At 57.1% G+C, this 115,343-nt stretch carries 108 protein-coding genes and 2 pseudogenes (1 of these 110 running past the window's edge); 55 read left to right on the forward strand and 55 right to left on the reverse strand.

The genetic code is table 11. The features are described from left to right. Together CKW38_RS30225 and CKW38_RS20670 are read left to right on the forward strand one after the other, a co-directional pair. Positions 1-2,512: pseudogene (locus tag CKW38_RS30225) on the forward strand (hypothetical protein); the annotation flags it as partial. Between the two features lie 548 nt (positions 2,513-3,060). Continuing rightward, complete coding sequence (locus CKW38_RS20670; RefSeq protein WP_095113734.1) at positions 3,061-3,420, forward strand: DUF6124 family protein; 360 nt, start codon at positions 3,061-3,063, stop codon at positions 3,418-3,420. Between the two features lie 193 nt (positions 3,421-3,613). Here the strand turns inward: CKW38_RS20670 and CKW38_RS20675 are convergent, their stop codons facing one another. Further along, positions 3,614-10,744: a retention module-containing protein gene (locus CKW38_RS20675; RefSeq protein ID WP_095113735.1), complete on the reverse strand. Its 7,131-nt coding sequence runs from the start codon at positions 10,742-10,744 to the stop codon at positions 3,614-3,616. A gap of 532 nt (positions 10,745-11,276) precedes the next feature. Between CKW38_RS20675 and CKW38_RS20680 the strand changes: the two genes are divergently transcribed. From CKW38_RS20680 to CKW38_RS20690, 3 genes are all read left to right on the forward strand, one after another. Further along, entirely contained in the window at positions 11,277-12,635 is a 1,359-nt protein-coding gene (locus CKW38_RS20680; RefSeq protein ID WP_095049304.1) for a TolC family outer membrane protein, read from the forward strand. A 193-nt stretch (positions 12,636-12,828) separates the two neighbouring features. Next, entirely contained in the window at positions 12,829-14,988 is a 2,160-nt protein-coding gene (locus tag CKW38_RS20685; protein WP_007914521.1) for a type I secretion system permease/ATPase, read from the forward strand. 10 nt (positions 14,989-14,998) lie between these two features. Next, positions 14,999-16,360: an HlyD family type I secretion periplasmic adaptor subunit gene (locus CKW38_RS20690; protein ID WP_007914514.1), complete on the forward strand. Its 1,362-nt coding sequence runs from the start codon at positions 14,999-15,001 to the stop codon at positions 16,358-16,360. Between the two features lie 144 nt (positions 16,361-16,504). On the opposite strand, the gene CKW38_RS20695 is transcribed toward CKW38_RS20690, so the two are convergent. Both CKW38_RS20695 and CKW38_RS20700 read right to left on the reverse strand, forming a co-directional pair. After that, complete coding sequence (locus tag CKW38_RS20695) at positions 16,505-17,101, reverse strand: tRNA-uridine aminocarboxypropyltransferase (protein ID WP_095113736.1); 597 nt, start codon at positions 17,099-17,101, stop codon at positions 16,505-16,507. A 5-nt stretch (positions 17,102-17,106) separates the two neighbouring features. Beyond that, positions 17,107-18,000, reverse strand: a complete 894-nt coding sequence (locus CKW38_RS20700; RefSeq protein ID WP_007914510.1) for a LysR family transcriptional regulator — start codon at positions 17,998-18,000, stop codon at positions 17,107-17,109. A gap of 394 nt (positions 18,001-18,394) precedes the next feature. On the opposite strand from CKW38_RS20700, the gene speB reads away from it, so the two are divergent. The 6 genes from speB to CKW38_RS20730 all read left to right on the forward strand — a co-directional run bounded on the left by speB (position 18,395) and on the right by CKW38_RS20730 (position 23,982). Continuing rightward, positions 18,395-19,345 carry an agmatinase gene (gene speB, locus CKW38_RS20705; protein ID WP_003222717.1) on the forward strand — a complete coding sequence of 317 codons (951 nt, stop codon included), beginning with the start codon at positions 18,395-18,397 and terminating at the stop codon, positions 19,343-19,345. Positions 19,346-19,355: 10 nt separating this feature from the next. Continuing rightward, complete coding sequence (locus tag CKW38_RS20710; RefSeq protein WP_095113737.1) at positions 19,356-19,778, forward strand: nuclear transport factor 2 family protein; 423 nt, start codon at positions 19,356-19,358, stop codon at positions 19,776-19,778. Positions 19,779-19,834: 56 nt separating this feature from the next. Further along, positions 19,835-21,337: a cytosine permease gene (locus CKW38_RS20715; RefSeq protein WP_095113738.1), complete on the forward strand. Its 1,503-nt coding sequence runs from the start codon at positions 19,835-19,837 to the stop codon at positions 21,335-21,337. A 163-nt stretch (positions 21,338-21,500) separates the two neighbouring features. Continuing rightward, positions 21,501-22,880, forward strand: coding sequence for a sodium:solute symporter (locus CKW38_RS20720; protein WP_007914497.1), 1,380 nt, complete (start codon positions 21,501-21,503; stop codon positions 22,878-22,880). An 85-nt stretch (positions 22,881-22,965) separates the two neighbouring features. Continuing rightward, complete coding sequence (locus CKW38_RS20725) at positions 22,966-23,691, forward strand: MBL fold metallo-hydrolase (RefSeq protein ID WP_095113739.1); 726 nt, start codon at positions 22,966-22,968, stop codon at positions 23,689-23,691. A 42-nt stretch (positions 23,692-23,733) separates the two neighbouring features. Next, positions 23,734-23,982, forward strand: coding sequence for a phosphopantetheine-containing protein (locus CKW38_RS20730; protein WP_095113740.1), 249 nt, complete (start codon positions 23,734-23,736; stop codon positions 23,980-23,982). 108 nt (positions 23,983-24,090) lie between these two features. Here CKW38_RS20730 and CKW38_RS30420 read toward each other — a convergent pair whose 3' ends face one another. Together CKW38_RS30420 and CKW38_RS20735 are read right to left on the reverse strand one after the other, a co-directional pair. Continuing rightward, positions 24,091-24,219: a PA1414 family protein gene (locus CKW38_RS30420; protein ID WP_007914492.1), complete on the reverse strand. Its 129-nt coding sequence runs from the start codon at positions 24,217-24,219 to the stop codon at positions 24,091-24,093. A 142-nt stretch (positions 24,220-24,361) separates the two neighbouring features. Then, positions 24,362-25,255 carry a LysR family transcriptional regulator gene (locus tag CKW38_RS20735; protein WP_007914490.1) on the reverse strand — a complete coding sequence of 298 codons (894 nt, stop codon included), beginning with the start codon at positions 25,253-25,255 and terminating at the stop codon, positions 24,362-24,364. Between the two features lie 104 nt (positions 25,256-25,359). Between CKW38_RS20735 and CKW38_RS20740 the strand changes: the two genes are divergently transcribed. Beyond that, positions 25,360-26,541, forward strand: a complete 1,182-nt coding sequence (locus tag CKW38_RS20740; protein WP_095113741.1) for an MFS transporter — start codon at positions 25,360-25,362, stop codon at positions 26,539-26,541. Here CKW38_RS20740 and CKW38_RS20745 read toward each other — a convergent pair. The 3 genes from CKW38_RS20745 to CKW38_RS20755 form a co-directional block, all read right to left on the reverse strand. Beyond that, positions 26,486-27,418: a DMT family transporter gene (locus tag CKW38_RS20745; protein WP_095113742.1), complete on the reverse strand. Its 933-nt coding sequence runs from the start codon at positions 27,416-27,418 to the stop codon at positions 26,486-26,488. The genes CKW38_RS20740 and CKW38_RS20745 overlap by 56 nt on opposite strands. 266 nt (positions 27,419-27,684) lie before the next feature. Beyond that, positions 27,685-28,086 carry a DUF2177 family protein gene (locus CKW38_RS20750; protein ID WP_007914485.1) on the reverse strand — a complete coding sequence of 134 codons (402 nt, stop codon included), beginning with the start codon at positions 28,084-28,086 and terminating at the stop codon, positions 27,685-27,687. Positions 28,087-28,132: 46 nt separating this feature from the next. Continuing rightward, positions 28,133-28,969 (reverse strand): S1 RNA-binding domain-containing protein, encoded by an 837-nt coding sequence (locus CKW38_RS20755; RefSeq protein ID WP_007914483.1) that lies wholly within the window; start codon positions 28,967-28,969, stop codon positions 28,133-28,135. A 342-nt stretch (positions 28,970-29,311) separates the two neighbouring features. On the opposite strand from CKW38_RS20755, the gene CKW38_RS20760 reads away from it, so the two are divergent. The 3 genes from CKW38_RS20760 (at position 29,312) to CKW38_RS20770 (ending at position 31,371) form a co-directional block, all read left to right on the forward strand. Next, positions 29,312-29,500 (forward strand): hypothetical protein, encoded by a 189-nt coding sequence (locus CKW38_RS20760; RefSeq protein WP_016985943.1) that lies wholly within the window; start codon positions 29,312-29,314, stop codon positions 29,498-29,500. Positions 29,501-29,706: 206 nt separating this feature from the next. Next, the gene (locus CKW38_RS20765) at positions 29,707-30,423 is read left to right on the forward strand and encodes a TorF family putative porin (protein WP_007914480.1); all 717 of its coding nucleotides are present in this window, start codon (positions 29,707-29,709) and stop codon (positions 30,421-30,423) included. A gap of 78 nt (positions 30,424-30,501) precedes the next feature. After that, the gene (locus CKW38_RS20770) at positions 30,502-31,371 is read left to right on the forward strand and encodes a DUF6279 family lipoprotein (protein WP_007914478.1); all 870 of its coding nucleotides are present in this window, start codon (positions 30,502-30,504) and stop codon (positions 31,369-31,371) included. Between the two features lie 87 nt (positions 31,372-31,458). On the opposite strand, the gene CKW38_RS20775 is transcribed toward CKW38_RS20770, so the two are convergent. Next, complete coding sequence (locus CKW38_RS20775) at positions 31,459-31,851, reverse strand: hypothetical protein (protein ID WP_007914475.1); 393 nt, start codon at positions 31,849-31,851, stop codon at positions 31,459-31,461. Between the two features lie 175 nt (positions 31,852-32,026). Here CKW38_RS20775 and CKW38_RS20780 point away from each other — a divergent pair, with 175 nt between their 5' ends. The 4 genes from CKW38_RS20780 to CKW38_RS20795 all read left to right on the forward strand — a co-directional run bounded on the left by CKW38_RS20780 (position 32,027) and on the right by CKW38_RS20795 (position 34,571). Beyond that, complete coding sequence (locus CKW38_RS20780) at positions 32,027-32,764, forward strand: thioredoxin family protein (protein WP_007914474.1); 738 nt, start codon at positions 32,027-32,029, stop codon at positions 32,762-32,764. 71 nt (positions 32,765-32,835) lie between these two features. After that, positions 32,836-33,111, forward strand: coding sequence for a hypothetical protein (locus tag CKW38_RS20785; protein WP_007914473.1), 276 nt, complete (start codon positions 32,836-32,838; stop codon positions 33,109-33,111). Positions 33,112-33,374: 263 nt separating this feature from the next. Beyond that, on the forward strand, positions 33,375-33,959 hold the full coding sequence (locus CKW38_RS20790) for a papain-like cysteine protease family protein (protein ID WP_007914472.1): 585 nt from the start codon (positions 33,375-33,377) through the stop codon (positions 33,957-33,959). A 12-nt stretch (positions 33,960-33,971) separates the two neighbouring features. Beyond that, a complete protein-coding gene (locus tag CKW38_RS20795; protein ID WP_007914471.1) occupies positions 33,972-34,571 on the forward strand; it encodes a hypothetical protein in 600 nt (199 codons plus the stop codon). Between the two features lie 54 nt (positions 34,572-34,625). On the opposite strand, the gene CKW38_RS20800 is transcribed toward CKW38_RS20795, so the two are convergent. From CKW38_RS20800 to CKW38_RS20825, 8 genes are all read right to left on the reverse strand, one after another. After that, positions 34,626-35,966 (reverse strand): DEAD/DEAH box helicase, encoded by a 1,341-nt coding sequence (locus tag CKW38_RS20800; protein ID WP_007914470.1) that lies wholly within the window; start codon positions 35,964-35,966, stop codon positions 34,626-34,628. Between the two features lie 171 nt (positions 35,967-36,137). Further along, positions 36,138-37,478 carry an MATE family efflux transporter gene (locus CKW38_RS20805; RefSeq protein ID WP_095113743.1) on the reverse strand — a complete coding sequence of 447 codons (1,341 nt, stop codon included), beginning with the start codon at positions 37,476-37,478 and terminating at the stop codon, positions 36,138-36,140. Next, the gene (locus tag CKW38_RS20810) at positions 37,478-38,305 is read right to left on the reverse strand and encodes a dimethylarginine dimethylaminohydrolase family protein (RefSeq protein WP_095113744.1); all 828 of its coding nucleotides are present in this window, start codon (positions 38,303-38,305) and stop codon (positions 37,478-37,480) included. Before CKW38_RS20810 ends, CKW38_RS20805 begins: the two co-directional genes overlap by 1 nt. Beyond that, on the reverse strand, positions 38,302-39,258 hold the full coding sequence (locus tag CKW38_RS20815) for a fatty acid desaturase (protein ID WP_095113745.1): 957 nt from the start codon (positions 39,256-39,258) through the stop codon (positions 38,302-38,304). Before CKW38_RS20815 ends, CKW38_RS20810 begins: the two co-directional genes overlap by 4 nt. A 102-nt stretch (positions 39,259-39,360) precedes the next feature. Then, a complete protein-coding gene (locus tag CKW38_RS30425; protein WP_256588420.1) occupies positions 39,361-40,023 on the reverse strand; it encodes an ATP-binding cassette domain-containing protein in 663 nt (220 codons plus the stop codon). Between the two features lie 48 nt (positions 40,024-40,071). Next, positions 40,072-40,371 carry an ATP-binding cassette domain-containing protein gene (locus CKW38_RS30430; RefSeq protein ID WP_256588421.1) on the reverse strand — a complete coding sequence of 100 codons (300 nt, stop codon included), beginning with the start codon at positions 40,369-40,371 and terminating at the stop codon, positions 40,072-40,074. Next, on the reverse strand, positions 40,372-40,737 hold the full coding sequence (locus CKW38_RS30435; RefSeq protein WP_256588422.1) for an ATP-binding cassette domain-containing protein: 366 nt from the start codon (positions 40,735-40,737) through the stop codon (positions 40,372-40,374). Next, positions 40,709-40,942, reverse strand: a complete 234-nt coding sequence (locus CKW38_RS20825) for an S-adenosylmethionine decarboxylase family protein (protein ID WP_256588423.1) — start codon at positions 40,940-40,942, stop codon at positions 40,709-40,711. Before CKW38_RS20825 ends, CKW38_RS30435 begins: the two co-directional genes overlap by 29 nt. Positions 40,943-41,465: 523 nt before the next feature. On the opposite strand from CKW38_RS20825, the gene CKW38_RS20830 reads away from it, so the two are divergent. Next, entirely contained in the window at positions 41,466-42,764 is a 1,299-nt protein-coding gene (locus tag CKW38_RS20830) for a mechanosensitive ion channel family protein (protein ID WP_007914447.1), read from the forward strand. Between the two features lie 20 nt (positions 42,765-42,784). Here the strand turns inward: CKW38_RS20830 and CKW38_RS20835 are convergent, their stop codons facing one another. The 3 genes from CKW38_RS20835 to CKW38_RS20845 all read right to left on the reverse strand — a co-directional run bounded on the left by CKW38_RS20835 (position 42,785) and on the right by CKW38_RS20845 (position 45,066). Then, positions 42,785-43,651, reverse strand: a complete 867-nt coding sequence (locus tag CKW38_RS20835; protein WP_007914446.1) for a carboxylate/amino acid/amine transporter — start codon at positions 43,649-43,651, stop codon at positions 42,785-42,787. Between the two features lie 271 nt (positions 43,652-43,922). Next, on the reverse strand, positions 43,923-44,522 hold the full coding sequence (locus CKW38_RS20840; protein WP_007914445.1) for an FMN-dependent NADH-azoreductase: 600 nt from the start codon (positions 44,520-44,522) through the stop codon (positions 43,923-43,925). A 229-nt stretch (positions 44,523-44,751) separates the two neighbouring features. Beyond that, complete coding sequence (locus tag CKW38_RS20845; protein WP_095113746.1) at positions 44,752-45,066, reverse strand: 3-phosphoglycerate kinase; 315 nt, start codon at positions 45,064-45,066, stop codon at positions 44,752-44,754. Positions 45,067-45,115: 49 nt separating this feature from the next. On the opposite strand from CKW38_RS20845, the gene CKW38_RS20850 reads away from it, so the two are divergent. From CKW38_RS20850 to aqpZ, 5 genes are all read left to right on the forward strand, one after another. Continuing rightward, positions 45,116-46,039, forward strand: coding sequence for a LysR family transcriptional regulator (locus CKW38_RS20850; RefSeq protein ID WP_007914443.1), 924 nt, complete (start codon positions 45,116-45,118; stop codon positions 46,037-46,039). A gap of 14 nt (positions 46,040-46,053) precedes the next feature. Further along, positions 46,054-46,857 (forward strand): alpha/beta fold hydrolase, encoded by an 804-nt coding sequence (locus CKW38_RS20855; RefSeq protein WP_095113747.1) that lies wholly within the window; start codon positions 46,054-46,056, stop codon positions 46,855-46,857. Positions 46,858-46,860: 3 nt separating this feature from the next. Next, on the forward strand, positions 46,861-47,418 hold the full coding sequence (locus CKW38_RS20860; protein WP_007914440.1) for a peptidylprolyl isomerase A: 558 nt from the start codon (positions 46,861-46,863) through the stop codon (positions 47,416-47,418). A gap of 88 nt (positions 47,419-47,506) precedes the next feature. Then, positions 47,507-49,339, forward strand: coding sequence for an ABC transporter ATP-binding protein (locus tag CKW38_RS20865; RefSeq protein ID WP_007914438.1), 1,833 nt, complete (start codon positions 47,507-47,509; stop codon positions 49,337-49,339). A gap of 194 nt (positions 49,340-49,533) precedes the next feature. Next, positions 49,534-50,229: an aquaporin Z gene (gene aqpZ / locus CKW38_RS20870; protein WP_064586473.1), complete on the forward strand. Its 696-nt coding sequence runs from the start codon at positions 49,534-49,536 to the stop codon at positions 50,227-50,229. Positions 50,230-50,280: 51 nt separating this feature from the next. Here aqpZ and CKW38_RS20875 read toward each other — a convergent pair whose 3' ends face one another. Then, positions 50,281-51,405, reverse strand: coding sequence for a GNAT family N-acetyltransferase (locus CKW38_RS20875; RefSeq protein WP_095113748.1), 1,125 nt, complete (start codon positions 51,403-51,405; stop codon positions 50,281-50,283). Positions 51,406-51,688: 283 nt separating this feature from the next. Here CKW38_RS20875 and CKW38_RS20880 point away from each other — a divergent pair, with 283 nt between their 5' ends. After that, complete coding sequence (locus tag CKW38_RS20880) at positions 51,689-53,011, forward strand: putative porin (RefSeq protein ID WP_007914428.1); 1,323 nt, start codon at positions 51,689-51,691, stop codon at positions 53,009-53,011. A gap of 195 nt (positions 53,012-53,206) precedes the next feature. Here CKW38_RS20880 and CKW38_RS20885 read toward each other — a convergent pair whose 3' ends face one another. The 5 genes from CKW38_RS20885 to aceK form a co-directional block, all read right to left on the reverse strand. Next, a complete protein-coding gene (locus CKW38_RS20885; RefSeq protein WP_095113749.1) occupies positions 53,207-53,446 on the reverse strand; it encodes an anti-sigma factor in 240 nt (79 codons plus the stop codon). Further along, positions 53,440-54,051, reverse strand: a complete 612-nt coding sequence (locus CKW38_RS20890) for an RNA polymerase sigma factor (RefSeq protein WP_007914424.1) — start codon at positions 54,049-54,051, stop codon at positions 53,440-53,442. The genes CKW38_RS20885 and CKW38_RS20890 overlap by 7 nt, the downstream gene beginning before the upstream one ends. 137 nt (positions 54,052-54,188) lie before the next feature. Continuing rightward, positions 54,189-55,310 carry a beta-ketoacyl-ACP synthase III gene (locus CKW38_RS20895; RefSeq protein ID WP_007914423.1) on the reverse strand — a complete coding sequence of 374 codons (1,122 nt, stop codon included), beginning with the start codon at positions 55,308-55,310 and terminating at the stop codon, positions 54,189-54,191. Positions 55,311-55,638: 328 nt separating this feature from the next. Continuing rightward, complete coding sequence (gene hrpA, locus CKW38_RS20900) at positions 55,639-59,550, reverse strand: ATP-dependent RNA helicase HrpA (RefSeq protein WP_095113750.1); 3,912 nt, start codon at positions 59,548-59,550, stop codon at positions 55,639-55,641. 270 nt (positions 59,551-59,820) lie between these two features. After that, a complete protein-coding gene (aceK, locus tag CKW38_RS20905) occupies positions 59,821-61,542 on the reverse strand; it encodes a bifunctional isocitrate dehydrogenase kinase/phosphatase (protein ID WP_095113751.1) in 1,722 nt (573 codons plus the stop codon). Between the two features lie 400 nt (positions 61,543-61,942). On the opposite strand from aceK, the gene CKW38_RS20910 reads away from it, so the two are divergent. Beyond that, positions 61,943-63,568, forward strand: a complete 1,626-nt coding sequence (locus CKW38_RS20910; RefSeq protein ID WP_095113752.1) for a methyl-accepting chemotaxis protein — start codon at positions 61,943-61,945, stop codon at positions 63,566-63,568. An 85-nt stretch (positions 63,569-63,653) separates the two neighbouring features. Then, positions 63,654-64,562: a DMT family transporter gene (locus CKW38_RS20915; RefSeq protein WP_095113753.1), complete on the forward strand. Its 909-nt coding sequence runs from the start codon at positions 63,654-63,656 to the stop codon at positions 64,560-64,562. Positions 64,563-64,683: 121 nt separating this feature from the next. Here CKW38_RS20915 and CKW38_RS20920 read toward each other — a convergent pair whose 3' ends face one another. Beyond that, positions 64,684-65,547 carry a DMT family transporter gene (locus tag CKW38_RS20920; RefSeq protein ID WP_095113754.1) on the reverse strand — a complete coding sequence of 288 codons (864 nt, stop codon included), beginning with the start codon at positions 65,545-65,547 and terminating at the stop codon, positions 64,684-64,686. Positions 65,548-66,017: 470 nt separating this feature from the next. On the opposite strand from CKW38_RS20920, the gene CKW38_RS30440 reads away from it, so the two are divergent. After that, positions 66,018-66,437, forward strand: coding sequence for a hypothetical protein (locus tag CKW38_RS30440; RefSeq protein WP_238539517.1), 420 nt, complete (start codon positions 66,018-66,020; stop codon positions 66,435-66,437). Between the two features lie 45 nt (positions 66,438-66,482). On the opposite strand, the gene CKW38_RS20930 is transcribed toward CKW38_RS30440, so the two are convergent. Then, on the reverse strand, positions 66,483-67,421 hold the full coding sequence (locus CKW38_RS20930; RefSeq protein WP_007911288.1) for an aspartyl/asparaginyl beta-hydroxylase domain-containing protein: 939 nt from the start codon (positions 67,419-67,421) through the stop codon (positions 66,483-66,485). 184 nt (positions 67,422-67,605) lie between these two features. Next, positions 67,606-68,580 carry a cysteine synthase A gene (cysK, locus tag CKW38_RS20935; protein WP_007911289.1) on the reverse strand — a complete coding sequence of 325 codons (975 nt, stop codon included), beginning with the start codon at positions 68,578-68,580 and terminating at the stop codon, positions 67,606-67,608. 127 nt (positions 68,581-68,707) lie between these two features. Between cysK and CKW38_RS20940 the strand changes: the two genes are divergently transcribed. Further along, positions 68,708-69,784, forward strand: a complete 1,077-nt coding sequence (locus CKW38_RS20940; RefSeq protein ID WP_095113755.1) for a DUF748 domain-containing protein — start codon at positions 68,708-68,710, stop codon at positions 69,782-69,784. 7 nt (positions 69,785-69,791) lie between these two features. Here CKW38_RS20940 and CKW38_RS20945 read toward each other — a convergent pair. Next, positions 69,792-70,049, reverse strand: a pseudogene (locus CKW38_RS20945) (DUF2442 domain-containing protein); the annotation flags it as partial. 279 nt (positions 70,050-70,328) lie between these two features. Between CKW38_RS20945 and CKW38_RS20950 the strand changes: the two are divergent. Both CKW38_RS20950 and CKW38_RS20955 read left to right on the forward strand, forming a co-directional pair. Then, positions 70,329-71,174: a MoxR family ATPase gene (locus CKW38_RS20950; protein ID WP_095113756.1), complete on the forward strand. Its 846-nt coding sequence runs from the start codon at positions 70,329-70,331 to the stop codon at positions 71,172-71,174. 12 nt (positions 71,175-71,186) lie between these two features. Then, positions 71,187-72,365 (forward strand): VWA domain-containing protein, encoded by a 1,179-nt coding sequence (locus CKW38_RS20955; protein ID WP_007911295.1) that lies wholly within the window; start codon positions 71,187-71,189, stop codon positions 72,363-72,365. Between the two features lie 64 nt (positions 72,366-72,429). Here CKW38_RS20955 and CKW38_RS20960 read toward each other — a convergent pair whose 3' ends face one another. From CKW38_RS20960 to CKW38_RS20980, 5 genes are all read right to left on the reverse strand, one after another. Further along, positions 72,430-72,978: a hypothetical protein gene (locus tag CKW38_RS20960; protein ID WP_095113757.1), complete on the reverse strand. Its 549-nt coding sequence runs from the start codon at positions 72,976-72,978 to the stop codon at positions 72,430-72,432. 118 nt (positions 72,979-73,096) lie between these two features. Beyond that, on the reverse strand, positions 73,097-74,014 hold the full coding sequence (locus CKW38_RS20965; RefSeq protein ID WP_095113758.1) for a biotin-dependent carboxyltransferase family protein: 918 nt from the start codon (positions 74,012-74,014) through the stop codon (positions 73,097-73,099). Then, entirely contained in the window at positions 74,011-74,715 is a 705-nt protein-coding gene (locus tag CKW38_RS20970; protein WP_095113759.1) for an allophanate hydrolase subunit 1, read from the reverse strand. The genes CKW38_RS20965 and CKW38_RS20970 overlap by 4 nt, the downstream gene beginning before the upstream one ends. Next, entirely contained in the window at positions 74,712-75,464 is a 753-nt protein-coding gene (locus CKW38_RS20975) for a 5-oxoprolinase subunit PxpA (protein ID WP_007911313.1), read from the reverse strand. The genes CKW38_RS20970 and CKW38_RS20975 overlap by 4 nt, the downstream gene beginning before the upstream one ends. Positions 75,465-75,526: 62 nt before the next feature. Next, entirely contained in the window at positions 75,527-76,813 is a 1,287-nt protein-coding gene (locus CKW38_RS20980; protein WP_007911315.1) for an MFS transporter, read from the reverse strand. A gap of 159 nt (positions 76,814-76,972) precedes the next feature. Here CKW38_RS20980 and CKW38_RS20985 point away from each other — a divergent pair, with 159 nt between their 5' ends. Then, the gene (locus CKW38_RS20985; protein WP_095113760.1) at positions 76,973-77,887 is read left to right on the forward strand and encodes a LysR family transcriptional regulator; all 915 of its coding nucleotides are present in this window, start codon (positions 76,973-76,975) and stop codon (positions 77,885-77,887) included. Positions 77,888-77,996: 109 nt separating this feature from the next. On the opposite strand, the gene CKW38_RS20990 is transcribed toward CKW38_RS20985, so the two are convergent. From CKW38_RS20990 to CKW38_RS21000, 3 genes are read right to left on the reverse strand one after another with little or no spacing between them, the layout of a single operon-like run. After that, on the reverse strand, positions 77,997-78,539 hold the full coding sequence (locus CKW38_RS20990; protein WP_007911321.1) for a DUF2937 family protein: 543 nt from the start codon (positions 78,537-78,539) through the stop codon (positions 77,997-77,999). Positions 78,540-78,551: 12 nt separating this feature from the next. After that, a complete protein-coding gene (locus CKW38_RS20995) occupies positions 78,552-79,328 on the reverse strand; it encodes a class II glutamine amidotransferase (RefSeq protein ID WP_007911322.1) in 777 nt (258 codons plus the stop codon). Positions 79,329-79,343: 15 nt separating this feature from the next. Next, on the reverse strand, positions 79,344-79,841 hold the full coding sequence (locus tag CKW38_RS21000; protein WP_007911323.1) for a hypothetical protein: 498 nt from the start codon (positions 79,839-79,841) through the stop codon (positions 79,344-79,346). 225 nt (positions 79,842-80,066) lie between these two features. Between CKW38_RS21000 and CKW38_RS21005 the strand changes: the two genes are divergently transcribed. Both CKW38_RS21005 and CKW38_RS21010 read left to right on the forward strand, forming a co-directional pair. Beyond that, positions 80,067-82,121, forward strand: a complete 2,055-nt coding sequence (locus tag CKW38_RS21005; protein ID WP_095113761.1) for a S9 family peptidase — start codon at positions 80,067-80,069, stop codon at positions 82,119-82,121. Between the two features lie 198 nt (positions 82,122-82,319). Beyond that, on the forward strand, positions 82,320-82,793 hold the full coding sequence (locus tag CKW38_RS21010) for a Crp/Fnr family transcriptional regulator (protein WP_008085900.1): 474 nt from the start codon (positions 82,320-82,322) through the stop codon (positions 82,791-82,793). Here the strand turns inward: CKW38_RS21010 and CKW38_RS21015 are convergent. Next, the gene (locus CKW38_RS21015; RefSeq protein WP_095113762.1) at positions 82,790-83,074 is read right to left on the reverse strand and encodes a hypothetical protein; all 285 of its coding nucleotides are present in this window, start codon (positions 83,072-83,074) and stop codon (positions 82,790-82,792) included. The two genes, CKW38_RS21010 and CKW38_RS21015, sit on opposite strands and share 4 nt — an antisense overlap. A gap of 80 nt (positions 83,075-83,154) precedes the next feature. Here CKW38_RS21015 and CKW38_RS21020 point away from each other — a divergent pair, with 80 nt between their 5' ends. The 4 genes from CKW38_RS21020 to CKW38_RS21035 all read left to right on the forward strand — a co-directional run bounded on the left by CKW38_RS21020 (position 83,155) and on the right by CKW38_RS21035 (position 85,396). Beyond that, positions 83,155-83,841, forward strand: coding sequence for a spermidine synthase (locus tag CKW38_RS21020; protein WP_095113763.1), 687 nt, complete (start codon positions 83,155-83,157; stop codon positions 83,839-83,841). Positions 83,842-83,889: 48 nt separating this feature from the next. Beyond that, entirely contained in the window at positions 83,890-84,261 is a 372-nt protein-coding gene (locus CKW38_RS21025) for a YajD family HNH nuclease (RefSeq protein WP_007911336.1), read from the forward strand. A 205-nt stretch (positions 84,262-84,466) separates the two neighbouring features. Further along, entirely contained in the window at positions 84,467-84,937 is a 471-nt protein-coding gene (locus tag CKW38_RS21030; RefSeq protein ID WP_007911337.1) for an RNA methyltransferase, read from the forward strand. Between the two features lie 81 nt (positions 84,938-85,018). Continuing rightward, positions 85,019-85,396 carry a DUF2892 domain-containing protein gene (locus CKW38_RS21035; protein WP_007911338.1) on the forward strand — a complete coding sequence of 126 codons (378 nt, stop codon included), beginning with the start codon at positions 85,019-85,021 and terminating at the stop codon, positions 85,394-85,396. Positions 85,397-85,565: 169 nt separating this feature from the next. On the opposite strand, the gene CKW38_RS21040 is transcribed toward CKW38_RS21035, so the two are convergent. Together CKW38_RS21040 and CKW38_RS21045 are read right to left on the reverse strand one after the other, a co-directional pair. After that, positions 85,566-86,795 (reverse strand): hypothetical protein, encoded by a 1,230-nt coding sequence (locus CKW38_RS21040; RefSeq protein WP_095113764.1) that lies wholly within the window; start codon positions 86,793-86,795, stop codon positions 85,566-85,568. A 34-nt stretch (positions 86,796-86,829) separates the two neighbouring features. After that, a complete protein-coding gene (locus CKW38_RS21045; RefSeq protein WP_007911343.1) occupies positions 86,830-87,279 on the reverse strand; it encodes a YcgN family cysteine cluster protein in 450 nt (149 codons plus the stop codon). 279 nt (positions 87,280-87,558) lie between these two features. Between CKW38_RS21045 and CKW38_RS21050 the strand changes: the two genes are divergently transcribed. Then, on the forward strand, positions 87,559-88,152 hold the full coding sequence (locus CKW38_RS21050) for a nitroreductase family protein (protein WP_007911345.1): 594 nt from the start codon (positions 87,559-87,561) through the stop codon (positions 88,150-88,152). A 132-nt stretch (positions 88,153-88,284) separates the two neighbouring features. Here the strand turns inward: CKW38_RS21050 and CKW38_RS21055 are convergent, their stop codons facing one another. From CKW38_RS21055 to CKW38_RS21070, 4 genes are all read right to left on the reverse strand, one after another. Beyond that, on the reverse strand, positions 88,285-89,217 hold the full coding sequence (locus CKW38_RS21055) for a D-2-hydroxyacid dehydrogenase (RefSeq protein WP_007911347.1): 933 nt from the start codon (positions 89,215-89,217) through the stop codon (positions 88,285-88,287). Positions 89,218-89,321: 104 nt separating this feature from the next. Next, on the reverse strand, positions 89,322-89,615 hold the full coding sequence (locus CKW38_RS21060; RefSeq protein ID WP_007911350.1) for a YcgL domain-containing protein: 294 nt from the start codon (positions 89,613-89,615) through the stop codon (positions 89,322-89,324). After that, entirely contained in the window at positions 89,612-90,745 is a 1,134-nt protein-coding gene (gene rnd, locus CKW38_RS21065) for a ribonuclease D (protein ID WP_095113765.1), read from the reverse strand. The genes CKW38_RS21060 and rnd overlap by 4 nt, the downstream gene beginning before the upstream one ends. Before the next feature lie 163 nt (positions 90,746-90,908). Continuing rightward, the gene (locus CKW38_RS21070; RefSeq protein ID WP_095113766.1) at positions 90,909-92,558 is read right to left on the reverse strand and encodes a phosphoethanolamine transferase; all 1,650 of its coding nucleotides are present in this window, start codon (positions 92,556-92,558) and stop codon (positions 90,909-90,911) included. Between the two features lie 405 nt (positions 92,559-92,963). On the opposite strand from CKW38_RS21070, the gene CKW38_RS21075 reads away from it, so the two are divergent. Beyond that, on the forward strand, positions 92,964-94,157 hold the full coding sequence (locus CKW38_RS21075; RefSeq protein WP_095113767.1) for a cyanate transporter: 1,194 nt from the start codon (positions 92,964-92,966) through the stop codon (positions 94,155-94,157). Positions 94,158-94,333: 176 nt separating this feature from the next. Then, entirely contained in the window at positions 94,334-95,269 is a 936-nt protein-coding gene (locus CKW38_RS21080; protein ID WP_095113768.1) for a LysR family transcriptional regulator, read from the forward strand. 3 nt (positions 95,270-95,272) lie between these two features. On the opposite strand, the gene CKW38_RS21085 is transcribed toward CKW38_RS21080, so the two are convergent. The 6 genes from CKW38_RS21085 to CKW38_RS21110 form a co-directional block, all read right to left on the reverse strand. After that, complete coding sequence (locus CKW38_RS21085) at positions 95,273-95,638, reverse strand: 5-carboxymethyl-2-hydroxymuconate Delta-isomerase (RefSeq protein ID WP_007911370.1); 366 nt, start codon at positions 95,636-95,638, stop codon at positions 95,273-95,275. 165 nt (positions 95,639-95,803) lie between these two features. Next, positions 95,804-96,724, reverse strand: a complete 921-nt coding sequence (locus CKW38_RS21090) for a LysR substrate-binding domain-containing protein (protein ID WP_007911372.1) — start codon at positions 96,722-96,724, stop codon at positions 95,804-95,806. A 73-nt stretch (positions 96,725-96,797) separates the two neighbouring features. After that, positions 96,798-98,894: a DUF6311 domain-containing protein gene (locus CKW38_RS21095; RefSeq protein WP_095113769.1), complete on the reverse strand. Its 2,097-nt coding sequence runs from the start codon at positions 98,892-98,894 to the stop codon at positions 96,798-96,800. Next, the gene (locus tag CKW38_RS21100; protein ID WP_095113770.1) at positions 98,891-99,277 is read right to left on the reverse strand and encodes a GtrA family protein; all 387 of its coding nucleotides are present in this window, start codon (positions 99,275-99,277) and stop codon (positions 98,891-98,893) included. Before CKW38_RS21100 ends, CKW38_RS21095 begins: the two co-directional genes overlap by 4 nt. Continuing rightward, entirely contained in the window at positions 99,274-99,984 is a 711-nt protein-coding gene (locus tag CKW38_RS21105) for a bifunctional 2-polyprenyl-6-hydroxyphenol methylase/3-demethylubiquinol 3-O-methyltransferase UbiG (RefSeq protein ID WP_095113771.1), read from the reverse strand. Before CKW38_RS21105 ends, CKW38_RS21100 begins: the two co-directional genes overlap by 4 nt. 3 nt (positions 99,985-99,987) lie before the next feature. Continuing rightward, entirely contained in the window at positions 99,988-100,953 is a 966-nt protein-coding gene (locus tag CKW38_RS21110) for a glycosyltransferase family 2 protein (RefSeq protein WP_007911386.1), read from the reverse strand. 276 nt (positions 100,954-101,229) lie between these two features. Here CKW38_RS21110 and CKW38_RS21115 point away from each other — a divergent pair, with 276 nt between their 5' ends. The 8 genes from CKW38_RS21115 (at position 101,230) to CKW38_RS21145 (ending at position 109,194) form a co-directional block, all read left to right on the forward strand. Further along, positions 101,230-101,421 carry a DUF1508 domain-containing protein gene (locus CKW38_RS21115; RefSeq protein ID WP_007911387.1) on the forward strand — a complete coding sequence of 64 codons (192 nt, stop codon included), beginning with the start codon at positions 101,230-101,232 and terminating at the stop codon, positions 101,419-101,421. Between the two features lie 439 nt (positions 101,422-101,860). Then, positions 101,861-103,858: an acyltransferase family protein gene (locus CKW38_RS21120; protein WP_095113772.1), complete on the forward strand. Its 1,998-nt coding sequence runs from the start codon at positions 101,861-101,863 to the stop codon at positions 103,856-103,858. 663 nt (positions 103,859-104,521) lie between these two features. Continuing rightward, on the forward strand, positions 104,522-106,060 hold the full coding sequence (locus tag CKW38_RS21125) for a tyrosine-type recombinase/integrase (RefSeq protein WP_095113773.1): 1,539 nt from the start codon (positions 104,522-104,524) through the stop codon (positions 106,058-106,060). A 796-nt stretch (positions 106,061-106,856) separates the two neighbouring features. Then, positions 106,857-107,267, forward strand: a complete 411-nt coding sequence (locus CKW38_RS29855; protein WP_141232677.1) for a hypothetical protein — start codon at positions 106,857-106,859, stop codon at positions 107,265-107,267. Between the two features lie 163 nt (positions 107,268-107,430). Beyond that, positions 107,431-107,625, forward strand: coding sequence for a hypothetical protein (locus tag CKW38_RS21130; protein ID WP_095113774.1), 195 nt, complete (start codon positions 107,431-107,433; stop codon positions 107,623-107,625). Beyond that, a complete protein-coding gene (locus CKW38_RS21135; protein ID WP_095113775.1) occupies positions 107,622-107,864 on the forward strand; it encodes a hypothetical protein in 243 nt (80 codons plus the stop codon). The genes CKW38_RS21130 and CKW38_RS21135 overlap by 4 nt, the downstream gene beginning before the upstream one ends. Continuing rightward, entirely contained in the window at positions 107,864-108,352 is a 489-nt protein-coding gene (locus tag CKW38_RS21140; RefSeq protein WP_095113776.1) for a hypothetical protein, read from the forward strand. Before CKW38_RS21135 ends, CKW38_RS21140 begins: the two co-directional genes overlap by 1 nt. A gap of 380 nt (positions 108,353-108,732) precedes the next feature. Then, positions 108,733-109,194: a hypothetical protein gene (locus CKW38_RS21145; protein ID WP_095113777.1), complete on the forward strand. Its 462-nt coding sequence runs from the start codon at positions 108,733-108,735 to the stop codon at positions 109,192-109,194. Between the two features lie 256 nt (positions 109,195-109,450). Here the strand turns inward: CKW38_RS21145 and CKW38_RS21150 are convergent, their stop codons facing one another. Beyond that, entirely contained in the window at positions 109,451-110,314 is an 864-nt protein-coding gene (locus tag CKW38_RS21150) for a hypothetical protein (RefSeq protein WP_095113778.1), read from the reverse strand. A gap of 44 nt (positions 110,315-110,358) precedes the next feature. Then, positions 110,359-110,754 (reverse strand): hypothetical protein, encoded by a 396-nt coding sequence (locus CKW38_RS21155; protein WP_095113779.1) that lies wholly within the window; start codon positions 110,752-110,754, stop codon positions 110,359-110,361. A 243-nt stretch (positions 110,755-110,997) separates the two neighbouring features. On the opposite strand from CKW38_RS21155, the gene CKW38_RS21160 reads away from it, so the two are divergent. The 3 genes from CKW38_RS21160 to CKW38_RS21170 all read left to right on the forward strand — a co-directional run bounded on the left by CKW38_RS21160 (position 110,998) and on the right by CKW38_RS21170 (position 112,915). Continuing rightward, on the forward strand, positions 110,998-111,210 hold the full coding sequence (locus CKW38_RS21160) for a hypothetical protein (protein WP_095113780.1): 213 nt from the start codon (positions 110,998-111,000) through the stop codon (positions 111,208-111,210). A gap of 147 nt (positions 111,211-111,357) precedes the next feature. Then, complete coding sequence (locus CKW38_RS21165; RefSeq protein WP_095113781.1) at positions 111,358-111,927, forward strand: recombinase family protein; 570 nt, start codon at positions 111,358-111,360, stop codon at positions 111,925-111,927. 142 nt (positions 111,928-112,069) lie between these two features. Next, the gene (locus CKW38_RS21170) at positions 112,070-112,915 is read left to right on the forward strand and encodes a hypothetical protein (protein WP_095113782.1); all 846 of its coding nucleotides are present in this window, start codon (positions 112,070-112,072) and stop codon (positions 112,913-112,915) included. Between the two features lie 93 nt (positions 112,916-113,008). Here the strand turns inward: CKW38_RS21170 and CKW38_RS21175 are convergent, their stop codons facing one another. Beyond that, the gene (locus CKW38_RS21175) at positions 113,009-113,272 is read right to left on the reverse strand and encodes a hypothetical protein (protein ID WP_095113783.1); all 264 of its coding nucleotides are present in this window, start codon (positions 113,270-113,272) and stop codon (positions 113,009-113,011) included. Positions 113,273-113,873: 601 nt separating this feature from the next. Here CKW38_RS21175 and CKW38_RS30445 point away from each other — a divergent pair. Next, on the forward strand, positions 113,874-114,140 hold the full coding sequence (locus CKW38_RS30445) for a helix-turn-helix domain-containing protein (RefSeq protein WP_095113784.1): 267 nt from the start codon (positions 113,874-113,876) through the stop codon (positions 114,138-114,140). A 154-nt stretch (positions 114,141-114,294) separates the two neighbouring features. Here CKW38_RS30445 and CKW38_RS21185 read toward each other — a convergent pair whose 3' ends face one another. Continuing rightward, complete coding sequence (locus CKW38_RS21185) at positions 114,295-115,086, reverse strand: DUF2971 domain-containing protein (protein WP_095113785.1); 792 nt, start codon at positions 115,084-115,086, stop codon at positions 114,295-114,297. 179 nt (positions 115,087-115,265) lie between these two features. Between CKW38_RS21185 and CKW38_RS21190 the strand changes: the two genes are divergently transcribed. Further along, positions 115,266-115,343, forward strand: partial view of a hypothetical protein gene (locus tag CKW38_RS21190; RefSeq protein ID WP_095113786.1) — the beginning only. It continues 639 nt past the right edge of the window; only the first 78 of its 717 coding nucleotides appear in the window; its start codon is at positions 115,266-115,268; its stop codon lies beyond the right edge, outside the window.

Here is a 115,343-nt window from a genome sequence, read left to right on the forward strand (position 1 = left end):
GGGGTTCATCGTCACCGTCGCCGGCGAACACGGCAAAACCCTCAAGGGCGGCACGCTGGACCTGTCGTACAACCTGCTGACCGATGAAAACGGCACCATCGTCAAACGCGCATCCCTGCACGCCTCGTTGCTCAACATCGGCGAAGCGCAACGCGAACTGGTCAAACCCATCGTGCTGGGTGAAAAGGATGGCGTGCTGGAACCCAAGGACCTGCCCGGCGGAGCCAGCAAAATCACCCTGCCCCGACCGGCGGCTGTTCCGAGTCAAGCCGGAGACATCAAGACTTATTCCTTGATCATTGAAGGCAATGAGCCCGTCACCGACTCGAAAACACTCAACGCATTGTCCAAGGACAAGGACGTGGTTTTCCCGCTGAACGCGGCGTTTGTGGCCCAGCACATCGAGCCTAATCGCGGGAAAAAAGTGCAGGTGCACTACGAAATTTTCCGGGCGGCCAGCAACACGACCAGTTATTCGAATGTGCTGGAGTTTGTAATCGGCGAGCCGGTGGCACTCGATCCGCCAACCATCGATTCGGTCAAGGGCTCGCCAAGCGGCAAGGACATTGTCGAAAGTGGCACCACTGTTGAAACCAGTGTGGTGCTGAGCGGCATGGCGGCCAAGGGCAAGAACGTCGAGATACGCGATGGTGCCACCGTCAAGGATCAGGTCACGGCGGATCCGGTTTCTGGAATCTGGACCTACACTGTGCCGGGTCTGAGTGTGGCGAAACACAGTTTTAGCGCGATAGGAAAATATGGTGCCGAACCTACCTCTGCGGCCTACACCCTCACTGTCACGGCGGTCATTAAGCCGACGCTGAGCAATGTGCTGGACGACCGCAACAACGAAGTGCCGGAGGGTAAAACCACTTTCAGTACATCGCTGACACTCAAAGGCACCGCCAGCAAAGATCAGGACGTCGGGATCTATGATGGCAGCGGTGCGAGCGCAGTACTCAAGGGAACCGCGACAGCGGATAAAACCACAGGCCTGTGGGAATGCACGATCACGGTTGTAGTCGGCGCGCGCCGGTTGTATGCCAAATCCTTTTATCACCCCACATCGACCTATTCGAATGTGCGACTCCTGACGGTGGAAGCCCTCAGGGCACCGACATTGACTTCAGTCAAAGGCTCGCCGAGTGGTAACGAAATCCCCGAGAATGGCTTCACCGTGGAAACGGCCGTCATCTTGAGTGGCGTTGCCGCAGCCGGGCGAGACGTGGAAGTGCTCGACGGTGCGGTTATCAAAGGTAAAGAGACTGCCGATGGAGTAACCGGCATCTGGAGTCTGCCCGTTGCAAACCTCAGCAAAACCAAACACAGCTTTACGGCCAGAGATCTGGAGCAACCGAGCCTCGTGTCGGCAGCGAGGACGTTGACGGTGACGGAAGATCTGCGCGCGCCATTTCTGGTGGAAGCAGCCAGTCCGATTCATCCGCTGGCATATCCACAAGGCGTGACAATGCGGATTGAATTCACAGCGCAGGTTGACGATAGGGCGCAGTTGGTTCATGTGAATGCAGTGGACGGGGCACCGCCGTTCGAATTAAAAAAATTCAATGACGACAACCAGGTAAATGAGCCGCTTGCACAAGCATTCTGGATAAATCATCAAAACTCGGTCGTCAGGTTTCTGTGGGATCTGAATCGCGATGGCAGCCCAGCTGGCAAGTCACAAACGATGGAGGTACAAGTCGAAAAAATCGACGCAGGTGACACGCGATTGCCCACTCCCGTAATAGCCGGAAATACAAGCAATTTACTCGACGTCACTCAACTCCAAAGCACTGATCAATCGACAGTTGCGAATTCGCCTCATACTCCACGAGAAGTACGGTGGTTGCTTTATGAAGGGACAAGCAGAAGTGGCGCGACCGTAAAACTTTATGACCCAGAGAAAGAAACAAGTGATCCGGCATCAGATTTCAGCAAAAAAATCCCCTTGGCCTGGCTGAAAGCTCTGGGTAATGGCACAACATTAACGATGACATTCAGCGTCAACTTCAAGGGTGAGCCCAACCAGGAAGACGCTACCAAGTTTCCGATTCGAACTTACTCCATTCGGGCGACACCGCGCCTTGATGACCTGACGAATTTTGCCAATCACCAGAGAAACGGCTGGGAAAATGGTCCGGTAATTGTTGACCAGAGAGACTGGAGCTATGCCAACTTTCTCGGTCTCACATCGCTGACCAACAGCACCTATACGAACAACTCTGCGGGCGTTGTACTAAAAAAGACCTATACCAATTTGATCCGTGGCAGCACGTATGAATTCAGCTGTCTTGCATCCAACGGAAATCAGCCACCACTTGCACAGCTTTCGTTCAGATCAAACTATGGAGTGATAATAAGCTTCATGTCGCCACCTGCCTCCCAATGGATACCTTATTCATCCACTTTTATTGCGCAGTCCGAACAGATGACTTTCGAGTTCCAGAGCCTTTTGGCTACCGGGTCTGGTAATGACTATTTCTTGACTAACTTGCGCATGAGAGAGGTTTAAACAACTAAACAAGAAAGGAAAAAAGGGGGACGGATTTATTTAACCAGTGATTTAAACAGCGGGGTTGATCGAGGTTTTTCTGTTGACCGGGATGACCCTTTCGCGAGCAAGCTCGCTCCCACAGGGAAACGCATTGAAAATGTGTGCGAGCCTGCTCGCGAAGGGGCCACTGAAGTCAGCGCAAATCGCCTTTTAAACTCCGGCGTTTAAAAGACACCTTCAGACACGCCTTACAGGCTACAAATTCTTGCGCCATTGCCTACAGCTACGCCAGAATCCGCCGGCTTGTGCGCCTTGGGGTCGGGTTCTATTGTGGTGCGGTCGCTGAAGAGTCAGCGATCGGGTTTAGCGACCCAAATCTGTAATAGGTGCATCAGCGCTCCATGCTTTGTGGCAGATTCAATGTCTGCAACTTCGCTATGGTGGCTGTATGCGGGAGACCCTCGGGTCTGCCGGGTGCCTATAACCGGTTCGCTAACCTGCGTACAGCCGCCACCTTCCTGTTTAGCGACAGTTCTGGGCGGCTCCACTCTTATAGGAGCTTCACCATGATCAAACCAACACCCAACCCACCCGAAACCGACCCCACCTCCCCCTACGAATCCCTCGATTCAAAAAAACTCCACGAAGCCGCCGACCGCGCCCTCGATCACTACCTCTGCCCACCCGGCTCCAGCCCTCCGCCACGCAAAACCCGCCGGATGTACGCCGTTACCGCAGACTTCAAAAATGAAGAACTGCTGGCCGATGCCAGCGAAACACTCGCCTCAGCCAGAACCATCGCCCATGACTTCGCCCACCTCATACCCGCGTCGCAGCGCAGGACGCTGTTGGGGATTGCGCAACTGATCATGCTCGGCGAGCTGGCGGTAAATCGGGTGATGGATAATCTGGAGTTGCCGCAGTAGCGACACACGCGATGATCGTTCCCACGCTCCTGCGTGGGAATGCCTCAACGGACGCTCCGCGTTCGGCTTTGGAAGGGACGCCGAGCGTCCCGGGCTGCATTCCCACGCAGAGCGTGGGAACGATCACGTCAGGCAGAACAAACCCGCCGTCCCGGTTGTACGGGACAGCGGGTTTTGTCGTTTCAGGCGTCGCTTACACCGTATCCACCTTCAACGAATGATCATTCAACATCCCGCTGATGATCGTCGCCGTGTCATGCCCGCCAGCCACCACCCCGCCCGCCCCCGGCGTCACCCCGTAATGGCTGGCGAGATTCACACCGGCCAGGTCGATGGTCTGGTTCGGCGTGGCGCCAGCCATGGCGCTGACGTCGATGCTGGTAAGCACCGAGGCACCGCTGCCGCTGACAGTGAAGTGCAGATAGTCATCCAGTGACGCTGTGGTGCCGTTTTCGCCCTGCAGCAGTTGCGACAGGTCGAGTTTGTCGGTGCCGGGGGTGAAGTCGGTAATCAGGTCGTGGCCGCTGTTGCCCTTGAGCCACTGGAAGGTGTCGGCCCCGGCGCCACCGGTCAGGGTGTTGTTGCCCATGCCGCCAATCAGCAGGTCGTCGCCACCGCCACCGTTGAGGATGTCGTTGCCGAGGCCACCGTTGATCACGTTGTTATTGTTATCGCCGGTGAGGGTGTCATTGAAGTTCGAGCCGACGAGGTTTTCGATGCCGGTCAACGTATCGGTGCCGGCGCCCAGGGTGTTTTGCGCACCGAGCAGGCCGAGGTTGACCGTGACCCCGGCCGTGGCGTGGGCGTAGCTGGCGGTGTCGCTGCCAGTACCGCCGTCGAGCAAATCGTTGCCCGGGCCGCTATAGAGCAAGTCGTTACCGGCGCCGCCGTGCAACTCGTTGTTGCCTGAGCCTGCGGTGAGCACATCGTTGCCGTCGCCGGCGTTGATGATGTTGTCGCCGCTGCCGGCCACCAGCACGTCATCCCCCGCGGTGCCGGTGAGGGTGTGGCCGTCCTGATAGCTGATGCTGACGTTGGCGGTGTCGCTGCCGCCATGGTTGTCGTTGGCAGTGTAGCTGCCGTGGAAGTCCGGGGTGATGTCATGCGCCCCGGCGTAGTTGAGGGTCATGGTCAGCTGATAGTTTTCCGCCGCGTTGGGGTTACCGCCGCCGGTGGGGTTGGTGATGTTGGTGATGTGGATCTGGTAGACCCCGTCCGACGTCGCGGTGAGGGTTTGCCCATCCGCCAGCGCGATGTAGGCGCCACCGTTGATTGAGTACTCCATGCTGACTTGACCGGCCGCCAGGTTGTGATCGAGGTTGAGGGTTTCGCCCTGGCGCAGGTTGACGGTGATGCGGTCTTCATCGTTGGCGTTGCTGTTGGTCACCGCACCGAGATAGCCACTGACCACCAGCACAGCAGTCATGGTCGCAGCGTTGGCACTGAACGAATTACGCACGTTGGCCAGGTTCTGGTTGGCGGCGGTGTTGACGTTGGTGCCGGTGAAGTTGATCGCCCCGGTGCCGGTGAAGTCCGCCGCTTTCGAGATCCAGCCGGTGTTGAAACTGGTGGGCGTAGCGTTGAGCGTATCGCCGTTCGGATCGGTGTCATTGGCCAGCAGCAGTTCGCCCGGTACGACAATATTGCCCGAGAGCACGTTGGTGATGACGTGGTCGTCCACCGCCACTGGCGGCGCGTTGGGGATCACTTTCACGGTCAGCGTCGAGCTGGCGAGATCGCCGTCGTTGTCACTGACGGTGAAGCCGATGTTTTCGGTGATGACCACCGCCGTGGTTTTCTGCGAGGTGTAGGTGTAGTCGCCGCTGTCGAGGTTGATCAGCAGTGTTCCGCCATTATTGGTGGCGATGCTCAGCGTGTTGTTGGCGGTGTTGAAGGTGCCGTGATTGATGCCGCCACTTGGCGTCAGCGAGCCTTGGCCGCTGAGGGCTTTTGGATCGTAGGTGTAAGTGGTGCCGTCGACCACGATGGATTTGATGAAGCCGCCATCGGCGCCGAAGGTGCCGCCCTCGCCCAGCAACGAACCAGTGACCGGCGCGCCCTGCACAGTGCCCGACAGCACCGAGTTGAGTTGATTGAGGTCGGTGACCACCACCGCATTGGTGTTGGTGTGGCTGATGCCGTCATACGCCAGCGGGTCGAGGTTGGCGTTGCTCACGCCGCTGCCGAGGCCGATCGCGTAGTTCTTGATGTTGTTGGCATCGAGGAAGTTTTTCAGCGCGGCTTCGTCAGCGGCGTTGATGTCGCCTTCGTTGGGTTTACCGTCCGAGAAGAAGTAACCGACGTTCTGTGCCCCGGTGAGTTTGCCCGAGGTGTTGAACGCGGTTTGCATGACCGCCACCGCAGCGTCGTAGTTGGTGCCGCCACCCGCCGACAGGCTGGCGAGAATCGTCTTCGCGGTCGCCACATCGACCCATACCGACGTTCTGTCAGTGGCGTTGCTGCTGAAGGTGACGAGCTGGACTTTGACATCGCCAAGGTCGTCGTACTTGTCGAGCAAGGCACTGATCGCCTGCTTGGCCAGGTCCAGCCGCGACAGTCCCGGCACACCCGAGGCGTCGGCCATACTGCCGGAGATATCAAGAACAATGAGCAGGTTGGAATCGATCTCCACTGCCGCCACCGAACGATCCGAGGCCACGGCTTTTGGCACGTCATCAACGATGTTCACCACAAGGGTGCTGGTGGTGCTGTTGCCCAGTGCATCGGTGGCTTTGTAGGTGAAACTTTCGCTCAGCGTGTTCGCCCCGTCGTTGGCGTTCGGAGTGGTTTTCGGTGCAGAAGTCAGCGTGTAGGTATAGGTGCCGTCGGCATTGAGCTGAATCTGCCCATAGCTGCCGGTGGCGCTGCCGACCAACGTGTAAGTGATCGCGCCCGTACCACCGGTAACTGCGCCGACCAGCGTGCCGGTCGCGGTTTCACCGGTGTTGGTCGGCTCGCTGCCGGTGACCGTACCGGGGGCCAGATCCGCGCCGTCCTTGCTCAGGTCGAGGGCTTTTTCATAGACCGTCACGTCCTGATCGACCGAGGCCACCAGTTTGCTGTCGGCGACGTTGATGGTGATGGTCGTGGTGCTTTCATCGCCGTCGCTGTCACGGATGGTGTAGGTGAAGGTGTCAGTGGCGCCCGGTGGGCTCACCGAGTTCGGGTTGCTGTGATAGACGGCGTTGCCGGCCGCATCGAGGGTCAGATAACCGAAGTTGCCATTGATGTTGCTGTTGAGGCCGCCAATGGCCGAAGTGCCGGTATTACTGCCGGCGCGCACACCGACCACTGTCGCCGCGCCATCGGCACCACTGACGTCATTGCCGAGCACGCTGACATTGAGCGTGCCGCCCTCAGCCACCGAGCCGGTGTCGGGTTTGGCGGTCGGCAGGTCATCGATGATGTTGACGTTGATCTGGCCGTTGGCGGTGCTGCCATCGGTATCGGTGGCCACCACGTTGAAGTTCTCGGTGAGGCTGTTGGCACCGTTGGCGGTCGGGTGGGCTTCGTTGTCGACCAGGGTGTAGCTGTAACTGACCACACCGGTGGCCGGGTTGTAACCGGTAACGGTGAAGGTGCTGCCCAGCGGCGAAACCACCGATTGCGGGAAGCCTGCAGCGACACCGTTGGTCACCACGGCGATGCCGCCGACGGTGAGGGTTTGCAGACCATCGAGCGCAGTCACGGTGAAGGTGCCGCTCTGGGTCAGCGCCGGGGTGTCGGGGCTGGTGCCGTCGCTGAGGTTTTTCTCGTAGACGGTGAGTTCGCCGCCATTGACGTCGAGGCCGTTGAGCACCACCGGATCGTCGTTGTTGTGGATGTTCAGCACCAGGTTGGCAGTGCTGGTGTCGCCATCGGCATCGGTCAGGGTGTAGGTGAACGTCTCGGTGCCGTTGCCGCCGCCGTGCAGGTTTTTGAAGTCGGCATCGTTGGGGTTCAGCGTGTAGGTGTACGTGCCGTTGGCGTTGAGCACGAGCGTGCCGTAAGTCCCGGTGAACGTGCCGGCGGTGATCGGCCCGGCATTCGGTCCGGTCGCGACCACATCGGCGCCTTGCACATCGTTGGTCAGCACATTGCCGGTCAGGGTCAGTTGCGTTTCCGAAGCGCTGTTGGCGTTGCTGTCGTTCACAGCTTTTGGCACGTCATCGACGATGCTGACGACAATGGTGCTGGTGACGATGTTGCCGAGCGAATCGGTGGCCTGATAGGTAAAGGTTTCGGTCAGGCTGTTGGCGCCGTCGTCGGCATGTGGCGTGGTGGTCGCCGGCGATGTCAGCGTGTAGGTATACGTGCCGTTGGGGTTGAGGACGATTTGCCCGTAGTTGCCGGTGGCACTGCCAACCAGCGCGTAACTGATCGCACCGACTGCCCCGGTGACCGAACCGACCAACGTGCCAGACGCGGTTTCGCCGGAGCTGGTCGGGTTGCTGCCGGTGACTGTACCGGGCGCCAGATCCGCGCCGTCCTTGGTCAGGTCGAGGGCTTTCTCGAAGACGGTGACGTCGGTGTCGCTGGTCGCGCACAGCTTGCTGTTGGCGACATCGATGGTGATGGTGGTAGTGCTTTCATCACCGTCGGAATCGCGCACGGTGTAGGTGAACACATCCACTGCGCCCGGGCCGTTCACGACGTTGGGATTGCTGTGGTAGACGGCGTTGCCGTTGGCGTCCAGGGTCAGATAGCCATAGGTGCCGTTGATGTTGCTGTTGAGTCCGCCGATGGCCGAAGTCGAGGTGTCGGCGCCGGCGCGCACGCCGACCACTGCACCGGTTACGGCCGGACCGTCGGCGCCACCAATGTCGTTGTTCAGCACGTTGCCGCTGACCGTGCCGCCCTCCGCCACCGATGCGGCGTCAGGATGGGCGCTCGGCAGATCATCGACGATGTTGACGTTGATCTGGCCGTTGGCGGTGCTGCCATCGGTGTCGGTGGCGACGACGTTGAAGTTCTCGGTGATGCTGTTGGCGCCGTTGGCGTTTGGATGAGTTTCGTTGTCGACCAAGGTGTAGCTGTAACTGACCACGCCGGTGGCGGGGTTGTAACCGGTAATGGTCAACGTGCTGCCCAACGGCGTGACGATCGATTGCGGGAAGCCTGCGGCCACGCCGCCGGTGACCACGTTGATGCCGCCCACGGTCAGGGTTTGCAAACCGTCGAGGGCGGTGACGGTGAAGGTGCCGCTCTGGGTCAGCGCCGGAATGTTGGGGCTGGTGCCGTCGCTGAGGTTTTTCTCGTAAACCGTCAGTTCGCCGCCGTTGACGTCAAGGCCATTGAGGTAGACCTGATCGTCATTGTTATGGATGTTCAGCACCAGGTTCGCGGTACTGGTATCACCGTCGGAATCGGTGATGGTGTAGGCGAAGGTTTCCGTGCCGTTGCCGCCGCCGTGCAGGTTTTTGAAGTCGGCATCGCTGGTGTTCAGCGTGTAGGTGTAAGTGCCGTTGGCATTGAGCACCAACGTGCCGTAAGTCCCGGTGAAAGTGCCAGGGGTTACCGGCCCAGTCGGTACGCGATCGGCGCCTTGCACATCGTTGGTCAGAACGTTGCCAGTCAGGGTCAGCAAGGTTTCCGAGGCGGTGCCGGTGTTGCTGTCATCCACGGCTTTTGGCAGGTCATCGACGATATTGACGTCGAGGGTGGCATTGGCGGTGGTGCCGTTGTCATCGACCACGGTAACGGCGAACTGCTCAGGCAGATTGTTCGCACCGTTGGCGTTTGGATGCGCTTCGTTGTCGACCAGGGTGTAGCTGTAGCTGACCACGCCGGTGGTGGCGTTGAAACCGGTGATGGTCAGCGTGCTGCCCAACGGCGTGGTGACCGATTGCGGGAACCCTGCGGCCACGCCATTGGTGACGACAGCGATGCCGCCGATAGTCAGCGTGGTCACGCCGTCCAGCGCAGTGATGGTGAACGTGCCGCTTTGAGTCAGCGCGGTGGCATCCGGCGTGCTGCCGTCAGTGAGGTTTTTCTCGTAGACGGTGAGTTCGCCGCCATTCACGTCAAGGCCGCTGATGACCACTGGATCGTCGTTGTTGTGGATCTGCAGGACGAGGTTCGCGGTACTGGTATCACCGTCGGAATCGGTGATGGTGTAGGCGAAGGTTTCCGTGCCGTTGCCGCCGCCGTGCAGGTTTTTGAAGTCGGCATCGTTGGTGTTCAGCGTGTAGGTGTAAGTGCCGTTGGCATTGAGCACCAAGGTGCCGTAAGTGCCGGTGAACGTGCCCGGGGTGACCGGTCCGGTGGGAACGCGGTCGGCGCCTTGCACATCGTTGGTCAGAACGTTGCCAGTCAGGGTCAGCTGAGTCTCTGACGCCGTGCCATTGCTGTCATCGAACGCTTTCGGCACGTCGTCGGTAATGTTGACGTCGAGCGTGCCGGTCGCGGTGTCGCCATTGCTGTCGCCGGCAATCACTGTGAACTGTTCGCTGAGATTGTTCGCGCCGTCGCCGGCCGCGTGGTTTTCGTTGCCGTTGAGGGTGTAGCTGTAGCTGACAACGCCAGTCGCCGGGTTGTACCCGGTGATGGTCAGGGTGTTGCCCAGTTGCGAGGTGATCGATTGCGGAAAGCCGATCGCCACACCGCCAACGATAACGTTGATGCCACCAATGCTCAGGCTGGTCAGACCGTCCGGCGCCGACACGGTAAAGCTGCCGCTTTGCGTGAGTGCGCCAGGGTTGGCCGCCGAGCCGGCAGGCAGATTGGCTTCATTGAGACTGAGTTCGCCGCCCGCCACGTTCAGGCCAGTGAGGGTTACAGGATTGTTGACCGGTGGCGGCACCACGACTGGCGGGGTGTCGTCACCGTTGTCGATGACCGCGTTATGGCGTTCTTCGGGGAATTCAGGAATACCGCCAAACCCGGCAGTCGGGAAACCGATGATCGGGTCGACCCGACCGCCAACTTCCGTCAGCAAGACAAAACTGTGACCACCGCCCAGTTCACCCGGTGTACCACCCGGTGCATTCGGACCGGCGGCGGTGGCTTCGGCGCTTTTAGTCGGGTCATCACCGGCGGCGATGGCTTTCTGGATCTGCTCGACGTCGGTCAGTTGCGCGTCGCTCGGGGTCACGGCCTCCGCGGCATTGACATGCGCCGCCTGACCCGCCAGCAGTTCACCGGTCATGGTCATGCTGCTGCCGCGTCCGAGGGTCAGTTCCTGGCCGTTTTGCAGATGAACGGCGACGGCGCCTTCTGCGCCGGTGATCAGTTGATCGCCGGCAAACAGGCGATCCCCTTCAACCAGTGCGCGTTTAGTACCGTCGGCTGACTGGGCGAAAACCTGGCCGATGACTTTAGTGACTGTGCCGATGAGCGTTGCCATGTGAAATCCTCCGCTGCCGACCACCGTCGGCACTGGTAAGCGAAGCAGCCCATGGCTCAATCGGGTTGTTGCAGGTGACGCTCGCACCTTCAACAGTTCGTTTCGCAGGTGGCTTCTTCTGGAAACATCAGTGCTATCAAGCACTTCCGCATCCTGATCAAAGCACTACGCCCGCTAACGCTACGTAACGCTGGTGAATCACTCGAGTGACAAAAATCTGTCGCTCATCAGCGGTTACGCGTCCCTCCCCTTCAGCAGTACTTCGCCGTATGTCGCAAAGTGAATGGAACTTTCCTCAAGCCTTTTTGCGCTCCCTAAAGCGCATAAAACAAAGGCTTTCATGCTGAACAATGTGCTGGTTTTTACGAAGCGCATAAGTTTTTTTCGGCATAAGCCTTATGAAAATTTTTTCTTAGCTACGCTTCAGGATGTTCTTAGCTCTGTTGTTACAAGAGTGAAACGCCTACACCTAAAAATATCGTCAAATATTTGGCGACAGTAACACACCATCAGGACTCAGGGAGATGCACCCATGCGCGTTCTAACCCCCCTCTGCAGCGCGGTTTTGCTGGCCATGGCTTGCACTTCACAAGCCCAGGCCATGAACCTCACCGAGGCGATTCAAAGCACCATCGCCACTCACCCGGAACTGGCCTCGCGCGTGGACGCCCGCCTGTCGGCTGATGAACAGGTCAAAGTGGCCAAGGGCGGCTTCTATCCGTCCGTCGATTTGAACGCTGCGTATGGCCGTGGCTACAGCGACAACACCAACACCCGGGCCTTCGGTAATCACCACACCGAAATCCTCAATTACACCCAGTCCGAGCTGCGCCTGCGGCAAATGCTGTTCGACGGATTCAACACTGCCAACGAGGTCGAGCGCACCAAAGGCGTGTCCAATTCGCGCGCTTACTACGCGCAAGGCACCGCTCAGGATCTGGCCCTGCGCACCATCGAGGTTTACCTCGAAGTGCTCAAGCGCCGCGAACTGGTGACCCTGGCCCGCAACAACTTGCAAGCGCACTTGCGGGTCAACGATCAGATCGGCCTGCGCACCGAGCGTGGCGTCGGCAGCACCGCCGACTCGGATCAATCGGTCGCGCGTAAGGCGCTGGCACAAAACAACCTCGATACCGCCGAGGTCGATCTGTCTGACGCCGAAGCCAATTTCTACAGCGTGGTCGGGCGCATGCCCGATGAGCTGGAAACGCCGGCCTCGACCCGTGGCGAACTGCCGACCGAATTGCGTGAAGCCCAGCAGAGCATGGTCGACAACAACCCGTATCTGAAATCCGCCCAGGCTGACGTGCAGTCGGCCGAGAGCCAGTATGAAGTCGCCAAATCACCCTTCTACCCGCGCTTCGATGCCGAAGCCGCCGTCGGCGCGAACAACAACGTGCAAGGCGATGAAGGCCACGACAACGAATGGCGTGTGGGTGTGGTGATGAACTACAACCTGTTCCGTGGTGGCAGCGACAAGGCGCGCCTGGCCTCCGATGCGCACCAGATCAATCAGGCCATGGACATCCGCAACAACGCCCTGCGCCAGCTGAACGAGAACATCCGCCTGGCGTGGAACGCCATGGAAAACGCAAAGAAACAGACCCCGACCGCCCGCGAATACGCCGAAACCACCAAACGCGTACGTGCCGCCTATCAAGATCAGTTCGGCCTCGGCCAACGCACCCTGCTCGACCTGCTCGACAGTGAAAACGAGCTCTACAACGCCAACCGTCGTTACACCGAAATCCGCTACACCGAGGAATATTCGATGTATCGCGTGCTGGCGAACATGGGCCAGTTGCTGAGCAAGCAACGGGTGGTGCTGCCGGCCGATGCGATCGCCGCGACCGAAGTGAAAAACGAAGCGCGCCTGCCCGAGCTGAAATAAACGGTGCAGGAGCTGACTTTGCCCTGACCTGATCGTTCCCACGCTCTGCGTGGGAATGCCTCTAGGGACGCTCTGCGTCCAGTGACGCGGAGCGTCACGGGCTGCATTCCCACGCAGAGCGTGGGAACGATCACGCATCGACCGTAGAGCGTGGGAACGATCAACCTGAGTCCGTTCAACAGAGGCGATCAATATGACCAGCATGGAACCCGGCCATTCCGGGGTCGATCCGCGGCTGAGCTTCGATGACCCGTTGCTCGACGGTCTGTTGATCCTCTGCAAACTGCATGGCGCGACGGTCAGCCGGGCCAGCCTGAGTGCCGGGCTGCCCCTCAACAAACAACGCCTGAGCCTCGATCTGCTGCCCCGCGCCGCCGCCCGGGCCGGGTTGCAGGCGCGGATTCTGCGGCGCGATCTGAAAGACATCTCGCCGCTCAATCTACCGATTCTGCTGCTGCTCAACGACGGCCGCACCGCTGTTCTGCGGCGTTTCGGCGACGACGGCAAAGCGCTGATTCTGCCCAGCGAAGCCGATGGCGGCGAACAATGGATCAACCGTGAAGAACTCGCCGAGCACTACAGCGGCCAAGCCTTGTTCGCCCGTCCGCGCCACGAACTCGAAGACCTGCGCTCGCCGCTGGTGCCACGGGTACATGCGTGGTTTCGCGACACCCTGAAGCTGTCGAAATGGCTCTACAGCGATGCGATCCTCGCCAGTTTCCTGATCAACCTGTTAGGCCTGATGGTGCCGTTGTTCGTCATGCAGACCTACGACCGCGTGGTGCCCAATCAGGCCACGTCGACCTTATGGGTGCTGTCGATCGGACTGCTGATCGGCACCGGTTTCGAACTGGTGTTGCGGGTGGTGCGTGCGCACCTGCTCGACACTGCCGGCAAGAAAACCGATGTGATCCTTTCCGCGACTTTATTCGAGCGCATTACCGGCATGTCGATGAAAGCGCGGCCGGCAACCATCGGCGGTTTTGCCCAGAGCATTCATGACTTCCAGGGCCTGCGTGAATTCCTCACGGCGGTGACCCTGACCAGCCTGATCGACCTGCCGTTCGTGGTGCTGATGCTGGTGGTGATCGGTCTGCTCGGCGGCTGGCTGGTGGTGATTCCGCTACTGGCGTTTCCGATCACCATCGTCTTCGCGATGATCATTCAGGTACGTCTGCGTGACACCGTGCAGAAGAGCCTGAGCCTCGGCGCTGAACGCCAAGCGGTGCTGATCGAAACCCTCGGTGGCCTGGAGACCCTCAAAGCCTGCAGCGCCGAAAGCGAGCGCCAGCACAAATGGGAAAGCACCCACGGCGCCCTCACCCGCCTCGACAGCCACGCGCGCAATCTGTCGGCGCTGGCCACCAACGGCACGCTGTTCATTCAACAGTTTTCGGGGATGGCGACCATTGTCGCCGGGGTCTACAGCATCATCGCCGGTAATCTCAGCGTCGGTGCGCTGGTCGCCAGTTACATGCTCGGCAGCCGCGTGCTCGCGCCGCTGGGGCAGATTGCCGGGCTGATCACCCGTTATCAGCAAGCGCAACTGACCATGAAAAGCACCGACGCATTGATGGCCCTGCCGCAGGAACGCGACGGCAAACAGCGGCCGCTGGAACGCACGCAACTGCAAGGCGCGCTGGACGTCAGCGGCGTGACCTTTCACTACAACGGCCAGAACGCGCCGGCGCTGAGCAATGTCAGCTTCAGCCTGAAAGCCGGCGAGCGGGTCGGCATCATCGGCCGCAGCGGTTCGGGCAAAAGCACCCTGGCGCGATTGCTCATGGGCTTTTACGAACCTGAGGAAGGTCAGCTCCTGCTCGACGGCCTCGACCTGCGCCAACTCGATGTCGCTGACCTGCGCCAGCAGATCGGTTACGTCGCCCACGACCTGCCGCTGCTGGCCGGCAGTCTGCGTGACAACCTCACGCTTGGCGCACGTTACATCAGCGATTCACGCATGCTCGAAGTGGCCGAACTGACCGGCGTTACCGAACTCGCTCGTCAGCATCCGCAAGGTTTCGACCGGCCGGTAGGCGAACGCGGGCAATTGCTCTCCGGCGGCCAGCGTCAGGCGGTGTTGCTCGCGCGATCCTTGTTGCTTGATCCGCCGATCATGCTGCTCGACGAACCGACCAGTGCCATGGACAACAGCAGTGAAGACTTGCTGCGGCAGAAGCTGCACGGCTGGGTGCAAGGCAAGACGCTGCTGCTAGTCACCCACCGCACCTCGATGCTGAGCCTGGTGGACCGCTTGCTGGTGCTGGACAACGGCCGGGTCGTCGCTGACGGCCCGAAAGAAGCGGTCATCGATGCACTGCGCAAGGGCCGTGTCGGCTCGGCGGCGGTCTAGGAGTTGCCCCATGTCTGCTTCCTCCGATAGCAAAGATCGTGGCTACTTCGACAGTTTCGGCAAAAGCGCCGAAGCCGAATTCATGCCGGAAACCGCCGGCGCGTCCTTGCAGGATTCGCCGCGCTGGTCGCGGATCACCGTGTGGCTGGCCGCAGCGTTGCTGATCAGCGCGGTGGTCTGGGCCAAATTCGCCGTGCTCGAAGAAGTGACCATGGGTGAAGGCAAGGCGATTCCGTCGAGCAAGGTTCAGGTGATCCAGAACCTTGAAGGCGGGATCGTCACCGAGATCTTTGTGCGCGAAGGGCAAATGGTGAACAAGGGCGATACCTTGCTGCGCCTGGATGACACACGCTTTCGCTCGAACAAGGGTGAGAGCGAGGCTGATCGTTATGCGCTGACGGCGCAGGTCGAGCGGCTGTCGGCAGAGGCCGAAGGTCGGCCGTTCAAGCTCTCTGATGAAGTGATTGCCAAGGCGCCGCAAGTCGCCGAAGACGAACGTTCGCTGTACGAACAGCGCCAGCGTCGGTTGGCCAGCGAGCAGCGTACGCTGAGCGAGCAACTGCGACAGAAGACTCAAGAGCTGGCGGAGTTTCGCTCCAAGCAGGGCCAGTTCAGTTCCAGCCTGGCGTTGCTGCAACAAGAGATGAACATGTCCGAACCGCTGGTAAAAACCGGCGCGGTGTCACCGGTGGAAATTCTCCGGCTCAAGCGCAGCGCGGTAGAAATCCGAGGCTCGTTGAACGCCACGACCCTGGCGATTCCCCGCGCCGAATCGGCGATTGCCGAGATCCGCAGCAAGATCGACGAGTCGGAACAGACCTTCCGTTCCGAGGCGGCGAAAGAGCTGAATGAGAAACGCACCGACCTGTCGAAAATCACCGCCACCAGCATCGCCATCGATGACCGTGTGACCCGCACCACAGTCACTTCACCGGTGCGCGGTGTGATCAAGCAAATGAAGGTCAACACCATCGGCGGCGTGGTCCAGCCGGGCAGTGACATGGTCGAAATCGTACCGCTGGAAGACAACCTGCTGATCGAAGCCAAAGTGCGCCCACAGGATGTAGCGTTCCTGCATCCGGGCCAGAAAGCCATGGTCAAGTTCAGCGCTTACGACTACACGATTTACGGCGGGCTGAGCGCCAAGCTTGAGCTGATCGGTGCTGACACGATCACCGATGACAAGGGCAACAGCTTCTATCTGATTCAGGTGCGCACCGATAAAAACCATTTGGGCGGGGATGTGAAACCGCTGCTGATCATTCCGGGGATGGTGGCGACGGTGGACATTATTACCGGGGAGAAAAGCGTCCTCGATTACCTGCTGAAACCGGTTCTGAAAGCCCGGACCGAGGCGATGCGTGAACGCTAGAGATATCCGGATTTTGTGGTGAATTGACTGGCCCCATCGCTGGCAAGCCAGCTCCCACAGTGTCCGTGTCGGCCACAAAACCTGTGAACACCTCAGAACCTGTGGGAGCTGGCTTGCCAGCGATGAGGCCAGCAAGAATACCGACTATTTTTCAGCATGATTACGCTGGAAAGTCTCCTCCCCCATCGCCGCAATCTGCCCCTCGATCAACGCCTCGAACGGCTTGAGCAACGGCTCGAATGACGTCGGTGCTTCCAGCGTCTGCAACGCCTGCACAATCGCCTCAATGGTCGACAACGCCCCCGGCCCCGGTGCCTTGCGCAAGCGATAACGCGACACCCCGCCCTCGGCCAGCGTCACCCGTGGCAACGCCGCCAGCAGCGGATTGAGGTGCAGCATCTTGCGCGCCTTGCGCCAGGTGCCATCCGGAACGACTAGCAACAGGGGTTCATCGGACTCGCCGTAAGCCTGCATCGGCTGCGCATCATCAGCGGGAAACAACAACCGCGCCCGATAGCCCGGACGGTTCAGCAGCGCCGGCAAATCCTCGAACACTTCGCCAACAATCAACTCGGCATTGCTCAACCCGAGTGCCGCCAACCGCGCGGTGTTCAACGCATGATTAACTTCACTTGGATGCTGCAACAGCAACACCCGCGTGCGGCTGTCGAGGCTCGGGATCAACGGGCACAGGCAATGGGTTTGTGGGCGCAGGCAGCGCGGGCATTGAATTCTGGACATCGGTCTTAAGCCTGATTGAGCTGTGCTTTGAGCAAATCACGGAAGGTCTGGATCAGCGGTTCGCGGCTACGGCCGCGGCGCATGATCATCGAAAACGGTGCCTGATAACCAAACGTCGCCGGTAGCAGCACGCGCAAATCGCCCTTGTCGGCCCACGCCTGAGCGTAGTGTTCTGGCAAGTAACCGATGTAGGCGCCGGACAGCACCAGAATCAGTTGCGCTTCCATACTTTCCACGGTGGCGGCGCTGTGTTTGAAGCCGTGGCGGGCCAATTCGGCCTGACTCCAGTACCCACGTCCGACCATGCGTTGCTGGGTGATGACTTGCTCGGGAATCCGCCGCTCGTTGAACAACGGATGGCGGCTACTGCAATACAACCAATGTTGTTCGCGGTACAGCGGCATGTAGATCAGACCGCTCATGCGCGTGGAAAACGCACCGATGGCCAGATCGAGACGGTTGTCCTGCACGCCGAGTTGCAACTCGTAGGGGCTCATCACCGACAGGTGCAAATGCACCGCCGGGTGTTCCTGGCTGTAGGCGCCGATGGCTTCGGCGAACGGCAAGGCCTTGTCGCTGACGGTGGAGTCGATCACACCGAGGTTGAGCGTGCCGCGCAGTTCGCCCTTGAGCGCGGCGGCGTATTGCTCGAAACCTTCGAGTTCGGCGAGCAGGCGTAAGGTTTCCTGATGGAACAGCTCACCTTTGCTGGTCAGGCTGAACCCGCCGCGCCCGCGATGGCATAGCACTAGGCCGAGCGCGGCTTCGAGCTGGCTCATGTAAGTGCTGATGGCCGAGGTCGACAGGTTGAGTTCCTGTTGCGCGTTGGCAAAACCCTGATGACGGACGACGCTGACGAAGATGCGCAATAGTTTCAGGTCGGGTAAAGCGTTGGCCATGTCTGCTCCGGGCTTTGCAACTGTGTGTCTGTGGGAAAAGCCCCTCACCCCAGCCCTCTCCCCGAGGGAGAGGGAGCCTACCGAGCTGTTATGAGGATTTACACCGACCTGCGATATCGAGTCGAACTCAGGATTCGAAAGCCATCGAGATCAGCTCCCTCTCCCTCTGGGAGAGGGCTGGGGTGAGGGCAGCAATCCCCGGCCGATCACAATCTTGAACCCGCCAAAGTTTAATCCCAGCCTCGCCATTAGTTTAGAAAAATCTGAACTAAGTTTTTGCCCGTAGCGATTCTTCCGCCGCACTACATTTCGCATCATCGGCCCCACAGCGGCGTCCGCCCCCTGCACTACGGCGCGCCGACATAAATAAAACAAAGACGATGAGGCCCTACCCGTGGACAAGATTCTTCACCAACCACTGGGCGGCAACGAAATGCCGCGCTTCGGCGGCATCGCCACCATGCTCCGACTCCCCCATGTACCGACCGCTGCCGGCCTGGACGCTGCCTTTGTTGGCGTGCCCCTGGACATCGGTACTTCGCTGCGCCCCGGCACCCGCTTCGGGCCTCGCGACATCCGCACCGAATCGGTGATGATCCGCCCGTACAACATGGCCACCGGCGCGGCGCCATTCGACTCGCTGTCGGTCGCCGACATCGGTGACGTGGCAATCAACACCTTCAATCTGCTCGACGCCGTGCGCATCATCGAAGAAGCCTACGACAACATCCTCGAGCACAACGTGATCCCGATGACCCTGGGTGGCGACCACACCATCACCCTGCCGATCCTGCGCGCGATTCATAAAAAGCACGGCAAGGTCGGTCTGGTGCACATCGATGCCCACGCTGACGTCAACGATCACATGTTTGGCGAGAAGATTGCTCACGGCACGACCTTCCGTCGCGCCGTCGAAGAAGGTCTGCTGGATTGCGACCGCGTGGTGCAAATTGGTCTGCGCGCGCAGGGTTACACCGCTGACGACTTCAACTGGAGCCGCGATCAGGGCTTCCGCGTAGTTCAAGCCGAAGAGTGCTGGCACAAGTCGCTGGCGCCGCTGATGGCTGAAGTACGCGAGAAAGTCGGCGGTGGTCCGGTGTATCTGAGCTTCGACATCGACGGCATCGACCCGGCCTGGGCGCCTGGCACCGGCACCCCGGAAATCGGTGGTCTGACGACCATTCAGGCGATTGAAATCGTCCGTGGCTGCCAAGGCCTCGACCTGATCGGTTGCGATCTGGTAGAAGTCTCACCCGCTTATGACACCACCGGCAACACCTCGCTGCTGGCCGCCAACCTGCTGTACGAAATGCTCTGCGTACTGCCTGGCGTAGTCCATCGCTGAGGATCGGTTCATGAACGATCATGATCAGGTTTTGCATGCGGCGGCCGAACTGGTTTCAGCCTTCGCACGCAATGATCGCGAAGCCTACTTCGGCGCGTTCAGCGCCGATGCCAGCTTCGTCTTCTACACCCTCGACCAGCCGCTGCTGTCGCGCGATGCCTATCAGGCCTTGTGGGACAACTGGCGCGCCGAGGATGGCTTCGAGGTGCTTTCGTGCACCTCAAGCAACGCCTTCGTCAGCCTGCAAGGTGACGTGGCGGTGTTTATCCATGACGTGGCCACCGAGCTGCGCATGCAAGGGGAGCAACACTTCAGCCAGGAGCGCGAGACGATTGTTTTCAAGAAACAAGCGTCGAGCCTAGAACAACAAGGCCATTGGCTGGCCTGCCACGAACATTTGTCCGCAATGCCGGAAGGGCTGCCATCCCCTTAGCCAAACAGGTGACGCCTCACACACGATGAGGCGCGCCTTTATGATCGGAGCAGATCATGAATAACAACAACAACGACCAAAGCCTTACGCAGATTGAAACCCACGGGGTCGAACAGATCCCGGACCACGAACGCAGCGCAGGTCCGACGGATTTGTTCCGGATGATCTTCGGTGGTTCCAATACCTTTGCCACCGCCGTGCTCGGCAGTTTCCCGGTGCTGTTCGGTCTGTCTTTTCAGGCCGGCGTCTGGGCGATTGTGCTGGGCGTGCTGCTTGGCTCGCTGATCCTCGCACCGATGGGCCTGTTCGGCCCGCTCAACGGCACCAACAATGCCGTGTCGTCCGGCGCACACTTCGGCGTGCACGGGCGGATCGTCGGTTCGTTCCTGTCGCTGTTGACCGCTATCGCGTTTTTCTCGCTCTCGGTGTGGAGTTCGGGCGATGCGCTGATCGGCGGCGCAAAACGCCTGATCGGTCTGCCGGAAACCGACCTGACTCTGGGCCTGGCCTACGGTCTGTTCGCGATTCTGGTGCTGACCGTGTGCATCTACGGCTTCCGCTTTTTGCTGTGGGTGAACAAGATCGCGGTGTGGAGCGCCAGCCTGCTATTCCTGCTGGGCATCTTCGCCTTCGCTGGTCCTTTCGACGCGCATTACGCTGGCACCGTCAGCCTCGGTCAGCCGGGCTTCTGGGCCGCGTTCATCGGTGCTGCGCTGGTGGCGATGAGCAACCCGATTTCCTTCGGTGCGTTTCTCGGCGACTGGTCGCGCTACATCCCGCGTGAAACTTCCAAACAACGGATCATGGCAGCGGTCGTGCTGTCGCAGATCGCCACGTTCATCCCGTTCCTGTTCGGCCTGAGTACCGCGACCATCGTCGCGATCAACGCGCCGGACTACATCGCGGCGAACAACTATGTCGGCGGTTTGCTGGCGGTGTCGCCGAGCTGGTTCTTCCTGCCGGTGTGCCTGATTGCGGTGATCGGCGGCATGTCCACCGGCACCACCTCGCTGTATGGCACCGGGCTGGACATGTCCAGCGTGTTCCCACGGGTGCTGTCACGGGTTAAGGCGACGCTGCTGATCGGCGTGCTGTCGATTGCCTTCATCTTCATCGGCCGTTTTGCGGCGAACCTGGTGCAGAGCGTGTCGACCTTCGCCGTGCTGATCATCACCTGCACCACCCCGTGGATGGTGATCATGATCATCGGCCTGTTGGTGCGTCGCGGCTTCTACTGCCCGGATGACCTGCAAGTGTTCACTCGCGGCGAACAGGGCGGACGCTACTGGTTCAGCCACGGTTGGAACTGGCGCGGTCTGGGTGCATGGATCCCGAGCGCGGCGGTTGGCCTGTGCTTCGTGAATTTGCCGGGGCAGTTCGTTGGCCCGCTAGGTGAAATGGCCGGCGGCATCGACATCAGTTTGCCGGTGACCCTGGGCCTGGCCTCCGTGGTGTACCTGACGCTGCTGAGCCTGTTCCCGGAACCGCACGAAGTGTTCGGCCCGAAGGATGCTCGCAGCCAAATCATAGAAAAACCTGAACTGCGCCAGGCCGCCTGACGCAGATCCCCTGTGGGAGCGAGCCTGCTCGCGAAGACTTCAGCACATTCAACATTGATGTGCCTGACAGACCGCCTTCGCGAGCAGGCTCGCTCCCACAGTGGGCAGCCTTGCTGAACCAAATTTGTTTCACCATAAAAAAGACAATCGGAGACACGCCATCATGGCTTTGGATTTATTCGTCGTCCTCATCTACGCCGCCGGCATGCTCTTGCTCGGCTACTTCGGCATGCGCAAGGCCAAGACCAACGAGGACTTTCTCGTTGCCGGTCGTAACCTCGGCCCGAGCCTGTACATGGGCACCATGGCCGCGACCGTTCTCGGTGGCGCGTCCACCGTCGGCACTGTACGTCTGGGTTACGTGCATGGCATTTCCGGTTTCTGGCTGTGCGCGGCACTGGGTTGCGGCATCGTTGCGCTGAACCTGTTTCTCGCCAAACCGCTGCTGAAACTGAAGATCTACACCGTCACCCAGGTTCTGGAAAAACGCTACAACCCGATGGCCCGCTCGGCGAGCGCGGCAATCATGCTGGCTTACGCGCTGATGATCGGCGTGACCTCGATCCTGGCGATCGGCACCGTCCTGCAAGTGCTGTTTGACCTGCCATTCTGGGTTTCGGTACTCGTCGGTGGTGGCGTCGTGGTGATCTACTCGGCGATCGGCGGCATGTGGTCGCTGACCCTGACCGACATCGTCCAGTTCATCATCAAGACCGTGGGCCTGATGTTCATCCTGTTGCCGATCTGCCTGTACCGCGTCGGCGGTTGGGACGAACTGGTGCTGAAACTGCCGGCGACTGCCTTCAGCTTCACCACCATCGGCTGGGACACGATCATCACCTACTTCATGATCTACTTCTTCGGCATCCTGATCGGTCAGGACATCTGGCAACGGGTGTTCACCGTCAAGACCGCCAAAGTCGCGCAATACGCCGGCAGCATCGCGGGTATCTACTGCATCCTCTACGGCCTGGCTTGCGCGCTGATCGGCATGGCTGCACACGTGCTGATCCCGGATCTGGACAACGTCAACAACGCTTTCGCCGCCATCGTCAAACTGTCGCTGCCGGACGGCATCCGTGGTTTGGTGATCGCTGCGGCACTCGCTGCAATGATGTCCACCGCCAGCGCCGGCCTGCTCGCCGCGGCCACCACGCTGACGGAAGACCTGCTGCCGAAACTGCGTGGCGGTAAACCGTCGAGCCTGGGCATCAACCGCCTGTTCACCCTGCTGACCGGTGTGGTCGTGCTGGGTATCGCGCTGGTGGTGAATGACGTGATCAGCGCCCTGACGCTGGCGTACAACCTGTTGGTGGGCGGCATGCTGGTCCCGCTGATCGGTGCGATTTTCTGGAAACGTGCGACCACCGCCGGCGCCATCGCCAGCATGGGCCTGGGTTTTGCCACCGCGCTGCTGTTCATGTTCAAGGACGGTCTGGATGCGAACACGCCGATCTACTACAGCCTGGCTGTAGGTCTGGTGAGCTTTGTGGTGGTGAGCCTGGTCTCTCCTCGCCCGGCAACCGTGGCGAGTGCGATCTAAGCTCTGATGTAACGACTTGATGCTTTCTTCGTCGGGTGTGGCGTCGGTTGCCACACCCGTTTTTTTCGTCTGAAGGAAAGTGCTGATGAAGATTGTTTCTCGCGATAAATGGTTCGAAGTACAACACCTGAGTGACGGCATTCGGCTGATTCACGAGCCGTATATTCGGCCGTTTTACCGATGCAACCTCTGGCACGTTCAGGGCCGTGACAAAGACTTGTTGCTGGATAGCGGTTCAGGGCTGGTCAGCCTTCGTGAGCAGTTGCCGTGGCTGACTGAACGCCCGTTAGTGGCAGTGGCTAGTCATTGCCACTTCGACCATATCGCCGGCCACCATGAATTTGCCGAACGACTGGTGCATCCCGCCGAGGCAGACATTCTGGCGGCGCCGGATGGCGAAAACGATTTGAGCCGCGCCTTCGTCGGCGACGACATGTTTGAAGCGCATCCGGATTGCCCGTTGTGCTACGCCGAATACCGGGTCAAAGCCGCGCCGGCCACCGGGTATGTCGAGGACGGCGACGTGCTCGATCTGGGCAATCGCACACTGCAAGTGCTGCACACGCCGGGGCATTCGCCGGGCGGCATCAGCCTGTATGAGGCGGCGACGCAAACCCTGTTCAGCGGCGACATCATTTACGACGGGCCGCTGATCGAAGACGCCTACCACTCCAATCTTGAGAATTACGCCGCCAGTCTGCGACGTTTGCGGGCGTTGCCGATCCGCACGGTGCATGGCGGGCACTTCGACAGCTTTTCCGGGGAGCATTTGCGCTCGATGATTGACGAGTGGTTACGCGGCCACGCCTGAGGCCTGCTTCACTCAAGCACAACAACAATCAGAAAATCTGCCATGAGAAGAGCTGCCGTGCGTGCCGCCGTGCATCGATACATCCGGCGTCTGCTGGAAACCCATGAATTCAACGACAACACCAGCCTCGTGCAATTGGGCCTGGAGAAAGCTGATATAGAAGATTTGATCTTTCATCTGGAAGATGAATTCGGACTGACGGCGTTCACCGCCGAGGAAGACCGCATGCTCAAGACCGCGAAGACCGCGAATGACTTGAGCCGGTTTTTGCTGGAGATCGGCCGTCATTAAAAGCAAAAGATCGCAGCCTGCGGCAGCTCCTGCATTAATCCATGTAGGAGCTGCCGCAGGCTGCGATCTCTTGATCTGAATGAATCCTTTGATCTCGGATCGGGGGCGTTACCGGCGCCGTTGTTGACGGCGGCGCTGCTCGTCATCGGTGCGGATCGGTACAGGTTGCAGAGGCGGTTCGATCAAGCCGAGGGCAACACCCAAGTCGTGCAGCCAGTTTTGAATTTTCTCTTTCATCGTCATGCCCCCTTCAGGGTGGTGCTGAGCGGCCGGAATTCTGAGGCCGCTTCGCACTGATAATAGTCCGAAGTCCTACGCAATGCTCGGCCAAATCCGCAATGATCTGTTACTGAATTGAACAGGAATCGCCGGCATTGGTTCAGGCGGTTTCGCGGGTTTCGATCTGAGCCGCAGGATAGACAGCCTGCTGCACCTCGATCCAGGCATTGAGGTTGGCGCCGACCATGCCTTTGCGCCACATGAGCCATGTTGTCGCACCCACGAATGGCTCGGCCAACGGGTGCGCGGCGACGCTCTCGCGCCCCGGCAGACTGGCCAGCATCGACTCCGACATCAGCGCCACACCACTGCCGGCGATCACACAGGCGAGCATGCCCTGATAGGACTCGATCTCCATCGCCCGGCCCATCGTCGCCTGGTAGTGCGAAAACCACGCCTCCAGACGCATGCGATAAGAACACCCGCGACGAAAGGTGAACACCGACCGCCCTTCGACATCTCGGGCGCCACGCACCGGCGGATGATCAATTTCGGTGATCAACACCAGTCGTTCCTCGCACAACGGCACACCGTCGAGGCCAGCCAACTCCAGCGGTCCATCGACCAACGCGGCATCCAGGCGTCCGGTCAGCAACCCCTCCAACAACTCACCACTCGGTGCCGACTGCACCTGCAGATTCACCGCTGGATATTGCTTGTGATAACGCGCCAGCAACGCCGGCAGATGAATCGCCGCCGTGCTGTACATGGTGCCCAGAGCAAAATCACCGGCCGGCTTGCCACCCATCACCGCCGCGCTGGCCTGATCGCGCAGGGCAAAGAGTTTGGCGGTGTAGTCCAGCAGGACTTTTCCTGCAGGCGACAGTTGCAAACGCTGACGCTCACGGACGAATAGCTCGACACCGAGCTGCTCCTCCAGTTGCTTGAGCCGGGTCGATAGATTCGACGGCACGCGGTGCAGGCGTTCGGCGGCGCGGGTGATTGACCCCTCTTCGGCCACGGCCTGAAAGATCCGCAGTTGGCTGAACTCCACAACCTTTCTCCAGAGCAGAACAAGTTACTCACTATTATTCAATTTTCAAGAAAGTCAATCAGTCCTAGCCTGACGGTCATTGATCCTTCAACGGAATCCCGACCATGTCGCCATTGATTCGCTTATCCGCCTGCTTCGTGGCCCTGATGATGGCCATGGGCATCGGGCGTTTCGCCCTCACCCCGCAAATGCCACACCTGCTCAGCGAAGGGCAGATCGACCTGACGGCCGCTGGTCTGATTGCCGCGGCCAATTACCTCGGTTATCTGCTCGGCGCGGTGGACGCGATGTTTGCGCATCGCCCGCAGCAGGTGCAACGGCGCCTGCACGGCGGCTTGTGGTTGTGCGTGCTGCTGACCCTGGCGTCGTTCTGGGCCAATGGCTTCTGGTCGCACTTGCTGTTGCGCTTCGGCACCGGGGTGGCGAGCGCCTGGGTGCTGGTGATGATCACGTCTTTAAGCCAACCCTTGGCGGCGGCAGCGGGTCGCCCAAGTTTGGGCGCTCTGGTATTTGCCGGACCAGGTCTGGGGATTTTTCTGACGGGGGTGCTGGCGCTGGTCTCACATCTGCTGAATCAGACGTCCGCAACGTTGTGGCTGATTTATGCCGCAGCGGCGTTGGTGATGATGTTGGGGGTCTGGCGTCTGCTGCCAACGCCTGTCGCAACGACAACGGCGGTTGCTGCGCCGGTCAGTCCGTCGAATCGGGGCATTGGCCGGCTGGCGGTGATCTATGCGCTGTACGGCGTCGGCTACATCATTCCGGCGACCTTCCTCTCGCAAATGGCCAATGCGCAGTTTCACGGGCAATGGCAGGCGGATCTGTTCTGGCCCTGCTTCGGTCTTGGCGCTGCGATTGGCGTGTTGCTGGTGAGCCTGCGGCGTCACGATCGCGCAACGACCCGTCACTGGTTGATGGCGACGCTGTGGCTGCAAGCGGCCGGGGTGTTTGCCTGTCTGCTGGGCAGCGGACTTGGCCTGGCAATGGGTGTGATCCTGTGTGGCATGCCGTTTCTGGCTTGCATGCAACTGGTCATGCAGCGCTCGCGGGAACTGGCGCCGCACGCCACCCAGCGCAACGCCGGGATGCTCACTGCCTGCTTTGCGGTCGGCCAGCTCAGCGGCCCGCTGCTGGCCGCGTTGAGCAGCCATTTCAGCGGCGGCTTGCAGCCCGCATTAGTGATCGCCGGCAGCGGTTTGCTGCTGGCCGGCGGCCTGGCGATGCAATCGACTAACGTTGGCCGAGCGCTTTGCGCAAACGCCGGCGCAACCACTGCTCGGCGCTGACAAAGGTGATACCGAGCAACACCAGCACCGCGCCGATGATGAAGTTCACGCTCAGTTGTTCGCCGAGCAGCAACACGCCAAAGGTCACGCCGAACAGCGGCGTCATGAACGAGAACACCGCAAGGTTCGCCGCCAGATAACGGCGCAGCAACCAGAACCAGATCAGGTAACTGAAGAACGACACAACGAGCCCCTGAAACAGCACACTGGCGACGGCCACAGTGGTGAGACTGACATGAGTGATCTGGCCGCTGAAAAGCGCGATCAACAGCAGGCCGAGGAAACCGACGATCAACTGATAAAACAGGGTCAACGTCACCGGCGCTTCCGACAATCGCGAGGCGCGCACCACCACCGTGGTTGCGCCCCAGCAGGCACCGGCCAAGACACCAAAGGCATCGCCCAGGAGCATGCGCCGATCAAGGTCATTCCAGGACACGCCGCCAGCGAAAGCAATCGCAATGCCGATAAACGCGAGCAGAATCCCCAACCATTGCAACGGTCGCAGTCGCTCACTGGCCAACAGGAAATGCACGCCCAGCGCGGTAAAAATCGGCGCGGTATAGAGGAACACCGACATGTGCGCGGCAGTAGTCAGTTGCAACCCTTCGGCGATGAAGAAGAACTCCAGACCGAACAACGCACCGGCCAGCAGCCCGCCACGCCAGGTCACGCCAACCTGATCCCAGCCGCCCTTCCAGCAGATCAGCAATCCCACCAGCAACGCAGAGATCCCCGAGCGCGCGGCCGCTTGCATGACTGGCGCGATGTCGGGCGCCGCCCATTTGATCATCACCTGCTGCACACCCCAGATCAGGCACAGACCGATCATCACTTGCAGGGCAAAACTGTCGGCATTGCGCCGCTCGACACTCACCGCAACACCTCGAACACACACAACATGGCAGGCCATCCAATGGTCAAAAACAATGCCGGGGATTATCAATCAGTCAGAGGGAAAAAGCCGTCTGGAAAAGACATATAGTTCTTCAGTGGCGGCAGGGGTGAATGGCTGTCGGCTGCGCCGCCATTCGCTGGCAAGCCAGCTCCCACAGTGACAGGTTGTCCGCTATTCCACTGTTCGACACAAAACCCTGTGGGAGCCTGGCTTGCCAGCGATGGCGTCAGTTCAATCAACCCTGCTCATGGATCTGAATGCAGTCGTTTAGCCAACAAAAACCCAACGCTACAAGCCACTGCCGTGGCAAACGTCCCCCACGCCCAATCCATCAATGACACCTGCACCGACCACCCGCGCAACGTCGCCCAATTGGTCAGGTCGTAAGTGCCATACGCCACCAGCCCCAATAACGCCCCCCGCTTCGCCGCCCATTGCCACGTCACGGCCGGCAGCACCACAAACACCACACAACCAAAAACATACAGGCAATAAAAAACCGCTGCCGGAACCAGCAGCGGTTTTTCGAGCATCAGCGGACCGAGCAGTTCGCGATAGGTCGGCGCCATCAACAGGCCGAGCCAGATACCGTCGAGCAACAGAAACGTCACCAGCGTGGCAACGTAGGCAATCAGCGCTTTTTTCATCGACCCGACCTCGTGTGTGCCCCATGCAACATGGGCCACCCAAGGCTCAGGTTAGTTCAATGCGATCGGCATGAATGACGATCTTGCCTTCCTTGTACAGCGCACCGATGGCCTTCTTGAAGTTGCCTTTGCTGACGCCGAACAGGCTGCTGATCAATGCCGGATCGCTCTTGTCGCTGACCGGCAATGTGCCGCTGTTGTCGCGCAACTTGGCGAGGATCTTCGAGTTCAGGCTGCTGGCCGCTTCCTGGCCAACCGGTTGCAGGCTCAGAGCGATCTTGCCGTCGGCACGGATTTCCTTGATATAGCCCTTCTCGATCATGCCGGCGCGCATGAACTTGAAGATTTCGTTCTTGTGAATCAAACCCCAGTGCTTGTTGTTGATGATCGCCTTGAAGCCCATGTCGGTGGCTTCGGCAACCAGCAGATCAACTTCCTGGCCCTGGCTGTAGTTGGCCGGGGTCTTGTCGAGGTAGCGATCCAGACGCGCGGTCGCGGTGATGCGGCGGGTGTGCTTATCGAGGTAGACATGCACCACGCAGTATTCGCCGGCGGTCATCTGGCGCTTTTCTTCGGAATACGGCAGCAACAGATCCTTCGGCAGCCCCCAATCGAGGAACACACCGATGCTGTTGACTTCAACGACTTTCAGACTGGCAAATTCGCCGACCTGAACTTTTGGTTTTTCCGTGGTGGCGAGAAGTTTGTCTTCGCTGTCCAGATAAACAAATACGTTGAGCCAATCTTCATCTTCGGTAGGAATATCTTTCGGAATATAACGATTAGGCAAAAGAATCTCGCCGTCAGCACCGCCGTCCAGATATAAACCGAAGTTAGTGTGTTTCACCACTTGCAAACTGTTGTAACGCCCGACTAAAGCCATTTTCCGAAACCCTCATTGCGTGGGCGGCATTCTACCCGTTTTTGGCGTGCCCGTCGGGCGGCAGATCCGCACGCTGTTGAAACCCGCTCAACACCTTGATTTTCCTTGCTCGCGCCAGTGGCTTGAGTGCCGCTCGTCAGGCAGGCACAAGCGCTCGCGGGTGAAAACCTGAATGCCGCAACACCTGAATGTTCTTATTTAAAACAGCAGGTTAGCCGAATATTTCGAACATTTAATCGAGAATAATGCAGCAATGAGGTTGGTTATTCCCGGGGATATTTACCAAGCAATTGTCAAGTTATTCCTGTACGATGCCTGGCCGAGTTACTTTTCTACAGGTTAATGGCCGCCATGCGTGTAAAAGCATCCACCAGCAAAGCAAAGCCAGCTCCAGCCGTTGAAACCAGCGAATCGATCAACGATCAGATCGCAGCGTTCCTCAAGTCCGGCGGCGAGATTCAGCAAATTGCCAAAGGCGTCAGTGGCCAGACATTCGGCCCGTCCAAGCAGATCAGCCTGGGCAAGAAGTAATACCCGGTTTACACCCGTCCAGAGGCGCTTTGAGCTTCGAAGCGTCTGGACTGGCACCGCGCAACATACCCTCCGCATTAAACAAAAATCCTTTTAAATCGACGAACGGCCTTCAACGCCGAGCATTCGCCGGTATCCTTGCACGCGTCTAGATCAAGCGTTTCAGCAGGCCCGCCGCCCTGCCCTCGCTGTTCATGGAGTGACGCATGCGCAAACCATCCTGTTTATTACTCGTAGGCCTATTGGCCAGTGCGACCGCGCACGCGCAGATTTTCCAGCGTGAGCTCGGCGACTTCGATCTCAAACTTGGCACCACCCCCACGCGCAGCATGGCCCAGGGTCTGGTCAAACCCGCGGCAATCGGTTCCTTCCACGGCGGCCTCGACCTGAGCCACGACAGTGGCCTCTACGTTGGCCAGTACGCGCCGAGCATGGGCATCACGCCGGGCAAGAACCTCGAGATCGACTCCTACGTCGGCTTTAAACAGCCTTTCGATCAAACCCTTGGTTACGAAGTCGGGATGATCCACTACAGCTATCCCAAGGTAGAAACGCTCGACAGCCAGGAGCTGTTCGGTGGTTTGACCTTGCTCGGCAGCCGCTTCGGCGTGGCCTTCAGCAACGACCCGGATAAACAGAACAACACCTTGTTTGCCGATCTTGGCGGCAATCAACCGTTCGGCATCGGCGTCAGCATGAAATACACCACCCACCAACTGAACACGCCGGTAGCTGTGGACGGTGGTTATGTCGGCAGCTTTACCGATTGGTCAGTGAAATTGTCCCGGCCATTCATGGGCGTCGATCTCGACCTGATCTACAGCAACTCCAGCCTCAGCGGCAGCGATTGCTCGGCCTACTCCGGGCACAACAGTCAGTGCGACGGCCTCGTCACCCTCAAGGCTGAACGCGCGTTCTATTGATCGGCTGAACTGCCGGGTTCATTCTGCGTTCACATAGGAATCAGTCCCTCGAAGCCAGGCTCACGCAAGGATTCGCCCATGTCTCGCTGGTTCAAACACATCGCCGCGCTACTGATCTTCACCCTCGCCCTCGGCGCCTGCAGTCGCGTCGGCCTGGCCTATCGCAATCTCGATGTGATCATTCCATGGACGCTCGGCGATTACCTGGACATGAACGGCGAGCAGAAAGACTGGTTCAACGAACGCCTCAAGGACCACCTGAGCTGGCATTGCACCACGCAATTGCCGGGCTACCTGGACTGGCTTGATCGCCTGCAGACAATGGTCGAAACCAATCAGGTCACCGATGCCGCGCTGCAGGCCCGCACGGTGGAGGCCAAGCAGGCCATCGCCGAAACAGCGCGGGAAATCACCCCGTCCGCCGTCGAGCTGTTGCAAGGTCTGGACGACAAACAGGTGGCGGAAATGAATGACGCGTTTGCCAAGGATTTGCGCAAGCGTCAGCAGGAATACCTGAAACCACCGCTTAAGCAGCAAATTGCCGAACGTGGCGCGCGCATGGTTAAACGTCTGAACGATTGGCTGGGGCCACTGAGCGCCACGCAGGAGCAGCGGGTCATGGCGTGGTCGACCGCGCTGGGCGATCAGTACACGCAATGGATCGCCAATCGCGCCCATTGGCAGAAGCAGTTCAGTGCCGCAGTCGCACAACGCAAAAGTCCCGAATTCCCACAGAGAATCGAGACGCTTCTGGTCAATCGCGAGACCTTATGGACAGCGGATTACCGCAAGGCCTTTGCCGATACTGAGGCGCAGGGACGCTCGCTAGCAGTGGATCTGATGGCCGAAAGCACGCCGCAACAGCGGCAGCGGTTGTTGAAGAAGATCGAAGGGGTGCGCAAAGACTTCAACGACCTCAAATGCCTCAAGGCCGCGAAGCAGAATTAGAAGATCAAAACATCGCAGCCTTCGGCAGCTCCTACACCGATTTCTGTAGGAGCTGCCGAAGGCTGCGATCTTTTGCCCTGTGGAAAATCAGGCGATCTGGGCTTTTGACGCCACTTCATCAAACGTCGCCTCAGCCAGCGCATCCTCCTGCTCATCCAGCACCTGACGCGGGTGATCGTTGCCGGGAATGCTGCTGTCGATCAGGCTCAGCAAGCTGGAACCGCGAGGTGTCAGGACAAAATTGTTACCCGTGCTGCCCTCCTCATCCGGACGCGGTGCGATGTAGCCGCGCAACAGCAGCAACCTTTCATAGTCGCAAGCCAGCGTTTTCAGATGATCCAGATTCTCGATCGGCTCGCCAGCGCTGGCTTTCGCCGCGGCATAGTCTTCGGCGTAGGCCCGTGGGGCAAAACTGTGGCCGGCGCTGTTCTGCACTTCGTGCAGCAAGCGTTCAATCAAATCCCAGTTATAAGTCGTCATCCTGATACAACCTCCGGTGCGCGTGATTTATGGCGCGTTCATAGGTTGTGACCGGAGTAGCTGTCAGCCGTTCAGCCGCATTTCCCGAGCCGACCGACCGGCGGTCTGTCGATTTTCAGCAGGGTTAAACGACTAGTCTGAAACAGACGGTTTCAACCCCGCAGGAGAAATCATCATGAACATTGAGAATCATCCGGTGGTATCGCGCGAAGAATGGCTCGCCGCCCGTAAGCAACATCTGATTCACGAGAAAGCCTTCACCAAGGAACGCGACCGGCTGAGCGCGGAACGTCGCGCTTTGCCATGGGTGAAGGTCGACAAGGACTACCACTTCCAGGGTTCGAACGGTGAATTGAAACTCACTGACTTGTTTGGCAAACACAGCCAACTGGTGGTTTACCACTTCATGTTTGCCAAGGATTGGGAGGAAGGGTGCCAGGGGTGCTCGTTCCTCAGCGACCATATCGATGGCGCCAATCAGCATCTGGCCCATCACGACATCGCTGTTGTGGCTGTTTCTCACGCCCCATTCAATGAGTTCCAGGACTTTAAACGGCGCATGGGCTGGAAGTTTGATTGGGTGTCGTCAGAGGGTTGTGACTTCAACTACGACTTCGGTGTTTGCGCCCGGGCAGAAGATGTCGCGGCGGGAAAGGCTACGTACAACTACGAAAAAACTGACAGCGCCGAGGAAGAAATGCCCGGGCTGAGCGTGTTTTATCGCAATGCGAATGGCGACATTTTCCACACCTACTCAACCTATGCTCGCGGTCTCGACATGCTGGTCGGTGCCTACAACTACCTCGATCTCACGCCCAAAGGCAGGAATGAAGACGAGATCATGGAATGGGTTCGGCATCATGATCGTTATGAGCAAGGTGCTAAATCGAGTTGCTGCCACGAAGAGCAATAAGCACTGAACTTTTCCCGCGCTCAAGGCCTCAACCGGTTAACCCGCCTTAACCGGAACTGAGGCCTGCCCCGATGAAAACCCTGATCAAGCTCACCCTCGCCGCCACCCTCGCTTGCGCCCTGCCCGTCTGGGCCTGTACGCCGGAGGAGGCCACCGCCAAACGTGAACAACTGGCCAAGGAAGTCGCCAAGCTCACCGAACAGAATCCGGCCAAGGCCAAAGAGATCAATGCCGAGTTGCAGAAAATGGATCTTGGTACGGCCAGCAAGGACCTGCCGGACAAGTGCCAATTGATTGATCAGCGGTTGAAAGAATTGAGTACGGCTGAGAAAAAAGCCGAAAGCTAAAAGCCAGGTCAAAACATCGCAGCCTGCGGCAACTCCTGCATCGATCGCTGTAGGAGCTGCCGCAGGCTGCGATCTTTTGCGCCTGAAAATGCATTAATGCATTTATTTATTTGCATTACTGCATACCCCTGACTAGGGTTACCTCGAGCAAGGAGATCTGAACCGGCCACAGAAGATGGCAACCGTTAAGCACCGATCGCTCAGCAATACCGCAACACCCTCACAAGCAAGATGCTTGTTTTCATTCATGGAGGATTGAAAAAATGTTAACCACAGAAGCAACACGATTCACCGGCGAATCACTGCCAAGGTGCCTGGCCAGCCATCTGCTCGACCCGCAACTGGTCGAAGTCGAGGCCGCTGAACAGATCAGCGCCCTCGCCGCTGGCAGCCTCAACTTCAACATGCAGAAACAGACCCAGACCAACTGGTGCTGGGCCGCCGTGTCCGCCTCGGTTGGCAACTATTACGGCACCGGAAACTGGACGCAGTGCGGCGTGGCCAGCACCCAGCTCGACCGCAACTGCTGCAATCAGCCGGGACCGTGCAACGTCTACGGCTATCTGGATTCCGCTCTGCAAACCACCCGCAGTTACAACGGCATGAATCAGGGCTCGCTACAGATGTCGGCCATTCAGAACCAGATCAGCATGGGCCGCCCGGTCGGCTTGCGCTGCGCCTGGTACGGCGGCGGTGCGCACTTTCTGACGATCTACGGCACCAATGGCGATTACGTATTGGTTGCAGACTCGATCTACGGCTATTCGACCCGCGCGCTGAACGCGTTCCCCCGTGCCTATAACGGCGGCGGCAACTGGACCCACACTTACTTCACCGTGAAAAACTAGGAGGGCGACATCATGCAACTGACTTATCCAAAGGCGCCTTCCAACGGCGTACAGACCTTGCGTCCGGCGCTGCAAGCCGCTTTGCAAACCCATGGCTTTGGCGCCAATCGCCAGTTCGCCAATGCAGCACCTGCGAAGATCAGCCTGAGCGAGGCCTATCGTGGCTACTCGCTGAGTCTGGATGACCTGAGCCAAGGCAAAGGCCTGAAAGATGCCCGCCTCGGCGACTGGCATTACCTGGTGTTTGCCGACGGCGTAACGATTGCCGATGCGCAATTGGCCGAGGTGCGCGGGCATGTTGAATTCGCCTCGCTGAATCACGGCGATCACGCCGCAGCTACGGTGGGTGCGCTGAAACTGGCGGAACAAGCGCCGCAATTACAGGGCAAAACCGTTGAGCTGCGCGTGCTGTTTGTCTCGGCACTGCACGTTGTGGCGATCTGGCTGCATGCCGATGGGGAAGATGTGCTGATCCCGATCGAGCCGACGCCCAAGGAATTGGCGGGTACCGGGTTGTACAGCGAAGCAGCACTGCTTGCCGCATTGAAACCAGCGGCCGATCAGGCTAAACGGCGCTTTGACGCCGACACCAGTGGCCAGCTCGGCAACTGATGGACGAAAAAAAACCCGGACAGTGTCCGGGTTTTTTTGTGCGCCTGAAACGCCTTACTCAGCCGCAGGTTCTGCCGGCTTGCGGCGCTTCAGCGGCGCCATGCCATCGCTGCTCACCAACGAGTCCGGCTTCGGACGGTTGGCGCTCTTGCGCTTGGTCGGCGTCTTGGCAGCGGTTTTTTTCTTGTCGCCCTTGGCGTCAGTCTTTTTCTTCTTCACGCCAACGGCTTTGCCCGAAGCCTTGACCTTTTTCGGTCCGCCGTAGGTGCCTTTGACTTCCTTGATGGTACGGCGCTCGAAGCTCTGCTTCAGGTAGCGCTCGATGCTCGACATCAGGTTCCAGTCGCCGTGGCAAATCAGCGAGATCGCCAGACCGTCGTTACCGGCACGGCCGGTACGACCGATGCGGTGCACGTATTCGTCGCCGCTGCGGGGCATGTCAAAGTTGATCACCAGATCCAGACCATCCACGTCCAGACCACGGGCCGCGACGTCGGTCGCTACCAGAATCTTCACGCCACCCTGCTTCAGACGGTCGATCGCCAGTTTGCGATCCTTCTGGTCTTTCTCACCGTGCAGCACGAACGCTTTGTATTCCTGAGCCACAAGGCGGCCGTAGATACGGTCGGCCATGGCGCGGGTGTTGGTGAAGACGATGGCCTTCTGATAGGTCTCGTTGGCCAGCAACCAGTTCACAATTTGTTCTTTGTGCTGATTGTGGTCGGCGGTGATGATTTGCTGGCGGGTGGTCGAGTTCAGTTGGCTGACCGCGTTGAGCTGCAAGTGCTCAGGGTTGTTCAGCACCTTGCCGATCATATCGCGCAGGCCAGAACCACCGGTGGTGGCCGAGAACAGCATGGTCTGCTGACGGTTCGGGCATTCGTCCACCAGACGCTGGACGTCTTCGGCGAAGCCCATGTCGAGCATGCGGTCGGCTTCGTCGAGCACCAGCACTTCGACTTCTTTGAGGTCAAGGTTGCCGGCGTTGAGTTGCTCGATCATCCGGCCCGGGGTGCCGATGAGGATGTCCGGCACTTTGCGCAGCATCGCGGCCTGGACCTTGAAGTCTTCACCGCCGGTGATCAGGCCGGACTTGATGAAAGTGAACTGCGAAAAGCGCTCAACTTCCTTCAACGTCTGCTGGGCCAGCTCGCGGGTCGGCAGCAGGATCAGCGTCTTGATGCTGACGCGAACCTTGGCCGGGCCGATCAGGCGATTGAGGATTGGCAGAACGAAAGCGGCGGTTTTGCCGCTACCGGTTTGCGCCGTCACCCGCAGATCACGCCCTTGGAGCGCCAGCGGAATGGCCGCGGCTTGCACAGGCGTTGGCTCGACAAATTTCAGCTCGGCCACAGCTTTAAGCAGGCGTTCGTGCAGGGCGAATTGGGAAAACACGGGTGCTACCTCGAAGATATGCAAAAAAACAGCTGCATAGGTTACCGGTTTCGAGCGCTCAGGCCGAGTTTCTTTATACAAACGGCAAAAAATAACGCCATCGGGTGGACTCAACTGCGTCCTGAAAACGCCTTCCGAGCCATCGATACATCTTCTATCTGTCAGCACACCTCAGGAAGTCAGAGAGCGAGCTTTTGAGTCAAGTCGCTGTTCCTTATCACGAAAAATCACCAGCAAAACCATGCCTGCAAACGTGAATAAATGGCCGGCTGCCATGCCATACCATATCCCTTTGGCGTCAAAACCTCCCGCATAAGCCAGCGCAAGTCCCAAACCGAGACCTATCGGCCAGTTACCCAAGAGGCTGATAAAAAGCTGTTTTCCGGTTTCACCATAGCCCTGCATAACTCCGCGCAAAATAATGGCTACCGAATCAAAGACAAACAAGAACAATGCAATCTCGATGAAGTCTTCGGTGAGCTGCAAGGTATCAGCTGACCCAGAGGAATCGGGTAAAAACAAAATGGGAATATCCCCTTTGAAAGCAAACATAACCAACAGCAATACGATCGAAAACAACAAACCAGCAAACAGGACAGAAATAATGTTGCGCCGTGATTCCGACAACGAAATAGACTTTGAAACCAATATCGCAGAAGCGTCACTGAAGCCGAACATCAAAACGATGACGATTTCTATAGAGAGCACAGCCAAGGCATTGGCCGCAATCGCCGACTCGCCGAAGGGTGACATGAAAAACGCAGCAACCATGGTCGAGGCAATAGTCGAGAGTTCGAGCAGCCCGATCGGTGTGCCAATAGCAAGAACCTGCGATACCAAGTGCCGACTGAATTTGAATCTATTCGCAGAGAACACGATTCGCCGCTTTCGATACAGATGATCACCCGCCACCAAAATCGCCATGAAGCTGCAGAGCAATGTCGAAATCCCGACACTCGGAAGCCCCACGTCGAACACCGTGAACAGACAGTAGCCAACGAGCAACTTCGCCAACAAATACAGCAGCGATTGCTTGAAAACCTCCCATGGTGCATGCAGCACAGAAAGATAAGTAACCAGAATGGTAAATACAAAAGACGGCAGCAAACTGATCGTGAGTGAGAGAAAAAGCGGAAACATAAGACTGGTCAGTTCACGCGGCTGCTCGAGAACATTGAGCAACCATTCGCCACCTATCAAAAAGGGACTCGCCAGCAATGACACAACCGCCAACGCGATTACACTGTTCAGGACAACCTGCGTGGCCTCTTTATACGCGCCGGCCTCAACCAACTTCCCCAGCATCGGGATGATCGCAAGGATAATTCCATCCCCGAGAATTTTTATAAAAAAATACAGGTTAAACGCCAGGGAAGCGGCCGCAAGTTCTTGCTCCCCCAGTCGCCCAATAAAAAAATAATCAATCGCTCCCGAGGCAAATACGATCAAATTCGAAACAGCCAGAGGCAGCGCCAGTCGGTAAACACCTAATATATTACTCAAGCGAATCATCAATAGTCCTTTAGCATCTTTCTGGCAATGCACTGTATTAAACAATGAGGGCCACCATCGTCCATTATAAATTCAGACAGATCTACTTCGACCAACGTACAGCCGAGCTTCTGGAACACTGCCCTGGTTGCGGGGCAAAGTACAGTTGTCAATAGCACACCGTCGCCGAGATTGACAAAATTACAGGCAAACGGCGTTTCGGTTACGTCCACTGGAATGCAGTCAATCCCTTCCGTCCTTAATCGGTCTATTTCCTCTTCATCAATCTTTCCAGCAGCATAGACAATCGTATGCTTATCAATAACGCCCAAGGCGACGTCAAGATGCCTCAGTGTGACGTCGTAATTGACTATTAATGCCTTCCAGCCGTTGTCTATGAATAAATCCTGAATTTCAGTCGCACCTGAATGGGATGTCCTCAATTGGTTCGTCCCGATGACAACCAGACCGTTTCGTACAACGATGACGTCTCCGCCCTCCAACGTCCCTTGTTGAGCCTCATGTGCTAGAGGCCATCCATGATCAGATGCAAACTCTTTGATCAACTGCGTCTCTTTCTCTCGCTCACAAAAACCCATGTTATTTACATAGACGCCGAACGGCGTAAAAATGCTGCTATCTCGGGTATAACATTGATAAGGCAAATCAAGCTCAGACTTTACATATAGGCAGTGAATATCCCGCTTTTCCAACTCACTGACTAACCTGGCGTACTGGCCCAAGGACTTCTCGGTCGGAAACTCAGGACAGGCGTGACTGAGCAAAGGCTGAGACAACAAAACCGCTTCGAGTTTTTCGTATTCGTTATCTATACATGGTGTAATCAAGATTCCGCTCCCTTGGATATCTTCCTGCACCAAGACTCAATTACGCTATGCGTCCCGGTAAAATAAGTATAGCAGTGTTCTGCCTTGTTATAATCCGGCACTGCCAATAGTACCTCATGAACTTTCTTGAGGTTGTGATACGGCACCGTCGGCAATAAATGGTGAGTCAAATGCAAACCATTGAAATGCGGATGAACCATTTTCCTCAGGAACCCCGTGGAAGGATGGTTTCTGGCGAAGCTCATGATTCCACCGGGAACAAGACCAACATGATCCGATATGATCACAAAGCTGATGATCGCGTGATAAACGGTTGCTCTGGAAATAATCCAGAGCCCGACGAAAACAGCAACGGCCTCCAGACCAGAAAAATAAAATATCAATCCAAGGACTGCACTCCACCATAGCAAACAATTCAATGCCAACTTCAGTTGCACCGGCAAACCAAAAGCATTACCCAACCACGACTCCAGGCTTAATAGCTCAGAGCAGTAAAGCTTTATCCAGCCCTTTTCAACCAACTGGGGATCATGCAGATAGTCACTGTCTTTTTCCGGATCACCGAGATATCGATGGTGCTGCCCGTGAATACTTCTATATGAATCAAGCGATATGATCATCGGCAATGCACAAAACAACTTGGTCATGACGTCATTCAGTAAAGCACTAGCGGAAAGATTACGGTGTGAACCTTCGTGCACCAATACGACGAGTGCACGCTGCCGCGCGCCCATAAGAATGACGCTTAACGGAATGAACCAATAACTGAAATTCAACACCAGGCAAACCGAAAACGCAATGATGAAATATTCCAAAGCGATATAGCAGATGCTTTTCAGAGTCGACTGACGCATGAGAGCAGAGATATCCTCGCGCAACTTCAACGCGTCCATATCTGATCTTAATTTCTTTAAATCCAGTCTGATCTTATCCTCAAAAAGATTCCTCTCCATGAAAGGCCCCCTCCACCAGAACACCACCTTTGATTGAAAAAAATCTGTTCCCGACATTCTCAACAAAACGTCGATCGTGAGAAACTATTAATGCCGCAGAGTTCATGCGCCTGATTTCATCCTCCAACATTTCCTGGGACTTGATATCAAGGTGGTTCGTGGGTTCGTCCAACAGCAAAAAATTTGGTTTGGTCTGCCGTAGCGCCAACAGAGACAGTCGCGCCCTCTCGCCGAAGCTGGTTCGCAGCATGCTTTTTTTGTATCAAGATAGGTGAAACCCGCCGAAGCCAGCAGTGCAACAGCCCGAGTTGAATCGGGCTCAGCGTTTTCTAAAACAAAATCGAGTATGGATTTATCAACTGATAGCCTGGATGAACTCTGCTCGAAGTACCCGACTCGAGCGCTAGGAGTCAGTTCCAGCGCGTCGCTCGACAATCCCGCGATAACACGAAAAAAAGATGACTTGCCAGACCCATTGGCGCCGGTGATAACAATCCTGTCACCTCGTTTTATTTCCAACTCTGGAACCGTGAATAACAACTCTCCCGAAGGATTATTCACCTTGAAATCATAGAGTTTGATCAGATACTTCGCCTCGATCGACTCGGTTTCCAATTTGATTTGCACAGTATCAACGGTCTGTCGATCGGGTAACGTCGTCTTTAGCACTCTTATCTTTTTTTCGATCTGCTTGGCTTTCTGAGAGGCCTTGTCAGAAAAATTATTGACACCCAACTGACGTTGTAATTTCGCACTTTGAGTCAATCTTTCAATTTCTGACTTTCGGTCCTGCAGGGAGTTCTCGAGTTCGCGTTACTTCTCATACATAAAGCCTTTTGCACGAGAATACGAGTAGGGAAATCTGTATACCCCTATCCGATCAAGGAAAAGTGTTTGCTGAGTCACAGCGTCGAGAAAAAAACGATCATGGCTGGCAACCAACAACGTATTGACCCAGCCAACGGTTTGCAAAACATCAACGAGAATATCTGTCCTGTACATATCCAAGTGATTGGTCGGTTCATCAAGGATCAACAGATCAGGCTCGGATATCAGAGCAGCTGCAAACATCAACATTTTGTTCCAGCCACCGCTTAACTCACGGATTTGCAACTACCGATACTTCTTCGGAAATTTCAATGACTCAAAAGTGTAGTCAATTTTCCAGTCATCCACGGCATCCGTGAGATAACCACGCAGAAAAACGTCGCATGTCACATTACCTTGAGCGAGCTCAATCAAACCTCGATGGACATAGAAGGATTTCAGACCTTTTTGTCTGGTCAGTGATCCGCTGTAATCATCTGAACTATCGGAGATACATTTGAGCAGGGACGACTTGCCGGAACCGTTGCTACCCACCAGGCCTAATCGGTCGCCCTCGGCAAGAGACAGCGCCACGCCTTCAAATACCGGTTCTGCGCCGTAACCCAAAGATAAATCTTCCAGTTTAACCAGGGTAGGTATGAAAGGAAGCATGAGACTCTTCCAGTAAAACCAGAACTGTAACGCCTTGCGGATCAAACTGTTTGGACACAGTTCCACAGACTGTTGCGCCCGCTTTAGTCGCCGCAGCGCACAAGAACTCAGTCAGAAAACTTAGGTCGTTTAGTTTTTTCGGAGCGACATTATAAAGCTCGCCAAGAGTGTGCTTTCCGAAGAAAGCTCCAGAGTTGTTTTCCATGCAAGTTCCGTCTGCAAGGTAGAAATTTTTTGCAGACTACATTTGCGTTGAACGATAAGTAAATCCGCAGAAGTGTAACTAAATATTACATTATTTAAAGCACTTCAAAATCATCAACTTAAACTATCAATAGGCGCTAAAAACCCATAACTAACGATTAGCCAGGATGGTGCGACGTCCATTTTGCTGACCTCTATCAGTGCAAAACTTATTTATTGTGACCTGCCAAAATTAACGTTCTGGATAGATACGCTTCGAGTTCCCAGGCGCTTTACAGGTTTCGCCCCAACCGACAACTTTCTGACGTCATTAATCAATCTAAAAAAAGACGTAGATTCACAAATTCATCTATGCGAACAGCGATCATTCACACCTTGTACGGCGCGCCCGGACAGTGCTACGCCGAGCCCCCCACACACCAATGCAGGCGCATTTTTTGTTGCCTGATTTATCATCAACGGCAATACCGCGCGTTTTAAATGCTCTAATTACTCATCGCGTCTCACAGAAGAATCGTTCTCCCATGGATTTCAAACAGCTCTGGCTTACAGCCCAAGACCTCTGGGGCACCCTGGAACAGCATCCGTTTCTGCAATCCGGCCTGGCGCTGATGTTGCTGTTGGTCATCGCGCTAGTGCTCGGACGAGTTGCGCGCTACCTGATCCTGCACGCCAGCCGCATGCTCGGCCGCCAGCCGGCGCTGCACTGGATCAATGACTTTCGCCATAACAAGGTGTTTCAGCGCCTGGCGCAGATGACGCCGTCGTTGGTCATCCAGTTCGGCCTGCATCTGGTGCCGGAATTAAGCAAAACCGCCATGATCTTTCTTGGCAATGTGGCGTTGTCGTTCACCATTCTTTTCCTGCTGCTCTCGGTCAGCGCCCTTCTCAATGCGTCGCTCGACATCTATGCACGTACCGAACACGCCCGGACGCGCTCGATCAAAGGCTACGTGCAACTGGCGAAGATGGTCTTGTATGTGTTCGGCGCGATCATCATCGTCGCCACACTGATCGACCGCTCACCGCTGTTGCTACTGTCTGGTCTGGGTGCAATGTCGGCGGTGATTCTGTTGGTCTACAAGGACACGCTGCTGTCGTTCGTTGCCAGCGTGCAGTTGACCAGCAACGACATGCTGCGTGTCGGCGACTGGATCGAGATGCCACAGGTCGGCGCTGACGGCGATGTGGTCGACATCACCCTGCACACGGTCAAGGTGCAGAATTTCGACAAGACCATCGTCTCGATCCCGACCTGGCGGCTGATGTCCGAGTCATTCAAGAACTGGCGCGGCATGCAGCAATCGGGTGGGCGACGGATCAAGCGCAGCCTGTTCATCGACGCCAGCGGCGTACGTTTCATCCGTGATGACGAGGAGGAAAAGCTCTCCCAAGTGCATCTGCTCACCGATTACATGAGCCGCAAGAAAGCCGAATTAAAAGCGTGGAACGAGGCCCAGGGCAATGTCGCGGCGATGTCGGCTAACCGTCGACGCATGACCAATATCGGCACTTTCCGCGCCTATGCGCTGGCGTATCTGAAGAGTCATCCGGAGATTCAGCCAAACATGACCTGCATGGTGCGGCAGATGCAGACCACTGCGCAGGGCATTCCGCTGGAGATCTACTGCTTCACCCGCACCACGGCGTGGGCCGATTACGAGCGGATTCAGGGGGATATTTTTGATTATCTGCTGGCGGTATTGCCGGAGTTCGGGCTGAGTCTGTATCAGCAGCCGAGTGGTGGGGATTTGCGCTCTGGATTGCTGCCGGCGGTGCTCGGCGCAGCCAGCATTCCTGAACCGCAGAAACACCTCATGTAACCCCACCACTCCTACAGGGGTTATGCAGTGGCTGGGGATTTGCGGATGCCCAGTCGGCTGATCCATACGGCGGCAAGGATGACGCTGCCACCGAGGAACAATCTTCCAAGTTCCTCATGCTGATTCCAGATCAGCAGATTCAGCAGCAACCCCACCGGTACATGCAAATTGTTCATCACCGCCAGCGTGCCGCCGTTGACCATGCACGCGCCCTTGTTCCACCAATACATGCCCAGCGCGGTCGAGACCAGGCCGAGGAACAGCAACACGCCCCACTGCAACGGTGCTTCCGGCAGGAAATTCGCTTTGCCGAACATCAGGAATGCGGGCAACACCACCGCCAGCGCGCCGAGGTAGAAGAAGCCGAAACGCCGGTAATGCGGCAGGTCGCTCGGGTGCTTGGCCACCAGATGCTTGTACATCACCTGGCCCGCGGCGTAGGTGAAGTTGGCCAGTTGCAGGAGCAGGAAGCCCATGAAGAAGTCCGGACTGATGCTGTCGAAGCGAATCACCGCCGCCCCGCTCACCGCCACCAGCGCCGCAATCAGCGCCCATGGGTTGAAGCGGCGGTTCAGCGCATCTTCGATCAGCGTCACGTGCAGCGGCGTGAGGATGGTGAACAGCAACACTTCGGGCACCGTCAGCACCCGGAAGCTCAGGTACAAGCAGACGTAGGTCACGCCGAACTGCAAGGCGCCGATCAGCAGCATGCCGCGCATGAATGAAGGTTCCACCGAGCGCCAGCGGGTCAGTGGAATGAACACCAGCCCGGCCAGCACCACACGCACCAGCACCGCGAAATAGCTGTCGACATGACCGGCCAGGTATTCGCCGATCAGACTGAAGGAAAACGCCTGGATCAGCGTGACAAAAAGTAGATAGCCCATGCTCGCCTCGAAATCGAATGGCGGCGACGATAGCGGTTTTTCCACCCCGCAACCAACAAAAATCCCCCTGTAGGAGCTGCCGCAGGCTGCGGCAGCTCCTACAGGGGATCGGTGAGTTACGGGCAAAAAAAAGCCCGATCTCGCTAATGCGTTCAATCGGGCTACAGCACTCAGGAGCAACAAGTGCAAAGGGAGGTTCGATGCGCGTAGAGCCTTGAAGGGGTTGCGCCAGGTCACTTAAACAATCGGGGATTATCTGGCGATTAACCTATCAAGCGACCTGGGACAGCTTGGCGTTGGCCTGATTCAGGCCTTTCTCCTGGAAGTCGCCACCGAGGTTCATGCCTTCGGCGTGAATGAACGTCACGTCGTTGATGCCGATGAAACCCATGACCTGACGCAGGTACGGTTCCTGATGATCCGCCGGGCCGCCGGCGTAGATGCCGCCGCGAGCGGTGAGCACGTACGCACGTTTGCCGCTGAGCAAGCCTTGCGGGCCGGTTTCGGTGTACTTGAAGGTCACGCCGGCACGCAGCACGTGGTCGAGCCAGGCCTTGAGGGTGCTCGGGATGGCGAAGTTGTACATCGGCGCGGCCATGACCAGCACGTCGGCGGCGAGCAATTCATCGGTCAATTCGTTGGAGCGGTCCAGCGAGGCTTGTTCGCTGTCGTTGCGCTGCTCGGCCGGCTTCATCCAGCCGCCCAGCAGGTTGCTGTCCAGGTGTGGCACCGGGTTCGCGGCGAGGTCACGTACGGTGATCTGATCGTTAGGATGCGCCGCCTTCCACTGACTGATGAAAGTCTGGGTCAGTTGACGGGAAACCGAATCTTGTTGGCGGGCGCTGCTTTCAATGATCAGAACGCGGGACATGGTGTGTAGCCTCCATCCGAGAATGTTGTAGGTCGATGGAGTGAAGGTTAAACAGAGTCGAATCGATGAAAAAGCGCAAATATTTGCTGCAAAGTATCGAATAATTCGTTTAGATGCTGAACCATGCTCCTGTAGGAGTGAGCCTGCTCGCGATAGCGGTGTGTCAGCTACATCTGTGTTAACTGAAACACCGCTATCGCGAGCAGGCTCACTCCTACAGGGATCGGTGTTATTTCGGGCTGCAGGTCAGTTTGATGCGCAGCTTGATGATCTCGCGGGTGAACTTGGCCGTGGCGTTTTTATGTTTGCCGGCCGGTACCTCGATTGTGCGGGTGCGCGGTGCTTCCGGACCATTGCTGAACACCGCTTTGCAGGATGCATCGACATCACCGTAGTTGGCCACCCGAATCGAGCCGATGTCGTTATCGGTGTCGAAGGTTTCGTAATCGATCTTCATGCCATTGAGATCTTTCTGCACATCGATCGGGTACGCAAAAGCAGTCAGCGGAAGCAACGCCAGCAGCACACAACAGAATTTTTTCATTCGGCAGTCTCCATGAGGGACGGCCAGCTTAGGACAAGAGGAGCTATTGATGAAAGCGCCCCGCGTGACCCTGGATCAATGGCGAACATTGCAGGCCGTGGTCGACCACGGCGGATTCGCCCAGGCTGCCGAGGCCTTGCACCGTTCGCAATCGTCGGTGAGTTACACCGTCGCCCGTATGCAGGACCAGCTCGGCGTGCCGTTGCTGCGCATCGATGGGCGTAAAGCCGTGCTCACCGAGGCCGGCGGCGTGTTGCTGCGTCGTTCGCGACAATTGGTGAAACAGGCCAGCCAACTGGAAGACCTTGCCCACCATATGGAACAAGGTTGGGAAGCCGAGGTGCGGCTGGTGGTCGATGCGGCCTACCCGAGCGCACGCATCGTTCGCGCACTGACCGCGTTCATGCCGCAGAGTCGCGGCTGCCGCGTACGTCTGCGTGAAGAAGTATTGTCGGGTGTCGAGGAAGTGCTGCTCGAAGGTGTAGCCGACCTGGCCATCACTGGCCTGAGCATTCCCGGTTACCTCGGTGCGGAATTGAGCGACGTCGAGTTCGTCGCCGTCGCCCATCCCGATCACCCGCTGCATCGACTCAATCGCGAACTGAGCTTTCAGGATCTGGAGACCCAGATGCAAGTGGTGATTCGCGACTCCGGCCGCCAGCAGCCGCGTGATGTCGGCTGGCTCGGCGCCGAACAGCGCTGGACCGTTGGCAGCCTTGCCACGGCTGCCACGTTCGTCAGCAGCGGCCTCGGTTTTGCCTGGCTGCCACGGCACATGATCGAGCGCGAACTGAAAGATGGCTCGCTCAAGCTGCTACCGTTGGACAGGGGCGGCAACCGCAACTCCAGCTTCTATCTGTATTCGAACAAGGACAAACCCTTGGGCCCGGCCACGCAAATCCTCATCGAACTGCTGCGTACCTTCGACACTTTGCCGTTGGACGCACCGTTCGCCGCCCCTGAACAAGCCTGACACGGAGTTCACCGATGGCGTATTTCGAGCACGAAGGTTGCAACCTGCACTACGAGGAATATGGCCACGGTACGCCGTTGCTGCTGGTTCACGGGCTCGGTTCGAGCACACTGGACTGGGAAATGCAGATCCCGGCACTGGCCGCGCATTACCGGGTGATCGTCCCGGATATTCGCGGCCACGGGCGCTCGGACAAACCGCGCGAGCGCTACAGCATCGCCGGTTTCAGTGCCGATATGCTGGCGCTGATCGAGCACTTGAACCTCGGCCCGGTGCACTACGTCGGGCTGTCGATGGGCGGCATGATCGGCTTCCAGTTCGGCGTCGATCAGCCGCAAATGCTGAAAAGCCTGACCATCGTCAACAGCGCACCCGAAGTCAAAATCCGCAGCCGCGACGATTATTGGCAATGGTTCAAACGCTGGAGTCTGATGCGACTGCTGAGCCTCTCCAGCATCGGCAAAGCCCTTGGCGGCAAACTTTTTCCGAAACCGGAACAAGCCGATCTGCGGCAGAAAATGGCCGAACGCTGGGCAAAAAACGACAAACGTGCTTATCTCGCCAGCTTCGATGCGATTGTTGGCTGGGGCGTTCAGGAACGACTTTCCCGAGTGTCCTGTCCAACGCTCGTCATCAGCGCCGACCGTGACTACACGCCTGTCTCGCTGAAAGAAACCTATGTAAAACTGCTGCCGAATGCGCGGCTGGTGGTGATCGCCGATTCGCGCCACGCAACCCCGCTGGATCAACCCGAACGCTTCAACCAAACGCTGCTGGAGTTCCTCGCCGCAGCCGATACTCAATCTCAGGATCACTGACCCATGTTGAAAAAACTCGCCCTCGCCGCTGGTACTGTGCTGTTTGCCGCCAACCTGATGGCTGCCACGCCGGCCAAAGCACCGCACGTGCTGCTGGACACCACCAACGGCCAGATCGAAATCGAACTGGACCCGGTCAAGGCGCCGATCAGTACCAAAAACTTTCTCGATTACGTCAACAGCGGCTTCTACAACAACACCATTTTCCACCGTGTGATCCCGGGCTTTATGGTCCAGGGCGGCGGCTTCACTCAACAGATGCAGCAAAAAGAAACCAAGGCCCCTATCAAGAACGAATCCAAAAACGGCCTGCATAATGTCCGTGGCACACTGTCCATGGCCCGCACCTCTGTACCTGACTCGGCGACCAGCCAGTTCTTCATCAACGTCAAGGACAACGACTTCCTCGACCAAGGCGACGGCTACGCAGTATTCGGCAAAGTGGTCAAAGGCATGGACGTGGTCGACATCATCGTCAACTCGCCAACCACCACCAAAAGCGGCATGAAAGATGTACCTGCCGACCCTGTTTTCATCAAGTCGGCCAAAGTCATCGACTAAGCTGTACAGGGCGTATCGAGCGGCGCTGGCCTGATCCCGCGCCGCTCACACCGATAAAAGGAGAGCCCGTACTCCGGGCGGTTATCTGATGCTCTATCGCCGTTTCGAACAACTGATCGACATATTCCGCGAGGCGCCGACGGCGTCCCCTCCAGATCGCGTCTGGCCCTTCTATACCTATTACCTCAAGCAAGTCTGGCCAAGTTTTGCCGCCCTGCTCGTCGTCGGCCTGTTCGCCGCGTTGATCGAAGTGGCACTGTTCAGTTACCTGAGCCGTATCATCGACCTGGCCCAAGGTACACCGAACCCGAATTTCTTCAGCGACCACGCCCTCGAACTGACGTGGATGCTGGTGGTTGCCCTCGTCCTGCGGCCGATTTTCTTCGGCCTGCACGACCTGCTGGTGCATCAAACCTTGAGCCCCGGCATGACCAGCATGATCCGCTGGCAGAACCACAGCTACGTGCTCAAGCAAAGCCTGAACTTCTTCCAGAACGACTTCGCCGGGCGCATCGCCCAACGCATCATGCAGACCGGCAACTCGCTGCGTGATTCGGCGGTGCAAGCGGTGGATGCGCTGTGGCACGTAGTGATCTACGCAATCAGTTCGCTGGTGTTGTTCGCCGAGGCCGACTGGCGCCTGATGATCCCGCTGCTGACGTGGATCGTCGCCTACATCGGCGCGTTGTATTACTTCGTTCCGCGCGTGAAAGATCGCTCGGTGGAGGCTTCCGATGCGCGCTCGAAACTGATGGGCCGCATCGTCGACGGCTACACCAACATCGCCACGCTGAAGCTGTTCGCCCACACCAACTTCGAACAGCACTACGCCAAGGAAGCCATCGAAGAACAGACCGTCAAAGCGCGAATGGCCGGCCGCGTCGTCACCAGCATGGACGTGGCGATCACTGCCATGAACGGCCTGCTGATCGTCGGCACCACCGCGTTGGCCCTGTGGTTGTGGACGCAGTCGTTGATCACTGTCGGTGCGATTGCCTTGGCCACCGGCCTGGTCATCCGCATCGTCAACATGTCCGGCTGGATCATGTGGGTGGTCACCGGCATTTTCGAAAACATCGGCATGGTCCAGGACGGTTTGCGCACCATCTCGCAACCGGTCAGCGTCACCGATCACGAACAGGCCAAACCGCTGGACGTGGCCCGTGGCGAAGTGCGTTTCGAGCACGTGGATTTTCACTACGGCAAGAAGCGCGGGATCATTGGCGACCTCAACCTGAACATCAAACCGGGCGAAAAAATCGGTTTGATCGGGCCGTCCGGTGCCGGCAAATCAACGCTGGTCAACCTGTTGCTGCGCCTCTACGACGTCGAGGGCGGGCGGATCATGATCGACGGTCAGAACATCGCCGAAGTCGGCCAGGAAAGCCTGCGCGCGCGGATCGGCATGATCACGCAGGACACCTCGCTGCTGCACCGTTCGATCAGGGACAACTTGCTGTACGGTAAACCCGATGCGACCGATGCCGAGTTGTGGGATGCGGTGCACAAGGCGCGCGCCGATGAGTTCATTCCGCTGTTGTCGGACGCTGAAGGTCGTACCGGGTTTGACGCGCATGTCGGTGAGCGCGGGGTGAAATTGTCCGGTGGCCAGCGCCAGCGCATCGCCATTGCGCGGGTACTGCTCAAGGATGCGCCGATCCTGATCATGGACGAAGCGACCTCGGCGCTGGACTCGGAGGTTGAAGCGGCGATTCAGGAAAGTCTGGAAACCCTGATGCAGGGCAAAACCGTAATCGCCATTGCCCACCGTCTCTCGACCATTGCGCGCATGGATCGGCTGGTGGTGCTGGAGAACGGCAAGATTGCCGAGAGCGGCACCCATGCTGAATTGCTCGCCCACCGTGGTCTGTATGCACGGCTATGGGCGCATCAGACCGGGGGGTTTGTCGGCATCGACTGACCCCTCCAAGAGCGTGGGAACGATCACCGCCACAGCCCGCCAACCACGGGCGCTGGCGGTTTTTTTGTGGCCGCTGGAAATCGGCAAAAAGCCTGCTGTACTCAGCCAAGGCTCCGGAACGGAGCCTGTCGTAAGTCTGCAAGGACGCACAACTCGATGCAGTCTCGATAGCAGGGCTATCAAGGACGCCTCTCATGTCTCTGTTCAAACGTTCAGTCACTGAGTTGTTGGGTACGTTCTGGTTGGTATTGGGTGGTTGCGGCAGCGCGGTGATCGCCGCGTCTTCACCGTTGGGAATCGGGGTGCTGGGGGTGGCCCTGGCGTTTGGTCTGACGGTGCTGACCATGGCGTTCGCCATCGGCCACATCAGCGGATGTCACCTCAACCCGGCCGTTTCGGTCGGTCTGTTCGTCGGCGGTCGGTTTCCGGCCAAAGAGCTGCCCGCTTACATCATTGCCCAAGTGCTCGGCGCAATTCTCGCGGCAGCGCTGATTGCGCACATCGCCAGCGGCAAAGAGGGCTTCGATATCGCCGCCGGCCTGGCGTCCAACGGTTATGGCGAACACTCGCCGGGCAAGTATTCGATGGCCGCCGGGTTTGTCACTGAGTTGGTGATGACCGCGATGTTTGTGATCATCATCCTCGGCGCCACCGATAGACGCGCACCACCAGGACTGGCACCGATCGCCATCGGCCTGGGCCTGACGCTGATCCACCTGATCTCGATTCCGGTCACCAACACTTCGGTAAACCCGGCCCGCAGCACGGGGCCGGCACTGATGGTCGGGGGCTGGGCGATCGCGCAACTGTGGATGTTTTGGGTCGCGCCGTTGATTGGCGCGGTGGTCGGTGGCGGGATTTATCGCTGGTTGGGCAAAGAAGAAACCTGAGGGGTGCCTAAGATCCCTTTGTAGGAGCTGCCGAAGGCTCCTACAGGGGATTTATGTCTGACGGTAGGGCAAGGCTGTTTTGGCTTCTTCGGCGTAGGCGAGGATGCCGGCGCGTTCCTGATGCAGGAAATCTTTCACTGCTGCTTTCAGACCTGGATGCCGCAGATAATGCCAAGAGTGGGTGATCACCGGTTCAAACCCACGAATCAGCTTGTGCTCGCCCTGAGCGCCAGCATCGAAACGCTGATAACCCTGTGCAATCGCGTAATCCATGCCCTGATAAAAACAGGTCTCGAAGTGCAGTCGATCAAACTCCGCCAGACAACCCCAATAGCGGCCGTAGAAACTGTCGCCACCGACCAGACTGAAGGCCATCGCCACCGGCCGTGAGCCCTGTTTGGCCAAGACCACGCGGATTGCCTCGGGCATGCGCTCGGCCAGCAGACTGAAGAACTCTCGCGTCAGGTAGGGCGTTTGCCGACGCACCGCATAGGTATTGGCGTAACAGGCGTAGACAAAATCCCACTGTGCCTCGTCCAGCTCGCGCCCCTCCAGCCATTCGAACTCAAAGCCCTGCCCCGCCACCTGCTCGCGTTCCTTGCGCATCTGCTTGCGCTTGCGCGAACTGAGCACGTCGAGGAAATCCTGGAAGTCACGATACCCACGATTCTGCCAGTGATACTGACAGCCGATGCGTTGCAGCCAGTCCGGTTGTTCGGCCATCGCCGCGTCGGTAAACGGGTCGGTGAAATTGATGTGCGCGCTGGAAAGCCCTTCAATTTCCAGATAGCCGGGCAGGCTCTTGAGCAGTTCAAAACCGTCTTCGACATTGGCCGCCAACAAGCGCGGGCCGCTGACCGGACTGAATGGTACGGCGCTCAACAGTTTGGGGTAGTAATCGATGCCGGCGCGGGCGCAGGCGTCGGCCCAGCCATGATCGAACACGTACTCGCCGTAGGAATGCCACTTGCGATAACTGGGTAACGCGGCGATCAGACGATCATCTTCGATGTGCAGCAAATGCTCAGGTTGCCAGCCGGTGTGGGGGCCAACGCTGCCGCTGTCTTCCAGCGCGCTGAGAAAGGCATGGCGCAGAAATGGCTGGGTTTCAGGCACCAGCGCATCCCAGCTTGCGGGAGCGATTTGCGACAGGTTTTGCAGGCGTTGCAACGGCATCAAAAAGCTCTCCACAACAGGACTTCAGCGCCCGGCGAGTATCGCCGATTGCGCGGCATTGCACACCCGCAATCGGCCGACAGCGCTCTAGATCAATAGTTCAGGGCGAATCGATATCGTCATCAACCTGCCATCACTGTGCCACTGCTCTGTCATAAACCATCGCGATACTGGCGCCTGTTTTTAGAGCGCCGGGTTCTACCCGGACACTGTTTTCCGACGCTCGAATCGTCGGTTGTGCCCCGGATGGCTGTGCCATCCCCTCTCATCTTCGGAGATTGCTATGCGTCTTGCTTCCACGAAAACTGCGGCGGCCCTGTGCGGTGGCTTGTTGCTGGCCATGAGTGTTCCGGCCAGTGCTGCAGTCGACGCCAAACTGCTCGACATGCTCAAGGCTAACGGTTCCATTTCCCAGGCGCAGTACATCGAACTGCAAACTGAACTGGCCAAGGATCAGAAGGCTCAGCAAATCGCGCAGCAGGCGCAGCAAGAGACCAACGAACAAGTCGCTGCTGTTGCGAAGAAGACCAACGAGCAAAGCGTCTTCGACCAGAAACTCGCTTGGGCCGCGAAGACCCAGTTCAAGGGCGATGTGCGGATCCGTCAGGAAACCATCAAGATCGACGGCGAACCGAACAACGGTGGCCGCGACAAGGATCGTCAGCGCATCCGTGCCCGTCTGGGTGCCTACACCGAGATCAACCCGCAAGTCGACACCGGCATCCGTATCGCCACCGGCGGCGGCGATGATGCCCGTTCGACCAACCAGGACCAGGACAACTACTTCGACAAGAAGCAGATCTGGCTCGACCTGGGTTACATCGACTACCACCCTGATCAGATCAAGAACCTGCACATCATTGGCGGCAAGATGCTCCAGCCGTGGGTCAGCATGGGCGACGTGATCTGGGACAGCGACATCAACCCGGAAGGTCTGGCCGTTACCTACAAATACCCGTTGGGCAGCAGCGCCGAATTGTTCGGCAGCCTGGGTAACTACAACCTCAAGGACAACGTCGACGGCGATGGCGTGCAATTCCGTCACGACCTGCGTCTGACCGCTGGCCAGTTGGGTAGCCGCTTCAACATCACCGACAACCTGAAAGTCACCTTGGGCGGCAGTGTCTACGCCTACCAGAACGACGAAGACAGCCGCTGCACCGGCACTTCCACACCGTGCGCCCTGGCGGTCAACGGCAACTCGGCCAACAACGAGTTCCGTCTGTATGAAGGGTTCAGCCAGGTTGATATCGGCGGTCTGCCGATGCCGCTGTCGTTCTACGGTCAGTACGTGAAGAACAACGATGCCGTAACCGATCAGGACACCGCGTGGCTGTTGGGTGCCAAGTCGAAAGTCTTCGGCCTGAACCTCGATTACAACTATCGTGACGTGCAGCGCAACGCTGTGGTCGGCGCCTTCACCGACTCTGACTTCGCCAACGGCACCACCGGTTCGCGTGGCCACAAGTTCAAGGTCGGTTACGACATCGACAAGAACTTCGCCATTGGCGCGACGTACTTCCTGACCAAGGCCGACTTCGCCAGCCGTACCCAGCGTGACGCTGACGCCAACACCCTGCAGCTGGATGCGGAAGCCAAGTTCTAAAACGCTTCACCCTTTAGCCCGGTGCGGGCGGGACGATCCCCATCATCCGTTCGTTTCGCTCGCGCCGGGCTATTTCTGCAGGATGCAAAAATCCCCTGTAGGAGCTGCCGAAGGCTCGGGCCGCGATCGGACGATCGTTTGATCTTGATCTTAAAAAAGATCAAAAGATCGCAGCCTCGTTTCACTCGACAGCGCCTACAGGGGATTATCTTTTCGTCGTTGCTCGGCCAGACGTTCGGCCAGTTCTTCGACGCCTTCTTCCGGATTCTCCGGCAGCGCCTTCAAGGTCGCTTGCATCAAACGCATCTGACGAATGAAACGCCGACAGTTCGGGCAAAACATCAGGTGATGACGCACCATCAGCTTTTCGCGAAAGCTCAATTGGCCATCGAGATAATCACTGGAGCGCGCCACTTGTTCCTTACAGGTCAGCATTCTCCGGTCTCCTCAAAATGCTCCACGGTCGCGAAGACTTTCAGCCGCGCACGATGCAGCAGCACACGGACATTGGAGAGCGAGATCTCCAGAAGATTACAGATCTCCTCCAGCTCCAATCCCTGGCGCTCGCGCAACAGCAAAACGCTGCTTTGCAGTTCCGACAGGCTCAGCAGTGTGTGCTCGAGACAGTCGCGCAATTCGCCTTCAGTGAGCAGCGCTTCGGGGGTGTCCTGGTGCCAGGCGAATGGAGCGACCAGCCAATGGCCGTCACCGGGAGAAAAGCGGTCGTCGTCGATCGTGCCATGAGGCGATGGCAAATCATCCATCAACACTTCCCGGCGATTTTGCTTATAACGACTTTTGGCCGAGTTGGCCGTGATGGTCAACAGCCAGGTCTTGAGACTGGAGCGGCCTTCGAAGCTGGCAATGTGACGCACCACCGACAACCAGGCGTCCTGCACCACTTCTTCGACGTGACGCTGGCCGACAATCGCATACGCCACAGCGCGCATGGCGCTCTGATACGTCGTCACCAGTTCCTTGAAAGCCTGTTGCTCGCCCGCCAGCAGGCGCGCAAGCAGTTGGGTGTCGTCAGCCGCCATCCAGAAATTTCCTTGTGCCGATTCCGAAAATGATAGCGGCAGGTCTTCACCTGCCGCCATTTCCGAAAAATTACAGCGTTTGAGCCGATTCGGATGTAGGAAAGGTCGGCGCGATTAAGAGGAAATTAAACCTCTTTTCAACGCTTGCGCAGAATCACGCTGCCGATCGAATAGCCCGCACCGAACGAACTCAAGACAGCCAGCGAACCGGCAGCCAGATCGTCCTGATATTTGTGGAAGGCAATCACCGAACCGGCGGAGCTGGTATTGGCATAAGTATCGAGAATCACCGGCGCTTCTTCTTCGGTGGCCTCGCGGCCGAGCAGTTTGCGCACGATCAGGTGGTTCATGCTCAGGTTGGCCTGGTGCAGCCAGAAACGTTTCACATCGCCGACATTGAGCTGGTTCTCTTGCAGATGCTCGCCAATAAGTTCGGCAACCATCGGGCAGACATCCTTGAACACCTTGCGGCCTTCCTGCACGAACAGCTTGTCGCGGGTACCGATACCCTCTTCCGCTGCGCGGTTGAGGAAGCCGAAGTTGTTGCGGATGTTGTTGGAGAACTTGGTCAGCAGTTTGGTGCTGACCACGTCGAACTGGTGCTTGGACGTCGCAGTGTCAGCACGCTCGATGATCACCGCAGTCGCGGCGTCGCCGAAGATGAAGTGGCTGTCGCGGTCGCGGAAGTTCAGGTGACCGGTGCAGACTTCCGGGTTGACCATCAGGATCGCCCGGGCCTGGCCCAGTTGCACGCTGTTGGCCGCTGCCTGAATGCCGAAGGTCGCCGAGGAGCAGGCCACGTTCATGTCAAAACCAAAGCCTTGAATGCCCAAGGCTTCCTGGACTTCGATGGCGATGGCCGGGTAAGCGCGTTGCAGGTTGGAACAGGCAACGATCACACCGTCGATGTCAGCGGCAGTTTTGCCGGCGCGTTGCAGGGCCTGTTCGGCAGCGCCAATGGCCATTTGGCAAAGCACCGACCATTCGTCGTTGGAACGCTCCGGCAGGCGTGGGGCCATGCGTTGTGGATCAAGGATGCCGTCCTTGTCCATGACAAAGCGGCTCTTGATGCCAGAAGCCTTTTCGATGAACGCGGCGCTGGATTCGGTCAGGGCCTGGACTTCGCCGCTGGCAATGGCCTCGGCGTTGTCGGCGTTGAACTGGGCGACGTAGGCGTTGAAAGACTGCACCAGCTCTTCGTTGGAGATGCTGTTGGCCGGGGTGTACAGGCCGGTGCCGCTGATGACGACGTTATGCATGGTCGTTTCTCTAATCTGTTCAGGCAGAAAGTGCTGGAACCGTCGTACCAACACACAAAGGGTCTATTCCCATCCGGGGGACGCAAACCTGGCATCGCTTTATTCCGTCTCGCACCACGGCCGAAGGCTCTGGGTCGCGAAACCGGCGTTTATGGTCGCGAAGTTTGCCATAAACGCAGGATTTTGGCGCCTTTCTCAAACACAACCCAAATCCCAATGTGGGAGCGAGCCTGCTCGCGATTGCGTCGTATCAGTCGCTATTGCGTTGACTGACACTCTGCTTTCGCGAGCAGGCTCGCTCCCACAGGGGATTGCGCATGGCTCAAGGTCAGGGTTCGACCTGGCTCCACTGTTTGTTCAGGCGTTTGTCGGAAATCGGCACTTTGGTGCCCAACTGTTGGGCAAACAGCGACACGCGGTATTCCTCCAGCCACCAGCGATACAGCTCAAGCTGCGGGTCGCGTTTGCCTTCCTGCGCATGTTTGGCGGCACGGGTCTGGTATTGCGCCCAGAGACCGGCAAGTTCGCCGCTCCAGACACGATCCTTCTGCACCTGCGCGGCGAGTTTTTCGAAACGCTGCTCGACCGCTTTCAGATAGCGCGGCAACTCTTTGAGCCACTGCATCGGCGTCTCGCGGACGAAACCCGGATACACCAGATTGTTGATCTGCTGCTTGATGTCATTCAGCGCCACGGCTTGCGCCAGATCGATCTTGCCCTTGAAGCGCTTTTGCAGGCCGTGCCAGAGCTTGAGAATCTCCAGCGTCAACCGGGCCACGCGCTCGGCGTGCTCGGTCCAGTTGCCGCGTTTGCGCTCGGCCAATGCCGCCAACCCGGCGCCATCACGGGGCAACGGGTCTTCGCCTTCAAGAATGCAGCTATCGAGACTGGCCAGCAGAATGTCTTCAACCAGCGCATCAACGCGGCCCAGCTCGCGATAGAGCAAGCCCAGTTCGGTCTGCCCCGGCAACTTGCCGCGCAGGAACTTGGCCGGCTCCGCCAATTGCTGCAGCAACAAACGCTGCAAGGCGCGACGATGCTGGAACTCAGCCTCGGCCGGGGTCGAGAAGCGCCCTTCCTTGACCGTACCGCCCTCTTCGACCAGTGCCGGATACACCGTCATCGACAGCCCGGCGATCTTCTGCTGGGTCTTTTCCGCCACCGGCGCGAAGACTTTCGCCTCCACCGGTTGCTGGCTTTTCGCGCTCTGTGGCACGGCCAGTGCAGCCTGACTGGCTTCGGCAAACCGCGCAGTCAGCTCGGCCAGGTCGCGACCTTCACCGAGGAATTTGCCCTGACCATCGACGATTTCCAGGTTCATCCGCAGATGCCCTTCGACGCCTTGCTCAGCTTCTGCCCACGCCTCATCGCTGACCCGCGCGCCGGTCATGCGCAGCAATTCGCGGCCCAGCGCTTGCGGCAACGAACCTTCAGCAAAGGTCATGCGTTGCAAGGCAGCCTTGATGAAGTCTGGCACCGGCACGAAGTTCTTGCGCAAGGCTTTGGGCAGGTTGCGCACGAGGGCGATGCACTTGGCTTCGATCATCCCCGGCACCAGCCATTCCAGGCGCTCCGGCGGCAGCATCGGCAACAGCGGTGCCGGTACGCGCAGGGTCACACCGTCACGCGGGTGATTGGGCTCGAAGTGGTAGGTCAGTGCCAACTCCAGATCGCCGATGTGCAACGTATCCGGGTAATCCCGCGCGGTGACTTCACTGGCCTCGCGGGCCAACACGTCTTCTTCGCGCATGATCAACAGCTGCGGATTCTTCTGGCTGTTGATCCGGTACCAACTGTCGAAGGTCGCGGTCTGGTGAATCTCCGCCGGCAGCCGCGCATCGTAAAACGCATACAAGGTTTCTTCGTCGGCGAGAATGTCGCGGCGACGAGCCTTGGCTTCCAGTTCGTCGAGCTGTTCCAGCAGTTGCTGGTTGGCGGTCAGGCACTTGGCTTTCGACTGAATCTCGCCACGCACCAGACCTTCGCGGATAAACAGCTCCCGCGAAACCACCGGATCCACCGGGCCGTAATGCACCGGGCGGCGGCCGACCACGATCAGCCCGAACAGGGTGATCTGTTCAAACGCCACGACCTGACCGCGCTTCTTCTCCCAGTGCGGTTCGAAATGGTTTTTCTTGATCAAGTGCCCGGCCAGCGGCTCGATCCAGTCGGCGTCGATCTTGGCGACCATGCGCGCGTAAAGCTTGGTGGTTTCCACCAGTTCGGCGGTCATCAGCCATTGCGGACGCTTCTTGCCGATGCCCGACGACGGATGAATCCAGAAGCGTCGCTGACGCGCACCGAGGTAGTCGCCGTCTTCGGTTTTCTGGCCGATCTGGCTGAGCAACCCGACCAGCACGGCTTTGTGCAGTTTCGGATAATCCGCCGGCTCTTTATTCAGGCTCAACTGCATGTCGCGGCAGATCAGGCTCAACTGGCGGTGAGAATCACGCCACTCGCGCAGACGCAGGTAGTTGAGGAAATTCTTGCGGCACCAATTGCGCAATGGGCTTGCGGTCAACGCCTGGCGCTGCTCTTCAAAACCGCGCCACAGATTCACCAGACCGGCGAAGTCCGAATCGACATCCTTCCACTGTGCGTGAGCCTGATCGGCCGCTTGCTGACGCTCCGGCGGGCGTTCGCGCGGGTCCTGGATCGACATGGCGCTGGCGACGATCAACACTTCCTGCAGGCTGCCGAGCTTGGCCGCTTCAAGCAACATGCGGCCCATGCGCGGGTCGACCGGCAGGCGTGCCAACTGACGACCGAGCGGCGTCAGCTGGCTGTTGCGATCGACTGCCGAGAGTTCTTGCAGCAGGTTGAAACCGTCGCTGATCGCCTTGCCATCCGGCGGCTCGATGAACGGGAACGCGGTGATCTCGCCGAGGCGCAGATGCAGCATCTGCAAAATTACAGCGGCGAGGTTGGTGCGCAGAATCTCCGGGTCAGTGAACTCCGGGCGCCCATTAAAATCTTCTTCGCTGTACAACCGAATGCAGATGCCCGGCTCGACCCGGCCGCAGCGACCTTTACGTTGATTGGCGCTGGCCTGGGAAATCGCCTCGATCGGCAAGCGCTGGACTTTGGCGCGATAGCTGTAGCGGCTGATGCGCGCGGTGCCGCTGTCGATCACGTAGCGGATGCCCGGCACGGTCAGCGAAGTCTCGGCAACGTTGGTCGCCAGCACCACGCGACGGCCCGGGTGCGACTGGAAAATCCGCTGCTGTTCGGCCGGCGACAGGCGCGCGTACAACGGCAGAATTTCAGTGTGTTTGATTTGCGCTTTGCGCAGCATGTCGGCGGCGTCACGAATCTCGCGCTCGCCGGGCAAGAACACCAGCACATCACCGGGACTGCGACGCTCGCTGCGCTCGTAAGCGGCGATTTCGTCGAGGGTCGCGAGGATCGCCTGATCCACCGTCAGGTCATCCTCGACGCGGTTGCCCTCCTCGTCCTGCTCCAACGTCAGCGGGCGATACCAGGTGTCCACCGGGAAAGTGCGACCGGACACTTCAACAATCGGCGCATCATCGAAGTGCTTGGAGAAGCGCTCCAGATCGATGGTCGCCGAAGTGATGATGACTTTCAGATCCGGGCGACGCGGCAGCAGGGTTTTCAGGTAACCGAGCAGGAAATCGATGTTGAGGCTGCGTTCGTGGGCTTCGTCGACGATGATCGTGTCGTAGCGTTCGAGGTAGCGGTCGTTCTGGGTTTCCGCGAGCAGGATGCCGTCGGTCATCAGCTTGATCAGGGTGTTGGAATCGCTTTGATCCTCGAACCGCACCTGATAGCCGACCAGCGCACCGAGCGGCGTGCCGAGTTCTTCGGCGACGCGGCTGGCGACGCTGCGAGCAGCGATTCGGCGCGGTTGGGTGTGGCCGATCAGACCGTGCTGACCGCGACCGATTTCCAGGCAGATTTTCGGCAACTGGGTGGTTTTGCCCGACCCGGTTTCGCCGGCGATGATCAACACCTGATGCTTTTCCAGCGCCTTCTTGATCTCGTCGCGCTTGGCCGCAATCGGCAGACTGTCGTCATAACGAATCACCGGCAGGCTGGCCTTGCGCGCCAGCACCTGATCACAGGACGCCTGCATGCGCGTCACCCACTGGGCCAGTTTGTCCTCGTCAGGCTTCTTGCGCAGCTCAAGCAACTGCCGCCGCAGCCGGTGACGGTCGGCAAGCATGGCGTGATCGAGGTTTTTCAGCAGTTTGTCGATGGAGGGCGATTCGTCGGTCATCGGGTAGGCAATTCGGTCGTCTATATGTGCAGGGGGCGGATTGTCGCAGATTTGGCGGATTTGTGGCGTGTCAGGGGGATTGCGGCCCTCACCCTAGCCCTCTCCCTGAGGGAGAGGGGACCAATTGGGGGATGCTTCAAAGGTACATCGACCTGAAAGAGCTTTGCCGAACCCATAATCGCCAAAATCTTTCAGGTCAATGTTTGGCGCAAGACAACTCGGTCGGCTCCCTCTCCCTCTGGGAGAGGGTTGGGGTGAGGGTTTCAGGGCTTACTCGTTATCCAAGCCTCTGCGGCGATACGGAAAAACATCAATAACCTTCCCCGCCCGAATCGCCTCCTGCAGGCTCTTCCAGTAATCAGCGTTATACAACTCGCCATGCAACTGATCGAACAACTTGCGCTGCCCCGAATCAGCAAACAGAAACGGCGGAAATTCCTCGGGAAACACATCCAGCGGCCCGATCGAATACCACGGTTCGGAGGCCATCTCATCTTCGGGCGTGCGCGGCGCAGGAATGTGACGGAAGTTGGCCTCGGTCAGAAAGCAGATCTCGTCGTAGTCATAAAACACCACACGGCCGTGCCGGGTGACGCCAAAGTTCTTCAGCAGCATGTCACCGGGAAAGATATTCGCCGCCGCCAGTTGCTTGATCGCCAGGCCGTAATCCTCCAGCGCCTCGCGCACTTGCGCGTCATTGGCGTTTTCCAGATACAGATTGAGCGGGGTCATCCGCCGTTCGGTCCAGCAGTGGCGGATCAACACGGTGTCGCCTTCGACTGAAACCGTCGACGGCGCCACTTCCAACAATTCCTCAAGACAGGCCGGATCAAACTTGCTCAGCGGAAAACGGAAGTCGGCGAACTCCTGGGTATCGGCCATGCGCCCTACCCGGTCGACACTTTTCACCAATCGGTACTTCTCGATCACCGTGGCGCGATCGACGTTTTTCGACGGCGAAAAACGGTCCTTGATGATCTTGAACACGGTGTTGAAGCCCGGCAGGGTGAACACGCTCATGACCATGCCGCGCACACCCGGCGCCATGATGAACTGGTCGTCGGTGTTGGCCAGATGGTTGATCAGTGCGCGGTAAAACTCGGATTTGCCATGCTTGTAGAAACCGATCGAGGTGTACAACTCGGCAATGTGCTTGCCCGGCAAAATGCGCCTCAGGAAGCCGATAAACTCCGCCGGCACCGGTACGTCGACCATGAAATACGAACGGGTGAACGAGAAGATGATCGACACGTCAGCTTCGTCGGTGATCAGCGCGTCGATCTGAATCCCGCGCCCTTCGCGGTGCAACAGCGGGATCACCAGCGGCCATTGCTCGTCGCGGGTGTAGATGCGCCCGACCAGATACGCGCCCTTGTTACGGTACAGCACCGAGGAAAACAGCTCGACGCTGAGTTCCGGGTCCTTGCACACCCAGTCCGGCAGGTTCTCGCGCAGTTGCGCTTCGAGCCGGCGCAGGTCACCCGGCAAATCGGCGTAGTCCTCGCTGAAACGGTAGTCGGCAAAAATGCTCGCGAGCATCCCCGACAGTTGTCCCTGCGGCTTGTATGTGCGGGTTTGCGCAGCGCGGGCGCGGCGCAGGCTCGGGCGCGTGGTGTGGATGAACATGCAGCCGTCGCTGATCAGGTCATGGCTGAACAGCCCGCAGAAAATCGAGTTGTACCAGGTCTCGGACAGCTCATCATCGAAGCGCAGGTCGATGACGCTGATGTAGGCGCTTTTCACCAGCGGCCAGCAACTGACATTCATCAGCGTTTCATCGTCGAAGTACTCGCGCAGGCGGGCGATGGTTTCGCCGACCTTTTCTTCATAGAGATTGATCCGCGCCGCCGACGCCGTCTGCGTCTCCTGCCAGCGTGCCTGCTCGAAGCGCTCCCGGGCACCGTCGGTGATGCGCCGGAAATGCTCGCGGTAATCGTCAAAGCCATCGAGGATCATGCGGGCGATGTCGGTGGCTGGCCATTGCTGCGGCATAGATAAGACCTCGGCGTGCATTGGGAAATCTGTGCCTGAGCTTAGCCACGGATACGCGCGCAGGTGAAGTGCAATTTCTGCCAAATCTGCGTCAGGGTTGTACAGCGACACAGTTTTTAGCAAAGTTTTTTAAATCGACCGTTCGGTCAGTTAATCACCTTGTCGGTCCCTCTGGCCGTCCTGCGCCAGCCCGCGAATTCTCTGGGCTTCGGATCCAATACTGATCAGGCGCGTCTAGTTCGTGGCTTTGCTGCCAATGCACTTACCGTCAGTGCCGATTCCAGATTGGTCTTACCAAAATAGTGGCACTTTGATATACAGCCCGCCATTACCCGCCTCATAACAAGATCCTCGCTGACGAGGACGACCTCCCCCCCTTCAAAGATCAAGGAGCACACTGATGTCTATCCGGAATCTGCGCATAGGTTTGCGCGCCAGTTTGAGCTTTGCCGTTTTGGCCGCTCTGCTGGTGGTGGTCGGCCTGTTCGGGCTGGGCCAGATGAAAACCCTGCGTGAAAGTGCAGCGGTGATCGAAGAGTCATGGATGCCCAGCATCGAGAGCATTCATGACGCGGCGGCGAATATCGCCAGCATCCGTCTCGAATCCTTGCGTCTGATCGCCATCACCCAACCCGCCGTGCGCGACAGAAGCAAAGGCATCCTCAAAGCCCAACGCGATGAGTTGCTCAAACGCCTCAACGATCACAAAGCCTTGATTGCCAACGATCAGGAACAAGCGATGCTCGACGGCTTGAACGCAGCCGTCGGCAAATACCTGAGCATTCTCGATCAGATTGTCAGCCAGATTGACGCCGGTCAGAACGAGCAGGCGGCCACCCGTTTGAGCAACGAGCTGGCACCTCAGGGTACTGTGCTCGACAAGACGCTGGAGCAGATGATCAGCCTCAATCAACAAGGTGCCGACGCCGCCGCCGATGCCGCCGCAGCCATGTACCAACGGGCATTGTGGATCGTCGCGACCATCATCGTGATTGCCCTGATTGCCACGCTGCTGTTGGCCTGGCAGTTGACGCGCAGCATCACCACCCCGATCAATCAGGCACTGGGTGTAGCGCGACGCATTGCTGCCGGTGATCTCAGCGGCCAGATCGTCAGCACTGGTAAAGATGAGGCTGCGCACCTGCTCGACGCCTTGGCCGAGATGCAGGGCAATTTGCGCTCGACCATTCGAGGAATCAGCGAATCGGCACAGCAACTGGCTTCCGCTGCCGAGGAAATGAGTTCGGTGATGGAGCAAAGCACCCGCGGCCTGCAACAACAGAACGATCAGATTGAACAAGCCGCTACAGCAGTCACCGAGATGAGCACAGCGGTGGACGAAGTCGCGGCCAACGCGGTGTCCAGCGCCGAAGCGTCTGCCGCGTCGAATGAAGACAGCAAGCACGGCCACGTGCAGGTCAGCGAAACCATCAGTTCGATTCAGGAGCTGGTCGATGCGGTACTCGGTGCTTCCGAACAAGCCGAGGGCCTGGCCACTCAGGCACAGGACATCAGCAAAGTGCTGGAGGTGATTCGCGGGATTGCCGGGCAGACCAACTTGTTGGCGCTCAATGCGGCGATCGAAGCGGCGCGCGCCGGTGAAGCCGGGCGCGGTTTTGCCGTGGTCGCCGACGAAGTGCGTTCGCTGGCACAACGCACGCAGAATTCCACCGAAGAAATCGAGCTGATGATCAGCAGCATCCAGCAAGGCACCGGGGCAACAGTGGGCGCGTTGCAGAGCAGTGCCGAGCAGGCTGGCCAGACGTTGCGCCGAGCCAACAGCGCGGGTCAGGCGCTGGAGAAAATCACCGCGTCGATCTCGCAGATCAACCAGCGCAACCTGGTGATCGCCAGCGCGGCCGAGCAGCAGGCACTGGTGGCGCGCGAAGTCGATCAGAATCTGGTGACCATTCGTGACCTCTCCACGCAAACCGCCGCCGGGGCGACTCAGACCTCGGCGGCGAGCCAGGAGTTGTCGCGTCTGGCGGTCGATCTCAACGGTCTGGTGACACGCTTTGTGATCTGAGCGCAAAGTTGAATGCCCGAATAGCGGTTGCCATCGTCAGGGCGCTCGGCAACACTCTCGTCCCGATCAAGGAAGGAGACCCGCCGTGAGCCCTGTCGATATTTTCCGTATGTTGTCGCTGGCGGCCATCTGGGGCGCGAGTTTTCTGTTCATGCGCATTATTGCGCCGGTGATTGGCACGATCCCGACCGGTTTTTTTCGCGTGTCGATTGCGGCCGTTGGCCTGCTGGTGATCCTCGGGCTGATGCGCGTGCGCTGGGATTTCAAAGGCAAATTGAAAACCGTGATGCTGCTGGGCGTGATCAATTCGGGGATTCCGGCGACGCTGTATTCCGTTGCGGCTCAGGTGTTGCCAGCCGGCTACTCGGCGATTTTCAATGCCACCACGCCGTTGATGGGCGTGCTGATTGGCGGGTTGTTCTTCAGTGAAAAACTCACTGCTGCCAAGTTGGGTGGGGTGTTCCTCGGCCTGTTCGGTGTTGGCGTGCTGACCCGCGCCGGCCCCGTGGCGTTCGACTTGCAGTTGTTGATGGGCGCCGTCGCCTGCCTGCTGGCGACCACTTGCTATGGCTTCGCCGGTTTCCTCGCGCGGCGTTGGCTGGATCAGGCCGGTGGACTGGACAGCCGATTGTCGGCGCTGGGCAGCATGCTCGGTGCGACGTTGTTCCTGTTGCCGCTGTTCGGCTATAGCGTAATCACTGCACCGCCAGTCAGCTGGGGCGGCTGGAATGTCTGGCTGTCGCTGTTGGGCCTGGGGTTGGGCTGTACGGCGTTTGCCTACATCATTTATTTCCGCCTGCTCAGTTCGATCGGTCCGGTGAAGTCGATGACCGTGACCTTCATGATTCCGCCGTTCGGGGTTTTGTGGGGGGCGTTGTTGCTGGATGAGCCGTTGTCGATGGCGCACATTTATGGCGGGGTGTTGATTGCGCTGGCGTTGTGGCTGGTGTTGAAGCCGGCGGTGGTGAAGCCGGCTGAGGTGCCGGCCCGATAAATTTGTACTGTTGCCGAAAAGGCAATCGCGAGCAGGCTCACTCCTACAATTGGAATGCGTTCCCCTGTAGGAGTGAGCCTGCTCGCGATCGATGGCCTAAAAGCCGCCACCTGACGACCTGTTACCCCCTTTTACGGAAGACAAACGCCAGACCGACAATGATCAACAGCATACCCAGCACGCTCAATGCCGCCAGGCGATTGCCGAAAATCAAGTAGTCCATCACTGCCGTCACCGCCGGCACCAGATAGAACAGACTGGTGACATTCACCAGATTGCCTCGCGCGATCAATCGATACAGCAACAGCGTCGCCAGCACCGAGACCACCAGTCCCATCCACAACACCGGCACAATAAACCCTGTGCTGTGTTCAAAATGGAACGGCTGAAACGGCACGAAAATCCCGCACAACAACAGCCCGGCCAGATACTGCACCGGCAGTGTGCCGAGGGGATTGTCGGTGATGCGCTTCTGCATGATCGAGCCCAGCGTCATGCTCGCCAGCGCCAGCAGACCAAACAGCATCCCCGCCCAGGACATCCCGGCCAGACCGATGCCTTGGTAAACCACCATGATCAGCCCCGCCAGACCCAACGCCAGACCAAACATCCGGCTCGCCGAGCGCTGCCGCTCCATCAATACCACCGTGAGAATCGGCTGCACGCCCATGATGGTCGCCATCACCCCCGGGGTGACTTTGGTGTTGAGCGCCAGCAGATAGAAAATCTGATAAGCCCCCAACAACACCACGCCGGTGGCGATCGCAAACAGCATCGGCCGTCGACCCTTGGGCAACTTCAGTTTGAGCAGCGGCGCCAGCAGCACCAGCCCGCACAAGGCAATCACAAAGCGAATCAGCAGAAAGGCAAACGGCGAAGCGTGGGCCAGGCCCCATTTGGAGAAGATCGCACCGCTGCTCCACAGCAGGACGAACAGGCTCGTGGACGCGGCCGCGAGCGCGGATTTTTTCGACAGGACAAACATGAATACCACCTGTAGTCAGGCAAATAGCCAACTCAGCCGAAGCTGAAATTCAGTAGGTTTTTCTGGCGGGCGCAGGGGCCAGCAAAAACTGCCGATCAGCCCGAAACGCCAACGCCCGGCGGTGATACGACTGCGCACACCGGCGTGCTACTGACAGGTGGAGGGTAATGACTGATCTGCTGGGGCTGCTGATTCCCGCACGGCACGACGCCAGCGTTGACCGCTGAATCGACTACCGCGTTGATGAGGGATGCAGGCATAGGGGCAGATCTTTTTTGAAAGGCTGGAAGGTGAACCATGGGGCTCACGAGCGCCGACTATAACCAGCGGGCGACATCGATTGCAATGATTTGGGCAAAGGGCCGGCAGGGACAGTTGGCCGCAAGGTGAATAGGCTGGATCGCAATTGCGACACCCCACCATCGAGGACAAGGAATGCACGGGATCACATGCCAAGGGAACGGACGTATTTGCGCTACCAAGTGTATAAATCACAGGCCAGAAAACAGGCTGGGGTTACTTTCGCAAAGCTGCACAAAGACTTGTTGCAGCAAGGGATAGTGGATGTTGATCACTCCAGAGTTCGTTTCGAAGCAATCGATGCTCAAGCGCTGAGTGCCTATGAAGAATGGTTTGATCCTCATTTCTCTTGGCGAGATGTTGTCAGGTGGAAGGCCAAAGAACCCCTTAGCTTCAACGCCGGAGGCACCATGAAGGCTGCCGTTGAAAAAAAGGCGCCAGGCGCCAGACCGATAAAAGCTGATAGAAAACGCTCTTCTGGAAAGTTGTCTGAACAGGAGTTGCATCGAATCAGAGAAGCATTGGTGAATCCAGCCGCGGAAGAGCCAGGAGGCGTCCTCGCTGGCGCTTCGTTCACCTTCTCTTCATAAAAAAACCGCTCACAAGGAGCGGTTTTTTTATTACAACATCCAGCCTCAACCAAACAGCCAATACCCCAACAACGTCAACACCACCACCGCCAGCACCGGTCGCATCACGCGGTAGGCCTTCGGATGACGGCGTTTCCACTGTTTGACCACTCCACTGAACTTGTCGCTGAAGTTCTTGCTCCAGGCGTAAGCCTGGTTGATCCCGCCGACGCGCTCGTCGTCAAGGTTCTGCGGTGCGGTGGCGCGGCCGAGCCAGGCGCTGATCGAGCGGTTGATGCGGGTCATGAGGCGGTTGCTCAGCGGACGCTCGACGTCGCAGAACAGGATCACGCGAGTTTGTTCGGTTTCGTTCTTGACCCAGTGCACGTAAGTTTCGTCGAACATCACGTCTTCGCCGTCACGCCAGGCGTATACCTGACCATCGACGAAAATCCGGCAATCGTCGGAGTTCGGCGTCGACAAGCCGAGGTGATAACGCAGGGAGCCGGCGAACGGATCGCGATGCGGGTTCAAGTGGCTGCCACCCGGCAACAACGCAAACATCGCACCTTTTACGTTGGGAATCGCACTGACCAGTGCCACGGTCTTCGGGCACAGGGTTTCAGCCGACGGCAGCGGTTTGTCATACCACTTGAGGTAGAAACGCTTCCAGCCCTTCTTGAAGAATGAGCCGAAACCGGCGTCGTTGTTCTTTTCCGCCGCGCGAATATAGCCTTCATCGAACAGATGCATGGCCTCGTCGCGAATGGTTTCCCAGTTGTCGCGTAGTACGTCCAGTTCCGGGAATTTGCTGCGATCCAGATACGGCTTGGACGGCACGCCGGAGAACAGGTACATCAAGGCATTGTACGGAGCGAACAGTGCCGAGTGGTTGACGAACTGGCGCAGAACCGGCAAACGCGCCTTGCCGCGCAAATGCACATAGAGGATGCTGCCCACAAACAGCAGCAGCACCGACACCTTGGCGGCTAACGAAAAGCTCATCAACGACTCCTTGAATAAAGACAACGCTGCGCAATGCCCTTTACCCGACATGGCAGCCGGCCATGATAAACACTACCGGCTTCGGACAAAACCCGCCTTACACAAGATTCAGTGTTAAGCATTGCGCAACAAAGCATTTATTAGCATAACGATCCTGAACCCCGGCTGACCTGAATCAACTGGATTACTGCTGAGTCTCCTGCTCAGTGAACAGATCGCTGAACAACATGCTCGACAGATAACGCTCACCCGAGTCCGGCAGAATCACCACGATAGTCTTGCCCTGCATCTCCGGCGTCTCCGCCAGACGCACTGCTACCGCCATCGCTGCACCGCAGGAGATGCCGCACAAGATCCCCTCTTCCTGCATCAAGCGCAGGGCCATCGCCTTGGACTCTTCGTCGGTGACCTGCTCAACCCGGTCGACCATCGACAGATCGAGGTTCTTTGGCACAAAACCGGCGCCGATCCCTTGAATCTTGTGCGGGCTCGGTTTGATTTCTTCACCCGCCAGCGCCTGGGTGATCACTGGCGACGACATCGGCTCCACCGCCACCGACAGAATCGGTTTGCCCTGGGTATTCTTGATATACCGCGAAACGCCCGTGATGGTTCCGCCCGTGCCAACCCCAGCCACCAGTACATCCACCGCACCATCGGTGTCGTTCCAGATTTCCGGACCGGTAGTTTTTTCGTGAATCGCCGGGTTTGCCGGGTTATCGAACTGCGCCGGCATGAAATATTTGTCGGCATCGCTGGCAACGATCTCGGCAGCCTTTTCGATGGCGCCTTTCATGCCCTTGGCTGGCTCGGTCAACACCAGCTCGGCGCCCAGAGCCTTGAGGACTTTACGGCGTTCGATGCTCATCGAAGCCGGCATGGTCAGCATCAACTTGTAACCACGGGCAGCGGCAACAAACGCCAGACCGATCCCGGTGTTACCCGACGTCGGCTCGACAATGGTCATGCCCGGCTTGAGTTTGCCGCTGCTTTCGGCGTCCCAGATCATGTTGGCGCCGATCCGGCACTTGACCGAATAACCGGGGTTGCGCCCCTCGATCTTGGCCAGAATGGTCACGCCACGCGGCGCGATGCGGTTGATCTGCACCAGCGGCGTATTACCGATGGAATGGGCGTTGTCAGCGAAAATACGGCTCATGGCTGGGTCCTTATGCAGCATTGAATTCAGCCTTCAAAGGTATGCCTGTTGCCCATCACAGTCCAGTCGGGTCGAACGTCTGCGCGACGTAACAGTCAATCGCTTACATCGTCAGGGAATTGCCGTCATGAAGCGTCGCTACAGTTGGCCATTAGGGATTTTCGCCGTCGTCGTTGTGCTGCTGATCGCGCTGCACATCGCCCTGCCCTACATGGTGCGCGACTACCTGAACGGCAAACTGGCGGACATGGGTGACTATCGGGGCCAGATCACTGATGTCGACTTGGCCCTATGGCGCGGCGCCTACAAGATCAATGGGCTGAAGATCGTCAAGGTCGACGGCAAGGTACCGGTACCGTTCGTCAACGCACCGCTGATCGATCTGGCAGTCAACTGGCATTCGCTGTGGTACGACCATGCCGTCGTGGCGCAGGTGAGATTCGTAAATCCTGAAGTCAATTTCGTCGATGGTGGCGCTAACAAACAGAACTCACAAACAGGTCAAGGCACCGACTGGCGCGCGCAACTGGGCAAATTGCTGCCGATCACTCTCGACGAAGTACAGATTCAGGACGGCAAGATCAGTTTCCGCAACTTCAATTCAAAACCTCCAGTGAACATGAACGCGACCGATGTCGACGCGAGCATCTACAACCTGACCAACGTGGTCGACAAACAGGGCAAACGCGACGCCCGCTTCGAAGGCAAAGCCCTGCTGCTGGGTCATGCACCGCTGGAAACCACCGCAACGTTCGACCCTCTGAGCAATTTCGAAGACTTCGAGTTCCGCCTGCGCGCCAAAGACATCGAACTTAAACGCATGAACGACTTCGCCTCGGCCTACGGCAAATTCGACTTCAACGCCGGCCACGGTGATGTGGTGATCGAAGCCCAAGCCAAAAAAGCCCAGGTCAACGGCTACATCAAACCCCTGCTGCGTGACGTCGAAGTGTTCAACTGGCAGCAGGACGTGGAAAACAAGAACAAGAGCATCTTCCGCTCAGTCTGGGAGGCTTTGGTCGGTGGTACTGAAACCGTGCTGAAGAATCAGGCGAAAAACCAGTTCGCCACCAAGGTCGAACTCAGCGGCAACGTGCATCAGCAAAACATCAGCGCGTTCGAAGCATTTTTGCAGATTTTGCGCAATGGTTTCGTAAAGGCATTCAATGCCCGGTATGAGCGGCCGAAGCCAGATGCGGGTTAGGGTTCATTTCTGGAAAAGCATCCAGATATAGAGTATCGGCGCCAATCTGAATATCCGGGGCCGGCCATTCAACGGTCCAACCGTTATCGCCCAAGATGGCAGTCGCAAAGACTTGGGGATCAAGCAAGGGCTGCAACTGCTTATACGTTTGAATATCTCGACTCAAATCGAGTGTCAGCGCGCGACCATCAACAAAGCAGAGTGCAAGCCGACTATCAGAGAGCGCAGTAACTGCCGCCAAGCGTGGTCGTTTCATGGATAACATCAATTCAGCGCCTCCGGGCAGATGGGGACTGCTTCGCAGCCCAGCGGGAGCAAGCTCCCTCGCCACAGATTCAGTGGACATCCTGAAGGCTATCGCCAAATCGGCGATACCTGAATACTGGCCATCGACCGAGACTGAGTCAACATGTGACGCCCCATTCAGAGACTGAATAAGCCGTCTGCGTTCACAGTCGACCGGACTGCGCGTTATAGTCGGGCATCCGATTATTTCGCCCCCGCCCTGCCCGTCAGGTCGGCGTTACCGTTCGAGGATTAGCAGATGAAGTTCGAAGGCACCCAGGCCTACGTCGCCACCGATGACCTGAAGCTGGCGGTCAACGCCGCCATCACCTTGGAGCGGCCGCTGCTGGTCAAGGGCGAACCGGGCACCGGCAAGACCATGCTCGCCGAGCAATTGGCCGAATCGTTCAATGCCAAGCTGATCACCTGGCACATCAAGTCCACCACCAAGGCCCATCAGGGTCTGTACGAGTACGATGCGGTCAGCCGTCTGCGCGACTCGCAACTGGGCAATGAGAAAGTCCACGATGTGCGCAACTACCTGAAGAAGGGCAAGCTCTGGGAGGCTTTCGAGTCCGAAGAGCGGGTCATTTTGCTGATCGACGAAATCGACAAGGCCGACATCGAGTTCCCCAACGACTTGCTGCAAGAACTCGACAAGATGGAGTTCTACGTTTACGAGATCGACGAAACCATCAAGGCGAAGAAGCGCCCGATCATCATCATTACCTCCAACAACGAAAAAGAGCTGCCGGACGCTTTCCTGCGCCGCTGCTTCTTCCACTACATCGCCTTCCCGGATCGCCCGACCCTGCAGAAAATCGTCGACGTGCACTATCCCGACATCAAGAAGGATCTGGTCAGCGAAGCGCTGGACGTGTTCTTTGACGTACGCAAGGTGCCGGGTCTGAAGAAGAAGCCATCGACCTCGGAACTGGTCGACTGGCTGAAGCTGCTGATGGCCGACAACATCGGCGAAGCGGTATTGCGCGAACGCGATCCGACCAAAGCTATCCCGCCACTGGCCGGTGCCTTGGTGAAGAACGAACAGGACGTGCAACTGCTTGAGCGCCTGGCGTTCATGAGCCGTCGCGGCACCCGCTAAGAGGCTGATGCCATGTTGCTCAACCTGTTCAATGAAATGCGTGCAGCCAAGGTGCCGGTGTCGGTGCGTGAGCTGCTCGACCTGATCAACGCGCTGAAACAGCGCGTGACCTTCGCCGACATGGACGAGTTTTATTACTTGTCGCGGGCGATTCTGGTGAAGGACGAACGCCATTTCGACAAGTTCGACCGCGCGTTCGGCGCCTACTTCAATGGCCTCGAAAAGCTCGATGATCACTTGCAGGCGCTGATTCCCGAAGACTGGCTGCGCAAGGAATTCGAGCGTTCGCTGAGTGACGAGGAGCGCGCGCAGATCCAGTCCCTTGGCGGCCTCGACAAGCTGATCGAAGAGTTCAAGAAGCGTCTGGAGGAACAGAAGGAACGCCACGCCGGCGGCAACAAGTGGATCGGCACCGGCGGCACCAGTCCGTTCGGTTCCGGCGGTTTCAACCCGGAAGGCATTCGGGTCGGCGATGCCGGCAAGCGCCAGGGCAAAGCGGTGAAAGTGTGGGATCAGCGTGAGTACAAGAACCTCGATGATTCGGTGGAACTGGGCACGCGCAACATCAAGGTTGCCCTGCGCCGCTTGCGTAAATTCGCCCGTCAGGGCGCAGCGGAAGAACTCGATATCGATGGCACCATCGACCACACCGCCAAGGACGCCGGTCTGCTGAACATCCAGATGCGCCCTGAACGCCGCAACACGGTGAAGCTGTTGTTGCTGTTCGACATCGGCGGTTCGATGGACGCCCACGTGAAGATTTGTGAGGAACTGTTCTCGGCCTGCAAGACCGAGTTCAAGCATCTGGAGTACTTCTACTTCCACAACTTCGTTTATGAATCGGTGTGGAAGAACAATATGCGCCGCACCTCGGAACGCACTTCGACCCAGGACCTGCTGCACAAGTACGGCGCCGACTACAAAGTGATCTTCATCGGTGACGCCGCCATGGCGCCGTATGAAATCACCCAGGCCGGCGGCAGTGTCGAGCACTGGAACGAAGAGCCGGGTTACGTGTGGATGCAGCGCTTCATGGAGAAGTACAAGAAACTCATCTGGATCAATCCGTATCCGAAAGACACCTGGGGCTATACCTCGTCGACCAATATCGTGCGCGATCTGATCGAGGATCAGATGTATCCGTTGACGTTGCGCGGGCTTGAGGAAGGGATGCGGTTTTTGTCCAAGTAAGATTGCGAAGGTAAATACTGAAAGGCAGACCGTATGAAAGCGGCTGCCTTTCAGGCTCGCGAATTTACCAATCTGTCGCGAGATAAGACTTGCAGAGCCGGTCCATGAAAGAGGTGTCCAGAATCGCGGGGCCGACAGCAGTCGTTTTTTGCCCGCGGCGTTTTTTCTTCCCTCTGGCGACAACTTTCGCCCCGCCATTTTCCAGCGCTACCCTGCGATTTTTTTCAATGTCCGTTTCAGGACTCAGGGTCACTTCACTCTTCATTTCGCCCTCTGGCGCCAGAAAGCGAAACCTTACGCTTTTCACCTCAGCACCCGCGTTGGTCTCCACGGTCATCAGCTCCATGGCGTTACCACTCGCCTCCGTGCGGTGATTCCAGTGAAACATACGCATCATGTCGACGGTTGCGGTGGACATAAATGTCTCAATACGCGCAACGATGTCCTGATGACCGGCCCGGTCGGCGTCCAGTCGTTGCACATTGTAGAAACGATCGATGCTCGCCCGATAAACCGGCACGCAGTCCACACCCTCATAAAAACCGACAATGTGCCCATCGACACTGTTCGCACATTCGCCCTTTGATTGGGCCATTACTGTCATAAAACGCATCTGTAACTTCCTTGTAAAAGATGAAGACCGATAGTTCCATACATGCTCGACAAGCGATGTAGGGCGACGTACTGATGCGCCAGGAAAAATCTCGGTCTTCCGTCCGAAGTACGGACAATTACAAGTAGGACTTCAGGTAGTTGATATGGTCATGCCATGCACGCTCTTGCATGACTGGCGTGAACCGCACCCTGTCACCCGGGAGACATTGCGCCAGCCTCGCCAGCGCCAAGGGTGTCAGCGCCCCCAAGCGTGGATAACCACCAATGGTCTGACGATCATTGAGCAACACGATCGGTTGCCCGTCCGGCGGTACCTGCACCGCCCCGAGTGGAATGCCTTCGGAAATCATCGGCTGCCCCTGATATTCCAACGCCTTGCCCAGCAAACGAATGCCCATGCGATCAGCGCGACTGTCCAGCGTCCAGGCACTGTTGAAGGCATCAAACAAACTCTGCCCACTGAACTGGCCGATCTGTGCGCCGAGCACCAGATCCAGCGGTGCATTCGCTTTCAAATCCGGTCGTAAATCCAAAGGCACTTCGCGAACACATAGCGATTTCCTGTGATAACTCAGCGTCGCGCCCTTGGCCAACGGCAAGCCCATACCGTCCAGCCCACCGAACTCTTCACGCACCACCGTCGCGCTGCTGCCCAGCACCTTCGGTGCATCAAAACCACCGGGCGCCGCCAGATAAGCCCGGGCACCGAGCAGCGGTTGCGTGAACAGCAACTTCTGTCCTTTACGCAACTTGAAACTGCGCCACGGCGCCAGCGGTTGACCATCAATCTGTGCGCCAAGATCAGCTCCGGCCAGTGCCAGCAAACAATCCTCTGCAGCGACGACGGCAAACCCGCCGAGGGTGATTTCGATCACCGTTGCATCGAGGTTATTGCCGAGCAACCAGTTGGCCCAGCTCATCGAACACCAATCCGCCGCACCGCCCTGGGTGACGCCCAGGTGCCGCACGCCAAACCGTCCCGCGTCCTGCAACAGGCACAACGGGGTACTGGCTTCAATCGTCAGTCGGCTCATGTCTGCGCCTCCAGTGGTGTGTCATCACCACCCAGATTGACGAACTCGGCATGACTGACCGCTTCGAATCGCACCGTGTCGCCCGGTTGCATCAGGCTGTAGCCGTCGCGATTGCGGTCGAACAACTTGGCCGGGGTGCGGCCGATCAGGTTCCAGCCGCCGGGAGAGACCACGGGGTAAGCCGCCGTCTGCCGTTCGGCAATGCCGACGCTACCGGCAGCGACTTTTTTGCGTGGTGTGTTCAGGCGAGGCGCGGCAAGCACTTCTTCGACCAACCCCATAAACGCGAAACCCGGCGCGAAACCAAGGGCGAATACCTGATACTCACGTCCGCTGTGGCGACGGATCACTTCATCCACCGCCAGACCGCTGCGCTCGGCCAGCAAACTCAACTCAGGGCCGACACTCAAGTCATACCAGACCGGCAACACATGACATTGGCCGCCAGTTCGCGCATTCGGTGACAGATCGATCAATGCTTCGGCGATCAATTCCCGCGCCTGACCCGGACTCAGTGCAGTCAAATCGTAATGCACCATCAGCGTCGTATAGGACGGCACCAGATCGATCAGTTGCTCACCGAATACCGCACGCAAACGCTCACTGGCAGCGAGCATCCACGGCATGTTGGCTTCGGCGATTTCATCGAACAGACGCAGCATCAGGCAATCCAGTGCCACCACTTCAATCCTTGGGTTCATAAGGCGCTCTGCTGATTCAGGGCCTCGCGAATGCGCTGCACGGCCGCTACCGAACTGGCGTTGTCGCCGTGCACGCAAAGGGTGTTGGCGTGCAGGCGCAAGGCGCTGCCGTCGCTGGCGCTGAGGTTGTCGCCACGGGCAATGGTCAGGGCTTGCTCGATGATTTTTTCCGGATCGTGATGCACCGCGCCCGGCAATTGTCGTGAAACCAGTTTGCCGGCACTGTCGTAAGCGCGGTCAGCGAAGGCTTCGAACCACAATGTCACGCCATATTCATCGCCGATCTGCTGCGCCGCCGAGTTGTCGCGGGTGGCCATCAGCATCAACGGCAGGCTGCGGTCATAAGCGGCCACTGCCTGAATCACCGCACGCAATTGCGCCGGGTTGGCCATCATGTCGTTGTACATCGCGCCGTGGGGTTTGACGTAACTGACGCGCCCGCCCTGGGCTTTGCAAATGCCGTCGAGCGCGCCGATCTGGTAATGCAGGATGTCTTGCAGCTCTTGCGCCGAATACGCCATGGAGCGGCGACCGAAACCGACCAGATCCTGATAGGCCGGGTGTGCACCGATCTGCACGCCGTGGCTCAATGCCAGGCTGACGGTCTTGCGCATGATGCTCGGGTCGCCGGCATGGAAACCGCAAGCCACGTTGGCACAATCGATGAAGGGCATGACCTCGGCATCCAGACCCATGGTCCAGCTGCCGAAACTCTCGCCAATGTCGCAATTCAATAGCAGGCGGCTCACGGTGAACACTCCTGTAGGTGCTTGTCTTTTTATCTGTAGGACTGTGCTAAGCAGGTTATCAGTTACTGCGCATCGAGTTGCTTGCCACGGGTTTCCGGCAGGCTCAATGCCGCGATAATCACCACGCCGTAAGACACCGCCGCAAACGCGCCAATGCCGACACTCAACGGCACCTTCTGGCTAAGCAAGCCGATCAGCAGCGGAAACAAAGCCGCCAGTGCCCGACCGATGTTGTAGCAAAAGCCCTGCCCCGAACCGCGAATTCGCGTAGGAAACAATTCAGTCAGAAACGCGCCCATGCCGCTGAAAATCCCTGAAGCAAAGAAGCCCAACGGGAAGCCCAGCCACAGCATCACGCCATTGCTGACCGGCAGTTGCGTGTAGAGCAGAACGATGGTGAACGAGCCGACCGCGAACAGGATGAAGTTCTTTTTCCGCCCGAGCAGGTCTGTCAGATAAGCGCTGATCACGTAACCGACGTAGGAGCCGACAATCACCATCGCCAGATAACCGCCCGTACCGAGCACGCTCAAACCGCGTTCGTTTTTCAGAAAGGTCGGCAGCCAGGAAGTGATCGCGTAGTAACCACCGAGGGCGCCAGTGGTCAGCAGTGAAGCGCGGAACGTGGTGAAGAGCATGCCCGGCGCGAAGATCTCGTAGAACTTCGATTGATTCTCCGGCGTTTGTTGGGCTTTAGCCTCGCGATAGATCTCCGGATCTTTCACCAGTCGACGGACGAAAATCACGAAAATCGCCGGCACGATGCCGAGGATGAACAGCGCACGCCAGGCATCTTCCGGCGGCAACACCGAGAACAGCAGCGCATATAGAATCGCTGTGAGCCCCCAGCCCAACGCCCAGCCGGATTGCACCATGCCCACCGCTTTGCCGCGATCCTTGGCGCGGATCACCTCGCCGATCAGTACCGCGCCAGCCGTCCATTCGCCGCCGAAACCGAAGCCCATCAAGGTCCGGGCGATCAGCAGTTGTTCGTAGTTCTGCGCGAAGCCGCAGAGGAAGGTGAAGAAAGCGAACCACAACACCGTGAGTTGCAGGGTGCGCACGCGACCGATGCGGTCTGAGAGAATCCCAGCGACCCAGCCGCCGATGGCCGAAGCGATCAACGTGCTGGTGTGGATCAGCCCCGCTTCGCCGGTGGTGATGCCCCACATCGCAATCAGCGTCGGCACGACGAAGCTGAGCATTTGCGTGTCCATGCCGTCCAGACCGTAGCCGATCTTGCAGCTCCAGAACGTACGGCGCTCCTGCTGATTGATGTTGCGATACCAGTCGAACGGCCCGGGGCGCGCCGTTGCCGTGGATGCTTCTAGGGTGTCGGGAGCACGCATGGCTTATCTCCGCAGGTTTTTTATTGGTCTTGTTCGTAGCCCCGACGACGCCTATCGTGGAGACCGGATGCGTCGATTTTTCGTCGCGCGGCCCTGCTGCGTCCAACGAATAAAACCCCGCCTTAGCCATAAGAAAAATTTGTCACCCGAGCCTTGCCCATGAACCTGAAGTTTCTCGAGACCTTTGTCTGGGTCGCCCGACTGAAGAGTTTTCGCCTGACCGCCGACAAGCTGTTCACCACCCAGGCGTCGATTTCCAGCCGCATTGCGGTACTGGAAGGCGAGCTGGGGGTGAAGCTGTTTTTGCGCGATTCACGCGGTGTCAGCCTGACGCCCGAAGGGTTGAAAGTGCTGGAGTACGCCGAGCAGATGCTCGACACCATGTCGGCGCTGAAACAGTCGATCGAGACCCGCTCGAGCAAAGTCGGCCGCGTGCGCATTGGCGTGATGGACACGGTGATTCACACCTGGCTCAGCCCGTTGGTGGCACAGATGACGGACCTGTATCCACGGGTGGAAATCGAGCTGGTGGCGGATACTTCGTTGAACCTCTGCGATCAGTTGCAAAAAGGCTTTCTCGATATCGTTCTGCAAACCGATCTGATCCGCCATGAAAGCGTGCGCAGTCTGGAGCTGGCCAGCCATCCGCTCGGCTGGATCGTCGCCAGCAATTCGATCTACAACCGCGACTATGCCGACCTTGCCGAACTGGCGCAGGAACGGATCATCACCTACTCGAAAAACTCCCGACCGCATCAGGATCTGTTGGCTTTGATGCAAGCCAGTGGCGTACTCGCGCCACGCTTGAATTGCGTGAACTCGGTGTCGGCGATCACGCGGTTGTTACGCGATGGTTTTGGTATTGGTGTGCTGCCGCCGGTGCTGGTTGCGGAGGAGCTGGTGCGAGGCGAATTAACCTTGCTCAACATCGATCAACGGCCACCGAATCTGCAGGTGGTGGTGTCGTGGCGGGTGGGGGTTGAGTGGGTCGAGGAGATTGTGACGTTGTGTCAGCAGGTGCTGGAGGGGTATGCGATCAAGATGGGCACTGACTATATCGCCCTGACACCGTGATCATTCCCACGCTCCGCGTGGGAATGCAGCCCGGGACGCTCCGCGTCCCTCGAAAGCCGAACGCGGAGCGTCCGTTGAGGCGTTCCCACGCAGAGCGTGGGAACGATCATCAGAGACCGCGCACATCGCGGTCTTCGATCGGCCGGCTCTGGCGCAGACGCCGGCCACCGAGTACGACCCAGTCGATCAAGCGGAACAGGCATTCAATGCCGAACGACAGCAGCAACGCGCCGCTCATGCCCCAGATCATCGCTTCCGGCGTCAGCAGGATCTGATAGCTGTAACCGTTCCAGGTTTCCTTGCGGATATCCGGATCCGCGGCCAACACCACTTGCAGGAAGCGGATGTACCACGGCCCTTGCATCGCCTGGAACTGCTTGTCCAGCGCGATCTGGCGGCTGAGCAAGGTGCTCAGGCTGTCAGCATCGCTGCGAAATACCGGGTCTTCACTGGCGCGATAATGCGCGACCAGCGCCTGCATATCACCCTTGAAGAACTGCTCGGCGGTGCCCTGAAAACCGCGCAAGCCAGTCTGCGCTTCGATCAGATGCGCCTCGACACGTTTCGCGTAATCGTTGATGAAGCCTGGCACCTGGACACCGATCAACAGGCCCGCCGCAAACAACACCAGCCGTACATAACTGAGCAACATGGGGTGCAATCCTTATTCGGTCTTGCCCTGACTGACGCATTCGCCGCGTCGCCACAGGCTCCATTGGCCCGGTTCGTAGCGGGTCCAGGTTTCGTTTTCGGTCAAAGGTTCGGTGGCAATCACCGTGACCACGTCGTTGGGCGTGGTTTCCGCCTGGAAATCGACGATAACGTCGACATCCTTCAGGCGCGCCGGGCCGAACGGGGCGCGACGGGTGATCTGTGCGAGTTTGGTCGAGCAATAGCAGAACAGCCAGTCGCCGTCGCTGAGCAGGCAGTTGAACACGCCTTTGCTGCGATACTCAGCGCAGGCGGCGACCAGATCGGGCAGCAGCTCTTCTATATCGACCGGTTCCGGGAATGCTGCACGCACGCGGTTGAGCAAATCGCAGAACGCCGCTTCGCTATCGGTATCGCCGACCGGGCGGTAGAAGCTTTTGATCGGGGTGAAATCGGCCAACTGGCCGTTGTGCGCGAAGCACCAGTTGCGTCCCCACAGTTCGCGGACGAACGGGTGGGTGTTGGACAGGCAGACCTTGCCGACGTTGGCCTGGCGGATGTGGCCGATGACCACTTCGCTTTTGATTGGATAGCGCTGCACCAGATTGGCGACTTCCGACTCGCAACTCGCCGCCGGGTCCTGAAACAGACGCAAACCCCGGCCCTCATAGAAGGCAATGCCCCAGCCGTCGCGGTGCGGGCCGGTGCGACCGCCACGCTGCATCAGGCCGGTGAAGCTGAACACGATATCGGTCGGCACGTTGGCACTCATGCCCAGTAATTCACACATGTGCGGACTCTCGGGTTACAGGCGCGGCTCGACCCGCATGCGCTGCGGGTTGTTCGGCAAGGGTGGACGACCGTAGCGGTCATCACCGGCGCCGCCAAACGGTTGATCGTCATCGCGGTCATCGGCGCGGGCGGCAGCTTTCGCGGCTTCGGCCTGCTCGCGGCGCGCACGCGAAGCACGCTCGATCGGCAAGCGGATCAACACGAAAATCAGGTAGATGCCGAACGCGATCATGCTGTACATGAACAGATCGGAGATCGCCCGCCAGGCGTTGTTGCCGACCTTGAAGGCCAGGTCCAGCGCGGTGATGGCAATGGACGGCGCAACCTTGGCTTTCACCGGGTCGATGATGGTCGGGCTGAACAGCAACACCGCCATCAGCACACGCAGCGGTTCGCGCAACCAGCGCCACATCCAGGTGGTCAGGCGCATCCATACCAACAGGCAGCCCACAGCGGCAAAGGCGTAGAGGCCCCAGGCGATCAGATAGTCGTTCTCGGTCATGGTGTCCATGGCAAGGCAGGCAAAGAGGCGCTTATAGTAACGACTTTTCGCCCGTGCGGCTTGTCCCAATAGACATGCGACCTGTGGGAGCGAGCCTGCTCGCGATGACGGACAGCCTGACAACATTGATGTTGAATGTGCCGGCCTTATCGCGAGCAGGCTCACTCCTACAGGGCCTGCGACGGTTTCAAAAGCTGCGAAAACCCCATTCCGTAATTTGTCCGAGAGCCTTCCATGCCCCAATCCGCCAACGTCATCAGTGCTCCGATTGCCCACAAGGCGCCCGGTGCCGACCCGTATGCCTGGCTGCAGGAACGCGACACCGACGCGGTGCTCGATTACCTCAAGGCCGAAAACGCCTGGCAGGAGGCGCAAACCGCCGATCAGGCCGAACTGCGTGAAACCCTGTTCGAAGAGATCAAGAGCCGAATCCTCGAAACCGACCTGTCCCTGCCCTCACCTTGGGGCCCGTATCTGTATTACACGCGCACTACGGCGGGCGACGAATACGCCCGACACTACCGTTGCCCGCGACCGGCGGACGACAGCCTTACCCTCGATGAAAACCGCGAACAACTGCTGCTCGACCCGAATGTGCTCGCCAATGGCGGATTCTTCTCGCTGGGCGCGTTCAGCATCAGCCCGGATCATCAACGTCTGGCCTACAGCGTCGACGCTTCGGGCGATGAGATTTACACGCTGTTCGTCAAGGAACTGGCCAACGACAAAGTCAGCGAACTGGAATTCGAAGACTGCGACGGCAGCATGACTTGGGCCAACGACAGCCTGACCCTGTTTTTCGGCGTGCTCGACGACACCCATCGTCCACACAAGTTGTTCCGCTATCGCCTCGACGGCACTGCTGCCGAAGAAGTTTTCCACGAGGCAGACGGGCGTTTCTTCCTGCATTGCTACCGTTCCAGCTCCGAGCAGCAACTGCTGCTCTCGCTGGGCAGCAAGACCACCAGTGAAGTCTGGGCGCTGGATGCCAATCAACCGCACCTGCCGTTTACTTGCCTGGCCCCGCGTGTCGAAGACCATGAATACGATGTCGATCACGGCCTGCTCGATGGCGTGTGGACGTGGTTTATCCGCACCAACCGCGACGGCATCAACTATGCCTTGTATCAGGCGCCGGACACCGGCATCGCGCCGACCGAAGCCGAGTGGCAAAACCTGATCCCCCACAGCGATACGGTGATGCTCGATGGCGTCAGCCTCAACACCGAGGCCATGACCCTGAGCCTGCGCGAGGGTGGCCTGCCGATCATCGAAGTTCACCCACACGGTCTGACGCCTTATCGCGTGCAATTGCCGGACGCGGCCTACAGCCTCTATGTGCAAAACAGCCTGGAGTTCGAGAGCGACCGTATTCGTCTGCGCTACGAGGCGTTGAACCGCCCGGCACAAGTGCGCCAACTGATCCTCGCCAACGGCGAACAAACGGTGTTGAAAGAAACCCCGGTGCTCGGCCCGTTCGACGCCGATGCCTACGTTAGCCAACGCCTGTGGGCGACGGCGCCGGACGGTACGCAAGTGCCGATCAGCCTGGTGATGAAGCGCGAAATGGTCGGCAAAGCGGTGCCGCTTTATCTCTATGGCTATGGCGCTTACGGTTCGAGCCTTGATCCGTGGTTCTCCCATGCGCGCCTGAGCCTTCTGGATCGTGGCATGGCCTTCGCCATCGCCCACGTGCGGGGTGGCGGCGAGTTGGGCGAAGCCTGGTATCGCGCCGGCAAGCAGGAGCACAAGCACAACACCTTCAGCGACTTCATTGCCTGCGCCGAGTTTCTGATCCTCAACGGCATTACCACAGCGGACAAATTGGCAATCAGTGGCGGCAGCGCGGGTGGTTTGCTCATCGGTGCCGTGCTCAACCAGCGTCCGGATCTGTTCGGCGTGGCGATTGCTGAAGTGCCGTTCGTCGACGTGCTCAATACCATGCTCGACCCGGAACTGCCGCTGACCGTCACTGAGTACGACGAGTGGGGCAATCCCGAGGAGCCGGAAGTCTACGAGCGGATCAAGGCTTACGCGCCCTACGAAAACGTCAGCGCGCAGGATTATCCGGCGACGCTGGTAATCGCCGGCTACAACGACAGTCGCGTGCAGTATTGGGAAGCGGCCAAGTGGGTGGCGAAACTGCGCGCGACCAAGACCGACGACAACGTCCTGCTGCTGAAGACTGAACTGGGCGCCGGGCACGGCGGGATGAGCGGGCGCTATCAGGGATTACGTGACGTAGCACTCGAATACGCATTTGTTTTCAAGGTTTTGGGCCTGGCCTGAGGAACTCCGTCGGTCACTTGGGTCTTAATTGCAGACCCGAGAGGCCGATACCCCACAGATCCCTGTAGGAGCTGCCGAAGGCTGCGATCTTTTGATTTTGATTTTTTCAAAGGCAAGATCAACACATCGCAGCCTTCGGCAGCTCCTACCAGGGACGTGTGAAGCCTGAAACAGTGAAAACAAAAAGACCGTGACGACATGTCAGAACCGACCTTCCTGAACAACGAAATCCGCGACTGGCTGATGGACTGCGGCCTGTTCGATCAATTGCAGCTGGCCGACTTTGCGGCCGCTTCCGGCTACTTCAGCATCAGCACCGTGGCTGAAGGCGAAGCGATTTTCCGTGAGGGCGATGCCGGCAGTTTCATGTGCATCCTCCACACCGGCCAGGTCGCCGTGCAGAAAACCGGGCCCGATGGTCAGGTGATCACCATGGCCACCTTGCGCAGCGGTCGCGCGTTCGGCGAAATGGCCGTGCTCGACGGTGAGCGACGTTCCGCCACCTGTATTGCCGCGAGCAACTGCCAGTTGCTGAACCTCGGCAAGGATTCGCTGGAAAAAATGCTCAACGACGCGCCGAAAATCGCCGCGAAGATCATCCGCGCCCTCGCCGTCTCGCTGTCGAAACGCCTGCGCATGGCCGACGGCCAACTGGCGGCGCAACAGGTTTAACCGCCGGGAGATTTTGCCTTGCTGCCGCTCGGTTCGATGCCCGGCACCGGTTGATCCTTGCTCGGTGGGCTGGGCATTTCGATCGGCACCAGCGGCGGACTGCCACTGCCGGCACCGGACTTGGGAATGTTGATCGGCGTGATCTGCGGATACGGCGTCGGCGTTGCGGTACCGGGCGAGCCGGGTTGCGGCGCCGGGCTGACCGGAATGGTCTGTTGCGCCTGCACTGCAGTAATCGAGAGCGCGGCCAGGGCAATGACCGTTAGAATGGTGCGCTTCATCAAGGGCTCCGTTTGGCCTCTAGTCTGCACTCAGGCTACTCCCAACGGGCCTGCTTGCCTTCCCCCTTGTAGAGATTTCCATGAAACGTTTCGTTCTGCTCGACACCACCCCGATCCCTGAAAGCGGCGGTGCCCTGTGCCTGTTCGAGTATGGCGAGGATTTTGTCATCAAGATCCAGGGCGGCGACGGCGGGCAATTGATGAACACGCGCATGCACGGCTCTGAAGATGCCTTGGCCGAGATCCCTTGCCGCAAGGTCGCCGGGCGTCCGGATTCGCGGGTACTGATCGGCGGTCTGGGCATGGGTTTCACCCTCGCCTCCGCGCTCAAGCATCTGGGTAAAACTGCCCAAGTGGTGGTCGCGGAACTGGTGCCCGGCGTGGTCGAGTGGAACCGTGGCCCGCTCGGGGAAAAGTCCGGTCGGCCACTGCTTGATCCACGCACGGTGATCCGTCAGAACGATGTGGCCAATGTGCTGCAAAGTGAGCCGAACGGCTTCGACGCGATCATGCTCGACGTCGACAACGGCCCCGAAGGCCTGACGCAAAAGGCCAACAGTTGGCTGTACTCCGCCGCTGGTCTGAATGCCTGCGCCAAAGCCTTGCGCCCCAAAGGCGTGCTCGCCGTATGGTCGGCCAGCGCCGACCGGCTGTTTTCCGACAAATTGAAGAAGGCCGGTTTCAAGGCCGAAGAAGTCCAGGTCTTCGCCCACGGTAACAAGGGCACGCGCCACACGATCTGGATTGCCGAGAAGCTCAAGGGCTGAGCTAAACTCTGCCCATAACCGTCATTAGTCTTTTACAAAGGTGAACCCATGAGTTCGTCCACCCCAACCAATACGTCGAAGCTGGATCGCATCCTCGCCGACAACCAGCGCGACAAGGAAATGGGCTACCGCGACAAAGCCCTGAAGATGTACCCGCACGTCTGTGGCCGCTGCACCCGTGAATTTTCCGGCAAGCGCCTGAGCGAACTGACCGTGCACCACCGCGACCACAACCACGACAACAACCCGCAGGACGGCTCGAACTGGGAATTGTTGTGCCTGTATTGCCACGACAACGAACACTCGCGCTATACCGATCAGCAGTATTTCAGCGAAGGCTCGCTGAGCACGCCGAAGATCGCCAAGGCGACGCACAACCCGTTTGCCGCGTTGGCCGGGTTGATGAAGAAAGAAGACTGATCTTCATTGCCTGAACTGGCCTCATCGCTGGCAAGCCAGCTCCCACAATGATTTTGATCGCTCACAAATTTTGTGAACACCCGAGATCCCTGTGGGAGCTGGCTTGCCAGCGATAGGGCCAGAGCAGACACCGCAGATCTCGAATCTGCCCGCCCTCTCCCAATCCCCGTATAATCGCGCTCTTTTTCCCGAAGGCACCCCGCTCGTGGCAGACAAACGGTACAGCTGCATTGGTTTGTATAACCCCAAATCACCGGAGAACGTCGGTTCGGTGATGCGCGCCGCAGGCTGCTATGGCGTGGCGTCGGTGTTCTACACCGGCAAGCGTTATGAACGCGCCGCCGACTTCGTCACTGACACCAAACGCGTGCACTACGACATCCCGCTGATCGGCATCGACGATCTGAAAAAGATTCTCCCGCTCAACTGCGTGCCCGTCGCCGTGGAACTGGTCGAGGGCGCCCGCCCGCTGCCGGAATACACTCACCCGGATCGCGCCCTGTACATCTTCGGCCCCGAAGACGGCTCGCTGGATAAAGAGATTCGCGACTGGTGCGAAGACGTCGTGTACATCCCGACCACCGGCTGCATGAACCTCGCCGCGACGGTCAACGTCGTGCTCTATGACCGCATGGCCAAGGGCTTGAACACTCGCTCCGGGCCAAAATTCCGCTAAAACATCGCATATTCGATGGAACGAGCTGACCGCTCCGGCAGTCAGCTTGTTTATCCATTACTCATTGCCTGGAGAAAGATCATGACCGAGCTCAAACGCGTCGAACGTATCGAATCCACCCCGTTCCAGAGCCGTTCCGAGCAGAACGTCGAAGGCTGGGAGCGCATCGGCTCGCTGGCTGGCGGCGTGATCATGGTCGGCAAAGGCCTGCGCCGCGGCGGGGTGTTCGGCTTGATTCAGGTGGCGATTGGCGGCGTGGCCATGGCGCGTGGGATTACCGGGCACAGTTCGGTGAAGAGCCTGATCGAGAAGAGTCGTCAGGACATGAATAACGTGCGGGCGAAGATCGAGCGGGCCGGGGAAGAGTTGAGCAAGCTCAAAGCCAATGCCGAGGCGGCGACCAGCACCGCCACCGTGACCGGCAATGATTCGGTGAAGTCGCCGAAAGCCGGGGTTTGATCCGAGATTTGCGGTGGGGCTGACGGCCTCATCGCTGGCAAGCCAGCTCCCACAGGTTCTGTGGAGACCACAGAATTTTTGCCCAGCCCCAAATCGGCTTATGGGTTGTGCACTGATTTTGTGCCCATCCCAAAACACTGTGGGAGCTGGCTTGCCAGCGATAGCGGTGTCACTGTAGCAACGCGGTATCAAGGACTTTGGAGGACTCACCGAGAACGCTCTCGGCCAGTTGCACAAACTCCTTGGTACTCACCGTCCCCAAATGCATCGCCCCACGCAACACATCATCCAGCGAACGCTTGTTGCGCGTCTTCAAGCGAATCTCGCGATCCAGCTCCTGCAATACCACCACCGCCTTCGAAACCTGTGCCGGGCTGATCTGCTCGCCGCGCAAGGTCGTGACTTTCTGGCTGTCCCTGGCCAGTTTCGCCTGCAAACTTTGATAACGCTCATCGCTCATGCCACCGGCGCGGCGCACCAGTTCAATGGCGTAATACTCGGCAAAACCCTCGCTGATCCAGTCGCTGCGCTGCTCGTCGTTGATCCGCCCGAACACCTGCGCCAGCTCACGCACCAAAGCGCTGCTGCCGCTTTCGCTGACCAGCGGCAACCGTGTGTTCACGTAGATGGATTCATGCGCACCGAGGCTGCCGCGCCACATCGGGTCGTTGGCGCCGACGATCAACAGTTTGGTCGGATGGCGCGGATAGACCGCCTGCACCTGCGGCCAGACGAACGTCAGCAACGTCATCACGTCCATCCTGCGCATGCCCTGCCCTTGCGGCGAGGCCACGGTGACTTCGGTTTCGCCCAAACGTGTGCGGCGGCTGCCGAGTTGGCCGGCGAGCATCCAGCCGGTCGGGCGGTCGAACAGGCGTGAAGGGTTGTCGATGCGGAATTTGTTTTTGCCGATGCGCGGCCAAGCGGTTTCGATGCTCTTCCAACCGTCGGGCAATTCGAATTGCAGACGCGCGACCAGTTCGGTGCCGTCCTGTTGATCGAGTTTGGCTGGCGGTACCAGTTCGTCGCCACGCATCAACGCCCAAGTCGGGGTCATGCGCGTATCGAAACTACCGTTCTTGCGGCCGTGGCTGATGCGCACGCGGTAGCTCAGGCTGGACTTTTCGCTGGCGGGACGCCAGACCCCGCGCGCCTGTTTACCCGGGCTCAGCAGCCACTGGCCGTCAGCCTTGAAGTCGCTGTAATGGCTGCCGTCGCCAAGATCGAAATCGAGACTGCGCACCGCCTCACCTTTGGCCAGGGTCAGACGCACCTCGGCCTGATCACTTTGTGGCAACAGGCGCACGTGATAATCCAGATCGACTTTCTTCGCCGCCCAGACCGGCACACTCAGTGCCAGCAGCGCGATCATCAACGCCCGCTGCAATCCGACAGCCATACACACTCCCTGGTAAAGCTTGCGTGCGCAGGGATCAGCCTGCGCGGAAAATCAGGTGATCTTCCCAGTCATCCTCCGGCACGCTGCCTTCAGCAAGCATGCGCCCGGATTGGGAGATCCGTTCATGGTGCACCGCGTCGCGGTCACCGCACACCAAGTGGTGCCACAGCGGCAGATCCTTGCCTTCGCTGACCAGTCGATAACCACAGGTCGGCGGCAGCCATTTGAATTCTTCAGCCTGGCCCGGGGTGAGCTGGATGCAATCCGGGACAAACTTCAGGCGATTCGGATAATCGCTGCACTGACAGGTTTTAAGGTCCAGCAGTTTGCAGGCGATGCGCGTGTAGTAAACGCTGTTGTCTTCCTCATCCTCGAGCTTTTGCAGGCAGCACAGACCACAGCCGTCGCACAGCGATTCCCATTCCTGGTGATCCAGTTGATCGAGGGTTTTGCGTATCCAGAACGGTTCGACTTTGGCGACCATGGCTCAAGCATCAACATCAGGTGGTGAAAAGGCCGCCAGTCTAGTGCTCAAGGCCTTGCGGGCCAAGCGTTGGCGACTGCCGGTTATGCGGGACTTGTCAGTTTTTGTGGCGGCGCGTAGCTTTGCCAGTCGCAAGGAGCCTTGCCCGCAAGCCATTAACGCTCGACCGCGTTGCATTGTGGTGAACCCTCAGGCTCGGAAAACCCCATCGTTCAGCGCAACTGATCCCGCCGGGTTTTCATTCAAATCCCTGACTCAAACGTAGCAAGGAATCTCTCGATGAGTGCCAACCCTCGCGTTGCCGATTACGCCATTCACCCACAATTCACCGACCGCTGGTCGCCGCGCGCCTTTACCGGCGAAGCGATTCCAGAAGAAACCCTGCTGAGCTTCTTCGAAGCGGCACGCTGGGCGCCCTCGGCGTACAACTCGCAACCTTGGCGCTTTCTGTACGCGCGTCGCGATACGCCAAACTGGGAGCGTTATCTGGGCCTGTTGAATGAGTTCAACCGTAGCTGGGCGCAGCATGCGTCGGCGCTGGTGATCGTGATTTCGAAAACCACGTTCACTGCACCGGGCGCCAGCGAAGAAACTCCAGCGTTGTGGCACACCTTCGACACCGGTTCGGCGTGGGGTCATCTGGCGCTGCAAGCGAGCCTCAGCGGCTGGCACACCCACGGCATGGCCGGGTTCGATCAGGAGCTGACGCGCAAGGAGCTGAACATTCCTGAAGGTTATGCACTGCACGCAGCGGTGGCCGTTGGCAAACTCGGTGACAAGGCAACGCTGGCTGAATACCTGCAGGCCCGTGAAGAGCCGAGCCCGCGTCGCCCGCTGAGCGAACTGGCGGCGGAAGGCGACTTCACCCTCTAAGCCACAGCGCAAATGATCGTTCCCACGCTCCGCGTGGGAACGACTCAAGGGACGCTCCGCGTTCCAATGGGACGCAGAGTGTCCCCGGCTGCATTCCCACGCAGAGCGTGGGAACGATCTGAAGCAAGGAGATCAGTAGCCGCGGTTGAAATCCACTTCCCCGCGCAACGCCTCACCCGCCTGATACGCCTTCAGGTTCTCGACAAACAGCTGCACCATCAACGCCGGCGAAGTCGGTGCCGAGCTGTGCCCGGTCAGCAGCAAGCCCCACGCCGTCCAGAACGGATGCCGTTGCGGCAGTGGCTCCTGACGGCAAACGTCGATCACCGCCCCCGCCAGATGCCCTTCCTTCAACGCTTCCACCAGATCGGCATCGACCACCGCAACCCCGCGCCCGGCATTGATAAACAACCCGGTCGGTTTGAATTGCTTGAACAGCGCCGCATCGTAGATGTCGTGGGTGTGCTCGGTGTTCGGCAGCAGATTGACCACGTAATCCACCTCGCCCACCAGCCGTGGCAGATCGGCCATCGAACCGACTTCGACAAACGGCGCTTGCTCGCGGGCAGTGCTGGCGATGCCGTATAACTCGATGCCGAACGGCAGCAGGAACTGCGCCACGCTCTGGCCGATGTCACCGGTGCCGACGATCAGCACTTTGCGTCCGACCAGGCTCTGGCCGCTGCGATTGTCCCACTTGCGTTCGACCTGGCTGACCAGGCGCGCCAGCACTTCGCGCTCATGGCCGAGGATATAGGTCAGCACGTACTCGGCCATCACCTGACCAAAAATCCCCACTGCACGGGTCAAGCGGTAATCACGGCGCAAACCGTCCGCGAGTAACGGTGTAATGCCGGCCCAGGTCGATTGCAGCCACTGTGGCTGGTGCCCTTGGCGCAGCAGGGTCGCCAATAGATCCGGTTGCCCAAGCCACACCGGGCAATCGGCCGCCTGCCGGGCCAGCTCGGCGGAGTCGCCGCTGGTCAGTACTTCAAGCTCGGGCGCTGCCTGACGCAGCAGCCGGGCGTATATCGCGTGGTCGTGTTCAGCAATCAGAACGCGCATCTTCAAACCTTTCGCAAACCGTGCAAACGGCCGCCGGATTCGGGCGGCCATCGCGGTAAAAACAGTTCCAGGGTAAACCGAGACTCAGAACAGAGCCTCGCAGATCAGACCGGGTCGTTGCGTCGCAACAACTCTTCGGGCAAGTGCTCGATGTACTCATCCTCGGCCGGCGGCATTTGCAGGTGGTAGCCCTGCTTGTCGAGGTTCTCCAGGACCACGACGATGTCTTCGCTGGCCAGTTTGCGCTCGGGCGACAGCACCAGATCGAAGGAATGCTTCGGCTTGCCGAACGCCAGCATCAGCGCTTCCGGCACACGCTCAAGCGCATCGCTCTTGAGCACGTAAAGGTACATGCCGCTGCGCTTGGAGCTTTGGTAGATGGAACAAATACGTTTCAAGGCTGTTCTCCGGCGGTGGCCAGGCTGTCGAGCAGCTTCTGACCCATGAGTTCGCGGCGCCAGCCACGCAACGACTCAGGCAATTGGTAAGGACCCTCGGGATAACCGCTTTTGACCAGGGCTTCGAGGGTTTTCTTGCGCAGCATCAGTTCCGGGGCAATGCCCAGACGCTCGGCCTCCGCCTGACCCAATGCGCGCAGTTGTTTGATCAACGCAGCGGCTTCGATCGGCAATGGCTCCGCTATGGCCGGCGGCCATTGATCAGGCCCCACACTGCCAGAGCGCTTGATCAGATCAAGCAGAAATTGGCCGTCCTGACGCACGGTACGCGGGTGCATGTCTTCGATCTTGCCCAGGGCGGCGAGGTTGTCCGGTTGCGTGCGGGCCAGCGGCCACAGCGAATGCTCGCGGACAATGCGGTTGCGCGGCAGATCGCGGGCGCGGGCTTCTTTTTCACGCCAGGCGCACAGTTCACGCAGTACGGCCAGTTGCGCACGCGAGAGTTTCCACGCCAGTTTGGCCTCGCGATAAACCTCGTAAGGATCGGTTTCGCGGCGCAGGTTGGCGACCAGTTCGGCACCGTCCTCCAGCACCCAGGCGAATTTGTCGTCAGACAGTTTCGGCCGCAGCTGTACGAAAACCTCCGCCAAGTGCACGGCGTCTTCGGCGGCGTAGCTGATTTGCGTGTCGGACAACGGACGCTGCAACCAATCGGAGCGAGTCTCGCCCTTCGGCAGTTCGATGCCGAGCACTTCCTGCACCAGCCGCGAATAGCCCATCGAGAAACCGAGGTTCAGGTAAGCCGCGGCCAGTTGTGTGTCGAACATCGGCGCCGGCAGGCTGCCGGTCAGGCGCAACAGCACTTCGAGGTCTTCGCTGCACGCATGCAGGACTTTGAGCACCGCCGGGTTTTCCAGCAACGCGGCCAGCGGTTGCCAGGCGTTGATGGTCAGCGGATCGATCAGGTAGGCGCGTTTGCCGTCGCCGACCTGCAACAGACCGGCAATCGGGTAGAAGGTGTCGACCCGCATGAATTCGGTGTCGAGGGCAACGAACGGCAGCTGCTGCCACTCGGCGCAAAACTGCGCGAGGCTATCGTTGTCGCGAATCCAGTGAATATCGATGGCCACACGGCTCTCCCTTGAAGAATGGCGCGCAGTATATATCGCCACCGGCGATTTACGCGCCTGTGAAGGGCAAGAGCTGTAACGAAATGTCCTGCCAGAGAGCAAGAATAGTCTGACAGTGGAAACAGACAGGCCCGACGCGTCAGCACGACGGAGCCGATTGGACTCATTCCTTGGCGAGCACGCCGTCGATCACCGCGCCACGGCAACCGGCAAACATGTCCAGATCCGGCTGATAGACCTTGCTCTTGACCTCCAGCAGACCCAGCATCGAGTGGAACAGGTTGTCCTGGCTCAGCGGTTTGTCGCGGCTCATCTGCAGGCAATGGGTGTCGACCGAATAAGCCTTCTGATAGTTATCGGAGAACCACGCCAGCATCGCTACATGCTTTTGTTGCTCCGGCGCCAGCATGTAAGGCGTACCGTGCAGGAACAGGTTGTATTCACCAAGCGACTCACCGTGGTCCGACAGGTACAACATGGCGGTATCGACTTTGTCCTGATTGCTGCGCAATACATCGATCAGACTCGACAGCACATGGTCGGTATACACCAGCGTGTTGTCGTAACCGTTGACGATACTTTCGCGGCTGCAGTTATTCAGCGCGTTACTTTCACATACCGGGGTGAAGTGCTCGTATTCCTTCGGATAACGCTTGAAGTATTCCGGGCCATGGCTGCCCATTTGATGCAGAACCAGAACGGTGTCCTTGTCGAGATGATCGATAAAACTCTGCAGGCCTTGCAGGAGGATTTCGTCGCGGCACTCGCTGTTGGCGCACAGCGCCGGGTCTTTCAGGTTGCTGACATCTTGCAGGGTGACGCGATCGCAAGTGCCTTTGCAGCCGGACTGGTTGTCACGCCAGATCACGTCGATACCGGCACGCTTGAGCACGTCGAGCAGACCTTCTTCATTCTTCGCCTTGCTGGCGTCGTAATCCTTGCGACCCATGTTGGAGAACATGCACGGCACCGAAACAGCCGTTTCCGTGCCGCAGGAATGTACATCGGTGAAGGCAATCAACCCGGCTTCCTTATCGAGTTGCGGCGTTGTATCGCGGTTGTAGCCAAGAATGCCGAAGTTCTCCGCACGGGCGCTCTCACCCACAACCAGCACGGTCAGGGATTTGCGCGGCTGGAGTTTCAGATCGGGATTACGCTGGGCGTCTTCGCCGATCTTGACGAACGGTTGCTGCGCCGAAACCACTTGCTCACGCAGGTAACCAGCCGAAGCGCCAATGTAATTGCTGGGCACCAACATCAGGCGAATTTCGTGATGGTTGCGAAACAATGAAGACAAGCCCTGATAGTTGGCCAGGGCTACGCCGCCAATTACCGCGACCGAGGCGACACTGACAATAACTTTACTGAGCAACTCACGGTGCCAGCGACGATAATTAATCGGTAACTTCCACAACAAAAATGAAGGCAAGACACCGAGCAACAAAATATAAGCAAACAACTTTAACGAGAGCAGATCTCGCACTTCCGTTGCATTGGTTTCGGCAAAGTTACGGAACATGCCGGCATCGATCATGACGCCATATTGACTCATGAAGTAAGCCACGCCGGCGCTGACCAGGAATATCAGCGTCAACAGCGGTTTGAGCAGCGGACGAAAGGCCAGAAACGTCAGCACAATGTTGAATGCCGCGAGGATCATTACCCCGAACGCCACGCGCATGGCGATGCCCTTGCCATCGGCGCCGGTAATCTCGAACAGGTGTTGCCAAAGGACAACATTGCAGCCGATTAAAAGAAAGGCACTGGCAATCAACGTCACCCATTCCGGGCGCACGGCTTTTAACTTCAACATAGAAAGGGCGATTCCTGAAAAGAAGAGCCTCGGTCCATGAAAGAAATTTCAATTGTGAAAATTTCATTAACTAAGGCACGAGAAACTTTAAGCAGGCAAGCATCAATTTTTTGTGAAAAAGACGCCAACGAATAGTTGGCTTTTGGCAATGCGCTTAAACTTGCGAAGTATTTGAGAATGGTTCAGCTTTTATTCAGCAGACAATGCGGCCCCTGTAGGAGCTGCCGCAGGCTGCGATCTTTTGATCTTGATCTTTAAAGCCAGATCAAAAGATCGCAGCCTCGTTGCACTCGACAGCTCCTACAGGGATCGGTATTTGATTTTTAAAAAGGGCTGTGGATTTTCTGGTTTGCCCGAAGCAGACGGTTCCGCGCCTAATCGTCGGCCCCGCTCAAAGGTCTGATGATGGAAAACGTCCGCGCCACTGCTCGCCCCGCTGTCTGGCTGATGCTCGCGATCATGCTCGTCGCCCTCAATCTACGTCCGTCGATGGCGGCGGTCGGCCCGTTACTGTCGGCCATTCGCGCTGACATCCCGCTGAGTTTCAGCGTCGCGTCACTGCTGACCATGCTGCCGGTGATGGCCATGGGGCTGGCGATGTTTTTCGGCATTGGCATCAGTCAGCGGCTGGGCGAGCAACGGACGGTTTTCCTGTCACTGCTGATCATTGGCCTGGCGACGCTGTCGCGGCTGTTTATCGAATCGGCAGCCGAACTGATCGTCAGCGCCGTGTTCGCCGGCCTCGGCATTGCGCTGATTCAGGCATTGATGCCGGCGCTGATCAAATCGCGCTTCGCCGACAACGTCGCTCTGTGCATGGGCTTGTATGTCACGTCGATCATGGGTGGCGCCGCCATTGCGGCCTCGTTTGCACCGCTGGTGATGGTGCAGACCGGGAGCTGGCGCAGCGGTTTGGCCATCTGGGCGATTCTGGCGTTGCTCGCGTTGCTGTTCTGGTGGTCGCAACGCAGCCAACTGTCATCCACGGTGATGGCGGCAACCAGGAAAGATTCGTTGTTTGCCCATTCCCGCGCCTGGTTACTGGCCATCTTCTTTGGTCTGGGGACGGCGTCCTATACCTGCGTGCTGGCCTGGCTCGCGCCGTACTACGTAGAAAAAGGCTGGAGCGAACAAGACGCCGGGCTGTTGTTAGGTTTTCTGACGGCCATGGAGGTGATTTCCGGCCTGGTGGTGCCCGCGATCGCCAATCGCAGCCGGGATCGGCGGGTGATGCTGATGGCGTTACTGATGCTGATCATCGCCGGGTTTTGCGGCCTGATCCTCAGCCCGCAACAACTCAGCCTGCTGTGGCCCTGCCTGTTAGGGCTGGGCATTGGCGGTTTGTTTCCGATGAGCCTGATCGTCTCGCTCGATCACCTCGACAACCCGCAACGTGCCGGTGGGCTGACCGCATTCGTGCAGGGCATCGGTTACTTGATCGCTGGCCTTTCGCCGCTGCTGGCCGGAATGATCCGCGATTGGCTCGGGAGTTTCGAGTGGGCCTGGTGGTCGCTGACCGTTGTGATGGGAGTGATGCTGTTGATGGTGTGGCGCTTCGATCCCAGGCATTACGCCCGACACTTTCCCTCGTCGAGCTAAAGGCTTCTGGCCATCTTTCAGCGGTTTGAGTAGCGACGTCGTGTTACTAAAACTTTCTGTCCCACAACTGACTGTGAAACGTCCTACAGGGCTTTGTCCTGGCACCATCGTTCCGTTAGGATCGTTCGCACACGTTTGCGCGGATTCAGCGCAAGGAGCACAGCGAGACAGAACGGATGCTGAACAGTAACTTGCTTCGAAAGCTCGACATGCAGGATCTCATGGTGTTTATCGCTGTTTATGAGCAAAGCAGCGTTACCGATGTGTCAGAAACCCTGTTCGTCAGCCAGTCCACCGTCAGTTACTGTTTGAAAAAACTGCGCACCAGTTTCGAAGACGAACTGTTCATCAACACCCGCACCGGCATGCTTCCGACCTACAAGGCCAGCACCATGTATGGCCATGTGCAGAAGATCCTCGAAAGCATCAACCTGTGCCACGCCGGCGCCCCCACGTTCGACCCGACCCGGCAAGCCGTCACTTTCAACATCTGCGCGCCGGAATACTTCGAGCAACTGATTCTGCCGCGCCTGTTGAAACGTTTCGATTTCGATGACTTACCGGTGATGGTCAACATGCACAAGTTCGAGACCGACGTCCCGGCGGATGAACTGCGCGACGGCAGCCTTGATCTGGTGATCAGTTTCGGTCCCAATTTCCACCGCCATCACACTGACCTGAAATCACGGATGCTGCTGGAGGATGATCTGGTCTGCGTCTTCGACAAACGCGCCACGCCACTGGAACCGCGCCTGAGCCTGCAGGCCTTTACCGAACGTCGGCATGTGTTTCCGACGCCGTGGACATCGACCACCAACATGGTCGACGGCTGGCTCGCGCGGCAGGCGCAAAAACGCCAGATCGTCGCGCGCTCGAACAGCTACAGCGCGGCATTGAAAATGATCACCGGCACCGACTTCATCCTCACCCTGCCCCGCCGTATCCAGCGTTTGCTGACCAACGAAGCGGTGTTCAATCACTGTGAGGCACCGAACGGCTTGCCGGGCTTCACCCTCGACATGCAGTGGAGCCAGAGCGTTGATCAGGACAGCGCCAACCTGTGGTTGCGCGAGCAAGTGGTGAAGGTGTGCAGCGAACTCGAAGCGGCCTGAGTCCTACACGCCAATCGCGGTTTTGCTGTAGGACTCGCGATCCATGTCGACCAGCTCAACGCACAGCTGCACCTCGACACCGGCCGGCCATTCGCACAGGTCCTGCAAGACTGCCAACAGGCTTTCTGACAACTGCTTCTTGATCTGCGGCGAACGCCCGCTGAGCAGCGCCAGCTTCACATAGACGAAGGCGCGCTCGGCCATAGCGGTACCGACCTTGAATGTCTCGACTTTGACCGCACGGCTCTTGATATCGAACTCCGCCGCGAACTGACCGGAGCCCACCAGGGTGTTGTTGAGCCGTATCAACGCGACGTCGGCGTTCAACTGCGGCAGGTTGGCGGTGTATTCCATGTGCAGGTGTGGCATTGCAGATCCCCGGTGAGTTGGCAGAAAGGTCGTACATATAGCACATGTGGCTCATCACCAATCCCTGTAGGAGCTGTCGAGTGAAACGAGGCTGCGAACTTTTGATCTTGAGATTTGAAGATCAAAAGATCGCAGCGTGCCGCAGCTCCTACACGGTGTTGTGGCTCAGGATGGGGTCAGTGGTCGTTCGCTCATGAATTGCTCCAGCCGCGAACGCAACCAGCGTTCGGCCGGATCGCTGTCCACATGGCTGAGCCAGACCATCGACAGATCCAGCGTCGGCGTCTTGAACGGAAAGGGTTCCTTGAACAGCAGCCCCGAAGTGGCCATGGCCGCTGCGGTGTAATCCGGCAGGCTGGCAATCAGGTCGGTGCCGGCCAGCAGCGCCGGCAACGCACTGTATTGCGGCACCGACAGCACTACCTGACGCGTGCGCCCCAGCTCTGCCAGCCACTCATCGGCAAACCCACTGACGTTGGCCGTGTGCGAAACCAGCACGTGCGGCCGCGCGCAATATTCATCCAGCGTCAGCGGCGTATCGCTGGCGTCGGCACGCAGGATGCTCGGCTGGATGTGCCGCAGCAATTTGCGTTTGGCATTGGCCGGCAGACCTCGGGTCTGGCTGATGCCGACCGTGATATCACCCGCCGCGAGCAGGTCGGGGATGCGCCAGTAATCAACGTGTTGCACCACAAACACCACGTTCGGCGCTTCCTGGCGCAGCGCACGCAACAGCGGCGGCAGCAGGCCGAACTCGACGTCATCGGAAAGGCCAATGCGGAAGGTCATGGTGCTGACGGCCGGGTCGAAATCGCGGGTCAGACTCAGCGCGACCGAAAGTGAATCCAGCGCCGGCTTGAGGTGGCGGAAAATATCTTCGGCACGGGCCGTCGGTTCCATGCGATGGCCGACGCGGATAAACAGCGGATCGTTGAGCATCGTGCGCAAACGATTGAGCGCCGAGCTGATAGTCGGCTGGCCAAGGAACAGCTTCTCGGCCGCCCGGGTCACGTTGCGTTCGAGCATCAAGGTCTCGAACACCACCATCAGGTTGATGTCGGCCTTGCGAAGTTCATTGCGGTTCATCCATTGCCCCCTGCCCCCCGGAATACCGGCAGTGTAGAAAGGCCGAAGCCCCGGCGTCCATCGCCACGGTGCGTCAGTTCACCGTCAAGCGCTTCAAGCCAAGCCCCATGACCCGGGAATCGTCGTTCAGGCCCAATTGTTGCGGACTGATGGCATCGGGCAAATGAAACTCGATTGTCAGGCGATCATCGTCCGCTAGATGCTGACGGATCGCAGGACTGATCGGTATGTCCAGATGATTACCCTGATGTTGCACCAGGCGCGTAGTCAGCACCTGCTCGCCATTCACACTGACGATCACTCGCTGCGCCGGGTGTTGCGGCAAAACGAATGCCATGACCTCCAGCGCAATCGAGCGCGCCTCGGGTGTCACCCGCAAGTCGAGTTGCGCCTGCTGCCCCGCCGACCATGTTCCCCAGTTTTCCGCGGTCGACCAGCCGCTGACCAACTGCCGGGCGGAGTAGTTGAAGATCAGCGTCTGACCGGGACGCATCAATGCCAGTAGTGACATCCGCCGCCCTTCATCCGGCATGCTCAGACACTGCGAACAACGCTTCCAGCCCGGCGCGAGCACCACCAGACCATCCACTCGGGTCAGCAGATCCGTTTCACTGTTGACGCTTTTGGCGGCATCGGCGAGCACCGTATCGTCGAGGATGTACAACGAGTCGGCATCGTATTGCCCTGATTCGAGCATGCGCTGCGTTTTCTGCCGGGCCTGCTCAAGCGCAGTGGAACTCATGCGCCCCAGATAAACGGCGTCGGTTTTCAGGCCGTGAGTCGCGGCAAAATCGGCGATCACTTGCCAGCGCTCAGACTGATTCTGCGGCATCAGACTGCGGATATTCGGGTAATGCGCCGCCGCACTCGCCCAGAACGGATCACGCATCGGCGTTGGCCATTCTGCGGACGGCGTCATCATCTTGCCGTTGCGCAAGCCCATCCAGCCGTTGCGCGTGTCGACGACCTGCAACGTCAACGCCAGCGCCAGCAGCGCGACGACGATGCGTGGCCGGTAACCGCGCACCAGCAGGAACATCACCATCAGGATGAGCGCGTACAACACCGGCCAGAACATCCGCCCCGAGGCGCGAAAAACGTTCGCCAGTTTGATGGCGATTTTCGGTAGCGGGTAGCTGAACGTGTGTGCGCCGACGCCGATCTGGTTCGATAGCGCAAACAACGATAAACCGATCAACGCCAGCATTAGCCAAGGGCGAACGCGAAGCTCATCCTTCAGCGGCTGGCGGTTTCTCAGCCAGGCAATCAGCGCCAACGGCACCAGCAACAGCACACCAAGGCCCGGATAGTTGAAGCCTTCGTAATCGCCGCTGGCTTTTGGCAGGTCCGGCAAAATCAACGACCAACCTGCCGGATCCAATGGCGACAGCAGGTTCATCCGGTACAAACCGAAACCGCCGGATTGCGCGCCATCAGCAATAGCGAAGTAACCGACCTGCCAGCAACACACACTCACCACGGCAAACAGCGAAACGCCTTCGAGCAGACCCTGTCGCCGCGTCAATTGTTGGCTGAAGGTCTTGCCGAGCAGATCCGCCACCCAGATCAGCGCCACCATCGCCAGCAGGTACGCATGCACCATGGCGGTGACCGCCAACAGCGCACCCCAGGCCAGACGACGTCGATACGGGTTCGGTAATAACGCCAGGTACAGCGCCGCCAGAATCAGGAAATGCCCGGACAGGGAAAGGTGCCCGCCCATGCGCAGGAACATCGGCGGCGAAAACACCAATAAACCTGTGCCCAGCAAGCGAATCAGCGGATTCCCCGTCATCAGCCCCAGCAGTTTCCAGCCAAACCACGCTTGCAAGACGAAACACGCCAGCAGCCACAGGCCGAAGTACTGGAAGGTCGCCGGTAACCACGCGTTGAACGGTTTGAACAGCAACGCCAGCAGCGGATTGGAGTCGGAGAAAATAATCGAATTGCCCAACTCCAGACCATAGAACGGGTTAAGCCCGAGCGGAAAGGTCCAGGGGGAGTACCGGAAATATTCCCAGCCCAGATAATGCGTCGCCGGATCGCCCTGCTCCAGCCAGGCAATGTTTTGCGGATCCAGCGCTTGCGGCCCGATCACGCAGAAAAACGCCAATACGCCGAGCAACAACGGCAAAAGACCGAGCACCGGATGGTTTGGTGAAGCCTTCATCGATACGTCCAGAAATTGTGCAAGACAAAGGTGAACGCTGGAATCGTCAGTGCCACCGCAACAATACCCAGCAGATAGTGCAGCCCGGCAATCTGCGCAGCCCAGGCAACGAACATCGCCAGGAAAAAGCCCCCCACGGATACCAGCAGGAAGCGCAGCAGCGTTCGGCCGTGCAAACGGGCAGAAAAACTCCAGGTGGTGTTGATCACATAGGACACCACCGTCGCCACCGCAAACGCCACGCCGTTAGCTAGCGGCGGTTGTGCAGCGATGAAATTGATAAACAGCACCGCCACCAGCGCATGCAGCGCGGTGACGAACAGCCCGGTCACGGCAAAGCGCACACCACGTTGGATCAATGCTGACTTTTGCGCCGAGGTCACGATTTTTGAGCCAGCACGAACACGCTCAACCCGGCCAAGCGGTTCATGCCCAGCAACGGCAGTTCGAGGCGGCACAAGGCCTTGAGGACACCGTTCACCAGCGGATGATGACGCTTGAGTTGCGAACGCGGCGGCTGGGCTTGCGCGCCTTGCGGCAGCAAGCGCAACGCCGCCGCAATCGGAAACACCGCGCCGAAATAATAGGCACCGCGCTGCACCGTCAAACCCGCGTCACGCGCCAGTGTTTCAAACTGCGCCAGGGTGTAGCGGCGTTTGTGTTCGAGAAAGTCATCGTGACCGCTCCACAAGAACTGGAACGCCGGCACTGTCATCAGGAATCGACTGCCCGAGGGCACTTTATCGACGTACATCTTGAGCAAACCGAGATCGTCATCGACATGCTCCAGTACGTCCATCAACAACACCAGATCGGCATCGATGGTTTCGATCCCGCGACGGTAGTGCACCGGTTTGCCGGCGGTGGTCGCGCTGGAGTCGGCGGGATAACTTATATCCACGCACCACGCTTCGCGTGCATCGGTGTGCGTCAGCAAATGGTGGGAGAAAAACCCCGAACCGGCGCCGACATCGAGGATTCGGCTGATGGGCGCATCTCCCAGCAAACGCCGGGTGGCCGCGGCTTTCGAACAGTAATACCAATGCTCGTTGATGGCGTCGCCGAGGATGTCGGTTTCCTTGAGATCCATGTATCAGTCCTTGGGGTCGTAGACGCGACGCACCAGAAAAACCGGCCGGCGTTTGGATTCGATATACGTGCGGCCCAGGTACTCGCCGAGCACTCCGATGCCGATCAATTGCAGCCCACCGAGAAAGGTCACGGCCACCATCAGCGAGGCATAACCGGGCATGTCGACACCGTGGATCAATGTGCGCAAGACAATGAAAATGGCGAAGGCAAACGACACCAGCGACACTAGCGCACCGACATACGTCCAGACCCGCAATGGCTCGGTGCTGAAACTGGTGATGCCCTCCAGCGCGAAATTCCACAACCGCCAACCATTGAACTTGCTCTGCCCCGCCACCCGCTCCGGACGCTCGTAATCGACGTGGGTGGTGCGAAAGCCGACCCACGCGAACAGGCCTTTCATGAAGCGTCGGGATTCGGGCAAGGTCAGCAAGGCATCGACCACGCAGCGATCCATCAAGCGAAAATCACCGACGTTCTCGGGTAAAGGCTGTTCGGCAATCTTGTTGTGCAGGCGATAGAACCAGTGAGCGGAAGTCTGCTTCGCCCAGGTGTCGCTGCGGCGACTGATGCGATGACCGAGCACCACTTCAAAGCCTTCTCGCCAGCGCTCGATCATCAGCAGAATGACTTCCGGCGGGTCCTGCAAATCGGCATCGATGGGTACCACGATCTGTCCGGTCGCGATCTGCAAACCGGCGGACAGCGCCGCTTCTTTGCCGAAGTTGCGGCTCAGGTCGACGATACGCAGGCGCACATCCTGACGCTGATGCTCGAGCAGGCGTTCGAGCGTGGTATCGGTGCTGCCGTCATTGACGAACACCAGTTCAAGATCGATTGACGTCTGCGTCTGAAAGACTTCATTGATGCGCCGCAAAAACGTGTCGAGGCTGTCCTCCTCGTTAAAAACGGGGACCACCAGCGATAACGTCACCTGCCCGGCCTGCTGCGTTCCGTGCTCAGTCAAAGGAGTGCTCTTTTTATAGTGATTGTCGGTCGCCGAACGATATTCGACGCCATGAGCCGTTCCGTATTAAGCAGCAGCGTCGACAACGTTGCAAGGATCAGACGGCGTCATTTTGGCCAATCCACCGGCCTATTGCTGCGCTCTAGCCCGCGCTCTTCAGAAACATCCGCCAACGATTGGAAACAAATGTCCGATAGCCAAAAAAACCGTCTGCGCTAGGCTTGCGACCATGCGCCACACAGGCTGTCGCACAATGAATCGCATGGAGCGAACTGAATGTATTTCGAGATTTACAGGCAATCCAAAGGCACCCCGAGCACCGGCAAAGGACAATGGCGCTGGAGACTGAGGGCGGGCAACCACGAGACCATTGCCAGTGGCGAGTCTTATGTGAACAAGGCGGATTGTTTGCATGTGATCGGACTGATCAAGGCTGTGCAGGGGGAGACGCCGGTTAAGGAGATTTAACCGCGCGGGTCGATGCAGTCTTAGTCCCCATGCCAGGGAAGAAGTGAAAAAACTTATTAAGATCGGTATGCAAGGACAAGGCGCTGCATAACTCGACGCATAGCGATGTGTATGACTTGATCAAACGGAAGCTGGTGCATTCGCAGTCGTGAATGCCTGATGCGGAGGCGATGTTGCTTCTGCCGAAATGAGAAAGCCCCATAGATTTTTCATCTACGGGGCTTTTTCCGTGTAATGGCGAAGAGGTAGGGATTCGCCGCCCTTGTTAGCCCCCTGACGAAATCTCCCTTTCGCAGCAGATTTCGCTAAACGCCAAAGCTGTTTTCCTTTTGCTGCTCGTCGCGGTAATTCGACCGGAGTTTCCTTGGCAACGAAATAATGGCACTATCGCGACCTCCCGCCCTCACCCTGCAAATAGCAAGAAAATGAGCCAACGTCAATGACAAACCCCAATTTAAAATACAGAAGAGACATAGACGGCCTCCGCGCGCTGGCTGTTATTTCTGTTGTGATTTTTCACGCGTTCCCGACTCTGGTGCCTGGGGGATTCGTAGGCGTTGATATATTCTTTGTCATATCCGGCTTTTTAATCGGCACCATACTACTTAAAAGCATTGACCGAGGTACTTTCAGTTTTTCAGATTTTTACGCCAGAAGGATACGTCGAATCTTTCCAGCCCTGACCCTGGTGCTAATAACCTGCTGGGTTGTTGGAAAGTTTGTCTTGTTACCGAATGAGATGACCGAACTCTCCAAGCACATCGCAGCAGGCGCAGGATTTGTAGCAAATTTTGCATTCTGGTACGAGAGTGGATATTTCGACACCGCAGCAGAACTAAAACCATTACTGCATCTATGGTCACTCGCAATTGAAGAGCAATTCTACCTGCTTTTCCCCATGATACTTTGGGCGGCCTGGAAGGTAAGACTTAGCGCTATCAAGCTAATTTTGGCTATTGGATTAGTATCACTGATTTTGAATCTCTACTTCATAGGTGTAGATCCAAACGCCACATTCTACCTACTGCCGACCCGCGCATGGGAACTGCTGGCAGGCACCTTGCTGGCTTGGGCCTGCTTACAGCCGTGGTGGGCGTCGAAGTTCGAAGGACAGCAATCCAGACTCAATGACGCGCTCAGCGCTGCCGGGCTCGCACTCATATTCTTCGCACTATTTAGCTTCAAGCCGAGCGATCAATTCCCCGGCTGGCGCGCAATACTTCCTGTGCTCGGGTCGGTACTCCTAATAGCAGCAGGACCTTCATCTGTAATTAACCGAAGAATTTTCTCAACACGGGTGGCTGTCGCCATAGGTTTAATCAGCTTTCCGCTGTACCTCTGGCACTGGCCACTGCTTGCGTTCGCCCGCATAGTCCAAAGTGAAGAAACCAGTATCGAGATAAGATCGGCGGCGGTCGCAGCATCAATATTACTAGCATGGATTACTTATTCATTAATCGAGAAGCCGCTTCGCGCCGGAATAGTAAAGCAGCCGCGCCAAACCCCGGCTTTTGTCGGGTTGATGATAGTTATCGCGATTGGCGGATTTGCAACCTATAAACACCCAGCCGCTACCCCGCTGGAGACCAAAAACGAAGTAGCCCGAGCCATCGAGATAAATACCGCAGTTTCGCTGACGAACTGCGCAACCAGATTTCCCGACTGGAACACCATGACTGATAATCCGTGCCTGATTCAGGATGGCTTGATTACCAGCGCAGTCATAGGCGACTCACATGCAGCACACCTGTTTGCAGGCCTAAGCACCTACTCTAAGGCCGACCAGGGTTTAGCTGTTTTTCCGGCCAGTTGTGCTGCGCCATTTTACGATACGTCTACCGCACAAAAGGACAAAGCCGCCGCGAAGGTTCGCGCGAATGCATACCGTCTCATCAATGAGGCATATGATTACGCCTCAAAAGACAGCAGCGTAGTAAACGTACTTCTTGCGCATAACCCAAGATGCTCCTGGGAGGACGCTGTAGACATTCGAGACCCTGGCGAGAAGGACTTCAGAAAAGTTCTGGAATCAGGCATGAGGAGATCCTTCGAAATGCTATCTGAAGCCAAGAAAAATATTGTGGTGGTGCTAGACAATCCAAACCTGCCGTTTGACCCGTCGGCATGCGTCACACGCCCTTTCCGAATTACCGAAAAGAATGATGACTGCTCATTCCCAAGAAAAGTTTACGATCAGGACAGCGTAAATTCCGCCTATAACGAAATTGTTCAACGCGTCGCAAAAGACTTTACCAACGTAAAAATAATCGACTTAGCGTCGTTGTTCTGCGATTCCGACAGTTGCTACGCTGCGAAGGGCGGAAAAGTTCTATACAACGACAGAAACCACCTATCTATGTACGGCTCGCAATACGTTGCTCCGTACATTCTAAAGTCCCTGCGCCACGAGAAAAATGAGCGCACCACGCAGCTTTAGTCGATATGGATGGATGATTGACCCGGGCAGAGCTGAACTGGCTGAATTCAAGGATGACAATATGAAACTTCATGCACTCGGGAAAGATTGCTGAATGCACGCCGTCTTTGGCCAGGACAGCACTGACATGATCAATGCGAGCGCAAACGGATTACATTGATAAAAGCTTGGCACAGACGGGGTGCAATCAGCCCCCGTTCGCCGATGTCTCTGATGCCCCATAACTCCAGTCAATCTGCCAGCCCATTGGGGCCACCACTGTCTTACGAGCGATAACCTCGCCCCCTCCCGATCTGCCAGCGAGCGCAGCTCGAACGCCACCCAATATACGCGACCGACTCAGAGCCCCCTTGCAGCCGCTCAAGCAGCTCAGGGATGCGCAGCAGTCGCTCATTGCCGAACAGAGCCAGGCTGCAGTGTAGGGAACCGCGCAACACCCCAAAGCGCCCTTACGGTTCCTTTTGCCCTGGAAACGCCCTGAACGAAAGCCCGAAAACGAAAAAGCCCCCGTAATCAGCAATGATTACGGGGGCTTCGTCTTGTTCAATAATGGCGGAGAGATAGGGAGTCTCCGATTTCAAACCTACAGCCCACAGACCACGGTATTTCTTGGCTTCTACCATCAAGAGTGGTCAAATTGAGTGGTCAAATCAGGTATAAAAAATGGCTGACTACCTCACACGAAAAAAGGGCGAATCGAGATGGTACGTGCGTATGACGGTTCCACCGGAAGTACGTCATGCATTTGGTGGACGTGCCAAACTTATCAAAACCACTGGCACCAGTGACTTAACTGAAGCGAAAGCTATCGCCATGCGCGTCGCCGGTCAGTGGAAGGCAGAGATTGATAAAGCTAAGGAGCTAAAGCTAAACGCTCGTGACCAGTGGCGACCCGAACTGGCAGATAAAAGCTTGAACCTGCAACAACAAATAGATGCAGCATTGTTAGATGCCGTCAAGAATCCACCCAAGGGCTTAGGCGGTACAGCCGCTGAGATTTACGCCCGCTCTGCGAAGCTGCAAGAGGAAATAAAATCGTTCTTGCAGGATGCTCAGCAGTTGGAGATACAAGGTGCTACCGGACTTGTCGACCGCTTAAGAGCTGACCTTGACCTTGAGTCAGAGCCAATCACGATGGTTGACGCGGTGATGCGTTCCGCTCAAACCGTACAAGAGACGATGGTTCAGCTCGCCGAACGCAGACATGGATTTTCTCCGCTTGAACTGAGGGAAGCTCACGAGATTATTCAAGAACCAACAAGCTACAAACCAGTTTCACCTATTACAGAGCGTCGTCTAGAACAATTCCGAGCATACCGCGTGAAGGGTGGTATTGCGGCCAAGACCATCGACCAGCAGGAAGCCAAGCTCACCAAGCTGTCTGGCTACCTCCGCGATCAAGGTACATCGCTGACCAGTGCGACAATTGCCGCGTGGTTGGAAACGCTCAACCTATCGAGCAAGACCAAAGCTCAATACTTGCTAGCAGGTTCAACCTTCTGGAGGTGGGCAACGAAGAATGACGCACGTTGGCAAGAGTTGCACCTAGGACTGGACAACCCGTTCAAAGGCCAAGAACTACCCAAGGTGCGTGGTAAGGCCAAGGCAGATGCAGCCCGCAAGGCGTTCACCCCAGAGCAGATTGAATACCTGTACGGAGCCGCCCTAGCAGACGGTAGCTACACACTCTGCGACTTGATCATGTTGGGTGCCCACACCGGCTGCCGTATCGAGGAGCTTGCTCAGCTCCGGAAAGAATCAGTGGTGAAAGTCGAAGGCATACTGAGTTTCAAGATTGAAGACAGTAAGACTGTTGCCGGTATCAGAGAAATACCTGTTCACCCTTCCCTGTCGGCCACGGTAGAACGTCTGATTGCTGATAGCACCGATGGCTTCCTTCTACCAAGCTCAGCCGGGAACAAGTACGGGATTCGATCCGACTCACTCAGCAAAGCATTCGGAAGATTGAAAAGAGCACAAGGTTTCGGCAAGCACCATGTATTCCACAGCGTGCGGTCAATGGTTGTCACCCTCCTTCTCCGCAGTGGAGTGCCCGGCCCTACAGTTGCAAACATCGTCGGTCACGAAACTGGATTGGTTACGTTTGACGTTTATGACGAAGGTGCTAGCCCTAGACAAAAGCTTGACGCGCTTTCAAAGCTGTCATTTGACCTTTCAGGCATCACCCTTCCAACCTCTTGACCGGGTTACCTTAGCGACAACCTTGGTGACGATGAAAATAAATGACGAAATTGCTTGACTGAATGGTAAATAGTTGATCCTCCCATTGACAAATGAGAAGCGTTCGTGTAGAATGGTCAACATAAGGAGAAGAAATAACACTGCCGTTTGCAGCTCCCTCCCTGCCCATTACTGACACTCAGCCCTTCCTTCTGCATTGTCAGTAACTTGTTATTTCTTCTCCGCAGAACTCTGAGTCGTAATCCTTACAGGTTACGGCTTTTTTTATTGGCGTAACACAACACAAACCCAAACTCTTTCTCACCAACTTAAATGGAGGCGATTCTATGCCTGTAGTAAAGCTGTGCGCGTCTTGCAAAAAACCTTTCACCTGCAATCGGTCGCACGCCGTCACTTGTGGTTCCACATGCAGAGGAATCCAATGGAGGGCAAACAAAACCCCAATGATTCCTGTGAAGATTGCATTTAGTTCCACTCACTTCGCTGCAATCGAGAATGCTGCTAATGCTGCTGGTGTTTCGATTAACCAATATGCCCACGATCAACTGGTACAAACAATGGAGTGCAATTGATGCGAATACAACTCAATGAAAGGGCTGTATTTCAACTTGAGGAGTTGATGCGTCGTGCTGGCCATACAAGTTACCAACATTGCTTGCAGGTCTTACTGACCACGGCTACGAACAACGTCCGTAAAGCAGACGAGAACAAGAAGCTGCATAACATCTAACACCCCATCAATCCAAAATACTTTTAATAAAGTCAGAGGATAAAATTACATATAAGGAATCGAACCTTGAACTTCATCGCAACTCACAAACAATCCCAATTAATTCTTAAAGTTGTCACCACATCTCACACACCCTCCCCAGATGAGCATCATGCGTTTCATCCTGTTTCAACCACAGTATTGAATCGTTACTACAAACTGGCAACCAAAGCACACCGCAACGGTGTACAGGTGACAGTCGGTGAGTTGATGACCGCTTGCCCTAGCTTCATGGAACAAATCAGTAAAGGTAAGCAGGGCAAGGTAAAACTTATTACTACTCGAATTCGTAAAGAGCTAACACCGGTGCCAGATGATCGCTTGTTCAGCATTCAACATTGGATCGCCAACAACCCAGATGTTAACCATCATGACCTTTCAGATGCATTCAACACGGGTGCTGTCGCTGCCAAAGCGTACCTAGACAAATACCGCTGAGAGCTTCTGCAAGGCGTTTACACCTTCAATAAACGCCACTTGATACCCTAGCCTAACTTGGCGTTTTTGCACCCCTTACACGCCTTGATTCATATGGATTCAAATGCAGTTTTTAACCATATGTCTGGTGCCTTTCTACACAACAAACCCCAAAGGATAAACAATGACTATCGACAATGATATTGATATTAGTAAACACCTTGCAATCAAACAAATGGTTCACTTCATTCACTTGAAAAAATCAGCGATCGCAGTTGGTGACAAGGTTGGAGTTCGACGCGCTACTGACGTGATTGATCGTTTGACCACTGAATACGGATTGTCAGCTCTACATGAAGCTCAGGAGCAATACAAATGAGGAGTTCTGACCACTTCACTCGTGGCATTGCAAGAGCACTCGAACGACGTGCAAAGGCACAGCAACAAGCCATGCAAATTGAAGAGAAGGTTCATGGTGATAGTGATGCAATCGTCACCAAGACAACCAGTGTCACCATTATAAATACTGACACACTTAGTACTGATGAAGAACGTTACCGCACATCCCTTATCACCAACATGATTAAACTCATTCGCAGCAAAAGGAAAACAGTATAATGACCAGCAAAACAAACGACCGCATTACAATCTCAGGCACTGCCTCAAAATTTGAAGAAGCTGTATTAAGGCAACGTACAGAAGCTCGGCATAATGTTTATGATCAAACTGATGAATGCACAGTCTTGGTACGTGGTGAAATCCCGACTCAGTTCCTAAGCAATCTAATTGATCATCACACCAAAGGCTATACGCTATGTCTGAAATACCCGGTGTCAACTGCTCCTGGCAGTTACAGTTGCCGTATGGAGAAGCCTGATTCCATTAAGATCAGTGAACGCCAAGCGCTTGATCATCAAGTTAAGCTTGATTACGTCGCTGACTTGGAACGGGAACGTGAAGAATACCGTGTGAAGCTCACTAGCCAACTTTTGCAAACCCGTGAGCGGCAAGAAGCCAAGAAGGCTGCTGACAAACAAGCGAAAGTTTTGGCTGAGATTGCTCAGGAAGTCGCAGCTACATTCGGCGAGTTGATCGTACCGGAGTGACAGACGCCGACGGCGATGCCAGCCAGAACCTCCTATAACGCGTTCTGAGTACATTCCCAATGCAACCCTGCTTATCATCGCCCCGACAGCTTACAAGGGTTGTGCGGGGCTTTTGTTTGCGTGCAGGAAAGTACAGGGTACGGGCGTTAACCCGACAAAATAGGTGTGGAAGTTACCGCATTAGTAATGATAAAATCGCCGCACTAGTAATTCGCAATTTTTTCCATCGCATGGTCACAAAGCCTAACGTATACGGGCGCTAACGGCCTTTCGAGCCAGCCAGATAGCATTGCAGTATATAGGAAAGGGAGTGATTGAGAGTTTAGTGCTGTGTTAGAGAGTATGTATTAGAGATTAATATTAAAGATTAGGGGGAAGGAATGAGTGAAACGACTGAGGATAAGACCAAGAGAAAATACCTAGCACTGCTGACAGAAAACCAATGGTCACACAGGTACTCCGTCTACTATGCTGACCCAGCGATGAGCAAAAGTCTGTTAGCTGATATGGTTGAATTCAAGCAGGTACTGCGCAAGCAATATCCTAATCAACCATTCCTTATCCGCATTCAGATGAAGGCTGGCGGGCTGAACGGTGATAAGACTTTGCAGGCTTACCTGACGATCCTGACCACAGCCAGTTCAGAAGGTTTGAAAGTCGTAGCTCACGATACATTCTCATCCGAGGTGAACATCCAGCGTGGCAAGGTAACGTCAGCAAAGCTGGAAAGCATAGCCAGTGCAATCGACAAGCAAAAGCCACATGACTTATCGAAAGTATTCGGTGATGTCAGGGTTAGACGGTACTCGGTATTGAACAAAGAGATGTTGATGCCGCTGTGACCCTTACCAATACTATTCAGTAACAGGGATGCATACAGGGCGTAAATCAGGGGCTACGTGCAGTCACGCCTGCCCGAAGTTAGTATGAACTCAGCTACAGCACTGATTATACCTTGCCTTCAACCATTTTCGGTTAAGTACGACTCACTTTCCACCGCATAATCACGCACAGCTAAACAATACGATTGAAAACCGGTAATAAAATCCAGCTTTCAACCTAGGTTACATACTCGCCCTACGACCAGCATCAAACAAACTATTCTCTTCTCAAGTCTTTCATGACATCGCCATACCCCGCTTCCATTACGGCCCAGTGACGTTCTAATTGTCGCTGTAAGTCTGCAACATCACAAGCAATGCCAAGGTCTTCGCGTATTGCCACCATTACCTTCAATTGAAAACTTAACAGTTCTTTCATCTCAGGCAAAAACCAAACGTTAAACTCATGCATTAATTTCGCATGAACATTGTAAGCAAGCGATCGTGCAGCTGCATATTCTTGAGCTGTATCGGAGTTAATCTTATATGAGTCTTGAAGATATTGGAGTATTGCTCCATCTTGATGCCCCTGCTCGTGAAGCCTTTGCATTTCCCGTATAAGCCTTGAAGCTTCGTCAGAAAAAGTAACATAGGATGAGTCGTTAATTTCAATATCCGTCTTTGCATTCTGCACAGGAATAAGTCTAGGCAACACCTTTAGAAACAATGCACCGAATTGCGCACTCAACTCTCCTGCCAGCTTCGTGGTATTAGGCTCCGCCACCAACTTTAACTTTGCTATCGACGAGATAATAGACTGAAGCTCCAAATTCATATCTAAGCTAGCGAGATCACGATTAACTAGCGTGCTAAGATTAATATTTGCACCCTCAATATCCTCAGCCACCTTCAAGTAAACCTCATGCCTAAGCTTGCTAATTCTCTCTTTTGACTTTTCGCTCGTGTCATGATTAAGCTGCAATATTAGCCGATTGGTATTACTTCTATTCGAAATAATTACTCCAAATAGTGTTATGGCAGATGCAACAATGACGCCAAACAAAGCTATACCTGAAGCAACGACCCCAGATAAAATACCAACCGGGACTGTTTTCATAAATTCAATAAATTGCGCAATCATTCGTCACTCCCTGATATTGTCGGTGCTGTACGAGTAAAGCCGGGTTATACCTTCTTGGGGCGAAAGCCTCGGTACACCCACTTTATAGAAATACCAATCAGGTACATGATCAGACTGATTCCAACCCACCACGCAAAATAATATCCAACAAACTTCATTTGCCTGTCAGTTAGTGTGGCGGCCCGCTCTTTGTATCGATCCACTTCAGCTATTAGGTTGTCGTCTGCGTGCTGTCTCGCATATTTGGAGCACTCTGCTATGGCTTTCTCTTGTCCGTCCATGTTCCCGAAATACTCTTCACAGGTCACCCAAAGTTTAGCTCTGTCACTTAGCACTAAATACGCCTGTTTCTGTGTAGGGAAAGAGTCATACTTTATGCTGATTATCAGCAAGGCTATAACCACACTCAACACGACACCTAACCGCTGCCACCCACTCATCTCGTTCTCCTTGTCGAAACAGCTCAACCCATCGGTCATGATGGCACACGGTTGACCTGGATTGAACGCACCATGGTTAGGTGACGTTAAAGGAAGCACATTTCAAACGGGCTGTGCTTATCACTACAGGGTGTTGGCGTTAGCCTTGACTGCTATTTCAATCTCACCTCAGATGCCACCACACGCCGCCACCCACGTGCTGAGCTACGATCTTTACACCACCCATCAAGGACGACGACAACCATGCAAGACAACCACGCCAACATCACCACTGCTGATGTCCTCACTCTTCTTTTGCACAACCAGCACGCGCTTGCTGCCGCGATTGAAGAACTGTCCTTGTGGGCAAGGTCTACAGGCTCACCTAAAGTGCATGAGAACGCCGTATCCGCACTGGAAACCCTCGATGAGAATGCATCTGCCATCGCCCTCGGCATAACAAGACTCCGTCAGTAGTTGCACGAAGTGCTGGCATCATCAAACGACCGTTAAATGATACGAGCGAATCAAGATGAAACAGGTATCAATAAAATAGGGTTGACCTTGCTTTGCGATACCAATACAGTGATCCCACCTTTAGCGATACCAGTGGGATCAACAACCATGAGCCGCACATTTCTCTACTGCCGAGTCAGCACCTCTAATCAGTTCACCGAGAACCAAATACAAGAAGTGAAGACCGCTGGCTTCGATGTACAGGCGAGCAGGGTGGTGGAGGAAACCATTTCAGGCAGCATCGCCGCCAACGAACGTCCTGGCTTTCAGAAGTTGTTGGAGCGCATGGAATCGGGTGATGTGCTGATCGTTACCAAGCTTGACCGACTCGGGCGCAATGCAATGGATGTACGTCAGACAGTCGAGCATCTGGCTGGTACTGGCATCCGTGTCCACTGTCTTGCACTTGGTGGCGTAGACCTCACCAGTCCGGCTGGAAAGATGACCATGCAGGTGTTGGGTGCAGTTGCTGAGTTTGAACGTGACTTACTGATCGAGCGCACACAGTCAGGATTGAAGCGTGCGAGAGCTGAAGGCAAGAAACTAGGTAGACCAGAAGCCACAGACACTACCGCCGCCGTGCAGCGATTCAAGGCTCAGAATATGTCGCAATCTGAAGTTGCGGGAGAACTCAAAATTGGCATTGCAACAGTTAAGCGTCACTGGAACAGAGCCTAGGTCTTATCTGTGAGCCGGTGTGAGCTTCTATAGAAACCTAGCCCAGCTGGTTCCTTTTGTTGCATTCTGAAGGAATCCAGTAACTGATCCAGAAAACAGAGCACCCTGTAGATTTTCCATCGTGGCTTTTGAGGAATTGCACATGCGTGGGGATTTAATCTTTGAATCTAAATTTCACAACAACTCCGTAGTGATTTTGGATTGCTTGGGGGCCGGTGACCAAAAAAATGGGCGCTGGCTGGAAGAGTCCTTGAATGACATGTCGTCTGTATTAGGAAGACCCGGCTATTGTGTGCTGAAGCGTATCGGTACGCTTGCTCAGTTAGTTGCTGAGCTGAAGGTCATTGAGAGCAGTTGCCGCATGGGCATTACGAAGCCGGTTCTTCACGTAGAGGCTCATGGTGATCCTGTCAGGGGGTTGCTGATATCTGGAACCGGTGAGTACGTGAGCTGGCAGAAACTGTCCGATTTGGTATCGGTCATCAATAGCGCTAGCCAAAATAACGCAGGCTTAGTGCTTGCCTCATGCAATGGCTTCGTGATTACTAATCTAGTCCGTATCAACAAGCCTTCACCTTATCATTTTCTACTCGCACCTGACTCAAAGGTGAGTGCGGGGGAACTTCGTACAGTTTTAACCGCTTTTTACAAAGAAATTATTCAGTCGAGCAATCTGAATTTTGCGATGGCCGAGCTTCCTCATCACTATAAACGCTACCTCTGCACAGAGTGGTTTTGCGTACGTTTCGCGAAATTCATGAAGCAAAATCTCTCTGGCAAAGCGAAATCCGCGTTTACTGAAGAGGCTCTCAATGCAGCATTGAAACGGCATGGAAGCGAGCACATCACCGCCCTAAGACGAGCAGTGAAGACTTACATTCATTCACCTCAGGCTCTATTTGAATCTTCTGCCGAGATTTTTCTTATGGGGGAGTTACCCGTGGGATACGACCAGTTTGAATCGTTCGTGAAGGGCCAGCTGGATTGAAACACGATTGCGCTCGCTTTCATTGTTCCCCTTGATCTCTTCTCAACATCCAACCGGTGGATGATGCTGCCCGAACCTCATCTATTGATTCCCTTAAATTTTGTCAGCGTGCAGGTCTAGGCTAATTAGCAGATTTGCCACAATTTTATGACAATCTTTCTCTGGCACTTCTGTTGTAATGCTAATTAAGCCAGCGCTGTTTCTTTTCACTATCGAGCCTAAATTTTCAAAGTGAGCTGCAACGTCTGCGTAAAACATCTCAAGTTTCTGCTCTTGTTCATCAGCGGATAGTTCATCCCGCATCGGATTGACTGGGGATGGGCCTTGATAGAAAGGTCGGTAGCTGTAAGTTTTCATTTTTCTCCGTTGGTAGTTAGAATTACATCGATTCTATCCAAGGGCTTTAGTTATTGCAATTCTATTCATCTGCTCGAATTGGCTTTTCGTACACACGCTGATTTAATCAATGCCTGCCGAAACAAAAGATCACCAAAAGTTTACTGATCCCTCACCAGCGAAATCGGTGTACATCGGCATCACTCAGGCCGAAACTGCTTCTATGTATCACAAGTATGTATTCTGAGCTCCCTGTAGCGATCACAGAGCAACGACAAATACCAAGGCTGTGCGTCACATTCATGTCCAGCTAAAACAGCCCACACTCAATTCTGCGCAACCTGAGACTTCCCGCCGACTATAAAACGCCATCCCTACGGATTTTGAGGAAGATTGACCACCCACCTTTGTGCAAAAGGTCGTACGGCTGGAAACGTCAGACCAATATCCAAAGACACCCATCGGATTTCAGAACCACGTGCACGCGAAGTATCACCAGATTGCCGATTCTGAATTTCAGGGAATTGTGGTTGCGTGGCCGAAGCCTACTGCAAACAAACCATCAGGCTAAGTCCAATTCGCGCTCCTTTATACGAACAGTGACTATCGCAGCCAGCTGACTATGTCCAAGACCATCTATCGCCGTGAGTACGATGTGCTGCTAACACTCATCGAGAAGCACAGGAAAGACTCAGGACTGACTCAGGTCGCCTGCTCAACGGCTCTCGGGCGCCCACAATCCTTCATGAGCGATGTTGAAACCGGATCGAGGCGACTAGACATCGTGCAGCTTCGAGACCTGTGCAACGTCCTGGGAATTGAGTTCCAAGTATTGATTGCAGAGTTTGAAACGTCTCTGTCAGCAGATGCGGGATCGACAGGGCGATGACTTTATTGAAGAGAGTTTTCGTTACAACCAGCACTTAGTTGCTATCTTTGCTCAACTCCTCTCAAAGTGAGGTGTGTGCACCATATCCTGTAGAAAGTCTCGGTCGTCTCTCAGAGACTAACTGGGATAACCCCAATATCTCGCACCAGATAAATCAGATGTTTATTATTTCCACGGTACTTATTCTTGCAACAGCCTGCTTAAATTTTACAGTACCGGGCATATGCCTCATGATGAATTTTTTTACATCCTCTCGCATTCGACAACCAAAAATAATCGACTCTATAAAGTTATGATTGTATGGTATTTTTATAAAGTTCTTGCCCTTAGGTATGCGCCCCATTTCGTTGTTAGCTTGAAACCTGTATTCAGACTCATACTCCCACTCGTCAAGCTTAGTTCTCAAAGCACTCCAGATTTGATGACCTAGGTCGTCACCGTCGTAAATTTTAAAATGCAGGCGATGCAAGTCTATTGTATTTAGCTTTGGGATGGTTTTTTTATAGCTTACTTTTTCAGCCTTCATGAACTCCGATCTAAATTCAATGCAGAATCCTTTATGAGCGCCAGCATAATGCGACCACATCAAATTACTGACAGGATTACTTGAGACCGACATGAACGCATAACTATCTATCGTTTCATTAAAACTGCTTTCAAAGCCTTTGATTATTTCAAGGCCACGGGCAGTGAATTCGCCTTTGTGTATGCACTCGGAAATTAATTTTTTATCATTCTTTCCAACAAGAGATTTAAGTTCTTTAAATTCTCTAGGTGTTGGTCGAACCAGCTCTATCTTTGAATCAAAAAGGTCGTTAAAGTTTGTTCTACTGGAAAAAATCGCTTGATTGTTTAGTACCGCGTCAATCGCCCAATCTTTTGATAAATCGTCAAAGTTTTCGATACTGCGATATTTGTAGAAATATTTTGGATAGTCCTCGCTCACGTACTGCTCCTATGAATTAAGAAAATTGCCATCCAAGAAACCCAATAAATATTACCGGCTCCAGTTACCGCTGGTTGCCAGCATCAGTTAACCAGCATTTTACAGGACGCTGCGTCTTTTGACATGATGCACCTTTGACGGTGCTTCGCACTGTCATTTAACCCTGCGAGGGAACGTCGATGCTCCATATGTTTTTGCCGTTTGACCAGCACTTTGATTCAGGCTTTGGTGCGGTTGCAGACTCTTTTCGGTATTCA

It is taken from the genome of Pseudomonas sp. Irchel 3H7 (genome assembly GCF_900187605.1).
GTDB lineage: Bacteria > Pseudomonadota > Gammaproteobacteria > Pseudomonadales > Pseudomonadaceae > Aquipseudomonas.

Bases quoted from the DNA above. Each gene is read 5' to 3' on its own strand.
- CKW38_RS20670 (WP_095113734.1), top strand. From the start codon at position 3,061: ATGATCAAACCAACACCCAACCCACCCGAAACCGACCCCACCTCCCCC.
- CKW38_RS20675 (WP_095113735.1), bottom strand. From the start codon at position 10,744: ATGGCAACGCTCATCGGCACAGTCACTAAAGTCATCGGCCAGGTTTTC.
- CKW38_RS20680 (WP_095049304.1), top strand. From the start codon at position 11,277: ATGCGCGTTCTAACCCCCCTCTGCAGCGCGGTTTTGCTGGCCATGGCT.
- CKW38_RS20685 (WP_007914521.1), top strand. From the start codon at position 12,829: ATGACCAGCATGGAACCCGGCCATTCCGGGGTCGATCCGCGGCTGAGC.
- CKW38_RS20690 (WP_007914514.1), top strand. From the start codon at position 14,999: ATGTCTGCTTCCTCCGATAGCAAAGATCGTGGCTACTTCGACAGTTTC.
- CKW38_RS20695 (WP_095113736.1), bottom strand. From the start codon at position 17,101: ATGTCCAGAATTCAATGCCCGCGCTGCCTGCGCCCACAAACCCATTGC.
- CKW38_RS20700 (WP_007914510.1), bottom strand. From the start codon at position 18,000: ATGGCCAACGCTTTACCCGACCTGAAACTATTGCGCATCTTCGTCAGC.
- CKW38_RS20710 (WP_095113737.1), top strand. From the start codon at position 19,356: ATGAACGATCATGATCAGGTTTTGCATGCGGCGGCCGAACTGGTTTCA.
- CKW38_RS20715 (WP_095113738.1), top strand. From the start codon at position 19,835: ATGAATAACAACAACAACGACCAAAGCCTTACGCAGATTGAAACCCAC.
- CKW38_RS20720 (WP_007914497.1), top strand. From the start codon at position 21,501: ATGGCTTTGGATTTATTCGTCGTCCTCATCTACGCCGCCGGCATGCTC.
- CKW38_RS20725 (WP_095113739.1), top strand. From the start codon at position 22,966: ATGAAGATTGTTTCTCGCGATAAATGGTTCGAAGTACAACACCTGAGT.
- CKW38_RS20730 (WP_095113740.1), top strand. From the start codon at position 23,734: ATGAGAAGAGCTGCCGTGCGTGCCGCCGTGCATCGATACATCCGGCGT.
- CKW38_RS30420 (WP_007914492.1), bottom strand. From the start codon at position 24,219: ATGAAAGAGAAAATTCAAAACTGGCTGCACGACTTGGGTGTTGCCCTC.
- CKW38_RS20740 (WP_095113741.1), top strand. From the start codon at position 25,360: ATGTCGCCATTGATTCGCTTATCCGCCTGCTTCGTGGCCCTGATGATG.
- CKW38_RS20750 (WP_007914485.1), bottom strand. From the start codon at position 28,086: ATGAAAAAAGCGCTGATTGCCTACGTTGCCACGCTGGTGACGTTTCTG.
- CKW38_RS20755 (WP_007914483.1), bottom strand. From the start codon at position 28,969: ATGGCTTTAGTCGGGCGTTACAACAGTTTGCAAGTGGTGAAACACACT.
- CKW38_RS20760 (WP_016985943.1), top strand. From the start codon at position 29,312: ATGGCCGCCATGCGTGTAAAAGCATCCACCAGCAAAGCAAAGCCAGCT.
- CKW38_RS20765 (WP_007914480.1), top strand. From the start codon at position 29,707: ATGCGCAAACCATCCTGTTTATTACTCGTAGGCCTATTGGCCAGTGCG.
- CKW38_RS20770 (WP_007914478.1), top strand. From the start codon at position 30,502: ATGTCTCGCTGGTTCAAACACATCGCCGCGCTACTGATCTTCACCCTC.
- CKW38_RS20775 (WP_007914475.1), bottom strand. From the start codon at position 31,851: ATGACGACTTATAACTGGGATTTGATTGAACGCTTGCTGCACGAAGTG.
- CKW38_RS20780 (WP_007914474.1), top strand. From the start codon at position 32,027: ATGAACATTGAGAATCATCCGGTGGTATCGCGCGAAGAATGGCTCGCC.
- CKW38_RS20785 (WP_007914473.1), top strand. From the start codon at position 32,836: ATGAAAACCCTGATCAAGCTCACCCTCGCCGCCACCCTCGCTTGCGCC.
- CKW38_RS20790 (WP_007914472.1), top strand. From the start codon at position 33,375: ATGTTAACCACAGAAGCAACACGATTCACCGGCGAATCACTGCCAAGG.
- CKW38_RS20795 (WP_007914471.1), top strand. From the start codon at position 33,972: ATGCAACTGACTTATCCAAAGGCGCCTTCCAACGGCGTACAGACCTTG.
- CKW38_RS20805 (WP_095113743.1), bottom strand. From the start codon at position 37,478: ATGATTCGCTTGAGTAATATATTAGGTGTTTACCGACTGGCGCTGCCT.
- CKW38_RS20815 (WP_095113745.1), bottom strand. From the start codon at position 39,258: ATGGAGAGGAATCTTTTTGAGGATAAGATCAGACTGGATTTAAAGAAA.
- CKW38_RS30435 (WP_256588422.1), bottom strand. From the start codon at position 40,737: ATGCTTCCTTTCATACCTACCCTGGTTAAACTGGAAGATTTATCTTTG.
- CKW38_RS20825 (WP_256588423.1), bottom strand. From the start codon at position 40,942: ATGGAAAACAACTCTGGAGCTTTCTTCGGAAAGCACACTCTTGGCGAG.
- CKW38_RS20830 (WP_007914447.1), top strand. From the start codon at position 41,466: ATGGATTTCAAACAGCTCTGGCTTACAGCCCAAGACCTCTGGGGCACC.
- CKW38_RS20835 (WP_007914446.1), bottom strand. From the start codon at position 43,651: ATGGGCTATCTACTTTTTGTCACGCTGATCCAGGCGTTTTCCTTCAGT.
- CKW38_RS20840 (WP_007914445.1), bottom strand. From the start codon at position 44,522: ATGTCCCGCGTTCTGATCATTGAAAGCAGCGCCCGCCAACAAGATTCG.
- CKW38_RS20845 (WP_095113746.1), bottom strand. From the start codon at position 45,066: ATGAAAAAATTCTGTTGTGTGCTGCTGGCGTTGCTTCCGCTGACTGCT.
- CKW38_RS20850 (WP_007914443.1), top strand. From the start codon at position 45,116: ATGAAAGCGCCCCGCGTGACCCTGGATCAATGGCGAACATTGCAGGCC.
- CKW38_RS20855 (WP_095113747.1), top strand. From the start codon at position 46,054: ATGGCGTATTTCGAGCACGAAGGTTGCAACCTGCACTACGAGGAATAT.
- CKW38_RS20860 (WP_007914440.1), top strand. From the start codon at position 46,861: ATGTTGAAAAAACTCGCCCTCGCCGCTGGTACTGTGCTGTTTGCCGCC.
- CKW38_RS20865 (WP_007914438.1), top strand. From the start codon at position 47,507: ATGCTCTATCGCCGTTTCGAACAACTGATCGACATATTCCGCGAGGCG.
- aqpZ (WP_064586473.1), top strand. From the start codon at position 49,534: ATGTCTCTGTTCAAACGTTCAGTCACTGAGTTGTTGGGTACGTTCTGG.
- CKW38_RS20875 (WP_095113748.1), bottom strand. From the start codon at position 51,405: ATGCCGTTGCAACGCCTGCAAAACCTGTCGCAAATCGCTCCCGCAAGC.
- CKW38_RS20880 (WP_007914428.1), top strand. From the start codon at position 51,689: ATGCGTCTTGCTTCCACGAAAACTGCGGCGGCCCTGTGCGGTGGCTTG.
- CKW38_RS20885 (WP_095113749.1), bottom strand. From the start codon at position 53,446: ATGCTGACCTGTAAGGAACAAGTGGCGCGCTCCAGTGATTATCTCGAT.
- CKW38_RS20890 (WP_007914424.1), bottom strand. From the start codon at position 54,051: ATGGCGGCTGACGACACCCAACTGCTTGCGCGCCTGCTGGCGGGCGAG.
- CKW38_RS20895 (WP_007914423.1), bottom strand. From the start codon at position 55,310: ATGCATAACGTCGTCATCAGCGGCACCGGCCTGTACACCCCGGCCAAC.
- hrpA (WP_095113750.1), bottom strand. From the start codon at position 59,550: ATGACCGACGAATCGCCCTCCATCGACAAACTGCTGAAAAACCTCGAT.
- aceK (WP_095113751.1), bottom strand. From the start codon at position 61,542: ATGCCGCAGCAATGGCCAGCCACCGACATCGCCCGCATGATCCTCGAT.
- CKW38_RS20910 (WP_095113752.1), top strand. From the start codon at position 61,943: ATGTCTATCCGGAATCTGCGCATAGGTTTGCGCGCCAGTTTGAGCTTT.
- CKW38_RS20920 (WP_095113754.1), bottom strand. From the start codon at position 65,547: ATGTTTGTCCTGTCGAAAAAATCCGCGCTCGCGGCCGCGTCCACGAGC.
- CKW38_RS20930 (WP_007911288.1), bottom strand. From the start codon at position 67,421: ATGAGCTTTTCGTTAGCCGCCAAGGTGTCGGTGCTGCTGCTGTTTGTG.
- cysK (WP_007911289.1), bottom strand. From the start codon at position 68,580: ATGAGCCGTATTTTCGCTGACAACGCCCATTCCATCGGTAATACGCCG.
- CKW38_RS20940 (WP_095113755.1), top strand. From the start codon at position 68,708: ATGAAGCGTCGCTACAGTTGGCCATTAGGGATTTTCGCCGTCGTCGTT.
- CKW38_RS20950 (WP_095113756.1), top strand. From the start codon at position 70,329: ATGAAGTTCGAAGGCACCCAGGCCTACGTCGCCACCGATGACCTGAAG.
- CKW38_RS20955 (WP_007911295.1), top strand. From the start codon at position 71,187: ATGTTGCTCAACCTGTTCAATGAAATGCGTGCAGCCAAGGTGCCGGTG.
- CKW38_RS20960 (WP_095113757.1), bottom strand. From the start codon at position 72,978: ATGCGTTTTATGACAGTAATGGCCCAATCAAAGGGCGAATGTGCGAAC.
- CKW38_RS20965 (WP_095113758.1), bottom strand. From the start codon at position 74,014: ATGAGCCGACTGACGATTGAAGCCAGTACCCCGTTGTGCCTGTTGCAG.
- CKW38_RS20970 (WP_095113759.1), bottom strand. From the start codon at position 74,715: ATGAACCCAAGGATTGAAGTGGTGGCACTGGATTGCCTGATGCTGCGT.
- CKW38_RS20980 (WP_007911315.1), bottom strand. From the start codon at position 76,813: ATGCGTGCTCCCGACACCCTAGAAGCATCCACGGCAACGGCGCGCCCC.
- CKW38_RS20985 (WP_095113760.1), top strand. From the start codon at position 76,973: ATGAACCTGAAGTTTCTCGAGACCTTTGTCTGGGTCGCCCGACTGAAG.
- CKW38_RS20990 (WP_007911321.1), bottom strand. From the start codon at position 78,539: ATGTTGCTCAGTTATGTACGGCTGGTGTTGTTTGCGGCGGGCCTGTTG.
- CKW38_RS20995 (WP_007911322.1), bottom strand. From the start codon at position 79,328: ATGTGTGAATTACTGGGCATGAGTGCCAACGTGCCGACCGATATCGTG.
- CKW38_RS21000 (WP_007911323.1), bottom strand. From the start codon at position 79,841: ATGGACACCATGACCGAGAACGACTATCTGATCGCCTGGGGCCTCTAC.
- CKW38_RS21005 (WP_095113761.1), top strand. From the start codon at position 80,067: ATGCCCCAATCCGCCAACGTCATCAGTGCTCCGATTGCCCACAAGGCG.
- CKW38_RS21010 (WP_008085900.1), top strand. From the start codon at position 82,320: ATGTCAGAACCGACCTTCCTGAACAACGAAATCCGCGACTGGCTGATG.
- CKW38_RS21015 (WP_095113762.1), bottom strand. From the start codon at position 83,074: ATGAAGCGCACCATTCTAACGGTCATTGCCCTGGCCGCGCTCTCGATT.
- CKW38_RS21020 (WP_095113763.1), top strand. From the start codon at position 83,155: ATGAAACGTTTCGTTCTGCTCGACACCACCCCGATCCCTGAAAGCGGC.
- CKW38_RS21025 (WP_007911336.1), top strand. From the start codon at position 83,890: ATGAGTTCGTCCACCCCAACCAATACGTCGAAGCTGGATCGCATCCTC.
- CKW38_RS21035 (WP_007911338.1), top strand. From the start codon at position 85,019: ATGACCGAGCTCAAACGCGTCGAACGTATCGAATCCACCCCGTTCCAG.
- CKW38_RS21040 (WP_095113764.1), bottom strand. From the start codon at position 86,795: ATGGCTGTCGGATTGCAGCGGGCGTTGATGATCGCGCTGCTGGCACTG.
- CKW38_RS21045 (WP_007911343.1), bottom strand. From the start codon at position 87,279: ATGGTCGCCAAAGTCGAACCGTTCTGGATACGCAAAACCCTCGATCAA.
- CKW38_RS21050 (WP_007911345.1), top strand. From the start codon at position 87,559: ATGAGTGCCAACCCTCGCGTTGCCGATTACGCCATTCACCCACAATTC.
- CKW38_RS21055 (WP_007911347.1), bottom strand. From the start codon at position 89,217: ATGCGCGTTCTGATTGCTGAACACGACCACGCGATATACGCCCGGCTG.
- CKW38_RS21070 (WP_095113766.1), bottom strand. From the start codon at position 92,558: ATGTTGAAGTTAAAAGCCGTGCGCCCGGAATGGGTGACGTTGATTGCC.
- CKW38_RS21075 (WP_095113767.1), top strand. From the start codon at position 92,964: ATGGAAAACGTCCGCGCCACTGCTCGCCCCGCTGTCTGGCTGATGCTC.
- CKW38_RS21080 (WP_095113768.1), top strand. From the start codon at position 94,334: ATGCTGAACAGTAACTTGCTTCGAAAGCTCGACATGCAGGATCTCATG.
- CKW38_RS21085 (WP_007911370.1), bottom strand. From the start codon at position 95,638: ATGCCACACCTGCACATGGAATACACCGCCAACCTGCCGCAGTTGAAC.
- CKW38_RS21090 (WP_007911372.1), bottom strand. From the start codon at position 96,724: ATGAACCGCAATGAACTTCGCAAGGCCGACATCAACCTGATGGTGGTG.
- CKW38_RS21095 (WP_095113769.1), bottom strand. From the start codon at position 98,894: ATGAAGGCTTCACCAAACCATCCGGTGCTCGGTCTTTTGCCGTTGTTG.
- CKW38_RS21105 (WP_095113771.1), bottom strand. From the start codon at position 99,984: ATGGATCTCAAGGAAACCGACATCCTCGGCGACGCCATCAACGAGCAT.
- CKW38_RS21115 (WP_007911387.1), top strand. From the start codon at position 101,230: ATGTATTTCGAGATTTACAGGCAATCCAAAGGCACCCCGAGCACCGGC.
- CKW38_RS21120 (WP_095113772.1), top strand. From the start codon at position 101,861: ATGACAAACCCCAATTTAAAATACAGAAGAGACATAGACGGCCTCCGC.
- CKW38_RS21125 (WP_095113773.1), top strand. From the start codon at position 104,522: ATGGCTGACTACCTCACACGAAAAAAGGGCGAATCGAGATGGTACGTG.
- CKW38_RS21130 (WP_095113774.1), top strand. From the start codon at position 107,431: ATGACTATCGACAATGATATTGATATTAGTAAACACCTTGCAATCAAA.
- CKW38_RS21135 (WP_095113775.1), top strand. From the start codon at position 107,622: ATGAGGAGTTCTGACCACTTCACTCGTGGCATTGCAAGAGCACTCGAA.
- CKW38_RS21140 (WP_095113776.1), top strand. From the start codon at position 107,864: ATGACCAGCAAAACAAACGACCGCATTACAATCTCAGGCACTGCCTCA.
- CKW38_RS21145 (WP_095113777.1), top strand. From the start codon at position 108,733: ATGAGTGAAACGACTGAGGATAAGACCAAGAGAAAATACCTAGCACTG.
- CKW38_RS21150 (WP_095113778.1), bottom strand. From the start codon at position 110,314: ATGATTGCGCAATTTATTGAATTTATGAAAACAGTCCCGGTTGGTATT.
- CKW38_RS21155 (WP_095113779.1), bottom strand. From the start codon at position 110,754: ATGAGTGGGTGGCAGCGGTTAGGTGTCGTGTTGAGTGTGGTTATAGCC.
- CKW38_RS21160 (WP_095113780.1), top strand. From the start codon at position 110,998: ATGCAAGACAACCACGCCAACATCACCACTGCTGATGTCCTCACTCTT.
- CKW38_RS21165 (WP_095113781.1), top strand. From the start codon at position 111,358: ATGAGCCGCACATTTCTCTACTGCCGAGTCAGCACCTCTAATCAGTTC.
- CKW38_RS21170 (WP_095113782.1), top strand. From the start codon at position 112,070: ATGCGTGGGGATTTAATCTTTGAATCTAAATTTCACAACAACTCCGTA.
- CKW38_RS21175 (WP_095113783.1), bottom strand. From the start codon at position 113,272: ATGAAAACTTACAGCTACCGACCTTTCTATCAAGGCCCATCCCCAGTC.
- CKW38_RS30445 (WP_095113784.1), top strand. From the start codon at position 113,874: ATGTCCAAGACCATCTATCGCCGTGAGTACGATGTGCTGCTAACACTC.